A 112358-nucleotide genomic window follows, 5' to 3' on the forward strand; every position below is an offset into this window, starting at 1 on the left:
CCTCGCGGGCTACGAGGACGACCTCGCCGAACCCCACATCCTGCCCAGCGTGGACTGACGCCGGCGCCGGACCCTTCGCGATCGCCGACGGCATGGGCGCGGCGGACTCGTGCCCATGCCCATCAGGAAAGCCGCGGCCCCCGAACGGCCGCGGCTCCGGCATCTCCGGGCCGGGATCGTCTCCGCCGCCGAGACATCCCTAAGGCCGAGGTTCACCGCGGCTGCACCGGCTCCGCCCGCCTCACCCCCGCGCCTGCTGGGCCAGGGAAGCCGTGCGCTGCCACGGGCGCAGACGCTCCAGCTCCTCCGCCAGGTCCAGCAGGACGGACTCCGTACCCGGACGGCCCACGAGCTGCACCGCGCAGGGGGCACCCGAGGGCAGGGAACCGAAGGGGAGGGACATCGCGGGCCAGCCGGTGAGGTTCCACGGCGGGGTGAACGGCGAGTACGCCGTGTTCGCGAGGACATTGCGCAGCCAGCCCCGCTCGTGCCAGGGGCCGGCCTGCGGCGAGCGCCGCGCCAGCGACGGGGTCAGCAGGACGTCGTGCTCGGCGAAGAACGGCGCCAGCCGGGCGCGCAGCCGCTCCCGGCTGTCACCCGAACGGACCGAAGCCACGAAACGCCGGCCCACCGCCGCGTGCACCCGGGTACGCCGGGCCAGCCGCGCCCGGTCCAGGCCCTCGGCGTCCACCGCCGTACCGGCCGTCCAGTGCCGTACCGCGGTCACCCCCAGATCCAGCGGATACGGCGGCTCGGCCCGCCGCACCCGGTGCCCGGCGCGGGTCAGCAGCCCGGCCGCCTCCCGGACCGCGGTCGTATACGGCCTGCTCACGCCGACCCCGGCGAGCGGGCTGCGCACGGCGGCGGCGATCCGCAGCCGGGGCGGCTCCGCCGAGCGCTCCGGTTCGGCGCCCGCGAGGACGCCGTACATCAGCCGCAGGTCCTCGACCGTCGTGGCCAGCGGGCCGTTCTCCGACATGCCGAACCAGTCGCCGTTGCCGATCCCCGCCGGCACCACTCCGTGGCCCGCCTTGAGGGTGACCAGTCCGCAGTTCGCCGCCGGAATGCGCAACGAGCCCATGCCGTCGTTGCCGAGCGCGAGCGGTACGAGTCCCGCGGCCACCGCCGCCGCGCTGCCGCCCGAGGAGCCGCCCGCCGTGCGCGTGGGGTCCCACGGGTTGCGGGCGATGCCGTACACGCCCTCCGTGGTGCCGAAGACACACAGCTCGGGCACGTTCGTCAGGCCCACGACCACCGCGCCGGCCGCCCGCAGGCGGGCCACGGTGACGTGATCCTCGTCGGCCGGGGTGTCCGGGGTGGCGGCGGAGCCGTTACGCCGGGCCTCCCCGCGCACCGCCAGGTTGTCCTTCACGGCCACCGGCACACCGGCCAGGGGCAGTTCGGACAGATCGGCACGCGAGCCCACCTCGTCGGCCTCGGCGAGCGCGGCCTGCGCGCGGACGGTGCGGAACGCCTCGATCCTGCCGTCGAGCCGCTCGATCCGCGCGAGGTGCTCGGCCATCACCTCCCGCGGTGTCACCTGCTTCCCGCGTACGGCGGCGGCGATCTCGGCGGCGCTCCGCCCGGCCCACTTCCCCACGGGCACTCCCTCGGTCGGTCATCGGCTACTCGCCGGTACGAATCATGGCGCAGGAAGAACTGTGCCGGGTCGGCGGCGGTACGTCGAGGGGTCCCGCCCCGGCCGGCGCGGTTCCGTCAGCCGGGCCGTGCGGCGCTCGTGCTGCCCCTGCCCGTGACCCGGGGGACCGGTACGCCCACCGAGCGGGCCGGGTCGCCGTCCAGCAGCGCCAGCAGTTCCCGGGCCGCCGTGCGGCCGAACGCCGCGCTGTCGCGGGACAGGGCGGAGAGCCGCGGGGTGACCATGCGGCACAGGGCGGAGTCCTCCCAGGAGACGACCGACACGTCCCGCGGGACGCGGAGGCCCAGTTCGACCGCGGCGGCCACGCCGGCCACGGCCATCACGTCGTTGTCGTAGATCAGCGCCGTGGGCGCGGGGGAGCCGCCGAGGACCCGGTGGGTGACCGCCGCGCCCTGTGCGTCGGAGTAGTCCGTGGTCACCGAGCGGACCTCGGTGAGGCCGCGGCGGTCCGCCTCCGCGCGCAGGGTGGCGATCCGCCGCTGGGTGTGGGCCAGTTCGGGCAGGCCGGCGATGTGCACGATCCTGCGGTGGCCCAGCGCCGTCAACTCGTCGACGACGGAGGCCATCGCGCCCGCGTCGTCCGCCCACACCGTGGACAGACCCGGGTGGCGTACGTCGGGTGCGCCCCCGATGACCACCGCGGGCAGGCCGAGTTCGTCGAGGAGGCCGGGGCGGGGGTCCTCCGCGCGCGGGTCGGCGACCAGTACGCCGTCCACCCGGTGCTCCGCCCACCAGCGCCGGTACACCGCGCACTCCTCGCCCACGTCCTCCGCCACCTGGAAGAGCAGGCCCAGATGGCGTTCGGCGAGCACCTCCTGGATGCCCGACACCAGCTGGAGGAAGAACGAGTCGACGCCCAGGCTGTGCGCGGGGCGGGCGAGGACGAAACCGACGGTCGCCGCGCCCTCGCCCGACAACTGCCGCGCCGCCGCGCTGGGGCACCAGCCGAGCTGCTCGGCCACCCGCTGGACCCGGGCGCGGGTGGTCTCGGAGACGCCGGGGCGGCCGTTGAGCGCGAAGGACACGGCGCTCTCGGACACCCCGGCCCGCCGGGCGATGTCCTTCATCGTGGGCCGACGTGCGGGCGACCGTCTGTCCGGCACGATTCCCCCTTCTCCCCGACGGTTTCGCTAATGCGCTTGAGTGTCAAGACCCTAAAGCGCATTAGCGATTGAGGGCAAGTTCTCGGCCAAACTCCGCTGACCTGCACTAATGAAGGACGGATTTCTTTAGCTCCGACGAACTCATTGACTTCCCCGGAAAACCCCGTGCAGGGTCGTCGGCGCCACCAACCGCCAGACGCAGCAAGGGAGCCGTGTCACCGTGCCCAAGCCCCGCAGAGCCCTCGCCGCCGCTGCCGTCGCCCTCGTCCTGCCGCTCAGCGCCTGCGGCTCAGGCGACGACGGAAGCGGCTCGACCGACGCCTCCGGCAAGGTGGAGGGCGACATCACCTTCCAGACCTGGAACCTGCGCGCGAACTTCAAGTCGTACTTCGAGGGCGTCATCGCCGACTTCGAGCACAAGTACCCCGGGACGCACGTGAAATGGGTCGACCAGCCCGCCGAGGGCTACCCCGACAAGCTCAGCGCCGACGCCGCCGGCGGCACCCTGCCCGACGTCGTGAACGTCTCCCCGGACCTGGTCGCCCCGCTCGCCAAGGCCGGTCTCGCCCTCGACCTGGACAAGTCCGCCGCCAAGTACCGCTCCGAGTACCTGGCGGGGGCCTGGGCCGGCCATCAGGTGCCCGGTCTGAGCGGCACGTACGCCTTCCCCTGGTACCTGAACACCGGCCCGCTCTTCTACAACAAGTCCCTGTTCACCAAGGCCGGACTCGACCCCGAGCAGCCGCCGAAGACGTACGACGAACTCTTCGCGGACGCACTCCGGATGGCGGAGAAGAGCGACGGCAAGGTCGCCACCCTCGCCAACGTGCCCACCATCGAGGACTTCGGCCGCTACGGCGTCCCGCTCATGAACAAGCAGGGCACCGGGTTCGCCTTCAACGACGCCAAGGGCGTGAAGCTCCTCACCAAGTACAAGGAGCTGTACGACGCCAAGGCCCTCGACCCGCAGGCACTGACCGCGACCCCCGAGTCCTCCGGAAAGAAGTTCCTCACCGGCGCCGTCGCCATGAACCCCGGCAGCGCCCTCGACCTCGGCAACTTCAAGAAGAACGCGCCCAGCCTGTACCGGAACATCGGCATCACCGACCAGATCACCAGCACCGGCCACGTCAACATGTACGTCATGGGCGTCATGGTCAACTCCCGCACCCAGCACACCCCGGCCGCGGTCGCCTTCGCGCACTTCGTCACCGACGCGCGGAACCAGATGTCCTTCGCGAAGAAGGTGGCCATCTTCCCGAGCACCGCCGGCTCCCTCGACGACCCGTACTTCACCAAGGACGACGGCACCGACGAGACCAGGGTGCGCACCGCCGCCGCCAAGTCCCTGAAGAACGCGGTCAACTACACACCCGTGCTGTTCAGCGACCAGATGAAGACCGCGCTGCGCAACGAGGTCGCCAAGGCGCTCCAGGGCAAGGAGAGCCCCAAGGCGGCTCTTGACAACGCTGTCGCCGCCGCCGACCGGCTGCTCCAGCAGGGCTGACCCGCCATGGCCGCGCCCCTCCGCGTCAAGCGCCAGCTCCCCTTCAGCCCCTGGCTGTTCGCCGCCCCCGGCCTGCTGATCACCGGCGCCTTCGTGCTCTACCCGTTCGTCTCCACCCTGGTGAACTCCTTCACCGACCGCCGCACCCTGGTCCCCGGCCACTTCGTGGGCCTCGCCAACTTCCGCGAACTGCTCCGCGACGAGATGTTCTGGACCGGACTGCGCAACAGCACCCTGTACGTCGTCGGCGTCGTACCCGCCCTCGTCGTCCTGCCGCTGCTGCTCGCCCTGCTGGTGCAGAAGAACATCCCCGGCATCACCTTCTTCCGCTCCGCCTTCTACACCCCGGTCGTCGCCTCCATCGTCGTGGTCGGGCTGATCTGGGTGTGGCTGCTGGACGAACGCGGGCTCGTGAACGCGCTGCTGGAGACGGTCGGGATCGGCCGGGTCGGCTTCCTCAGCGACCAGTGGCTGCTCCTGCTCAGCGCGATGGCCGTCACGGTGTGGAAGGGCCTCGGCTACTACATGATCATCTATCTCGCGGCGCTCGCGAACGTGCCGCGCGAACTGCACGCGGCCGCCGCCGTGGACGGCGCCGGACCGGTCCGCCGCTTCCTGTCGGTCACCGTGCCCGCCGTCCGCTCCACGATGGTGCTGGTCGCCGCGCTCTCCTCGGTCGCCGCCTTCAAGGTGTTCTCCGAGGTGTACCTGATGGCCGGACCCAGCGGCGGCCCGGCCGGCGAGGACACCACCCTCGTCATGCTCGTGCAGCGCACCGGCACCGGCCTCACCGGCCGCGTCGGCTACGCCTCCGCCCTCTCCGTCGTCGTCTTCGCCGTCACCGTCGCGCTGATGCTGCTCGTGCTGCGCGCCGACCGGAGGGAGGAGTCGTGAGCGTCCTGGAGAAGGTACGGCCCGAACGGCCGGCCGCCGCGGCCGGGGAACCGCGCGTCACCGACGAGCACGGCCGGCGCATCCGGATCGGCGAACTGGCCCTGCGCTACCTGCTGCTGCTCACCGTCCTCGCCCTGACCGTCGGCCCGTTCCTCTGGCAGCTGTCCACCTCGCTCAAGGGCCCCACCGAGGACATCTACAGCTCACCGCCCACGTTCCTGCCCGGCCACCCCACCGGACACAACTACGCACGGGTCGCCGACATCATCCCGGTCTGGGACTACGCGCTGAACTCCCTGAAGGTCGCCACCGCCAACGTCGTGACCAACTGCGTCGGTTCGGCGCTCGCCGGCTACGCCCTGGCCCGGCTGCGCTACCACGGCCGGCGCGCGACCACGATCGTCTTCGTCCTGGCGATGCTCGTGCCCGTCGAGGGCATCGTCATCGCCCAGTTCACCACCATGCGCGAACTCGGCCTGAACAACACGCTCGTCGGGGTCGTCCTGCCCGGCGCGATCGGCGCGATGAACGTGCTGCTGATGCGCAACGCCTTCCGCAACCTCCCCTACGAGATCGAGGAGGCCGCCTACGTCGACGGCGCCAACGTCTGGCAGCGGTTCTCGCGCGTCGCACTGCCGTCGGTGAAGGGCACCCTCGCCGTCGTCGCGATCTTCGCCTTCATGGGCGCGTGGGACGACTTCCTGTGGCCGCTCATCGTGCTCAGCGACCCGTCCCGGTTCACCCTCACCATCGGCCTCAACTACCTGCACGGCACCTTCGCCAACGACGAGCGGCTCGTCGCCGCCGGCACCGTGATCGCCGTGGCACCGCTCATCGCCCTCTTCGCCTGCCTCCAGCGGTACTTCTTCCGCGGGGTCGGCGAGGGCGCCGTCAAGGGCTGAACCCCGTACCGACCCGCGAGGACCAAGGACACCCATGCCCCCTGCCGTGCGCTTCGGCGTCAACTACACCCCGAGCGTCGGGTGGTTCCACCACTGGCTCGACTTCGACCTCGACTCCGTGCGCGCCGACCTCGACGCCATCGCCGCACTGGGCCTCGACCACATCCGCGTCTTCCCGCTCTGGCCGTACTTCCAGCCCAACCGCACCCTGATCCGCCCGCGGGCCGTCGAGCAGCTCATGGCCCTCGCCGACGCGGCGGCCGAGCGCGGTCTGGACGTCAACGTCGACGGCCTGCAAGGGCACTTGAGCAGCTTCGACTTCCTGCCCGCCTGGACCCGCACCTGGCACCGCCGCAACCTCTTCACCGACCCGGACGTGATCGACGGACAGGCCGCCTACCTGCGCACCCTGGCCGCCGCCCTCGCCGACCGGCCGGCCTTCCTCGGCATGACCGTCGGCAACGAGGTCAACCAGTTCGCCGCCGGACCGCACCCGGACCCGGACCGCATCACGGCCGAGGAGGCCGAGCGATGGCTGGTGCGGATGCTCGCCGCCTGCGCCGAGGGCGCCCCCGGCCGGCTCCATCTGCACGCCTCCTACGACGCCGCCTGGTACCAGGACGACCAGCCCTTCACCCCCGGCCACTCCGCCCGGCTCGGCGACGTCACCGCCGTGCACTCCTGGGTCTTCAACGGCACCGCCCAGCGGCACGGCCGCACCTCCGTGCCGGCCGAGCACCACGCCGCCTACCTCGTCGAGCTGAGCAAGGCCTGGGCCGACGCGCCGCACCGGCCGGTGTGGCTCCAGGAGGTCGGCGCCCCCGCCCCCCTGGTCCCCGCCGCGCACGCGGCCGCCTTCGCCGAGGCCACGGTCGCGAACGTGCTCGACTGCCCCGACCTGTGGGGCATCACCTGGTGGTGCTCCTACGACGTCCCGCGCGACCTCGCCGATTTCCCCGCACTCGAATACTCCCTGGGGCTGCTGACCGGCGAGCGGCGGCCGAAGGACATCGCCCGGGTCCTGGCCGACGCGGCCCGTGGGACACACACCCCGCCCGCCGTGCGCGGAACGGCCCTCGTCGTGCCCGCCGACCCGGCCCACCGCTCCCGCTGCGCCCCCGGCGGCCCGGTCTTCGACGCGTACTTCCGGCTGACCGCCGACGGCGCCCGGCCCACCACCGTGCTCGACACCCGCGCCGACGACAAGGAGCACCTCGCCGCGCGCGGCATCACCGAAATCGTCACTCCCGACCAGGTACTCCCCACCCCACAAGGAGGCACCCGCTCGTGAACCCCACCAGACGCACCGTCCTCATCGCCGCCACCGCGGCAGCCCTGGCACCCGCGCTGCCCGAAGCCGCCGTCGCGGCCCCGCGCACCGGCGCCGCGACCCCGCCGTACGCCTCGTACTGGTACCCGGACACCTTCCCCGCCGGCAGCCCCGGCCCCGGCATCACCTGGCGCAGCCTGAAGAGCTGGCGCGCCGCCGACGACGCCGACCTCGCCTTCAACGCCGCGTCCGTACCGCTCGCGCCCCGCTTCACCCCGACCCCGGCGAACAGCACCGCACGCTCCGGCCAGGCCCGGGTCCAGGCCCTGGTCTCCTTCGGCCCCACCGCCGCCAACCCCTCCCAGGGCGCGGCCACCGCCGACTACTACGCCCTCACCCACTGGTCGTACCTCGACGAGCTGGTCTTCTGGGGCGGTTCGGCGGGCGAGGGGCTGATCCTGGCGCCCAACGCGCCGGTCGTGGACGCCGCCCACCGGCACGGCGTCCCCGTCCTCGGCAACGTCTTCCTGCCCCCGGTGGCCTACGGCGGGCAGCTCCAGTGGACCCGCGACCTGGTGCGGAAGGACGCGAGCGGACACTTTCCGCTCGCCGCCCAGCTGGTCGCGGTGGCGGCGGCCCACGGCTTCGACGGCTGGTTCGTCAACGCCGAGACGGGCGGCGGCGACACCGCGCTCGGTACGGCCATGCTCGGCTTCGTCAAGGAGCTGAAGACCCTGGCGGCGGCCAGGGGACAGCGCGTGACCTGGTACGACGCCATGACCGTGAACGGCACGGTCAGCTGGCAGGGCGCCCTGAACAGCCAGAACGAGGCGTTCTTCCAGGCGGCCGACGACATGTTCGTCGACTTCCGGTGGAGCGCGGGCACCCTCGACTCCTCGGGCACGAGGGCCGACCGGCTCGGCCACGGCCGGTACGCGCTGTGGGCGGGCGTCGACGTCGAGTCGAACGGGTCCGGCACCTCGGTGGACTGGGACGCCGTCGTGCCCGCCGGGAAATCCCACACCACCTCGATCGGCCTGTACCGGCCCGAGTGGACCCGCAACCACCTGCCCGCCGACCGACGCGCCCCCGAGGACTTCCACGCGGCCGACGACCGGTTCTGGAGCGGACGGTCCCTCGATCCGTCCCGGCCGGACACGGGTGATCCCTGGCGGGCGCCCGCGGTGTCGGTGGCCGACCGCTCGACGGTGACCTCGCTGCCGTTCGCGAGTGTCTTCAACACCGGGCACGGGCTGCGCTGGTACGAGGAGGGCGCCGTCACCTCCGACAAGCCCTGGAACCACCTCGGGCTCCAGGACCGGCTGCCCTCCCGGCGCTGGGTGGTACGGACGCCGGGGCAGCGCCCTGCCGTCTCCTTCGACTTCGCCGACGCCTGGCGCGGCGGGAACAGCGTGCTGGTCGCCGGCGCCCTGGACGGACCGGCGGTGGTGGATCTGTACGCGACCCGGCTGCCGATCGCCGCGAACACCGTTGTCGAGCTGACGTACCGCGGCGAGGCTGGGGAGGTGGACGTCGAACTGGCGGTGGCGACGGGCGAACCGACGACGGCGGGGACGGCACCGCCGTACACCTGTCTGCCGGTGAACGCGGACAACAAGGCCTGCCGTGTGAAGACGGTCAACGGGTGGCAGACCGCGCGCCTTGCGCTCACCGGACTGTCCGGCACCGTCCACGCCCTCGGCGTCCGGCTCACCGCCGGCGCCGGACCGGTGCGCTGGCGACTGGGCGGGATCGCCGTCCACAACGCGCTCACCACGCCCTCCGCCCCCTTCGGTGCCCGCGTCACCGCGGCGAACGGCGGCGATCTCCGCCTCGCCTGGAACGCCGCCCCCGGCACCGTCCGCCACTACACCCTCCACCGTCTCCTCCCCGACGGCACCCGCCGCTTCCTCGGCGCCACCGGCCAGTGCGCCTTCTTCGCCGCCGGACTGGAGCCCGAGCGGCAGGAGAAGGCCGCACGGTTCGAACTGCGCGCCGTGGGGGAGCTCTACAACGCCTCGACCCCCGTGACCGTCACCCACCCCTGGTAACCACCCGGAACCCCGCAGGGAGCACCCCGCATGCATGACGACCGCACACTGGTGGAAGCCCGCCTCCGGCGCGTCCTCGACGAACGCGTCCGACCCGCCGTGTACCCCGAGTCCGTGCCGCTCAAGGTCGCGGTGTGGCACGCGCCCGGCGAGCCCGTACCGGTCGCGGAGGGGCTCGCCGCCGAGCCCGCGCCGATCGCCGTGGGCGCACGGTGGGGTGCTCCCTGGGGGACGAGCTGGTTCCGGGTGACCGGGACCGTGCCCGAGGCCTGGGCCGGCCGGACCGTCGAGGCCCTGCTCGACCTCGGCTTCGACGAGAACATGCCCGGCTTCCAGTGCGAGGGCCTGGTCTACCGGCCCGACGGCACCCCCGTGAAGGGCCTCAACCCCCGCAACCAGTGGGTCAGGATCGGCGCGCCCGTCGAGGGCGGCGAGGAGGTGCGCCTGCACATCGAGGCCGCGTCCAACCCGGTCGTCCTCGACTACCACCCCTTCCGGCCCACCGCGCTCGGGGACAAGGACACCGCCGGGACCGAGCCGCAGTACACGCTCACCCGCATGGACCTCGCCGTGTTCGACGAGACGGTGTGGCGCCTGGTGCTCGACCTGGAGGTGCTCGGCGAGCTGATGGCCGAGCTGCCCGTGGACTCCGCGCGCCGCCACGACATCCTGCGCGCCGTCGAACGGGCCCTGGACGCCGTGGACCTCCAGGACGTGGGCGGCACGGCGGAGCGCGCCCGGGAGCGGCTCACCGGTGTGCTGTCGGCGCCCGCAGTGCCGTCGGCGCACCGGATCAGCGCGGTCGGGCACGCGCACATCGACTCGGCGTGGCTGTGGCCGCTGCGCGAGACGGTCCGCAAGGTGGCCCGGACGACCTCCAACATGACCGCGCTGATCGAGGACGAGCCGGAGTTCGTCTTCGTCATGTCCCAGGCGCAGCAGTGGGCCTGGGTGAAGGAGCACCGGCCCGAGGTGTGGGCGCGGGTGAAGAAGGCCGTGGCGGAGGGGCGGTTCGTGCCGGCCGGCGGGATGTGGGTGGAGTCGGACACCAACATGCCCGGCTCGGAGGCGATGGCCCGGCAGTTCGTGCACGGGAAGCGGTTCTTCCTCGACGAGTTCGGTGTCGAGAACGAGGAGGCCTGGCTGCCCGACACCTTCGGCTTCGCGGCCGGTCTGCCGCAGATCATCAGGGCGGCGGGCTCCAAGTGGCTGCTGACGCAGAAGATCTCGTGGTCCCAGACCAACAAGTTCCCGCACCACACGTTCCTGTGGGAAGGCATCGACGGCACACGGATCTTCACGCACTTCCCGCCCGTCGACACCTACAACTGCTCCATGAAGGGCGCGGAGATCGCCCACGCGGCACGGAACTTCAAGGACAAGGGGAGGGCCCGGCACTCGCTCGCGCCCACCGGCTGGGGCGACGGGGGCGGCGGCACGACCCGGGAGATGGTCGCCAAGGCGGCCCGGCTGCGCGACCTCGAAGGGTCCGCCACCGTCGTCTGGGAGACACCCCGCGCCTTCTTCGAGAAGGCCGAGGCGGAGTACCCCGCGCCGCCCGTCTGGGCCGGCGAGCTGTACCTCGAACTGCACCGGGCGACCCTCACCAGCCAGGCCAGGACCAAGCAGGGCAACCGGCGCAGCGAGCACCTGCTGCGCGAGGCCGAGCTGTGGGCGGCCACCGCGGCCGTGCGCACCGGATTCCCCTACCCCTACGAGGAGCTGGACCGGATCTGGAAGACGGTCCTGCTGCACCAGTTCCACGACATCCTGCCCGGCTCGTCCATCGCCTGGGTGCACCGGGAGGCGCGGGCGACGTACGACCGTGTCGCCGGCGAGCTGACCGCGCTCGTCGAGGGCGCCCAGCGCGCGCTGGCCGGGGAGGGCACCACCGCGCTGGTCTTCAACGCGGCCCCGCACGGCCGCCACGGCGTCCCGGCGGGCGGGGCCGCGGCGGCCCCGGCCGGGCAGTCCGGGACGACCCTCACGGCGGGCCCGGACGGCGGTCACGTGCTGGACAACGGGCTGCTGCGGATCGCCGTCGACGGCCGCGGTCTGGTCGTCTCCGCGTACGACCTCGCCGCCGGCCGCGAGACGATCGCCCCCGGCACGGTCGCCGGTCTCCTCCAGCTGCACCCGGACTTCCCGAACATGTGGGACGCCTGGGACGTCGACTCCTTCTACCGCAACACCGTCACCGACCTCACGGACGCCGACTCGGTCACGGCCGGCGAGGACGGGGAGTCGGTGCGGGTCGTGCGGTCCTTCGGGGACTCCCGGGTCACCCAGGTGCTGTCGCTGCCGCCGGGGGAGAAGCGGCTGGTGCTGGACACCGAGGTCGACTGGCACGAGACGGAGAAGTTCCTGAAGCTGGCCTTCCCGCTCGACCTGCACGCCGAACGGTACGCGTCCGAGACGCAGTTCGGGCACGCCTTCAGGCCCACGCACACCAACACCTCGTGGGAGGCCGCCAAGTTCGAAGCGTGCAACCACCGCTTCGTGCACCTGGAGGAGCCGGGCTGGGGCGTCGCCGTCGTCAACGACTCGACGTACGGCCACGACGTGACCCGGAACGTGCGGACCGGCCAGGACCGCGGGACGACGACGACCGTGCGGGTCTCCCTGCTGCGCGCCCCGCGCTTCCCCGATCCCGAGACCGACCAGGGTGTACACCGGTTCCGGCACGCTCTGGTCCCCGGTGCGGCGATCGCGGACGCGGTCCGCGAGGGCTGGCGGATCAACCTGCCGGAGCGGCGCACGACCGGCGCCCACGAGGTCGCCCCGCTGGTCGCCGTGGACGACGACGCAGTCGTGGTCACGGCCGTGAAGCTGGCCGACGACGGCAGCGGCGACGTGGTGGTCCGCTTCCACGAGGCGCACGGCGGCCGGGCCCGGGCCACGCTCACGACCGGCTTCGAAGTCGCGGACGTCACGGTGACGGACCTGCTGGAACGGCCGGGCGGTGACGGGGAACCGCCGGTGCGCGACGGCGACCGGATCACCGTGGCGCTGCGGCCGTTCGAGCTGATGACGCTGCGGCTGCGCAGGGCGTGAGGCCGCGGTTGCCGGGGCGCCCGCCGCGGGTGCCCCGGCCACCCTCGTGGCTTTCCCCGGCACGGACACAGCCACGATGATGTGCCGATGAGACGAAGAAGGGTCCCCGACTCCACCTGGTCGGCCGAACCGGATCCCCTGCTGGCCCTCGCCCGGCGGGAGTTGGCGTTCTACGCGAGGACCTGCACCCGGGCCAGGCGGCTGCACCACGGCACCGAACTCGGCGCTCTGCTCACCACGTCGGTGACGGTCGTGGCCGCCGGTCTGCACGCCCCGGCCTGGCTGACCGCGCTGATCGCGGGCGGCGCCGTCTTCTTCACCGGCATGCGCCAGCTGTACGGCGCCGGCTCGCGCTGGGTGCTCGCCGCGCAGGCGCGAGAGTCGCTGCGCCGGGCCCTGGACCGCTATCTGCTCCTGCCGGAGGCCGAACGCGACGCGACGGTCCGCCGGGCCCTGCAGACGGTGGTCGAGGAGGTCGGCGCGAACGAACTGCGCGCCTGGTCCGAGGCACAGGGAGGGCGCACCGAACCGCCACTGCCGTCGGTGGGAGCGTGACCGGACCGCGCACGAGGGGATTGCCCGGCGCGGCTACGGCCTCCGAGCCGCGCCCGCCAGCCGCGTGGGCGGCAGGTACTCGCGCACGTACGTCCGCTCCCAGCACGCGCCCGTCTCCCGCAGCTCCCGCCGGCTGGTGTAGCGGTAGCGGAAGAGACGGGCCCGGACGTAGCGGGGCGGCGTGTCTGGCGGGAAGGGGGAGCGGCGCAGCAGCCGCAGCGTGTCCCGGTCGTTCTCCAGCAGCCGCTCCACCAGAGCGCCGAACCAGTCCCCGGCGTACGCGGGCGACAGCGCCGCGAACCACATCAGCCAGTCCAGGCGCAGATGGTAGGGCGCGAACTGGCGCGGCCAGCGCCGTGGATCACCCGGTTTCCCCTTGAACTCGTACTCCCGCCAGTCCGAGTCCTCGCGGGGCCCCTCGTCCGGCGTGCCCTCCACCACCACCTCGTAGCGCACCCGGCTGACACTGCCGAAGGCGCCGTAGGTGTTCACCAGGTGGAGGGGGTCGAAGGAGCGGTTCATGACCTGGCGGCGGGAGATCATGTTCGTCACCGGGTGGTAGCTCAGGAAGAGCAGCAGCGCGGCGACGGCGAGCAGCAGGACCTCGTACCAGAGCGGCGGCGGCGGCACGGACGGGGCGGATCCCGGCAGCCGCAGCGCGGACAGGGCCAGCACGATCGTGACCCAGTTCAGCCAGGAGAAGTTGCCGGACAGCACCAGCCACAGCTGGGTGACGATCATCAGGGCCGCCGCGGCCGAGGCGACCGGCTGCGGGGTGAACAGCAGGACCGGCACGACCAGTTGGGTCAGATGGTTGGCGGCCACCTCGGCCCGGTGCACGGGCTTCGGCAGATGGTGGAAGAACCAGCTCAGCGGGCCCGGCATCGGCTGCGTCTCGTGGTGGTAGTCCAGACAGGTCAGCTTCCGCCAGCAGGCGTCGCCCCTCAGCTTGATCAGCCCGGCGCCGAACTCCACCCGGAACAGGATCCAGCGGAGAAGGAACAGCACGACCACGGGCGGCGCGACGTCGTCGTTGCCGAGGAACGCGGCGAGGAAGCCCGTCTCCAGCAGCAGTGACTCCCAGCCGAACGCGTACCAGGTCTGGCCCACGTTGACGATCGACAGGTACAGCGCCCAGGGCACCAGCCACAGCAGGATCCCCGCCCACAGCGGCAGTTCGGAGTCCGCCCCGGCGAGCAGGGCCGCCGACACCGCGCAGCCCGCCCAGGCACAGGCCGCGAAGAAGCCGTCCGAGTAGCGCCACTGGAACAGGCTCGGGGCCCGCCGGAAGGGCACCCGCGCCACGAAGCGGGGGATCGGCAGCATGCCGCGCTCCCCGAGGAGCGCCCGGAACTGGAGCGCCGCCGTCAGGAACGCGACGAGATACAGCGCGGCCAGACCCCGCTGGAGGACCAGCCGGCTCCACCAGTAGTCGGGTGCGGTGAACCAGTCCACGGCGGTGCGCGCCCTTCTTCGCGGCCAGGCGTTCCCCGAGTTGCCAGTCAAACGAGTGCAATGCAGACAATAGTCCCGAATTACCCACAGTGATGCGGAGTATGCGGTGCGGATACCCACCCGATCCATCGGCATGGCCTGCGTGCTCTTGGTGGCGCTGCTCGTGACCGGCTGCGCCGGCATGGGCGTCAAGGAGGCCCAGACGGGTGAAGAGCTCTTCCTCGAGCCCGCCGGGGCCCGGGGTGCCGAGCCCTTCACCGACTCGACGGCCGCCGTCGCCGCCGCGCCACCGACCCCTCCGTCGCCCACCACCGCGGCGGCGTCGCAGTCGGTGACGCTCTCCGAGCGGGCCCTCGCGCCGCTGCGCCCGACGCGGACCCTCTCCGGGGCGACGCCCGGCCTCTACCGGGGCGCCGTGCACGTCGCCGGCTGCGACGTCGAGCGGCAGATCGGCTACCTGGCGGCGGACCCGGCCCGGGGCGAGGCCTTCGCCACCGCGCTGAACGTCACCCCGTCGCAGGTGCCCCGGCACCTGCGGAGTCTGACCCCGGTCGTGCTCCGCGCCGACACCCGCGTCACGAACAACGGCTACCGCGAAGGGCAGGCGGTCCAGTACCAGTCCGTGCTGCAGGCCGGCACCGCCGTCCTCGTGGACGACCGGGGCGTGCCCCGCGTCCGCTGCGCCTGCGGCAACCCGCTCGGGCCACCGGGGTCGGCCCGCGGCGTCGGCGTCAGCGGCTCCGCCTGGCCCGCCTACGAACCGAACCAGGTGGTCGTGGTGACCCCGGCACCCCGCGCCGTCGCCAGTCTCACGCTCCTCGACGCCGACGGACGCACCTGGATCGAACGCCGGACCGGTCAGGACGTCCGCCACGACCGCGTCGTCCCCGCGCCCGACGGGGCCGCCGCCACCGCGCCCGCCGACCCGGCGCACCAGGGCGCCACCGGCGCGCAGACGCCGGACACCGGACAGCCCAGCGCCGGGGGGAGCGGGCCGGCCACGCCACCGCCCTCCGCCGCGGCCCGGGCGGACGGGCGCGCCGCGCCCGCGGACGGCACCACTCGGTCGCCGGGACCGGGTCTCCCGGCCCTCCCGAAGGCACCGGCCGCCCATGTCCCCCAGCCGGACCCGCTCGACGAGATCGGTCCGCCCGCCGTCCCGGAGCTCCCGGACCCGCCCGACGGCGGCGGGCTGATCCCGGACGACGTCCCGGGCCCGCCGGGGGGCGACGTCCCGGACCCGCCCGGCGACGGCGTACCGGAGGCCGACGGGCCGCCGGACGCGCCGGACCCGACGGGAGCCGTACCCGACGGCCTACCGGACGCCCAGGACGGCTGAGCCCGCCACCGCGACCCGGGAGCGGCGGCCGGCCCGGACGGCGAAGCCGATCAAGTCGAATAATCGGGCGAATCCTGGCAAGGTGGGCGCATGGCTGATCGGGGAGCGGGTGCTCTGTCACTCCCGGAGGACTGGCCCGCCCATCCGGACCCGATTCTCGCGCTCAACCACATGGGCAGCTTCGACTGGGACCTGGACGCCGGTCTCTTCCACATGGACGCGCAGGCCTTCGAGGTGTTCGACCTGCTGCCCGAGGAGTACGACGGCCGCCCCGAATCGCTGAGCCGGCGGGTGCCGCCGCCGGAGGCCGCCCGGCTCGACTCGGTGGTCGCCCGGGCCATCAAGGACGGCAGCGAGAACTACGGCGCCTACTTCCGCATCCGCTGCCGCGACGGCACCTCGCGCTGGACCCACACCCAGGGCTACATCCGGCGCGACGGCTCCGGCCGCCCGCGCCGGGTCGTCGGCATCGTCCGCGACGCCACCGAGGAACTCGCCGACAGCGCCGCCCGCAGCCTGCGCGCCGCCCAGGACGAGGCCTTCCGCCAGCAGACCAACATCGTGCAGGTCGTCTCCGCCGCCCTCGCCCACGCCCGGAGCGTCCAGGACGTCATCGACATCCTCAAGGACACCCACGGCATCGAGAACCTCGGCGCCGCAAGCCTGGTCATGGGCCTGGTGGAGGCGGGCCGCATCCGGCTCGTCGCGGAGGGCCCGGCCGGCAGCTTCGTCCCCGGCACCCGCGTCACCCGCACGGACGAGCCGTATCCGATGAGCGAGGTCGTCCGCACGCTCGTCCCGCGGTTCATCGAGTCGCCGGAGGAGTTCGCCGACCACTACCCCATCCTCTGGCCCCACCTCACCGACCTGCACATCACCTCGGCCGCCTATCTGCCCCTGATCGCCCAGGCCCGCCCGATCGGGGCCATGGGCCTGCTGTACGACGACCGGCGCGGCTTCTCGGACGAGGAGCGGGCCGTGCTCGTCGCGCTCGGCAGCAGCATCGGGCAGAGCCTCATGCGCGCCATGCTCTACGAGCAGGACAAGGACGTGGCCCAGGGGCTCCAGCAGGCCATGCTGCCCCGCACCATCCCCAGCGTGCGCGGCGCCGACGTCGCCGTCCGCTACCGGTCGGCGGCGGTGGGCCGGGACATCGGCGGCGACTGGTACGACCTGATCCCGCTGCCCGGCGGCCGCGTCGGCGCGGTCATCGGCGACGTCCAGGGGCACGACACGCACGCGGCGGCGGTGATGGGGCAGCTGCGGATCGTGCTGCGCGCCTACGCCGCCGAGGGGCACCCCCCGGCCACCGTGATGGCCCGCGCCTCGGTCTTCCTCCACGAACTCGACACCGACCGCTTCGCCACCTGCCTGTACGCGGAGGCCGACCTGTCCACCGGAGTCGTCCAGGCGGTCCGCGCCGGGCACATCGACCCGCTGCTCCGGGACGCCGACGGCACCTGCCGGCGCGTCCCCGTTCCGGGCGGGCTCCCGCTCGGCCTGTCCGCCGAATTCGGCCGTCTGGAGTACCCGGTCTGCACCCTCGAACTCGATCCCGGCCACACCCTGCTGCTGTGCACCGACGGGCTCGTCGAACGGCCCGGCGCCGACCTCGACGACGGCATGCGCGGCCTCGCGGACCTCATCGCGGACGGCCCGGACGACGTGCGCGCCCTCGCCGACCTGCTGATCCGGATGGCCGAGCGGCAGGGCGGCGAGGACGACGTCGCCCTGCTCCTGCTGCGTCGTCGCGTCCCGGAGGCTCCCCGGGCGGGCGGCAGGCTCCAGCAGCACGTGGCGCCCGGCGACCCCGAGGCCCTCGCCCAGGCCCGCCACATGATCCGCGCCGCCGTCCGCTCCTGGGGCGCCCATGACCGCGCCGACGAGGTCGAGCTGGTCGCCGACGAGCTGATCACCAACGCGCTGATGCACACCGAGGGCGCGGCGATCGTCACGCTGCGGGCCCTGGAGGGCGCCGGCCGCAGGCTCCGCATCGAGGTCGAGGACGCCTCCAGCGCCCTGCCGCGCCGCCGCGAGGCGGGGGAGGACGGCGTCTCCGGCCGCGGCCTGCTCCTCGTCGACCGGCTCGCCGACGTCTGGGGCGTGGAGGCACGCGGCGGCGGCAAGGCGGTGTGGTGCGAGTTCCTGGTGCCCTAGGCCCCAGCGGGACGGCGGCGCGCCTGGCGTCGTCGGTGGCGGATGGCACCCTGGACGTATGCCGGAACTGCCCGAGGTAGAAGCGCTGACGGACTTCCTCACCGAGCACCTGGTCGGCCGCCGGGTGGTGCGGGTGCTGCCCGTCGCCATCAGTGTCCTGAAGACCTACGACCCGCCGGTCACCGCCCTGGAGGGCGCCGAGGTGACGGCCGTGCGCCGGTACGGCAAGTTCCTCGACCTGGAGGCGGACAGCGGGCTGCATCTGGTGACGCACCTCGCCCGTGCGGGCTGGCTGCAGTGGAAGGACCGGCTGCCCGACGGTCCGCCCAAGCCGGGGAAGGGCCCCCTCGCGCTCCGCGTGGCGCTGGAGACCGGTGAGGGTTTCGACCTCACCGAGGCCGGCACCCAGAAGCGCCTCGCGGTGTACGTCGTCCGTGACCCCGGTGAGGTCCCCGGTGTCGCCCGGCTCGGCCCGGACCCGCTCGCCGACGACTTCGACGAGGCCCGCTTCGCCGCGCTCCTGAAGGACGAGAGACGGCAGCTCAAGGGGGCGCTGCGGGACCAGTCCCTGATCGCCGGCGTCGGCAACGCCTACAGCGACGAGATCCTGCACGCCGCGAAGATGTCGCCGTTCAAGCTGGCGTCCTCGCTCACCCCGGACGAGACCCACCACCTCTACGAGGCGCTGCGCACCACGCTCACCGAGGCGGTCGAACGCTCCCGCGGAGTGGCCGCCGGACGCCTGAAGGCCGAGAAGAAGAGCGGCCTGCGGGTGCACGGCCGCACCGGCGAGCCCTGCCCGGTCTGCGGGGACACCATCCGCGAGGTCTCCTTCAGCGACTCCTCGCTGCAGTACTGCCCCACCTGCCAGACGGGCGGCAAACCCCTGGCGGACCGCCGGCTCTCCCGGCTCCTGAAGTGAGGGGCGGGTCAGCGCCGGCTGTTCCGAAAGCCGATCACCACGGCGCCCCACCAGCGTCGACACGCACATGGAGCGAGACCCACGCACAGGCCCAGAGTCCGAGGCTGACGGCGACCGCCGCCGCCGCGACCGTCACCAGGTGTCGTACAGGTTGCTCGTGACGTTACCGGGACTCCAGGGTGACCAGCCGCTCGCCGTCCGCCGTGCGGACCTCGTAGCGGGCGATCTCGTCCGGGTGCATCTGGGCGGCGCCGAGGGTGGTCGTGGGATGGGTCCCGTTCGCCGGATTGGCCCAGCCGGCGACGACCTGTTCGGTGCCGTCGTCGCCGATCGCGACGAGCCGGCAGACGTGCGAGCCCGACCCGTCCTTCACCTCCAGCCGCAGATCGCTGCCCCAGTCCTCGTCCGCGGTGGTCACCCGGGCCCACACCCCGGTCCGCGGGTCGGTCGCCGCCGTGGTGCGCGCGGTCGGCTGCGCGTGGCCGGAGAAGGCCACGATCCCGGATCCGGCCACGGCGAGCACCACCGAGGCGGCCAGCCCGTACAGCGCCCGGCGCCGGCGTGAGCGGCGACGCAGCGAGATGTCACCGAGCAGCCGGTCCAGCAGCCGCGGCCCGGGCTGCGCCATGGGGTGCACGAAGCGCGGCGTCGCCCGGCGGTAGAGCAACAGCTGCCGGGCCGTGGGCCCGAACTCGGTCACCTCTGCCGCGCACCGGGGGCACTCCATGAGGTGGTCCTCGAAGCGGAAGGCCTCCGCCTCGTCCAGCACGCCGAGCGCGTACGCGCCGACGTCGCGATGCCGTTCCAGGGACCTCATGCCGAATCCTCGTGCCGAAGGGTATGGGTGGGGTTACTCCTTGCTCCCACCCGTACGCAGCCGACAGCCGAATCACTCAAGCCACGCACAGAATCCCGGACAAGAGATTCGGAGCGGCCCGGCCCGCGGATTGGTGTGAATTCCGGACGGTTCAGAAGAGGTGGATCGCGAGGTGCCCGAGGGGCAGCCCGAGCCGCCAGGCCGGCGTCCACACCTTCGGCCCGTCGTCCTCGCCGAACACCGCCGGACCGCCCGGGACCGCGTCCAGGTCCGGCGCGAGCAGCTCGGTCTCCTCCAGCCAGCGCCAGGCCTCCGCCGCGAGGGCGAGATCCGGCGAGGGTGTGCCGGCACCGGCGTCCCCGGCGGTCAGCTCGGCCATGCGCGTGCGCACCCAGTCCCGCCACGGCTGGTCGTAGGCGGTCAGCGACAGCCAGTTCTCCAGCTGAGAGATCACCCGGATGCCGGACAGCTCCCCGTCGGTGTCGGACAGGAAGACGGTCAGCGCCAGCGCGTCCCGCCCGGCCCGGAACTCGAAGGACGTCGGCGGCATCAGATCGCCGGTGCGCAACAACTCGTCGGCGATGTACTCGGCGTACAACCAGGCCATGGGGACGGTCAGTTCACCGCCGCCTGTGCCGTCCGTGCTCTCGTGACCTCTGTGCAGCATCCCTTCCTGCCCTTCCTCCGGTACGTGCGCGTCGCCCGAGCCTCTCGGGATCGCGGTCCCCGCCGCCGCCCGGAACGCGGATGAGGACAGCCCATTGCCCGAACGGGGCCCACAGCAAGGCGCTTTGCCGAGGTTTGACCCGGCTCCCGGTTTCAGTGCAGGTCGGCCGCATAACCCGGAAGGACCCGGCGCAGGGCGCGGAGCGCGTAGAACGCGCGAGATTTCACGGTACCGGGTGGAATACCCAGGGTCCGCGCCGCTTCCGCCACACTGGCCCCGCGGAAGTACACGAGTACGAGGACGTCACGGTGCTCCGGAGTGAGTGTCTTCACAGCCTCCCGGACGTCCAGCACGGCGGCGGCCCGCTCGGCGTGGTCGGCGGTCACCCGGGCGTCCTCCGGGACCGCGTCGCCGACCTCGGGCGGCCGGGCCTGCCGGGCCCGCCGCGCGTCGATCGCGAGCCGCCGCGCCACGGTCAGCAGCCAGGGCCGTACGGAGTCGAAGGCGTCGGCGTGCAGCGCCTCGGGGTGCTGCCAGGCGCGCACCAGGGTCTCCTGGGCGAGGTCCTCGGCGCGCTGCCGGTCCCCGTCGCACAGTCTGAGCAGCAGGGCGAAGAGGGGCCCGCCGTGCTCGCGCTGGAGCGCGGCCAGCTCGTGCTCGGCGGTCGTCGTCCCGTGGGTCGGTGTCGTCGTCCCGCGGATCACTGAGGTTCCGGCCGTCATGGGCGTATGCCAGCGCAGGGCGCCGCGCCGGGAAAGGGGGCGGGCACGGCTCTGCGACGGACGGTCGATCGGGTCGGCGAACGGTCGGCGAACGGCCCGGCAGGGCCCCGGACGGGCTAATGAGAGCGCCAGAACCGTTTACGCGGAGGGCCAGCTTCGTACCCATATGCCCGTCATGGCTTGGTCTGTAAATAAGAGGATCCAGGGGTGAGCTGATGATCGGACGCAGACAACAGGTGGCCCTGGCCCTGACCGCCCTCCTCGCGGCGGCGGCCGCCTGCCAGAACCAGGAGCGGCAGCAGACCGCCCGTCCGGCACCCGCCGCCCCGGCACCCGCCGCTCCGGCACCCGCCGCCCCGGCGGCCCGCGGCTTCACCCTGGTCGCCTCCGGCGACATCCTGCCGGACACCTCGGTCGTCGAACGCGCCTCGTTCGACGCCGGCGGCAACGGCTACGACTTCCGCCCGATGCTCTCCGGGATCGAACCGGAGGTCTCCCGCGCCGATCTGGCGCTGTGTCACATGACGACCGTCTACGGCGTCGACGGCGCCTACTCCGGCTCCCCGACGTTCAAGTCACCGCCGCAGATCGCCCAGGCCCTCGCGGTGACGGGCTACGACGGCTGCGCCACCGCCTCGGACCACTCCCTGGACGACGGCGCCGCCGGCATCCGGCGGACCCTCGACGCCCTGGACGCCGCCGGCCTGCGGCATGCCGGCACCGCCCGCACCGAGGCCGAGTCCCGCTCCGTCGCGGTCCACCGGGCCGGCGGGGCCAGGGTCGCCCACCTGGCGTACACCTTCGGCACGAGCGGGACCCCGCTGCCCGCCGGGCAGCCCTGGGCCCTCAAGGTGATCGACGCGAACCGGATGATCGCCGACGCCCGCGGTGCCCGCAGGGCCGGCGCCGACGTGGTCGTGGTCTCCGTGCAGTGGGGCACCGAAGGGCAGGACGCCCCCGACCGGCTGCAGCTGGACCTGGCCCGGAAGCTCACCGCCGCGGCGACGGGCGGCCGCCCGGACATCGACCTGATCCTCGGCACCCACGCCCACGTCCCGCAGGCGTACGAGAAGGTCAACGGGACCTGGGTGGTCTACGGCATGGGCGACCAGATCGCCGGCGAGATGTTCGACGGCAAGGGCGTCCAGGACCGGCGCGGCAACGAGTCCACCATGGGCCGCTTCACCTTCGCCCCGCCGGCGGCCGCGGGCGGCCGCTGGCGGGTGACCCGGGCCGAGTTCGTCCCGCAGGTGTACGACGTCGACGCCGGCCGCGTCCTCGACGTGAACCGGGCGATCGCCCAGGGCGCCGAGCTGGACGGTGTGCGCGACCGGATCAAGGGCGTCGTCCTCAGCCGCGGAGCGGCCGGGGACGGCCTCGTCATGGGGCGGTGATCACTCGGTCGGCCGCTGCCGGGCCAGCGCCGAACGCCGGTAGGAGTAGCTGAAGTAGACCACGCACCCGACCACGAACCACAGGGCGAACCGCACCCAGGTCTGCCACTGGAGGAACGTGATCAGCCAGATCGAGAAGACGACACCCAGCGCGGGCACGAACGGCATCCACGGGGTGCGGAAGGAACGCGGCAGGTCGGGCTGCCGGTAGCGCAGCACGATCACCGCCACGCACACCACCACGAACGCCAGCAGGATGCCGATGTTGGTCAGCTCGGCCGCCTCGCCGATCGGCAGGAACCCGGCGATGAGCGCCGAGGCCGCGCCGACGATCCAGGTCACCCGGGTCGGCACGTGCCGCGTCGGGTGCGTCTTGGCGAACCAGCTCGGCAGCAGTCCGTCCCGGGACATGGAGAACCAGACCCGGGTCACGCCCAGCATGAACGTGAACATCACCGTGAGGATGCCGATGATCGCGCCCACCGCGATCACGTCGGCGAGACCGGCCAGGCCCACCGACTTGAACGCCGAGGAGAAGCCGCTCTCCGGGTCGATGTCCTTGTAGTTCTGCATTCCGGTCAGCACCAGACAGGCCGCCACGTACAGCACCATCGAGATCGCCAGCGAGTAGATGATCGCCTTCGGCATGTGCCGCTGGGCGTCCTTCGACTCCTCGGCCGCGGTCGACATGGCGTCGTAGCCGAACACCGCGAAGAACACGGTCGCCGCACCGGTGAACGCCCCGCTGATGCCGAACGGGAAGAACGGGTGGTAGTTCGCCGTGTTGATGTGGAACACGCCCACACCGATCACCAGCAGCACCACCAGCACCTTCAGCGCGACCACGAACGTCTCGAACCGGGCCGCGCTGCGGATGCCCAGGGTCAGCAGCCAGGCGATCAGCAGGCACAGCACCGCGGCGAACAGGTCGACCCGGTGCCCGCTGCCGGTGCCGGGCGCGCCCAGCATCCAGGCGGGCAGGTCCGCGCCCAGTTCCTCCACCAGGAAGCTGAAGTAGCCGGAGATGCCGATGGCCACCACGGCCACGATCGCCGTGTACTCCAGCAGCAGGTCCCAGCCGATGAACCAGCCCGCGAACTCGCCGAGCACGGCATAGCCGTACGTGTACGCCGATCCGGCCTTCGGGATCAGGCCCGCGAACTCGGCGTACGACAGGGCCGCGCAGGCGCTGGCGACACCGGCGATCAGGAACGACACCAGCACCGCGGGGCCGGCCGTGCCGTTGGCCACCGTGCCGGCCAGCGTGAAGATGCCGGCGCCGATGATGCCGCCCACGCCGATGGCCGTGAGCTGCCAGAGACCGAGCGACCGGTCGAGGCGCGGGCCCTCGCCGATCTCTGTCTCCTCGATGTGCTCGATGGGTTTGCGGCGGAGAATCCCCTCACCCGGACGGAGCCTGGCCATGCGCCTCACCTCTTCGCCGACGGCAAACGGCTGACGGCGGATCATGGTGTCCCAGGGGCGCTCCGGACGGAAGACGCCACGCACGGCCCGGCAGCGCACCGGGCGCCGGCGTGGCCGTACAACCCGAAGGCTGACCGGACGATCGATGAGCGGCCGAATTGCTCCCATACTGCTTGATCCGGGCGGGTCCCGCCCGATCAGCGCTACGGGACGACCGTCACCGGCCAGCGCCCCGCCTTCACCAGCCGCACCGCCACCGAGCCGATGATCCGGTGGCCCGCCTGCTCGGAGGCACCCACCACCACCGCGTCGGCCTTGAGTTCGTCGGCCGCCTTCACCAGGCCGTTGTACGGGTCCCCGCGGAAGGTGTGGAACTCCCACCGGATCTCGAATATCCCCCGCACCCGCTCGGCCGCCTCCCGGATGTAGGAGACCAGGTCCTCGGCGATCTCGTCGGTCGTCTCCGCGACCGGCGCCCCCAGCGCCGCGCCGGCCGCGAGCACCGGCTGCACGTACACCACGGCCAGCAGCGCACGCTGCCGCCGGGCCAGACCGCCCGCGTAGGCGGCGGCGCGCAGCGAGGAGTCCGAGCCGTCGACCCCGACCACGATGACCTTGGGGCCGTCCGTGCCCCGCTCGAACTGGTGCGCGTGCTGTTCGTGCTGCTCCGTCACAAGCCGAGGCTATCGGAACCGGTGGTTCCCGCCGAGGGCCGGGGCCGCTCGACGGGCGAGCCGCCCGCGCCCTTCCTAGAGTCGGAACCATGACCGCCACCGCCGGGCCGGCCGCCGCCGAGGACGCGACGAGGCCGGTACGACCGCCCACGGGCGGGCGCCTCGGCTGGGTGCCGGAGGCCTTCGGGGCCCTCTTCGCAGCGCTCGGCCTGCTCTGCGCCCTGCTCGCGTTCATCGCCCCGCTGCGCGTCCTGCTCCGGCCGGTCGTCCGCGCCCTCGACCTGCTGCTGGTCCCGATCAGCGCCAACCTCGCCTACGCCGTCTTCCTGTTCCTGCTGGCCGGCGCCACCGCCGCCCGCAAGAAGGTCGCCTGGTGGCTGGTCGTCGTCTACCTCGGCCTGCTCGTCCTCACCGACGCCCTCGGCGTGGCCCTCGGCCTCTACTCCCAGTCACTGCCGTCGCTGATCCTGTGCGCGCTGCTGCTGCTCCTGCTGGTGGCGGCCCGCGGGGAGTTCTACGCCGCCTCCCGCCGCGGCGCCGTGTGGCGGGCCCTCGGCGTGCTGATCGCCGGCCTCGTGGTGGCCATCCTGGTGGGCTGGGGGCTGGTCTCGCTGTTCCCGGGCACGCTCCCGGCGGGCCAGCACCTGGCCTGGGCGGCCGACCGGGTGTGCGGCGGACTGGTGTCGAACAGCTCCTTCGACGGTCGCCCGCCGCGCGGCGTCACCTTCCTCCTCGGCCTGTTCGGCGCCCTCGCCCTGCTCAACGCCGCCGCCGCGCTGTTCCGTTCCCAGCGCCTGGAGGCCGCCCTGCACGACGACGAGGAGGCCCGCATCCGCGCCCTCCTCGCCGCCTACGGCGAACGCGACTCCCTCGGCTACTTCGCCACCCGCCGCGACAAGGCCGTCGTCTTCTCACCCAGTGGCAAGGCCGCCGTCACCTACCGCGTCGAGGCCGGGGTGTGCCTGGCCAGCGGCGACCCCGTCGGCGACCCGGAGGCCTGGCCGCACGCCATCGGGGCCTGGCTGGACGTGGCCCGCCGGCACGCCTGGGCCCCCGCGGTGATGGGCGCCTCCGAGGACGGCGCCCGCGCCTACGCCCGTGCCGGGCTCGGCGCCCTCCAGCTCGGTGACGAGGCGATCGTCCAGGTGGCGGCCTTCGACCTGAACGGCCGGGACATGCGCGTCACCCGGCAGGCCGTGCACCGCGTCCGCCGCACCGGCGCCACCACCCGCATCCGCCGCCACGCCACCCTCACCGAACACGAGACGGAGGAGGTCGTCCGCAAGGCCGACGCCTGGCGGGACACCGAGACCGAGCGCGGCTTCTCCATGGCCCTGGACCGGCTCGGCGACCCCGCCGACGGCGACTGCCTGCTCGTGGAGGCCCTCGGCGAGGACGGCCGGCTGCTCGCCCTGCTCTCCTTCGTGCCCTGGGGCCGCGACGGCGTCTCCCTGGACCTGATGCGCCGTGACCGGGCCGCGCCCAACGGGGTGATGGAGTTCATGGTCGCCGAACTGTGCGCCGTCGCCCCCAAACTGGGCATTCGCCGGATCTCGCTGAACTTCGCCGTCTTCCGGTCCGTCTTCGAGGAGGGCGCCCGCATCGGCGCGGGACCCGTCCTGCGGCTCTGGCGCCGTCTGCTGCTGTTCTTCTCCCGCTGGTGGCAACTGGAGGCGCTCTACCGCTCCAACGCCAAGTACCGGCCCGAGTGGTACCCGCGGTTCATCTGCTACGGCGAGACCGGGGCCCTCGCCCGCATCGGCCTGGCCTCCGGGATCGCCGAAGGTTTCGTTTCCGTACCGTCGTTGCGCAAACTCTGGGGAAAGGGGCACCCGAAGGCCGGGCAGCGGCCCGCCACCACGGAAGGGCTGCCGTCCCTGACGGCGCTCGGCCTCGACGGAGGGGACCAGGCCGGGCCCGCCGCCCCGGACGCGGGCCTGCCCGACCAGGTCCGCGTCCGGCACCACCGGCTCGACCGGCTGCGCGCCACGGGCACCGATCCCTACCCGGTCGGCGGCCCCGCCCCGACGCACGCCCTCGCCGACGTCCCGCCGGGCGAGGACGTCACCGTCGCCGGACGGGTCATGCTGGTCCGCGACTTCGGCGGCATCGTCTTCGCCGTACTGCGCGACTGGTCCGGCGACCACCAGATCGCCCTCACCCGCGACGACTCCGGCGCCGCACTCGACCGCTTCACCGCCGACACCGACATCGGCGACCACATCACCGCCACCGGCCGCGCGGGGGTGAGCGACCGGGGCGAGCCCACCGTCTTCGTCACCTCCTGGCAGCTCACCGGCAAATGCCTGCGCCCGCTGCCCGACAAGCGGCGCGGTCTCACCGACCCCGAGGCCAAGGTCCGGCGCCGCTACCTCGACCTCGCCACCAGCCCCGAGGCCCGCGCCGTGCTCCGGGCCCGCTCCGCCGCCGTGCAGGCGCTGCGCCAGGGCCTGCTGGAGCGCGGCTACATCGAGGTCGAGACCCCGATGCTCCAGCAGATCCACGGCGGCGCCAACGCCCGTCCCTTCACCACCCACATCAACGCCTACGACCTCGACCTGTACCTGCGCATCGCCCCCGAGCTGTACCTGAAGCGGCTGTGCGTCGGCGGCCTGGAGAAGGTCTTCGAACTCGGCCGCACGTTCCGCAACGAGGGCGTCTCCTACAAGCACAATCCCGAGTTCACGATGCTGGAGGCCTACCAGGCGCACGCCGACTACGACGTCATGCTCGACCTGGTCCGCGAACTCGTGCAGGGCGCGGCGACCGCCGCCTTCGGCTCCCCGGTGGCCCGCAAGGGCGGCGAGGAGTACGACATCTCCGGGCCGTGGCCCGTGAAGACCGTGTTCGGCGCCCTCTCCGAGGCCCTCGGCGAGGAGATCGGCCCCGGCACCGAACTGCTGCGGCTGCACCGGTTGTGCGACCGCACCAAAGTGCCCTACACCGCCGACGACGGGCCCGGTGACGTGGTGCTGGAGATGTACGAACGGCTGGTCGAGGAACGGACCGGGCTGCCCACCTTCTACAAGGACTTCCCGACCGACGTCTCCCCGCTGACCCGCCAGCACCGCGTCGATCCCCGGCTCGCCGAACGCTGGGACCTCGTCGCCTTCGGCACCGAACTCGGCACGGCCTACTCCGAGCTGACCGATCCGGTCGAACAGCGCCGCCGCCTCACCGAGCAGTCGCTGCTCGCCGCCGGCGGCGACCCCGAGGCCATGGAACTGGACGAGGACTTCCTCCAGGCCCTGGAGTACGCGATGCCCCCGACCGGCGGGCTCGGCATCGGCGTCGACCGGCTCGTCATGTTCCTCACCGGCCTCACCATCCGCGAGACGCTCCCCTTCCCGCTCGTCCGCCGCCGGTGACCCCCGCCCACTGCGCCGTACGGGTGCATTCCGGCCGCCGCACCGACGGCGTTGCGGTGCGGCGGCGCCCGGCGGGGCGACTGATGGGTCATGCAGAAGGATCACTTGTTCACGCGACGCCGGATGCTCCTCGCCGGTGCCGCCGCCGCGGGGGCCGCCGGCACGGCCGGAGTCGTCCTGGCGGGAGGCGGCGAGGAGACCGCCGGAACCGCGGCGCCCGCCGGGGGCCCGCAGGCCCGTCAAGCCCTCAAGCCGTCCGCCTTCCGGCTCCAGCCGCTCACCGGGTACGGACCGCCGCGTGCCGCGCCCCGCAAGCTCAAGGTGCGCAAGGAACCCATCCTGCAGATCTCCGGACGCGGCCGGCGCATGGTGCTGACCTTCGACGACGGCCCGAACCCGGCGTACACCCCGCACATCCTCGACACCCTCGCCAAGTACGACGTGCGGGCCATGTTCTTCGTGTGCGGGGAGTGCGTCGTCGACAACCGGGAACTGCTCGTCCGGATGGCCGACGAGGGCCACGTGGTGGGCAACCACACCTGGACGCACCCGCTGCTGACGACCATGAACCGCAAGGAGATCCGCTCCGAGATGGAGCGCACCAGCGACGTCATCGAGGACACCTACGGCGACCGTCCCCAGTGGTTCCGCGCGCCCTACGGGGCCTGGAACCGGGCCGCCTTCCAGCTCGGCGCCGAGATGGGCATGGAACCGATGGCGTGGACGGTGGACACCACCGACTGGGAGGTGCCCGGCACCGACACCATCATCGACCGGGTGGAGGGCGGCGCCGCACCCGGCGTCGTGGTGCTCTCGCACGACGCGGGCGGGGACCGTTCGCAGACCGTCCGCGCGATCCGGGAATGGCTGCCCTACCTGATCGACTCCGGGTACCACCTCACCGTGCCGAGCCGCCGGCCCACCTGAGCCGGCGGCGCGGACCCGGCCCGCCCGGGCGCGGTCCCTCAGGTGACCGCGACCAGGCGGGCGAAGACGACGACGTTGCCGTCGTAGCCGTTCTGCTTCGAGAAGCCGCCGCCGCAGGTGATGACCCGGAGTTCGGGGGTGCCCTTCGAGCCGTAGACCCGGTCGCCCGGGAAGTTGCTCTTCTCGAACACCTCGACCCCGTAGACCTCGAACACCGCGGTCCTGCCGTCCTTGCGCAGGACGTCGACGCGGTTGCCCTTCTTCAGGGCCCCGAGACCGTAGAACACGGCGGGGCCCTGCTTGTTGTCGACATGGCCGACGACGACGGCCGTGCCCTTCTCGCCGGGAGAGACCGCGCCGGTGAACCAGCCCGCCACCTTGGGTTCCTCCGGCGGGGGAGCGGCGACCCAGCCGTTCGCGTCCAGCCCGACCGGCATCACCGGCGCGTCGACCTGGATCGCCGGGATCCGCACCCGGTCGACGGCCGCGAAGCCCAGCGTGACGGGCCCGGCGGCGAAGGTCTCCGGAGTCTCGTTCTCGCGGGTGTCCGGCGCAACCGCCGAGGCGGGTTGCGGCGGGCCCACGTCGAACTCCCCGGAGCCGTTCCGGATGAGCGCCAGCCCGGTCAGCAGAGCAAGCGCTATGACGCCCCACGGGGCGCGCTTCCTCCGCCGTTCCTCCTCTGCGACAAGCTCGGACAGCCCGGACGCAGACATTCGCCATCCCCTTTCGACGCGGCCGTCGACACGTCCCATGCGCATGGGAAAACGCTAAGTCCCGCGTGCGCGACGGGCGACGGGGCGACGGGCGAACGGGTGGCGGGGGGCCTTTCCGGTGCGCCATCCGAGTTGCAGCTTCCAGATATTTTCTGATGGCCCGTGACCTGCGATAATTTCCGATTGTGTGGTTTTCGTCCGGCGTGTCGCCTCACCGGGATGGACCATTCTCGACGTGCGGGCGTGTTCGGCGCGTCTGAGGGTCTGTGCGGGAGGTGTTTTCTCGCCGATCGACTCGGGACGGGACCCGGGGCGCCTCCCGCGGAGGATCACATGCGCAACCAACGTGCTCTGGCGACCGCCTGCGCAGCGGTCGCCGTGCTCGGGCTCGCCGCCCCTGTGGCCGTCGCGGACGGCATGGGCGCCGGGGGCGGCCCGTCCAACGACACCGGAGCCGTCGTCGGCGGCACGGGGACCGGCGTCGGAGGTGTGGGCGTCGGCGGTGTCGGCGTCGGCGGTGTCGGTGTCGGGGGTGTCGGCGGTGTCGGCGGTCTCGGCGTCGGCAATGTCGGGATCGGCACCCTCAACGGGCTCGGCGGCTTCAACGGCAACGGCGTCGGTGGTTTCAACGGCAACGGCAACGGCCTCGGCGGCTTCAACGGCACCGGTCACTTCGACGGCCACTTCAACGGCAACATCAGCGGCAACGGCAACTTCAACAGCAATGGCCGGGGTGACAACTTCGGCAACGGCCGGGGTGACAACTTCGGTAACGGCCGGGGTGACTTCGGCAACGGCCGCGGCGACAACTTCGGCAACGGTCTGGGAGGCGACTTCGGCGGCCGGGGCGACGGCAACCCGCGCAACATCGTCGCCACCCCCAGCGTGATCGCCGCCGGAGGGCGGCTCACCGTCACCGTGAACGGCTGCCGGAGCGGCACGATGACGTCCCGGGCCTTCGGCAGCGCCCCGCTGACGCCGCTCCGCGACGACACCGCACGGGGCGTGGCCAACGTGTTCCGGGACGCCCGGCCCGGCCGGTACGACATCACCGTCCGCTGCGACGGCCGCACCCTGACCCGTCCGAACGCGTTCACCGTCCTCGGCGGCGTGCAGGGCGGTTTCGGCGGGAGCCGGATCACCGGCGCGGCACCCCAGGACATGGCCATCGGCGGCGCCCTGGTCGGCATGGCCCTGGTCGGCGGCGGCGCGTTCGTGCTGCGTCGCCGCCAGGAGAAGCGCGTCTGAGCGCCCCGGTGCCGGTCGAGCGGCACGGTGCGCCGCCTGTCGGGCAGGCCTTCGCCCCCGGACCCTCGTGGGAGCCGGGGGCGAAGGCCTGCCGCGGCGGCCGGGCCGCCGCGGACCCGGGGCCTATGAGGTGATGGCCGGGAACAGGTTGAGGAACGGATCCGCGGTCACCGCGATGCCCCGGCTGTAGGGGGCGTCCAGGTCCCAGATGAGGAACAGCATGAACGCGATGGTCGCGGAGAACAGCCCGGCCAGCACCAGTTCGCGGGTGGTGCGCCGGATCTGCAGGGCGAACACCATGCCGATGGTGATGACGGCTCCCGCGAGGAGACCCCACCACACCACCGGCGGCATGGTGGGCCCGGTGGAGTCGGCGCGTGCGTTGCGGGCCTGGTCGGCGGTGGCCAGCTGGTCCAGCAGCGGCTGGTACGCCTGCGCCTCGAAGTCGTTGCGGGGCCGGTAGTCGGTCACGTCCTGGCGGACCTTCTGGAGCAGTTCGGTGCCGCGGTCGGTGACCTGCTCGTCGTCCGCCATCGCCTGCCACTCGGTGTGCACGACGTACGAGACGTAGGCGTCGACGTCGTCCCGGATGCGGTCACGGACGTCCGGCGGGTAGACCCGGACCCGCTCCGAGATCTCGTGCAGCGCCTGGGCCTCGTTCTGCACGTAGTCCTGGGCGGCGCTGCGGGCCTCCCACACCCCGGCGATGGCCAGCCCCAGGACGATGGCGTACACGACGCCGATCCACATGGTCATGTACTCGATGACGTCCGGGGTCTCGCTGGGGTCCTCGTCGTCGGGGGCCCTCTTGTGCCGTACGAGGGTCACGACGACCACCACGGCGCAGGCCCCCAGCATCGCGAGGACGAGAACAAGCCAATCCGACAACAGGTACCTCCGGAAGTGAGCGGGCCGGCGCGTCAGCGCGGGCGCAGCGCCGCGACGGCGACGATCGCGGGAACGGTGATGAGGAGGACGTAGGTGACCGGTGTGGTGTGACCGGAGGTGGGGCGGCCGACCGGGTGGGGGTGGTACGCCGGGTAGCTCACCGGGGTCGCCGACGGCCGCGGTGTGGGCTTCGGCCTGGGTTTCGGCTTCGGCGCGGGGGCCGGCGGTGGCGGGGGAGGGGGCGTCGGCCGGGCGGCCGGCGGGGCCGGTGCGGGCTTGACGGGCGGCGCGGGCCTGGGAGTCGGCCTGGGCTTCGGTGTCGGTTTCGGTGTCGGCCGCGGTTTCGGTGTCGGCGTCGGTTTCGGCGGTGGCGGTGACGGCGGCGGGGGTGGAGGCGGCGTCGGGGTCGGGGTGGGCGTGGGCGGGCACGGCGGCGGTGTCGGCTCCGGGCAGGGCGGTGGCGTCGGCCAGTGGGGGCCGCCGGCGTAGGCGACCGCCACGGTGCCGTCGGGGCCCGTCGAGGCGTACGCGCAGGCGTCGGCCGACGCGCTGCCGACCGGACAGCCCACCAGGGTCCAGGTCAGCGTCAGCAGGGCCAACGCCCTTGCGACGGGCGCGCGTCGGGTCACTTCGGGTCCATGCACGACGGAGATCATGGGTTGCGACACGCGGCCGTACGCCGTAAGTCGGCCGGATTGCTCCGAAAGAGGGGCATCATGCGATCAATGGTTTGACATGACGAAGCTTCCGACTGTCCTGATACGTATGCCTGTACGGGGCCGGGCCGATGGCGTGCGGCACGGCGCCCGGAAGAAAAACCCGAAGAACTTCCCGCCGTGTTGAACGCTCGCGCCCCTTTGCCGCGTACCCATGGCCGTGCGGCGGCGCAGTAAAGGTCTGCAGGGCGCTGCGAAATCCAGGCGATGATGGGGAGTTGACGATGAAGACCTCCTGGCGGGCCGCCTCACTGGTGGCTACGGCCGCTTCGGTGCTGGCGCTGACGACGGCGTGCGGTCAGGACAAGGCGACCACTCCCGCGTCGTCGGCCCAGAACGTCGGGGCCACGGCCGCGGCGGACGGCTACGGCAACCCGGGCAGCGGGACCACGACCGGCGCGGGCAACGGCTACGGCGCCGACGGCAACCAGGCCTCCGACTCCGGGGCCAAGGCCGTCCCCGCGGGCAAGCTGACCGTGTCCGACAACGCCGATCTGGGCAAGGTGCTGACCGACGGTGCCGGTCTCACCCTGTACCGGTTCGACAAGGACACCGCGAACCCGCCCAAGACGAACTGTGACGGCGACTGCGCCACCACCTGGCCGCCGGTGCCCGCCGACGACGCCACCGCGGGCGCCGGTATCGACAAGGCGCTGCTCGGCGAGGTCACCCGCCCCGACGGCAGCAAGCAGCTCACCATCGGCGGCTGGCCCGCCTACCGCTACGCCAAGGACGTCAACCCCGGGGACGTCAACGGGCAGGGTGTGGGCGGCAAGTGGTACGCGCTCGCCCCGAACGGAAAGAAGGCCTCCCTGTCCTCGCTGCCGGGCCTCTCCGTGCGCAAGGACGCCAAGCTCGGGAACGTCGTCGTCGACAAGAACGGCATGACGGTCTACCGCTTCATGAAGGACCAGGCCTGGCCGAAGTCGGTCTCCAACTGCCTCGGCGCCTGCCTGGAGAAGTGGCCGGCGGTCGACCCCGTCAGCGCCGACAACACCAAGGGCGTCAAGAAGAAGGGCCTCATGCCCTTCACCCGCTCCGACGGCAAGGAGCAGATGTCGGTCAACTGCTGGCCGATCTACACCTTCTCCGGGGACAAGGCCCCCGGCGACACCAACGGTCAGGGCGTGGGCGGTACGTGGTACGCCGTCTCGCCCGACGGCAAGCCGGTCGGCGCGCCGGGCAACTAGATCACCTCCCCAGGGTCGATCGCCCCGCCCGACCGGCGCGCGACCGAAGGTCCGCCCCCTCCGCACCGCACGGAGGGGGCGGACCGTTGTCCGGGGTGCGGGCGGCCGGGGTGTGGACGGATGTGGTGGGTTCGTACCGGGCTTCGGCCCGTACGGGCGATATGGCGTCGGATGTCGGCGGAGGGTCACGCAGCGGGGTCGGCCGGGCACTTGCCGCAGGCAGTGACCGGGAACGGACGGTCAATTTCCGTTTCAGGTCGCTCCTTTGGCGGGCGATCAGTAGCCTCAGCTCGAACACCGGATCGCCTACGTCCGCCGTCCACGCCTTGGAGAGTTACATGGAGCGTCCCGCCTGGGCACCACGGAGCATCGACATCTCCGTGCCGAGCGTTTCGCGGATCTACGACTACTACCTGGGCGGTTCGCACAACTTCGAGGTCGACCGGGAAGCGGCCCGCAAGGCCATGGAGTACCTGCCGGGCCTGCCGAAGATCATGCAGGCCAACCGGGCGTTCATGCGCCGGGCCGTGCGGTTCGCGGCCGCCGAGGGCATCAGCCAGTTCCTCGACATCGGCTCCGGCATCCCCACCTTCGGCAATGTCCACGAGGTGGCGCGGACGGCCGTACCGGACGCCCGGGTCGTCTACGTCGACCACGACCCGGTCGCCGTCGCGCACAGCGAGGCGGTCCTGGCGGGCAACGACGCCGCGGACGTGGTCGCGGCGGACCTGCGCAAGCCGCAGGAGATCCTCACGAACCCGCGCGTGCAGCGGCTGATCGACCTGAATCGGCCAGTGGCCCTCCTTCTCGTTGCCATACTTCACTTCGTGGAAGACGCGGACGACCCGTACAGTGCGGTGGCCGAGCTGCGCGAGGCACTCGCGCCCGGCAGCCTGCTGATCCTCACCCATGCCTCGTACGAGGGAATCCCGTTGCCCGCCGAGCGGGCCGAGGGCGCGGTGGACGTGTACAAGGACATTCGCAACCCGCTGATCATGCGATCGCGCGACGAGATCGCGCGGTTCTTCGAGGGGTACGACATGGTGGAACCCGGACTGGTGCAGATGCCGCACTGGCGCCCGGAGTCGGCGCCGGAGGACGAGGATCCGTTCGCCTTCTCCGGATTCGCCGGCGTGGGGCGTTCGGCGTGAGCGCGGAACCGGACGGGCCGGAGGACAGACTGCGCCGGCTGACGACGATCTGGAGCCGGGCGGTCTTCCCGGTGACCTCCACGTCGCTCACCCGCGTCGAGTTCGAGGAGCGACTGCTGCCCCTGGCCCGCCGGTTGAGCGAGCTGCTGCGGGCCCGCGCCCTCGACGCGGACGCCGCGAAGGCGGTCGGCGCCGCACTGGTGGCGGCCCACTGCACCGACCCCGAGGCGCTCAGCCGCACCCTCGACTGCGTCGACGCCTATTTGGTCCTGTACTGCGGCGAGGACGGCCCCCAGGACGAACTGCGCGTGCGCTCCTCGCGGTTGCAGCACGCGATGGCCGCAGGCTACGCCCGGGCACTGCGCGAGCGGACCCTCGCCGAGCAGGAGGCCATCGCCCAGGCCGCGTTGGCCGCGCAGGGAGCCGTGGCCCAGGCGCTGCACGCGAGCGAGGCACGCTTCCGCGCCGTCTTCGAGGGCGCGGCCATAGGAATCGGCATCGCCGACCTGGACGGCAACGTCCTCCAGGTCAACGAGGCGCTGCTGCGCATGTTCGGGCTGCCCGAGAACTCGCTGCGCGGCCGGCGGGTGCTGGAGTGGACCCACCCCGAGGACGCCCCGCAGACGTGGAGGCTCTACGAGGAGCTCGTGCGGGGCGAGCGCGAGCACTACCACGTGGAGAAGGCCTTCAACCGGCCCGACGGCACGGTGCTGTGGACCAATCTGACGGTGTCCCTGCTCCGCGACGCCGACGGCGCACCCCAGTACCAGCTGGCCCTCATGGAGGACACCACCGAGCGGCGCCTGCTCAACCTCAGGCTGCGCTACGAGGCCACGCACGACGCACTCACCGGACTGCCCAACCGCACCCTGTTCTTCGAGCGGCTGGAGAAGGCCCTCGGGGGCGCCGCCGAGGGCCAGCGCTTCGGGCTGTGCTACCTCGACCTCGACGGCTTCAAGACCGTCAACGACAGCCTCGGTCACGCGGCCGGCGACCGGCTGCTGGTGGAGGTCGCCGACCGGCTCCAGTCCTGCGCGACCGCGCCCGGCGAGATGGTCGCCCGGCTCGGCGGCGACGAGTTCGTGGCGCTGACCACCGGCCCCGGCACCGAGCGCGAGGTCGACGAGCTCGCCGAGCGGATCATGAACGCGCTGGTCACCCCGATCAGCATCGACGGCCGGGACCTGCTGGTCCGCGGCAGCCTCGGCATCGTCGAGGGCCCGGCGGGCGAGCGCACCGCGGCCGAGGTGCTGCGCAGCGCCGACATCACCATGTACCGGGCCAAGTCCGCGGGCGGCAACCGCTCCGAACTCGCCGATCCCGAGGCCGACGCCCGCGCGATCACCCGCCACGGTCTCACCACCGCCCTGCCCACCGCCCTGGAACGCGGCGAGTTCTTCATCGAGTACCAGCCGCTCGTCCACCTCGGCGACGGCAGCGTCCGCGGTGCCGAGGCCCTGGTCCGCTGGCTGCACCCGCAGCACGGCGTGCTCGGCCCCGACCGCTTCATCCCGCTCGCCGAACACACCGGCCTGATCGTGCCGCTGGGCCGCTGGGTCCTGGAGGAGTCCATCCGGCAGGCCCGCGCCTGGCGCGAGCGTCACGGTGCGGACACGGGCGCCGGGCCCCTGCGCATCAACGTCAACCTGTCCCCGTGCCAGCTCAGCCATCCGCGCCTGGTCCAGGACACCGTCGACATCCTCGAACGCGCGGGTGTCACCCCGGACGCCCTGTGCCTGGAGGTCACCGAGTCCGCGCTGATCGGCGCCGACGACGATCTGCTCAAACCCCTGCGCCGGCTCGCGGAGATGGGCGTCGACATCGCCCTGGACGACTTCGGCACCGGCTACTCGAACCTGGCGAACCTCCGCCGGCTGCCGGTCAGCGTCCTGAAGCTGGACCGCTCCTTCACCCAGGGCATGCAGCAGTTCCCCGCCGATCCGGTCGACCTGAAGATCGTCGAGGGCATCGTCTCCCTCGCCCACAGCCTCGACCTCGCGGTGACGGTGGAGGGCGTCGAAACCGGCGCCCAGGCCGAGCAGTTGCGGATACTGGGCTGCGACACGGCCCAGGGCTGGTACTACGCCCGGCCGGGACCGCCGGAACGGCTGCACGAGCTGGCGCTGGTGGACGCGACGGGCTGACGGCCGCTCCACCGGGGTACGACTACGGCGGGCGGGCCGCGACCGCGCCCGCCACCGCGTCGTGCACCGTACCCGAGGACGGAGGGCCGGATGACGGATCGCTCGGTCGACGCATTACGTGCCGAGGTGGCCCGGTTGGAGGCACGCCACGGCTTCCGGGAGCTGGAGACCACGGCGGCCCGCCACGATCTGGCCGGCGCCCTGCACGAATCGGGGCAGCTGATCGAGGCGGTGGAGCAGTACTCGCTCGCCTGGGACGGGTTCGCGCGCCGCTTCGGCTCCTCCCACCTGTTCACCCTCACCTGCCTGAACAACCTCGCCCTGGTGCTGCGGGACCTGCGCCGCTGGGACGAGGCGCTGAACCTCTTCGGCCAGGTGCACGGCGAGCGCGCCGCCATGCTGGGGCCCGCGCACCCGCTGACGCTGAACGCGGCCAACAACTTCCTGAGCGTGCTGGTGCGCAGGGGCGACCTGGCCGCCGCGGCCGACGAGTACCCCGCGATCGTCGACGCCTGCGAGCACACCTTCGGTCCCGAGGACGGCACGACCCAGGCCGTACGGCGGGACTACGCCGACGTGCTGCGCCGGCTCGGCCGGCACGAGGAGGTCGTCCGGGTCCTGGGCACCTCCGCGGTGTGGCCGGTCGGCCGGGTGCTCATCGGCTGCGCCCGGCTGCTGCGCTACACGGCCCTGTTCCCCGTGGCGATGACGGCGAGCCGCTACGGCGCCGAACTGACGCTCGGTGTGCACGCCGGCGCCCGCACGGACATGGGCGCCGGACGCGAGCTGCGCGACGACGACCTCGGCATCCTCTGTGCCGTGGTCGATCCGCGGGACCTGCCCGAGCCGTACGACCCCGCCGAGGATCTGCGGGCCACGGCGGACGAGGTGGCGGACGCGCTGGGCGCGCTGGGGGAGCACCTGGCGGAGGCGGACCTGGAGCTGGGGGAGGGACGGCTGCGGGTTCGGGTGTTCGTGCACCACGCGCACTGGCCGCGGCTCAGCGCGCCGCCGTCGCTGACGGTCGACCGCAGGCTGATGTCCGCGCGCGACCGCACCCGGCACGACCGTCTGATCCGCTCCGTCCCGCATCACCCGGACCAGGAACCGGCCGCCCGCCGCGGCCTCCTGGGCTTCCGGGAGGGCTTCTCGATCCGCCTGACCGCCGCGCCGAGGGTCACCGTCTCCACGACCGCCGGACTGGACACCCGTCCGGCGCCGACCCCGTCCGAGGCGTGAGGGGGGCAAGGGCCAGGGCGTCAGGGGTGGGGGAAGCACGCCGTCGCCGCCGTGCCTCAGTCGCCGAATCGGGACAGGTCCGTGCGGTCCTTGCGGAGCAGGCTGGTCGCCGTGTCGCCTTCCGCCGGGCCCAGCCGGCCCGGGCAGTCGATGCCCAACCGCACCACCAGATCGCGGCCGTACAGGTCGACGGCGGCCTCCACGAGGTCGGCCTGCACGCCGACGGCGAGCCGGGCGCGGTGGCGGGCGGCGATCAGGACGCCGGCGGCGAGAACGGCGGCGGGCCACCACACCACGGCGATCGGCAGATACAGCAGGCCCCAGCCCATGAGCCGGGCGCCGGCCCCGACACCGGCCCGCGCCTCGGAGAGCTCCGCGCGTGCCGCGTCCGGCACCAGCAGCCACAGCCGCGGCCAGGCGGCCGTCAGATCCAGGTGGTAGGTGTCGTGCACCCGCTCGTCCACGGCGTACAGACGGTCCCCCATCCAGGTCGGCCGGGAGGCGGGCTCCGGGCATATCGCGTCGCGTCGCGCGATCGCGGCCCGCAGCGCCTGCGCCGTCGGCGGGGTACCGCCGGACGCCGTGAACTCCCGCAGTGCGGCGGCCACCCGCTCCTCGGCCCGTTGCCAGCGCCGTCCGCGGGAGGCGGCCAGCGTGCGCAGCAGGGGCTCCTCGCCGGAGGCCCACCACACCCGCTCCACGAGCTGGGCCGCCGCCGCGGCGGCCAGACCGGCGGCGGCCGAGACGGCGGTGAACCCGGCGGCGCCGATCAGCACGGTCCCGAAGCGGCCGCTGGCCGGAGCGGCGGCGACGGAGTCCAGCCAGGCGGCCAGCACCCCGGCGTCGAGCGCGTGCCCGTGGCCGAGCAGCACCGCGACGGCCGCGGTGGACACGTAGAAGGCGCCCGGCAGGACGAGCAGCGCCGCCCAGCGGCCCGCCATCTGCTTGCCCAGTTCGGCGAGGACCGTGATCACAGCCGTTTCCTCCGGGAGACCAGCGGGGTGCCGGTCAGTGCGCACGCGGGCGGCGGGGTCCGCGACCCGAGCTGCCGCTCCTGCGGTTCGAGACGCGAGCAGGACGCCTCGGCCGGGCAGCCCCACACCGTGACCACGGGATGGGCGCGCCCGCCCCGCAGCGGCTCGAAGCCGCGCGGCCCCACCGTGAGCCCGTCGATGCCGTGCCGGGCGAAGGCGTCGTCCAGGGCGTCCAGGTCCGCGGTGACCGCGGCCGTGCGACTGCCCGCCCGGGCGGCCTGGCCCAGCCGGGTCAGCGCCTCGCCCACGCCGTAGCGTTCGGCCCGCTCCCGCAGTCCGTCGTCCCCCGCCTGCGCGCACAGCCGCGCCAGCCGCTCCGCGATCTCGTCCATCGACGGCTCCTCGAACTCCCTCGCGCCACAGCCGTTCCCGTGGCCGGCGGGATCAACGTACCGGTCACGGACGGTGGTGGACACGGGACGGCGGGGAACCATGGAGGGCGAAGGATCGTTCAGCGGGTGTACGGGGGTGAGGCGATGGAGGATCTGGAACGGTATCTGCACACCGGTGACGGCCGGGACCTGCCGTCCCTGGCTCCGGCCACGCTGCCGCCGCCGCCCGGCGCGGACGCGGCGGACACCGCCCGGCTCGCGCTGCTCCGCTGGTACCGCTACCTCCATCTGCCGGGCGTGAACGGCCTGCTGGAATTCCGCGCCGCCGTCCAGCTCGCCGGTCTGCTGGACCGCGTACCGGAGGGCCAGCCGCCGCTGCCCGACGCACTGCGCGAGAACCTGCGCAAGGCGGACGCGGCGCGCCGTGGCCGGCGGTGGCCGCGGCGCGGGGGCCGGGAGAGCGCGGACGGCGAGCGGGAGCCGATCGCCCTCGGCCCGGCCCGCGTCGATCAACTCCAGTTCCTCATGGGCCGGTTCGAGGACCAGCGGGACTTCTCCGCCCTGGACACCGCATTGGACCTGCAGCGACGGTGGCTCAAGGAGAAGGGCCTGTCGGCGCGCGAGCGGGCCGCTCTCCTCACCGACCACGCCCATCTGCTCCTGCTGCTCGGCGACCTCGGCGCCCACCGCTCCTGGCGGGCGGAGGCCGAGCGGGCCGCCCGCCTCGCCGTCGAGACCACGGCCCGGCAGGAGGTGCGACACGATCCGCATCTCGCCAACCGGCTGCTGATCAAAGCCCGTTGTGCGACCGCCCGGTACGACCCCGAGGCCGACCCCACCGGCCTGGAGCGCGCCGTCCAGGATCTGCGCCGGGCCGTCGAGGCGGCCGGCCGGTGCACCCCGCCCGCGCTGCACCACGCACGCGACCTGGTGACCACTCTGACCGCACGGCACGAGGCCACCGGCGCGCCGCAGATCCTCACCGAGGCGTTGACCGCGGCCCGCGACCTGGTGCGGGCCACGCACCCCGACGACCGCCGGGGCCCCGAACACCGTGAATGGCTGGCGCAGTTGGAGGCGCGGGCCGTGCCCCGGCTCGGTGCGGAGACGGTCGCCGCCGTGCTGGGCGAGCCCGCGGTGCCGTACGCACCCGGGATTGAGGAGCGCCACCGTGCCTGGTGGGCGACCGCCGAGGACGCGGACGCCCCGTGGACCGAGCGGCGGAAGGCCGCGCTGGCCCTGGTCTCGGCGGTGCCCGGCCACGACGAGGACCGTCCCGGCGCCCTGCTGCTGGCCGCCCAGACGGAGATGCACGTCTGGCTGGAGGGCGGGGACGGCGCCACGCCCGACCAGGCGCGGGTGTGGGCCGTGCAGGCGGCCGACGCCGTGCCGCCCGGGCACCGGCTCGCCGGACGGGCACTCACCGTGCTGGCCGAAGCCACCCTCTACCTCGCGGCCGAGGCGTCCCCCCGGCCCGACGAGCGCCTCGTGGAGGAGGCGCTGGCCGACGCCAGACGGGCCAGATCCGCGCTTCTGGCCGACGCCCCCGACACGCCCCTCCTGCTGGAGCGGCTGGCCGTGCTGACGGTCCGCGTGGCCAACGTGCTGTCGGACGGCACGCTCCTGGCGGAGTCGGTGGACATCCGCAGACAGTCCCTGGCGCTGACGCCGGACGACGAACCCTTCCGTCCGTTCCGCACGTCCAACCTGGCGGGCGCGCTCAGCGAACTGGCCCACTACGCGGAGGACCGGGAACTGGCGGAGGAGGCACTCGCCCTCGCCCACGAGGCCGCCGACGCGCTGCCCGAGGACCACCCGCGGAAGCACGAACTGCTGCTCAACCTCGCCGACCACTACACCCTGGGCGAGGGTCAGGACGCCGTGGGCCGGCTGACCGAGGCCGAGCGGCTCTACCGGGACGGGCTGGCCCGGCTGCCGGCGGACCACCCCGACCTGCCCCGCTTCACCAGCTCCATCAGCCAGGTGCTGTACCGGCGGTACCAGGAGACCGGCGACCGCCCGACCCTCGAGGACGCGGTCGGCCTGGCCAGGGACGCGGCGGCCCGCACCGCGGACGGCGACTGGTTCCGGACCACGCGCCTGCTGCTGTTCGCGCGCGCCGCGACGGCGCTGTACGACCTGACGGCGTCCGATCCGCGCCCGGACACGGCGCTGCGCGCCGAAGCCCTGACCGCCTGGGACGAGGTCGCCCAGGACGAACGGTTCACCACATCGCTGCGGTTCGAGGCGCAGGAGAAGCGCGCGGCCCTCGCCCGGGCCGCGGGCGACCCCGAGCACGCCCTGCGGGCACTGGAGGCCGCTCTCGCGGAGGTGCCGGCACTGGCCCGGCGCTCCTTCGCGGGTCCGGTCCGCAAGGGCATCGCCCGCAGAGCACCCGAACTGGCCGTGCAGGCCGCGATCGCGGCGATCGAGGCCGGCCGCCCCGGACACGCGGTGGAACTGCTGGAGAAGGGCCGCGCCATCCTCTACGGGCAGGCGATCATGTCGTGGCGGCACCGGGCGGAACTGCGCAGAATCGACCCCGCGGCCGCCGAGCGCCTGGAGACGATCGACCGGCACCTGGCCACCGCGGACTTCTTCGCGAACGTCGGACGCATCGAGGTCAACGCGGTCACCCAGCACCGCTTCGGCCGCACCACGACGGACTCGACCCACAGCTGGGACCCGCGCTCCGACTACGCGGCGCAGACCCGCAGGCTCGCCGCCGAACGGGACCGCATCGTCGAGGTCCTGTCCGCGGATCCGCGGTTCGCCGAACTGACGGGCTCCCGGCCGCTCGCCGCCCTGCGCGCCGCGACCGCCGGAGCGGCCGTCGCGTACGTCCTGACCCACGGCTCCCAGGGCTACGCCCTGCTCGTCCCGGCCGACCCCGCGGAACCCGTCGAGCACATTCCGCTGCCGGGCCTGACCGGCACGGCGGCACGCGCGCACATCGCCGAGCTGAGGACGGCCCTGCGCGACGCGGTGGACTCGACCGCCGGGCCGGACCGCCGCGAGGCGGCGCAGTCCGAACTGCACGACATCCTGGGCTGGTTGTGGGACGAGGTGACCTCGCCCGTCCTGGCCCGGCTCGGCACGGCCCCACCGGGCCGCCCGAAGCCGCGGTTGTGGTGGTGCCCGGTGGGGCCGGTGGTGCGGCTCCCCCTCCACGCGGCCGGCCACCACCCGCGCACGGCCGCCGAGGCCGCGGCCCGTGCCCAGGACCCGGCGGCCGAACCCCCGCCCACCGTCATCGACCGGGTGACTCCGTCCTACACCCCCACCCTCGGGGCGCTGGCCCACTCCCTGCGGGACGTGTCCGGCGCCCCGGCCGGCGGACAGCGGCCGAGCTCGCTCGTCGTCGCCGTGCCGCACAGCCGGCACGGCCCTCCGCTGCCCCTGGCCGAACGGGAGGCCCGCACCGTGCTCGACGCGCTGCCCGGCGCCCGGCTGCTGCTCGGCGAGGAGGCCGACCTCGCCACGGTGACGGCCGCCCTGCGCGACCACACCCTGGTCCACTTCGCCTGCCACGGGGACAACGACATCGACCTCGGCCTGCTGCGCGGAGGCGGCCTGCACCTCGGGCGGGGGGAGACCCTGACCGCGGGACAGATCCAGGACACCCCCCTGGACCACGGCGCGCTGGCCATCCTCTCCGCGTGCAGCACGGCCGAGGCGCACCCCGGACTGCCGGACGAGCCGATGCATCTGGCCGCCGCGTTCCAACTGGCCGGATTCCGGGGGGTCGTCGGGTCCCTGTGGCACGCCCCGGACACCCCCGGCATGGCCCGCGAGCTCTACGCCGTCCTCACCGCGGACGGCACCGCCCTCCCGGACACCACGGTCTCGGCCCAGGCCCTGAACCACGCGCAGCGCACCGTCCGCGACGCCTACCCGGCGACCCCGACCCGCTGGGCGGCCTACCTGCACACGGGCGCCTGAGCCCCGCCACCGGCCGGCCGGCGCCTCAGCACCGACGCCCGTGCCCAGCACCTCGGCGACGGCGGCCGGCTACCGACACCTCGCCACCGGCGATCCGGCGGCAGCACCCGCGCACCCCCGCCCTCACCGCTCCACCAGCATCCGCTGCAGTTCCCGGGCCGCCCGAGGCGGAGCCACATCGCTGCGGTGGGCCAGGGCGATCGTGCGGTGGAGGCCGGGGCGCGCCAGCGGGGTCACGCGCAGTCCGCGTCCCGATCGCGTCGCGACCATGCGGGGTACGACGGCCAGGCCGAGGCCGGCGCGCACGAACCCCAGCACCGCGTCCATCTCGCCGCCCTCCACCGCGAAGTCCGGCTCGAAGCCCTCCGCGCGGCACGCGGCCACCGTCAGCTCCCGCAGGTCGTACCCGTGCCGGAACATCACCAGCCGCTCACCCTCCAGGTCGGCGACGCGCACGGAGCGCCCGCCCCCACCGGGTGCCGGCGCCTCGGGCGAGGACACCACCACCAGGTCCTCGCGCAGCAGCTCCACCGTGGTCAGCGCGGGCGACGGCGTAGGCAGCGGCAGTACCACCAGGGCCAGGTCGAGGGCGCCCCGGGCGAGCTCCCGCACCAGGTCGTGCGAGCCGCTCTCCTCGATCAGCAGCTGGATGCCGGGGTACCGGTCGTGGAAGGCGCGCAGCACATCCGGCAGCAGACCCGTGCACAGGCTCGGCGTCGCCCCCAGCCGGACCCGGCCGCGCCGCAGCTGCGCCAGCTCCTGCACCTCGTAGCGGGCGGTGTCCGCGTCGGCCAGGATCCGCCGGGCCAGCGGCAGCAGGGCCTCGCCCGCGTCGGTGAGCGTGATGTTGCCCCGGGCACGCTGGAACAGATCGGCGCCCAGCTCCCGCTCCAGCGCCTTGATCTGCTGCGAGAGCGACGGCTGGGCGACATGGACCAGCTCGGCGGCCCGCGTGAAGTGCCGGGTCTCGGCGACGGCCACGAAGTAATGGAGCTGCTGGAACTGCATCCAGTCAGGATAGCTTCCGCCTATGGAAACGAGCCGGACCATGTCTTGGACCGATCGGGTTCCGGGGACCTAGCGTCAATGCCATGGTTCTGGCAACGCGGACGGACCGACGGCCGTCCATGGCGCGCACGGTGTGGGACTCCACCGTCGGCAAGAAGACGGTGATGGCCGTCAGCGGCGTGATCATGCTGCTGTACCTGGTAGCGCACATGATCGGCAATCTGAAGATCTACTTCGGCGCGGGCGAGTTCAACCACTACGCGCACTGGCTGCGCACCGTCGGCGAACCCTTCATGCACTACGAGTGGACGCTCTGGCTCATCCGGATCGTCCTGGTCGCCGCCGTGGTCGCCCACGCCACGTCCGCCTACCAGCTCAGCCGCCGCGACATCAAGGCACGGCCGGCCAAGTACGTGCACAAGAAGCCGAGGGCGAGCTACGCCACCCGCACCATGCGCTGGGGCGGGATCATCCTGGGCCTGTTCATCGTCTGGCACCTGCTGGACCTGACCACGGGCACCGTCCACCCGGGCGGCTTCCAGGAGGGCCACCCGTACCAGAACGTCGTGGACACCTTCTCCACCTGGTACGGCAACGCCGTCTACATCGTCGCGATGCTCGCGCTCGGCCTGCACATCCGGCACGGCTTCTGGAGCGCCGCCCAGACCCTGGGCGTCGGCAGCCGCACCCGCGACCGCGCCCTCAAGGCCGTCGCCGACATCCTCGCGCTGCTGCTCACGGCCGGCTTCATCGCCGTACCCGTGGGCGTCATGACCGGAGTGGTGAGCTGACATGACCGACTACGTCCACTACACGACCGGAACCCCGGCCGTCGACGACAAGGCCCCCTCCGGGCCGGTCCACGAGCGCTGGGACAAGCGCCGCTTCGAGGCGAAGCTGGTCAACCCCGCCAACCGGCGCAAGCACACGGTCATCGTCGTGGGCACCGGACTCGCCGGCGGCTCGGCGGGCGCCACGCTCGCCGAACAGGGCTACCACGTCGTCCAGTTCTGCTACCAGGACTCCCCGCGGCGGGCCCACTCCATCGCCGCGCAGGGCGGCATCAACGCGGCGAAGAACTACCGCAACGACGGCGACTCGGTCCACCGCCTCTTCTACGACACCGTCAAGGGCGGCGACTTCCGGGCGCGGGAGTCGAACGTGCACCGGCTCGCCCAGATCTCCGTCGAGATCATCGACCAGTGCGTGGCCCAGGGCGTGCCGTTCGCCCGCGAGTACGGCGGCCTGCTCGACACCCGCTCCTTCGGCGGCGTCCAGGTCTCCCGCACCTTCTACGCCCGCGGCCAGACGGGCCAGCAGCTGCTGCTGGGCGCCTACCAGGCGCTGTCCCGGCAGATCGCCGCGGGCAACGTGGAGATGCACCCCCGCACGGAGATGCTGGACCTGATCGTCGTCGACGGCCGGGCCCGCGGAATCGTGGCGCGCGATCTGATCACCGGGAGGATCGACACGTACTTCGCCGACGCCGTCGTCCTCGCCAGCGGCGGCTACGGAAACGTCTTCTACCTGTCGACCAACGCCATGAACTCCAACGCGACCGCCGTCTGGCGGGCGCACCGGCGCGGCGCCCACTTCGCCAACCCCTGCTTCACCCAGATCCACCCGACCTGCATCCCGCGCACCGGCGACCACCAGTCCAAGCTGACGCTGATGAGCGAGTCGCTGCGCAACGACGGCCGTATCTGGGTGCCGAAGGCCGAGGGCGACGACCGGCCGCCGCACCGTATCCCCGAGGACGAGCGCGACTACTACCTGGAGCGCATCTACCCGTCCTTCGGCAACCTGGTCCCGCGCGACATCGCCTCCCGCGCCGCGAAGAACGTCTGCGACGAGGGCAGGGGGGTCGGCCCCGGCGGCCAGGGCGTCTACCTCGACTTCGCCGACGCGATCCGGCGCATGGGCCGTAAGGCCGTCGAGGCCAAGTACGGCAACCTCTTCGACATGTACCAGCGGATCACCGACGAGGATCCGTACGAGGTGCCGATGCGCATCTACCCGGCCGTGCACTACACGATGGGCGGACTCTGGGTCGACTACGACCTCCAGACCACCGTCCCCGGCCTGTTCGCGATCGGCGAGGCCAACTTCTCCGACCACGGCGCCAACCGGCTCGGCGCGTCCGCGCTGATGCAGGGCCTCGCCGACGGCTACTTCGTCCTCCCGGCCACCATCAACGACTACCTGGCCCGCAACCCGCACCAGGAGGCCGTCACCGCCGCCCACCCCGCGGTGCAGGAGGTGCTCGCCGAGACCGAGGACCGGCTCCACCTGCTGCTCGCCGTGGACGGCGACCGCACCCCGGACTCCTTCCACCGCGAACTCGGCGAGCTCATGTGGGAGTTCTGCGGAATGGCACGCACCGACGCCGGACTGCGCAAGGCCCTGGAGCGCATCCCGCAGATCCGCGAGGAGTTCTGGCGGCGCATCAAGGTGCCCGGCACCGGCGAGGAGTTCAACCAGTCGCTGGAGAAGGCCAACCGGATCGTCGACTACCTGGAGCTGGCCGAGCTGATGTGCCTCGACGCGCTGCACCGCGCCGAGTCCTGCGGCGGTCACTTCCGTGAGGAGTCCCAGACCCCGGACGGCGAGGCGGCACGCCGGGACGACGCGTTCTCGTACGCGGCCGCCTGGGAGTTCACCGGCACCGGCGAGCCGCCCGTCCTGCACAAGGAAGACCTCGTCTTCGAGTACGTCCACCCCACCCAGCGGAGCTACGCATGAAGCTCACCCTGCGCGTCTGGCGGCAGAAGAACGCCGACGCCGAAGGAGCCATGGCCACCTACGAGGTGGACGGCATCTCGTCCGACATGTCCTTCCTGGAGATGCTGGACGTCCTCAACGAGCGCCTCATCCTGTCCGGTGAGGAACCCGTCGCCTTCGACCACGACTGCCGCGAGGGCATCTGCGGCGCCTGCTCGCTCGTCATCAACGGCGACGCGCACGGCCCCGAGCGGACCACCACCTGCCAGCTGCACATGCGGTCCTTCCGGGACGGCGACACCATCGACATCGAGCCGTGGCGGGCGTCCGCGTTCCCGGTGATCAAGGACCTGGTGGTGGACCGGTCCGCCTTCGACCGGATCATCCAGGCCGGCGGGTACGTCACCGCGCCCACCGGTTCCGCACCGGAGGCGCACGCCACGCCGGTGCCGAAGGCCGACGCCGACCTCGCGTTCGAGCACGCCGAGTGCATCGGGTGCGGCGCGTGCGTGGCCGCCTGTCCCAACGGGGCGGCGATGCTGTTCACCTCCGCCAAGGTCAACCACCTCAATGTGCTCCCCCAGGGCGCGCCGGAGCGGGAGACCCGGGTGCTGGACATGGTCGCGCAGATGGACGCCGAAGGGTTCGGCGGCTGCACGCTGACGGGGGAGTGCGCGACGGCCTGTCCCAAGGGCATCCCCCTGATGTCGATCACCAGCATGAACAAGGAGTGGCTGCGGGCCAACCGCAAGGTGAGGCGGTAGCCCTGCCGAAACGGCTGTCCCCGGGTGCCCGAGAGCGGGCCCCGGCGGCCGGCCGAAGGAGAGACGTTCGCCGCCAGGGCGGGCGGGTGGGACCGGGTCAGGTGCTCGACCCGGTCCCACCAGGCATCCTCACGGCTCCGGCGAGGGGGCCGTGCCCCGCCGCCGCGTGCCGCGTCGTCCGTCATTCAGCAGCCGCACATCCACGGGTCCCGCGCCGGTCACGCCGAGGCCAGCCTGTCGCGGAAGAAAGCAGGTGCAGATCTCGTCATGCATCCGCTCGGCGCAGGAGACCCCCATGACCGCCATGCCCGCCTCGCCCCCCGCCCTCGCCGGCCCGCCCGACGGCTCCGGATACCTCGTGTCGCTCGCCCGGGACCAGGACGACGTCCGGGCCGCGCAGCGCCTGCGCCACCAGGTGTTCGCCGGGGAGATGGGTGCCCGGCTCGACGGTCCGGACCCGGGCCTCGACATGGACGCCTTCGACGCGTACTGCGATCACCTGCTCATCCGGGACGGCGGCACCGGCGAGGTCGTCGGCACCTACCGGCTGCTGCCGCCGGAGCGGGCCGCCGTCGCCGGCCGGCTCTACTCCGAGGGCGAGTTCGATCTCTCCGCGCTGTCCCCCGTCCGCTCCGGGCTGGTCGAGGTCGGCCGCTCCTGCGTGCACCCCGACCACCGCGACGGCGCCGTGATCGGCCTGATCTGGGCCGGCATAGCCCGGTACATGGTCGACCGTGGCCACGAGTGGCTGGCCGGCTGCTGCTCGGTGCCGCTCGCCGACGGCGGCGCGCTCGCCACGGCGACCTGGGGCCGGGTGCGCGACAAGCATCTGGCGCCCGAGGAGTTCCGGGTACGGCCGCTGCTGCCCTGGACCCCGAACGGTGAGGCTCCGGCCGGGCGCACCGAACTGCCGGCCCTGCTGCGCGGCTACCTCCGCCTCGGCGCCTGGGTGTGCGGTGAGCCCGCGCACGACCCGGACTTCGGGGTCGCCGACCTGTACGTGCTGCTGTCGATGCGCCGGGTCAACCCGCGCTATCTGCGGCACTTCCTCTCCCTCGTCCCGGCCTGATGAGCGTCTGGCTGCCCAGCGCGCCCTGCACCCCGGGCGCCTGTGTGGAGCAGGCCCGTGCCGCCGCGGCCGTACCCCGCGCGGTGCTGCGGCTGACCGCCGTCGTGGTGCTGGTGCTGGCCGGCGTCCTGCTGTCCCCGTTCGGCGCGCGGATCCCCGCGGACTGGGTGCGGAGATGGTCCCGGACGGTCGTGCGGGCCATCGGCGTCCAGGTCCGCATCACCGGGGCGGTCCCGCCGGAAGGAGGCGTCCTGCTGGTCGCCAACCACATCTCCTGGCTGGACATCCCGCTGCTCGCCGCGGTCCGGCCGGCCCGGATGCTGGCCAAGGACGAGATCCGGCGCTGGCCCGTGGCCGGCCGGCTGGCCGGGCGGGGCGGAGCCCTGTTCATCGAGCGGGACCGGCTGCGCGCCCTGCCCGCGACGGTCGCCCGGGTCGCCGGGGCGCTGCGGGACGGCGCCGCCGTCGCGGCGTTCCCCGAGGGCAGCACCTGGTGCGGCCGGGCCCAGGGGCACTTCCGCCGCGCCGTCTTCCAGGCCGCGCTCGACGCCGGGGTCCCGGTCCAGCCGGTCCGCCTGAGCTACCGCACCGCGCAGGGCCGCGCGGCCACGGCGGCGGCGTTCGTCGGCGACGACACCCTGTTCGCCTCGCTGTGGCGGGTCGCGACGGCCCGCGGGCTGGTGGCCGAGGTGGAGGTGCGCCCCCTGATCCCGGCGGCCGGCCACCCGGACCGCCGCTCGCTGGCCCGCGCGGCGGAGCCCGGAACCCCCGCGGAACCCACCTGGACCCATACGGCACTGGTCGCCTGACCCCCGACCGCGGACCAGAACATAAGTGGATAGATTCTCACCAAAGGGGCACTTGTATGGGGCACATCACTACTCCCCGAGGAGGGTGTGCCCATGTCAACAGGAACGCTTCTGGCGATCGTCATCCCGATCGTGGTGGTGCTCGTCCTGGTCGCCGTGGCGGTCTCGATGCTCAGGCGGCGCCGTCATCTGCGTGATCGCTTCGGCCCGGAGTACGAACGGACCGTCGAAGGATCCGACAGCAGGCTCGCCGCCGAGCGTGAGCTCAGGTCGCGCGAGAGGCGTCACGACGCGCTGGAGATCAAGCCACTGCCCGACGCGGCCCGGGACCGCTACACACAGGAGTGGACCGGCGTCCAGCAGGAGTTCGTCGACCGTCCGGTGGACGCGGTGCACGACGCCGACCGGCTGGTGACCTCGCTCATGCACGAACGGGGTTATCCCACCGAGGGGTTCGAGCAGCAGATGAGGGACCTGTCGGTGGAGCACGGCCGCACCCTGGAGCACTACCGCGCCGCGCACGAGGTGGAGGGCCTCTCCACCCGCAGCCGCGCGACGACCGAGCAACTGCGGGGCGCCATGGTGCACTACCGGGCGCTCTTCGACGAACTGCTGGCCGACGGCGGGGGCCGCGCCCAGCCCTCCCGCACCTGACGCAGACCCCGTCCCCGCATGGAGGGAACCCATGCCCAGCAACGACGAGACCGACCGCACGACCGGTGGCCTGTCCACCGACGACCTCGCCCAGCCCGCCGCCGGCGGCGTGGGCGCGGACCGGGAGGCGCCTCCCACCGGGGCCCCCGTCTACCCCGGCGAGAGCACCGCGCCGGCCGGCACCGGACGCCCGGACGGCGACTCCGCCGCCGACGGCACCGGCTCCGACACCGGCTCCGACACCGGCACCGGCACCGAGTCCCTGGCCTCGGCCGGGACCTCACGGGCCGCCGGCGCCCCGGACGACGAGATGCCGCAGCTGCTGACGGACGACGAGGAACGCGGCTTCCGCGACCGCTGGCAGGAGATCCAGGGCAGGTTCGTGGACGACCCCCGCGAGGCCGTGCACGAGGCCGACACCCTGGTCGCGGACGTCATGCAGACCCTCGCCTCCACCTTCGCCCAGCACAAGAAGGACCTGGAGAGCCAGTGGGGCCAGGGGGAGAAGGTGGACACCGAGGAACTGCGCGGTGCGCTGCGCCGCTACCGCTCCTTCTTCAACCGGCTGCTCAGCACCTGAGCGGCCCCGTCAGGGCAGGACCCGGGCCAGGTAGGGGGCCGTCGCGCCGCCCTCCGCCCGGGCCACCCGGTCCGGCGGCCCGGCCGCCACGATCCGGCCGCCCCGGTCCCCGCCGCCCGGCCCCAGGTCGATGACCCAGTCGGCGCCCGCGACGACCGTCATGTCGTGCTCGACGACCACGACCGTGTGCCCCGTGTCGACCAGCCCGTGCAGCCGCTCCAGCAGCACCTCCACGTCGGCCGGGTGCAGGCCGGTCGTCGCCTCGTCCAGCAGGTACAGGGTGTGGCCCCGGCGGCCGCGCTGCAGCTCGCTCGCCAGCTTGATGCGCTGGGCCTCACCGCCGGACAGCTCGGTGGCCGGCTGGCCGAGCCGCAGATAGCCGAGGCCCACGTCGAGCAGCGCGCCCAGGCTGCGGGCGGCGGCCGGGATGTCCGCGAAGAACTCCGCCGCCGCCTCCACCGTCAGACCGAGCACCTCCGCGACGTTCCGCCCCCGGTACGTCACCCGCAGCGTCTCGGGGTTGTAGCGGGCGCCGCCGCAGTCCGGGCACGGCGCGTACGTGCTCGGCAGGAACAGCAGCTCGACACTGACGAACCCCTCGCCCTGGCAGGTCTCGCAGCGTCCGCCGGCCACGTTGAAGGAGAAGCGGCCGACGCCGTACCCGCGGGCCCGTGCCTCCTCGGTGGCGGCGAACACCTTGCGCACGACGTCGAACAGGCTCGTGTAGGTGGCCAGATTGGACCGCGGGGTGCGCCCGATCGGCTTCTGGTCCACCCGGACCAGGCGGTCCACCCCCGCCAGGTCCTCCGTCAGCTCGCCGATCAGCGTGGACTTCCCGGAGCCGGAGACACCGGTGACGGCGGTGAACGCACCGAGCGGGAACTCGGCCGTGACCGCCCGCAGGTTGTGCCGGGTCACCGGGCCCACCCGCAGCCAGCCGCGGGGCGTGCGGGTCTCGCGCGCCGGACCGGGGGACTCGTCGAAGAGGAACGCCGCCGTCGCCGACTCCTCGACGGACGCCAGCTCCGCCGGCGGTCCGCTGTACAGCACCCGTCCACCGTGCTCGCCCGCGCCGGGCCCCACGTCCACCAGCCAGTCGGCGCCGCGCACCACGTCCAGGTGGTGCTCCACGACGAACACCGAGTTGCCCGCGGCCTTCAGCCGGTCCAGCACGGTCAGCAGGGCCTCCGTGTCCGCCGGGTGCAGCCCGGCCGACGGCTCGTCCAGGACGTACACCACGCCGAAGAGCCCCGAGCGCAACTGCGTGGCGAGCCGCAGGCGTTGCAGCTCGCCCGCCGACAGGGTCGGGGTGGAGCGGTCGAGGCTGAGGTAGCCGAGGCCGAGTTCGACGACCGGCGCGATCCGGGACCTGAGGTCCGTCATGAGGACCCGGGCCGCCTCGGTGCCGCCCTCCGGCAGTCCGGCGAGGCCGCTCAGCGGCAGCGCGGCCAGCTCGGCGATGGTGCGGCCGTCGAAGGTCACCGCCAGGGCCTCGGGCCGCAGCCGGCTGCCCCCGCAGGCCGGACAGGGCGCACTGGTCAGAAAACGCTCCGCCTTCGCCCGCAGCGTCGGGGACTTGGTGTCCGCGAACGTCTTGAGCACATACCGCCGGGCACTCATGTACGTGCCCTGGTACGGCCGTTGGATCCGGTCGGCGTCGCGGACCGGATGGACGGTGACCACGGGCTGTTCGTCCGTGAACAGGATCCACTCGCGCTCCCCGGCGGGCAGCTCGCGCCACGGCCGGTCGACGTCGTACCCGAGTGTGTCGAGGATGTCCCGCAGGTTCTTGCCCTGCCAGGCGCCCGGCCACGCGGCGATCGCGCCCTCGCGGATCGACAGGGCGGGGTCCGGGACCAGCGACTCCTCGGTGGTGCCGTGCACTTGGCCGAGGCCGTGGCACTCGGGGCAGGCGCCGGCCGCCGTGTTGGGCGAGAACGCGTCGGAATCGAGCCGGTCCGCGCCCGGCGGGTAGTCCCCGGCGCGCGAGAACAGCATGCGCAGGGAGTTGGAGAGGTTGGTCACCGTGCCCACCGACGAACGCGAGGTCGGGGCCGAGCGGCGCTGCTGCAGCGACACCGCGGGCGGCAGGCCGGTGACCTCGCCGACCTTCGGCGCCCCGACCTGGTGGATCAGCCTGCGCGCGTACGGCGCGACCGACTCGAAGTACCGCCGCTGGGCCTCGGCGTAGATCGTGCCGAAGGCCAGCGACGACTTCCCCGAGCCGGACACGCCGGTGAACACGGCCAGTACGTCGCGCGGGACGTCCACGTCGACGCCCTTGAGGTTGTGCTCGCGCGCAGCACGGACGCGGACGTACGGGTCATGGGGGCTGTGCATCGGGGGGACACTCCGTACGGGCCTGCCGGGGCGGGGACAAACCCCGCGATTCTAGCCCGCCCCCCGGTTGGTTCAGGACTGCGGGGGCCGGTCCTGGCGGGTGCCGAACTCGTCCCTCATCTTGTCCTGCGCGGTGTCGACCTGCGACTGGTACTTGTTGCCGGTGCGCTGGTCGGCGTAGTCGCCGCCTTTGTCGATGCCCTTGTCGGCCATGCCCTCATGACCCTTGAGCATGCCCTTGATCTTGTCCATGAAGGACATGGCAAGCCTCCTCATCGGTTGCGGCTGCTCTTCCAGGGTCACCGCCGCGGGCCGGGTCCGCATCTCGGCGCGCGGGCCTCAGCCCTCCGGCGCGAAGAGGGCGGCGAGCCCGCGGAAGGAGCCGACCAGCGCCGTACTGTCGTGACTGCTGGTGGTGACCAGGACCTCCGCGGCCCCCGTCTCCTTCAGGACCGTCTCCAGCTCCTGGGCGACCTGCTCCCGGGTGCCGGCGACGTGACCGGAGAGTCCGGCCGTGAAGAACTCCCGCTCCTTCGCGGTCATCGTGCGGGCCTCGATCTCCTCGGCGGGGGCGAGCGGCGGGAAGGTGCCGTGCGTCCGGGAGTACGCCATCGACCAGGCCTCCGGCACCAGCAGCCGCCGGGCCTCCTCCTCGGTGTCCGCGACCGCGACCGTGCCCGAGATCACCACGTACGGCTCGGCCGTCCAGGGGGAGGGGCGGAACAACGAGCGGTACTCGTCGATGCCGCGCAGCATCTTCTCGCGGCCGCGCAGGTCGCCGATGACCATGGGCAGGCCCGCCCGGGCCGCGATCCGCGCGCCCTCACCCATCGCCAGCACGAACGGCGGCACCCGCAGGCCCTCCGACGGGCGGGCGTGCACACCGGTCGGTGACGTGCCCGTGAACCACTCCAGCAGCTCGCCCAGCTGCGCGGCGAAGTCCCCGGCGTCCTCCTTGTCCCGGCCGAGGGCTCTGCGCACCCCGTCCGTGAAGCCCACGGAGCGGCCGAGGCCCATGTCGATCCGCCCGGGGAACAGCGACTCCAGCACCCCGAACTGCTCGGCGACGACCAGGGGCCGGTGGTTGGGCAGCATGACCCCGCCGGTGCCGACCCGGATCGTCCGCGTCGCGGCGGCGACCGCGGCGGCGAGCACGGTGGGCGCCGAACCGGCGACGCCGGGCACGCCGTGGTGCTCGGCCACCCAGAAGCGGTGGTACCCGAGCGCCTCCGTCTCCCGCGCCAGCGCGACGGTGTCCCGCAGCGCCTCGGCGGGCGGGTGCCCCTCGCGGGTGCGGGAGCGGTCGAGGACGGAGAACCGGGTCCGGGAGATCACTGTGCTGCTCACGCAGGTGTCAACGCCCTGACGCGCCCGGGATTCCCAAGTCCGAAACGATCGGCGCGCGGACGCCGGCGGACCCGTCGCCCGCCTGCCGGGCGGCTGGCTAGGGTGGCCGGATGACCGACGACACCGGGCGCCCGATCGCCGTGTTCGACCTCGACAACACCCTGGCCGACACCGCCCATCGCCAGCACTTCCTGGAGAGCCGGCCCAAGGACTGGGACGGCTTCTTCGCCGCCGCGCCCGCCGATCCGCCCCTCGCCGAGGGGGTGGCGCTGGTCCTGGAGAGCGCCCGGGACTGCGAGGTCGTCTATCTCACGGGCCGCCCCGAGCGCTGCCGCCGGGACACCCTGGAGTGGCTCGCGGCCCAGGGTCTGCCCGAGGGCCGCCTCCACATGCGGCGCGACGCCGACCGCAGACCGGCGCGGTTCACCAAGGTGGCGACCCTGCGCCGGCTGGCCCGGGACCGCGAGGTCCGGTTCCTCGTGGACGACGACGAGCTGGTGTGCGACGACGCGGAACGCGCCGGGTTCGAGGTGGTGCGGGCCCGCTGGGCCGCGAAGTCGGCCGCCCTCCAGGACGCGCAGGAGCGGGAGGGCCGCACCTGAGTTCCGGACGGGTCACTCGTCCTCGAGGCGGAAGCCGACCTTCATGCCCACCTGGTAGTGCTCGATCCGGCCGTTCTCGATCTGCCCGCGCACCTGCGTCACCTCGAACCAGTCCAGGTTGCGCAGGGTCTGGTCGGCTCGGGCGATGCCGTTGCGGATGGCCTGGTCGACGCCCTCGTGCGAGGTGCCGACGATCTCGGTGACCCGGTAGGTGTGGTTCGACATGGGGGTGCTCCTCTCGTGTCGCGGCGTACTCCACGGTGCCCCATCCGCGGCCGGACCGCACGGCGATCGCACGCCTACCGTGCGTAGCCCTTGACCCGTCGCATTGGTCCATACCAAAATCCAGCACACCCGTACGAGCGCCCGCGCTCGTCCCCCCACGTCGGGCCCCCAGCCCTGTCCGCAGCCCCGTGCACGACAGAACAGGACCCCTCGTGAGACGTCGCCTGCTCGCCCTCCTCTGCGTCACCGGATCCCTCGTCACCGCCTGCGGGATGCTCCCCGGCGAGCAGGACCGGAAGACCGTCACCGTGTGGCTGATGAAGGACAGCGCCTCCAAGGAGTTCCTCCAGCGCTTCACCGAGGACTTCGAGAAGACCCACGACGACCTGCGCCTCGACATCCGCATCCAGGAATGGACCGGCATCGTCGAGAAGGTCCGCAAGGCCCTCGAGCCCGGCTCCGACGACGGCCCGGACGTCATCGAGGTCGGCAACACCCAGGTGCCGCTGTACGCGGACGGCGGCCGGCTCGCCGACCTCACACTGGAGTCGATGCGCGACTGGGGCAAGGAGAAGTGGCTGCCCGGCCTCGCCCAGCCCGGCAAGGACGGCAACAAGCAGTACGGCGTCCCCTGGTACGCGGCCAACCGCGTCGTCATCTACCGCAAGGACCTGTTCGAGCAGGCCGGGATCGCCCGCCCGCCGCGCACCCGCGACGAATGGCTCGCCGACACGCAGAAGCTCGACTCCGGCGACGACCAGGGCATCTACCTCGCCGGACAGGACTGGTACACCCTCTCCGGGTTCATCTGGGACGAGGGCGGCGACCTCGCCCGGGAGAAGGACCACGAGTGGCGGGGAGCCCTCGACACCCCGGCCGCGCTGCGCGGGATGGACTTCTACCGACGGCTCCAGGCGCTCGGCAAGGGGCCCGTGGACGCCGACGAGGAACACCCGCCCCAGGCAGGGGTGTTCGCGTCGGGCAAGGTCGCGCAGATCGTCGCCGTACCGGGCCTCGCCCAGGCGATCGTGCGGCAGAACCCGGACCTGCGCGGCAAGCTCGGCTTCTTCCCGGTGCCGGGCAGGACCGCGGGCCGGCCCGGCACCGTGTTCACCGGCGGCTCCGACCTGGTCGTGCCGGAGAACACCGGGGACCAGTTCGCCGCGACCGCCGTCGTCGGCGCCCTCACCGGCGCCGAATGGGACACCGAACTCGCCCGCACCATGAACTACGTGCCCAACAAGACCACGTTGGCCGGCGCGGTCGCGGACGAGGAGGGGGTCGCCGCCATGGCCGCGGGCGCGGCGCACGGCAGGGCGACCCCCAACACCCCTCAGTGGGCCGACGTCGAGGCGGACAACCCCATCAAGGAGTACATGACCCGGGTGCTGCAGGGCGCGGACCCGGCGACCGAGGCCCGGCGTGCCTCCCGGAAGATCACCGAGTCGCTCACCCCGGACCTCTGACTCACCGCAGCACGCTCAGCGACAGCGCGAAGCGCCGCTGCTCGTCCGTCCACCAGTGCGTCAGCTCCAGCCCCTGGGCGGCGAGTTCGGCCGCCACTCCCTCCTTGCGGAACTTGGCCGACACCTCGGTGCGCAGCTCCTCGCCCGCCGCGAAGTCCACGGCGAGGTTCAGCGCGGGCACCTTCACGGTCTGCGCGATGCGGGAGCGCAGCCGCATCTCGATCCACTCGTGCTCGGCGTCCCACAGGGCCACGTGGTCGAAGGCGTCCGGATCGAAGTCGGCGCCCAGCTCGCGGTCCACGACGGCCAGCACGTTCTTGTTGAACGCGGCCGTCACCCCGGCCGCGTCGTCGTACGCCCGGACCAGTACCCGCTCGTCCTTCACCAGGTCGGTGCCGAGCAGCAGTGTGTCGCCGGGGGAGAGCAGGGCGCGTACCGAGGCGAGGAACGCGGTGCGTTCGGCGGGCAGCAGATTGCCGATCGTGCCGCCGAGGAAGGCCACCAGCCGGGGGCCCGGCGTGGCCGGCAGGGCCAGCGGAGCGGTGAAGTCGGCGATCAGCGCGTGGACCTCGAGGTCCGGACGCTCACCGATGAGCGCCTCTCCGGCCTGGGTGAGGGCGCTCTCGCTGACGTCGACCGGGACGTACGTCCCGGGTGCGAGCGCGTCGATCAGGAAGCGGGTCTTCTCCGAGGAGCCCGAGCCCAGCTCGATCAGCGTGCGGGCACCGCTCGCGGCGGCGATCTCCCCGGACCGGGCGGCCAGGATCTCCCGCTCGGCACGGGTGGGGTAGTACTCGGGCAGTTCGGTGATCTGCTCGAACAGCTCGCTGCCGCGCGCGTCGTAGAACCACTTCGGCGGCAGCCACTTGGGGTTCGCGGTGAGGCCGTGCTGGACGTCCGCGCGCAGCGCGGCGTCGGTCGCGTCCTCGGGGAGGGTGCGGGTGACGTGCAGGGGACTCACGAACAGGGCTCCTTAGGTGGGACGGCCGCCGGGTCCTCCAGCGGGGCGAGCAGCACGTCGGTGCTGTTCGCGGTGAGCACGGTGCGGTCGGGGACCTCCTGCCACAGCGGGTCGTCGTCGTACGGCTCGGAGGCGACGACCGTGCCCCGGCCGGGTTCCGTCCGGTACCAGAGGGTGTCGCCCCAGGCGGTCGCGGCGATCGTCCCGCCGTCCGCCAGCAGCAGGTTGAGCCGGGAGGCGGGGGCCGCCTCGGCGAACGCGCGGGCCGTCTCGCCGAGGGCCGTGGCGGGGTCGTCGCCGCTGCGCAGCCGGTGCAGCACCAGCGCCCAGACGAACGCCGAGTCGTTGCGGGCCTCGAACGAGAGCAGGTCGACCGGGGGCAGCGCGGAGACCAGGGACGCCGCGGAGTCCGGCCAGCCCGCGATCGCCCCGTTGTGGCTGAACAGCCACCGGCCCGCCGCGAACGGCGCGGCGGCGGCCTCCGCGTCCGCTCCCGCGAGGGTCGCGTCGCGTACGGCCGCGAGCACGGCGCCGGAACGCACCACCCGGGCCAGGTCGGCGAAGGACAGGTCCGCCCAGATCGGCCCGGCCCGCCGGTAGCGGGCCGGGACCGGGTCCTCGCGGGCGTACCAGCCCACCCCGAACCCGTCGGCGTTGACCGTTCCGTACCGCTGCCGCCGCGGTGCCCACGACTGGCGGAACAGACTGTGCGGGGGCTCGGTCAGGATCCGGCCGAGCGGTTCCTCGGGCCCCAGATAGGCCAGGTGACGACACATCAGACGGCCTCCGAGCGGGCGGTGCGGAACCCGGAGAAGATCTGCCGGCGTATCGGGTGGTCCCAGTTGCGGAAGGTGCCCCGGCAGGCCACCGCGTCCACGGCGAACGAACCGCCGCGCAGCACCTTGTGGTCGGAGCCGAAGAACACCTGCGAGTACTCCTTGTACGGGAACGCCCTGAACCCCGGGTACGGCAGGAAGTCGCTCGCCGTCCACTCCCACACGTCACCGATCAACTGCCGTACGCCCAGCGGGGACTCACCGGCCGGGTAGCTGCCCGCCGGAGCCGGCCTGAGGTGCCGCTGGCCCAGGTTGGCGTGCTCGGGCGCCGGGTCGGCGTCGCCCCACGGGTAGCGCCGGGAGCGCCCGGTGGCCGGGTCGTGGCGTGCGGCCTTCTCCCACTCGGTCTCGGTGGGCAGCCGGCGCCCGGCCCAGCGGGCGTAGGCGTCCGCCTCGTACCAGCAGACGTGCAGCACCGGCTCGTCGGGCGGTACCTGTTCCGTGATGCCGAACCGGCGCCTGAGCCAGTGGTCGCCGTCGCGCCGCCAGAACAGGGGAGCCGTGAGGGAGTGCTTCCGGACGTGCGCCCAGCCCTCGGGCGTCCACCAGCGTTCGGTGTCGTAGCCGCCGTCCGCGATGAAGGCCTGGTACGCCGCGTTCGTCACCGGTGTCGTGTCGATCCAGAACGGCGCCACCTCCCGCGGGTGCGCCGGGCGTTCGTTGTCCAGCGCCCACGGCTCCGCCGACGTCCCCATCGTGAACGGGCCGCCCGGCACCAGGACTTCGACCGGACCGGTGAACAGCGGCACCGGCTCGGGGTCGGGGGCGGTCAGGGCCTGCGGCCCCTTCCGCAGCTGATGGGTGATCAGCATGGTCTCGTCGTGCTGCTGTTCGTGTTGGGCGATCATCCCGAAGGCGAAACCGGCCTCGGTCAGCCGGGTGCCGTGGAAGTCCGCCCCTTCCAGCAGGTCCAGCGCCCGGCCGCGCACCTCGGCCGCGTAGCCGCGGGCCTCGGCGGGCGGCAGCAGCGGCAGCGAGGGCCGCTCGGCCCGAGGGTGCTCGAAGGCGTCGTACAGGGTGTCGATCTCCGGGCGCATCGCCTCCCGGCCGCCGACCGCCCGCAGGAGCCACTGCTCCTCCTGGTTGCCGATGTGCGCGAGGTCCCACACCAGCGGCGACATCAGCGGGGAGTGCTGGGCGGTCAGGTCCGGGTCGTCGACGCAGCTGGTCAGCAGCGTGGTGCGCTCGCGTGCGGTGATCAGCGAGGCCAGCGCCCGCTTGCGCAGGGCCTCGGGGTCGGTCTCGCCGGTCGTGGCGTCGGTCTCGGGGGCGGTCATGTGCGGATGTCCTTCCCGTGGGAGAGGGGCGTGCCCCCGGTGGGGCCGTGCCGGTGCCGGGCCGGCTCCCCGTCGTGCAGCCGGTCCAGCAGATCGTCGGCCGGGCAGCGGCCCCGGGCGACGTAGCGGTCCACGAACGCCGCCACGGCGTCCATGACCTCGGTGGTGGCCCCCATCCTGGGCAGGGCCTCCAGCGCCGCCGTGAAACAGGCAGCCGCGGTGTCCCGCAGCTCCGGGTCCGCGAGGCCGTACCGGGCCGCGTCCGTGTACAGCGGGTTGTGCGGCGCGGGCCGGTTCAGCGCCCGCTCCGCCAGCGGCTTCACCGTCCGGTACGCGGTCTCGGCCGCCTCCGGGTCGTCGAACAAGGCCGCCGTCACCGCGAGGGGCACGATCCAGCCGTCGTCCCCGGGCTGCGCGTCGATCATGCGCAGTTCCAGATGGCCGCGCGGCCGGACCGGCGGGAACAGCGTGGTGAGGTGGTAGTCGAGGTCCGCCCGGGTGGGCGGCCGGGGCGACCGGGAACGGGTCCACTCCCGGAAGGTGAGCCCGTCGGGCACCTCCCACGGCCCGCCGTCGCCGCGGACGCACATCACCGGCGAGTCCAGTACGTGCCGGGCCCACACGGCCCGCGGTTCCCCGTCCAGCGGGGGGCCGCCCGCCCGGCCCGTGCCGATCTCCATCCACATCAGCTGCCGGGTGGACATCCAGCCCGTGGGCCGCTGCCCGATCAGCGGGGAGTTGGCGAACGCGGCCAGCAGCACCGCGCCCAGGTGGTGCGCCAGCCACCAGCGCCGCGCGTGGCCCAGCGGGCCCGGCTCCTCGTGGCCGGCGTCCACGCAGACCTGGACGGAGGCCGAGGCGCACATCATGTGACGGCCGGCCGGACCGCCCCGGTCCAGGCAGGTCTCCATGGCGTCGTAGCGCGGCTCGTGCAGGAACCTGCGCGGTGGGTGCCAGGGGTCGTGGCCGATGCCGACGAGGCCGAGGCCGTCCTCGGCCAGGACGGCGCGGACGGCGTCCAGGTCGGCGGAGACGGTGCCGATGCACTCCGTCAGGGAGGTGGCGGGCAGGGAGCTCAGCTCCAGCTGGCCCCCGGGTTCGACGGTGAGCGCCGATCCCAGGTCCACGGCCCGCAGGGCGGCGTAGACCGCCTCGAGTCGTTCGGGTGCCACGGGGAGCCGCGGCTCCCGCAGTTCGTGCACGAGCCACTCCAGCTCCACGCCGAGGACGCGGGGCGGGCCCGTCTTGAAGCAGATGCCCCGGACCAGGGCCTCCACCTCGGGTTCGGTGACGGCGGTGCGGTGGTCCGTACAGTCACCACCGTCGCTCTGTGAATCGGACATGCCGGGATCCTCCTGAGATTCCACCATGCCATCGGCCCACAAGGTCGTGGGCCGATGGCAGACACTCGTCCCACCCAAGACCCTCGCGCCAAATCGCACAAGAGTGCCCCGCCGGGCGTTTACGGATCGGTCATGTCCCCTTCCGCAGGCGTTCGAGGACCGTTCCGGGGGTGGGAAACTCCGTTGCACCGCATCACCAGGATCACCCAGGATGCTTGTATGAGCACGACGGGGGAGTCCGCACAGGCAGCGGGCACGGCGTCCACGGGGGTGGCGCCGTGAGCGCGCGCCTGCGCGGAATCGCCACGCAGACGGAGAAGATCGTCGCGGCGGGCCGGTACCCGGCCCCGGACGGCCGGGAGGTGCCGCTCACGGCGGCGATCGAGGCCGCGCGGGCGGGCACCAGGATGTTCGGCCCCGAGCCGGTGGCCGTGGAGCCGCCGCCCGCCCAGGGCGACCCGGTCCGTGGGGCCGGCCCCCTCGTCGAGGTCACCGGCGAGAGCAGCCTGGAGGCGGCCCGCCGACTGGCCGGCGCCCCGGTCGCCGTCCTGAACTTCGCCTCCGCGCGGAACCCGGGCGGTGGCTATCTCAACGGCGCCCAGGCCCAGGAGGAGGCCCTGTGCCGCGCCTCGGCGCTGCACACCTGCCTGCTGGCGGCCCGCGCCTTCTACGACCACCACCGTGCCGACCGCGACCCGTTCTACACGGACCGGGTGATCCACTCACCGGCGGTCCCGGTCTTCCGCGACGACCGGGGACGGCTGCTCCCGGAGCCCTACCTCGCGGGCTTCCTGACCGCCGCCGCGCCCAACGCCGGCGTCGTACGCCGTACGGCACCGGAACGCGCCGTCGAGCTGCCGGGCGTCCTGGCGCGGCGCGCCGAGCGGGTGCTGGAGACGGCCGCGGCGCACGGCTACCGGCGACTGGTGCTCGGCGCCTGGGGCTGCGGGGTCTTCCAGAACGCCCCGGCGCAGGTCGCGGCCGCCTTCCGGGCGCTGCTCGGCCCCGGTGCCCGGTTCGCGCGCTCCTTCGACCACGTGGTGTTCGGGGTGCTGGACCGGACCCCCGGGGCGGAGGTGCGGGCGGCGTTCGTACGGGCGTTCGCCCAGTGCGGGGAGTGCCGTCGGGATGTCCCCGCGGAAGCGGCGGGGCGGGCGCACGTGCCGTCGTGACGGGCGCGCCCCCGTACTCCGTGGTGGTCGGGGACGCCGTGGTGGCCGCGCGGAGCGCCGGTCCGAGCCGCGGTCAGGTCCAGCCGTAACGTTCGTGCAGCCGCCGGCGGACCAGATCGAAACGCATCCGGTCCAGCGCGCAGGCCTCGCGGCGCATGCCCTCCTCGTGCAGCCGCAGCACGCGGTCCACGTCCACCCACGAGTCCCGGCCCGACCGGTCCCAGGGGCCGCTGCCGATCGGCACCCATTCCCGGTCGCCGTCGTGCCGCTTGCTGGAGAGCTGGACGGCGAGGAAGGTGCCCGCCGCCTCCCGGGCCACGACCAGGACCGGGCGGTCCTTGCCCCGGCCGTCGTTCTCCTCGAAGGGGACCCAGGTCCACACGATCTCCCCGGGGTCCGGGTCGCCGTCGTGGGCCGGGGAGTACTCGGTGCGCACCCGGCCGACCTCGCGCGGGTCGGCCTCCGTGGTGGCATGACGGCCGTGGCGGCCGGGGACGTTCTCTTCGGTAGACGTGCTCACGGGGGCACCCTAGTGCCCGGCGCCGCGGACGCAACGGGCGCCCGGCCACCGGCCGTTACGCGGGCGTGGTGCCCGGGCCGTCACGCGGGCGGGTCGCCCGGGTCCGGGCCGCCGGCGGACGCAACGGGCGAGGTGCCGGGGCGGGGGCCGATCGTCAGGCCGGGGCGGCGGCCGTGGACCGTGAGGTACGCGAGCCCGGTGCCGCCCGCGGTGATGGCGCGGGTGGAACCGTGCGGCAGCCAGAGCAGGGTGCCCTCGGTGACGGGCTGCGGTTCGCCTTCGGGGCTGTCCACGGTGCCGCTCCCGGAGACGACCAGCAGGAGGACGTCGAGACTCGGTTCGGTATGGGTGTCGATGCGCCCGCCCGGCGCCAGCCTGACCACGTTGGCGTCCAGTTGGCGTCCGCTCTCGGCCAGCTTCCACAGCACCCCGGCCGGCACCGGCGGTGCCTCCGTCAGGGCCCGGGTGTCGCACAGGACGCGCGGAGCCGCCGCGGACTCGGCCGGCCCGCTGTCGAACGCCGACGGCGACGTCATCTGGTGATCCCCTCGACTCTTCACCGACTCATCGTTTTCCCTGCCGGCTTCCCGCCATCAGGTCTCCCGGCTCACCCTACAATTTACACATGTAGGATTCGTGAAAAATACTCGCAGGTGGAGAGGGGTGCGCGAGGTGCCGTCGCGGGAGAGCCCACGTCGCCGTGAGGTGCTGGACGTACTGCGCGCCGCGCGGTCGCCGCTCGGCGTCGCGGAGACGGCCGCGCGGACCGGCCTGCACCCCAACACCGCCCGGTTCCACCTGGACGCCCTGGTGTCCGACGGGCAGGCCGAGCGCCGGGCCGAGGCGTCCCGGGGCCCGGGCCGGCCCCGCACCGTCTACACCCCGCGTCCCGGCATGGACCGCGGTGGCGTCCGCGACTACCGGTCGCTGGCACGTGTCCTGCTCGGCCGATGGGCGGCCACCGACCCGGCCGCCGCGCGAACGGAGGCGATGGAGACCGGGCGCGCATGGGGCGGTGACCTGGTGGATCCGCCGCCCGCTTCTGAGCCGCCGTCGGCCGAGCGCGCGGTGACCGCGCTCGTCGCCGTCCTGGACGACCTGGGCTTCGCACCCCGCCCGGAGGGCGATGCCGGCCCCGGCCGCGCTCCGGAGCGGATCCGGCTGCGGCACTGCCCGTTCCTGGAACTCGCCGAGGAACACGGCCGGTTGGTGTGCCCGCTCCATCTCGGCCTGATGCAGGGCGCCTTGGCCCGGCTGGAGGCTCCCCTGACGGCCACGGACCTGGAGCCGTTCGCCGAACCGGACACCTGCGTGGCCCACTTGACCGCGACCACGCTCCCCTGAACCAGCAGAACCCGGCCGTCCCGGACCGCCGGGCCCCGAGCGAACCGGGCGGCCCCACCGGAATCGCCCCGGAGAAAGGCACACCTCGATGAACGCCACGTCCGCCGCCGTCGCGAGCGCGGTCACCTTCGTCTGGCTCGGCATGGTGCTGGCGATCTCCTTCCTGGAGGCGCCCCTGAAGTTCCGGGCCCCGGGCGTGACGATCCCGGTCGGCCTGGGCATTGGCCGCCTGGTCTTCCGCGCGCTGAACGCCGTCGAGGCCGCCCTGGCGGTCCTCGTGATCGCCGCGGCCGCCCTGGGCGGCGCCACGGCCGGCATCGCCTGGCTCACCGCGGCCGTGGCCGCCCTGCTCCTCGCCCAGCTCGCCGTCGTCCGCCCCCGTCTCAACCGCCGGTCCGACCGGGTCCTCGCGGGCGAGGAACTGCCCCGCTCCCGGGGCCACTTCTGGTACGTCGGACTGGAGATCCTCAAGGTCGTCGCCCTGCTCGCCCTGGGTGCCGGCCTGCTCACGGCCTGACCGGGCTCCGCGCGCAGCGCGGCCGGGGCCCCGGTGAGGGGCCCCGGCCGCGACGCGACACCTCCTTCTCAGCCCTCCTGCTCCACGGGCACCCTCTGCTGCGGAGGCGTCACCACGCCGTTGAGGGAGGGCGAGGCGCCGTTCACCGCCTGCCCGTTGCCGTCGCCCATCGTCGCCAGCAACTTGCGCGCCAGCCCCAGACCCGTGCCGCCCATGGTGAGCGCCTTGGCGAACAACTCGCCCATGCCGTCGGCGCCGTTGAGCAGCACCATGTTGTCCACGTTGCCGAACGCGGACGCGCCCGCCTGGACGATCTCCGGCCACTTCTCGGCGAGTTGCTGGGCGACGACCGCCTCCTGGTTCTCGGCGAGCGCGGCGGCACGGGCCTTGATGGCCTCCGCCTCCGCCAGACCCTGCGCCTTGGTCGCCTCGGCCTCCGCCAGACCCCTGGCCTGCGCGGCGGCGGCCTCGGCCTCACCGGTGGCCCGGGTGGCGTCGGCGGACGCCGCACCACGGGTCCTGGTCGCCTCGGCCTCGGCGGTCGCGGCCGCCTTCACCCGGGTCGCCTCGGCGACGGCCGCCAGCTCCGTCTCCTTCGCCTTGGCCTGTGCCGCCGAGATCCGCGCGTCTCGCTCGGCCTCGGCCAGCGTCCGCTTCTCGTAGGCCTGAGCGTCCGCCGGCTTGCGGACGTCCGCCTGGAGCTGCTGCTCCCGCCGGTGCGCCTCGAGTTCGGCGACCCGCGTCTCCTGTACGACGACCTCCTGGCGGGCGGCGGCCGCGGCGAGCGGGCCGGCCTGCTGGGACTTCGCCGCCGCCTTGTCCCGCTCGGCCTGGTAGCCGGCCTGCAGGATCTCGCTGTCCCGGGTGGCCTCGGCCATCCGCGCGAACGACTGCTGCTCGGCCTCGGTGGCCAGGCGGTTCGCCTCCGCCTGCGCGATCCGCGCGTCCCGCTGCACGGCCGCCGCGTGCGGCATGGCCAGGTTCTGGATGTAACCCGTCGGGTCCTCGATCTCGTGGATCTGCAGCGAGTCGACGATCAGGCCGAGCTTCTCCATCTCCGTACCGCAGGCCGCCCGGGTCTGCCCGGTCAGCTTCTCCCGGTCGCGGATCATGTCCTCGACCGTCAACCCGCCGACGATGGACCGCAGATGACCGGCGAAGACGTTGTGCACCCGCTCGGACATCAGCTTCTGCTGGTCCAGGAAACGGCGGGCCGCGTTCGCGATCGACACGAAGTCGTCGCCCACCTTGAAGATGACCACGCCCCGCACCTTGAGCGGAATGCCCTGGTGGGTCACGCAGTCCACCTGCAACTCGGTCTCGTTCAGGTCGAGCGAGAGCTTGCGCACCGCCTGCACACCGGGCAGCACCAGCGTGCCGCGCCCGGTGACGATGCGGAAGCCCAGGCCCTCCTCGATGCCCTCGGTACGGTGCTTGGACCCGGAGATGATGAGCGCCTCGTTCGGCTCGGCGACCCGCCACATCATCTTGAACAGACCGATCAACACGAGGACGGCAACGACGACAGCCCCCGCAACGACGCCGACAACCATCGGCATACGCCCCCTTGAGAAGGTGCCCTCTCGGCACCGAACGAAGGGAGTGTGCGCCTGCTGGACCCCCCCGAGAAGACGCTGACGGTTTCTTGTTGCAATCTTGACGCGTACCGCTCTCACCTGGGGCGGAGCGTGCTCACCTGGTGCACCTCACCTGTCGTACGCGGACGTCACGTAGACCGTCCTGGGCGGCAGGTGCTCCACCACCATCACCACCGTGCCCGGCTCGAGGCGGGCCGTGCCGTCGGCCGGGTGGGCGAGGAAGTGCTCGGCGCCGCCACGCACCCGCACGATCACCTCGCCGACCAGCCCGGGCCCGACCGTCCCCGTCACCCGTCCCATCAGCCCGATCAACGACGCGTCGTCCATGGGCCCAGAGTAAGGGCGGAACGCGCTCACGCCGCCGGAGTGCCGGCCTCCGTCCGCTGCGGCGGCCACATCTCGTGCCAGCGCAGTTCGGCCTCCAACTGTGCGGCGACGGAGACCAGCAGGGGTTCGCTGTGGGCGGGGCCGAGCAACTGGGCGCCCACCGGCAGGCCGTCGCCGACGAAACCGGCGGGGACGTTGACGCCGGGCCAGCCCAGCACGTTCCACGGCCAGGCGTAGGGGCAGGCGGCGATCATGGCGCGGTCGGTGGCGAACCCGCGCAGCTTGTGCAGGGCGCCGATCGCGGGCGGGGGAGCGGCCGTCGTCGGGGCGAGGACCACGTCGTACGACCCGAAGAAGGCGCCGATCCGCCGGTGCAGGACCGCCTCGGCGCGCCGGGCCGCCCGCAGCGGGGCCCCGCCGAGCAGCCGGCCGAACCGGGCCGCGCCCCGGGTGCGCGGGTCCAGCAGCGCCGGGTCGGGCGTCTCGCGGACCCAGTCGGCGATGCCGGCGGTGGCACGCGGCAGGAAGGTCAGCCCGATCTGGCCGTAGGGCGGGTCCGCCTCCTCGACGGCGTGCCCCAACTCCTGCAGCCGCGCGGCGAGTTCCATGACCCGGGCGCGTACCTCCGGCTGGAGGCGGGCCGGTACGGCGGTGAACGGCGGTTTCAGGGACAGGGCGATGCGCAGCCGGCCGGGGTCGCGGCCGACCGCGTCGGACACGGTGAGCGCGGGCGGCCGGTGCGGGTCCCGGTCGTGGTTGCCGCTCGCCGCGTCCAGCAGCAGGGCCGCGTCGGCGACCGTACGGGCGAGGGTGCCGTTGACGGTGATGCCGTGGAAGGACTCGCCGCGCGGCCAGGTCGAGATGCGGCCGCGCTGCGGCTTGATGCCGATGAGATGGGTCCAGGAGGCGGGGATGCGCACCGAGCCGGCGCCGTCGGAGCCGAGCGCGGCCGGTACGAGCCCGGCGGCCACGGCGGCGGCCGAACCGCCCGACGACCCGCCCGGGGTGTGCCCGGTGTGCCAGGGGTTGCGGGTGTCGCCGAACGCCGGGCCCTCGGTGAACGGCCACTGGCCCAGCTCGCAGGTGTTCGTCTTGCCGACGATCACGGCACCGGCCGCGCGCAGCCGCCGTACCGCCTCGCCGTCCGCGGCCACGCGCGGGAAGTCGCCCGCGCAGCCGAACGCGGTCGGCTCGCCCGCCACGTCCATGTCGTCCTTGACCGCCACCGGCACCCCGAGCAGCGGGCGCCGGTCTCCGGCCGCCAACTGCCGGTCGGCGGCGTCGGCTTCGGCGAGCGCGGCCTCCGCACGCACGATCCGGAAGGCGTTCAGGGTGGGCTGGGTGGCCTCGATCCGGGCGAGTGTCCGCTCGACCAGTTCGCGGGAGGTCACCTCCCCGTCGGCGAGGGCGTCTCGGGTCTCCGCGAGGCCTGCGGCACGGTCGGGCGTCATGGGGGGTGCACCTCCGGGAGGCTCCGGGCACGATGTCTACCGAACGGTAACGTCAGTTGACCCGCAGGCACACGCTTTTCGCACGGGTGTCTTCGGCGACGCAGCCCGACGAACGTCGAGCCACCGGCCGCGCCGGGCCCCCGGACGCGGTCCGCGTGGGCTGCCCGGATGGCCGGTCGCGGCCGTGGGTCAGCGTGTCAGCAGTCTGCGCAGCCAGTCCACGCGTGCCGTGCGGGCCGCGCGGGACAGGGCCGCTTCCGGGACGAGGGAGTCGAAGCCGTGGAAGCCGCCCGGCCAGACGTGGAGTTCGGCCGCGCCGCCGGCCTGCCAGAGGGCGGACGCGTAGGCCACCACCTCGTCGCGGAAGGTCTCCGCGGAGCCGACGTCGAGGTAGGCCGGTGGCAGCCCGGACAGGTCCCGGGCGCGGGCGGGCGCGGCGTAGGGGGAGACGTCCGGGCCGCCGCGGCGGTCGCCGAGCAGTGCCGTCCAGGCGGTGTCGTTGGCGGTGCGGTCCCAGACGCCGAGACCGGCCATCTGGTGGCTGGAGACGGTGTCGTTGCGGTCGTCGAGCATCGGGCACATCAGCAGCTGGCCGAGCGGCCGAGGACCGCGCCGGTCCCGGGTGAGCAGGGCGAGCGCCGCGGTGAGGCCGCCGCCGGAGCTGGCGCCCGCGACGACGATCCGGTCCGGGTCGCCGCCGATCTCCTTCGCGTGCTCCGCCGTCCACAGCAGACCGGCGTACACGTCCTCCACCGGCGCGGGGTACGGGTGTTCGGGGGTGAGGCGGTACTCCACCGACACCACGACCGCGCCCAGCTCACGCGCCCAGTCCTGCGGTTCGGCCACGCCGGCCCGGTTGGTGCCCATCATCATGCCGCCGCCGTGCACGTGGTAGATCACCGGCAGCGGGGCCGTGGCCGCGGGGGAGACGGGGCGGCACAGCAGCAGGGAGATGTCCGGGGCGCCCTCGGGTCCGGGCACCGTGCGGTCCTCCACCTCGAAGGCACCGTCCATGGTGAGGTCCAGCAGTCCGAGCAGCTCCGGGCCGGCCGCCCGCCGGGCGTCGTCCAGCTCGTCCAGGGTGAACCCCGGCCCGCTCACACCCTTGATCGGCTCCAGCGCGGCGGCGAGCTCCGGGTCGAACGGCGGCGGGACCAGGGGCATGGCTTCTCCTCGGAGGACTCGTCCGGCCGACGGCGGCCGGCCGGGCGACGCACCGCGACGGTTGTACGCGGCCAACAGACGCGTACCCCGTCCGAGCCGCCACGCCGCGCCCCGGACACGACATCCGGCCCTCCCCCCCGGGGTCCGGCCCACGCGGTGGCGCGCCACGGGACGCGGACGGGGCCGGAGCCCGGAAGGCTCCGGCCCCGCCCGGGGGAACGTGCGGCTCAGGCGGCCGCGACCTCGCCCACGTTGCCGTGCAGACGCGCCACGACCTCGGTCAGCTGCGCGGCGACCTCGGCGTCGTCGACCGGGTGGGTCTCGGCGAAGCGGGTGACCGAGCCGGGGATGGACAGCTTGATGTCCTCGACGACCTTGCCGCCGGCGATGCCCACGGCCTTGCGGGTGTCGTCCTGTGCCCACACGCCGCCGTACTGGCCGAACGCGGTGCCGATGACGGCGACGGGCTTGCCGCCGAAGGCGCCGGCGCCGTAGGGGCGGGACAGCCAGTCGATGGCGTTCTTCAGGACGGCCGGGATGGTGCCGTTGTACTCGGGGGAGAACAGCAGGAAGGCGTCGGAGGCCTGCGCGGCCTGGCGCAGCTTCGCGGCGGCGGCCGGGACGCTGCCCTCGACGTCGATGTCCTCGTTGTAGAAGGGGACGTCCGCCAGGCCCTCGAAGAGCTCGACCTCGGCGCCCTGGGGCGCGAGCTTCACGGCGGCCTCGGCGAGCTGGCGGTTGTGCGAACCGGCGCGAAGGCTGCCGACGAGCGCGAGGATGCGAACAGACATGGGGACTCCAAGGGGCTGAAACAGTGCCGTCACAATCCGGACCGTGGTCCGGTTAATTTTCTACCACCCTAAACGGACCACGGTCCAGTTTTCTTCCCCATGCTTTACGCTGTCGTCATGTCCAGCCCTCTGCCGCCCTGCCCCCAGCCCCAGGAGCCCCTCGACGCGCCCCGGCTGCTGGACGTCGGCCCGGCGGCACCCGAGGAGACGAACCTGCGCGCGGACGCGGCCCGCAACCGCGCCCGGCTGCTGGAGGCCGCCGCCCGGCTCATCGCGGAGCACGGGGTCGCCGGGGTCACCATGGAGGCGGTGGCCGCCGCGGCCCAGGTCGGCAAGGGCACGGTCTTCCGCCGCTTCGGCGACCGCACCGGCCTGCTGACGGCCCTGCTCGACCACTCGGCCGCACGGCTGCAGGCCGACTTCATGAGCGGGCCGCCGCCGCTGGGCCCCGGAGCCGCGCCCCTGGAGCGGCTGCGGGCGTTCGGCGTGGCGGTGCTGTACCGCTCGGCGGAGCAGCTCGACCTCCAGCTGGCCGCCCAGCCCGAGCCGTGCCGCCGTTACTCCCACCCCGCCTCCGGGGCGCTGCGCGGCCACGTCATGATGCTGCTGCGGCAGATCGTGCCGGACGACGACAGCGAACTGCTGGCCCACACCCTGATGGCCTGGCTCGACCCCGCGCTCATCCACCATCTGCACCGGCAGTGCGGGATGCCCATGGAGCGGCTGGAGACCGGCTGGGTCGACCTGGTCGCCCGGGTGACCCGCACCGAACCGCCCCGCTAGGGGCCTTCGTCGGGGTCGGCCCCGACCCGGACGAGATCCGTCCGGTCCGTCAGTCCGTCCGGTCCGTCAGTCGGTCCGGCCCGACTGGTCCGGCCGCGCGGCGAACATGTCGAGCAGCCCCTGCGGCGCGTCGGCCCGGAACAGCAGCTCCGCGCTGCGCGCCGAGTCCGCCGCGGAGGCCTCGGCCCGCGGGAACATCCCGGCCTCGTAGGCGGCCAGCGCGGCCTCGGGGTCCCCGGGGTGCGCGGCCAGCGCCAGGCCGAGATCCGCACCGTCGGCCAGCGCCAGGTTGGCGCCCTCGCCGGCGAACGGCGACATCAGATGGGCGGCGTCGCCGAGCAGCGTGACCCCCGGGACCCGGTCCCAGCGATGCCCGACCGGCAGGGCGAATATCCGTCGCGGCACCAGTGCGCCGTCCGCGTCCCCGACCAGCGCCCGCAGGTTCTCCGACCAGCCGTCGAACTCCTTCAGCACCGCCGACCTCGCCGCCTCGGCGTCCGTGAAGTCGATGCCGTCCAGCCAGTCCTCGGGCGCCACGACGGCCGCGTACACGTGCAGGCTGCCGTCCGTCTCGCGATGGGCGAGGAAGCCGCGGCCCGCGCCGAGCGCGAAGAGCATCCCGCCGCCGACCACCTCCGCGCTCACCGGGTGGCGCGGACAGGCGTCCCGCAGGTCCGCCTCGACGAACGACACGCCCGTGTACGCGGGCCGGGCCGAGGACAGCAGCGGCCGGACGCGCGACCAGGCGCCGTCCGCGCCGACCAGCACGTCCGTGGTGAACGCGGAGCCGTCGGCGAGCGTCACCTCGTGCCGGCCGCCGCCCAGCGGACGCGCCCCGGTCACCTTGGCGCCCCAGCGGACCGTGCCCTCCGGGAGGGAGCCGAGCAGCAGGTCCCGCAGCTCGCCGCGGTCGATCTCGGGGCGTCCGCCGGTGCCGTCGTCGGTCTCCGCCAGCAGGACGGTGCCGTGCCGGTCGAGAACGCGCATGGCCTGGCCGCCGGGATGGACACGGGCCAGGAACCCGTCGTACAGCCCGGCGGCGCGCAGCGCCGGCTGCCCGGAGTCGTCGTGGATGTCCAGCATGCCGCCCTGGGTGCGGTCGGCCGCCGAGGCGTCCAGGTCGAAGACGGCGGCCTCGATGCCGTGCACGTGCAGCACCCGGGCGAGGGTGAGCCCGCCGAGTCCGGCGCCGACGACGGCCACGGGGTGGTGCGGGAGGGGCGGGGTGGTGGTCATGGTGGCCTCCTGGCCGGTCGGTCGGGTGCGGCGGTCCGCCGGAGGCGGTGCTCGCCGGGGTACGGCGGTCCGCTCGATGCCGTGGTCAGTCGGGTACGGCGGTCCGTTCGATGCCGTGGATCAGGGTCTGGAAGGCCCAGGAGAGGCGGGCCTCGGGGGTGCCGGACATCAGCGCGCCGGCGGAGGCGGCGATGTGCGGATGGGTGTCCGCGGGTGCCTCGCGCAGGGCCCGGATCACCGGCTGCCATTCGTCCGGTGACTCCTCGCCGGCGTGCTCCGCGGCGGTCGCCATCGCGTGCTGCAGCAGCAGGTCGACCCCCCAGGCCGCCTGCTCGCGGGGCACGCCGCCCGATCGGAGCAGTTCCAGCAGGGTCTCGATGAGACGCAGGTAGTGCGGCCCGCTGGGGCGGGCGGTCAGGGCCGAGCGGGCGAGGCTCGGGTGTTCCAGGAGCATCGCGGTGCAGCCGGTGAGCACCTTCTCCAGCCGCTCCCGCCAGTCGCCCTCGGCCGGTGCGGGGCCGATCGTGCCGAGGAGTTCGTCCAGCACGGCCGCGTGCAGCTCGTCGGTGTTGCGGACGTAGACGTACAGCGAGGCCGGTCCGGTGTCGAGTTCCTGCGCCAGCCGCCGCATGGTGACCTTGCGCAGACCTTCCGCGCGCAGGATCGCGACGGCGGCGGCGACGATGCCCTCCCTGCTGAGGGCGGGCTTGGCGGGACGTTCGCGGCGGGAACGGGGGGCAGCGGTCATGCCACCAGGCTAACGAACATGTTCGTTGCGAACAAGTTCGTGACGAACGCGTTCGCATGAATGTACGTTCGACCCGATTTCGTCCAACGGTGAACCACGTTCCCCCGGCTGCGCCCCGCCGCCGCGCCTCTGCCAAGATGCGCTCTGTCATGGTGCAGATACCGAACACGCCCACGAGCGCCGACGTGGCCCGCCTGGCCGGCGTCTCGCGCGCGACCGTGTCCTACGTCCTCAACAACACCAGCGCCGTGCGCATCAGCGAGCCGACGCGCCGGCGCGTCCGCGAGGCCGCCCGGGAACTGGGGTACGTCCCGCACGCGGCCGCCCGCAGCCTGCGCGCCGGACACAGCCGTATGGTCCTCATGCCCGCCCCGGCGATCCCGGTGGGCCCGCTCTACAGCGGGTTCCTCAATGAACTGCAGTGGGCGCTGGGCCGGCTCGACTACACCGTCGTGCAGTACGGCAGTGTCGGACTCCAGGGGGACGAAGCGGCCCGCGCCTGGGCCGAGTTGAGGCCGGTCGCCGTTCTCGTTCCGGGTGCCGGGCTGGGCCCGCAGGGCGTCCACGTCCTCAAGCGGTCCGGCGCCCGGGCCGTCGTCACCCTCGGCCCCGACCGGGTCGAGGGCGCGCACGCGCTGCTCATGGACCACGAGGCCGTGGGCCACTGCGCGGGCGCCCACCTGTACGAACGGGGCCGGCGCCGGATCGGTGTCGTCGTACCCGAGGAGCCGGGCCTGGAGGCCTACTCACGGCCCCGGCTCGCGGGCGTGCGCCAGGCCCTGAAGGGCACGGACGCGACGGTGACGGAGCTGCCGCTCGCCTACACCGAGGAGGCGGCCGCCCGGCTGGCCGCCCGACTGGCCGCGCCACGGCGGGAGTCGGGACTCGACGCGCTGTTCGCCTACAACGACGAGTACGCGATGCTGCTGATGCGCGCGCTCCAGGACGAGGGCGTGCGCATTCCGCGGGAGCTCGCCGTGATCGGCGCCGACGACCTGATGCTCGGCCGGCTGCTGCGCCCGCGGCTCAGCACCGTCCACGTCGAACTGCCCTCCGGCCGCGACCTCGCCGAACTGGTCGACCGCGCGGTGCGCGACCCCGGCGGCGAACCGGAGGTGCACCGGGTGCTGGGTGCCTCGGTCGTCCGGCGCGAGTCCAGCTGACCCGGGACCCGCCGGCGGCGGCGCGCCGGCCGACCGGAAAACGGTGACGAACGCCGCGTGCCTACTCGGCGGCGCCGCCCTCCTGCTCGGCGATGCTCTTGCGGACCTCGTCCATGTCGAGCTTGCGGGCCTGCTCGATGACGTCCGCGAGAGCGGCCTCCGGAAGGGCACCCGGCTGGGCGAAGATCGCGACCTTGTCCCGGACGATCATCAGCGTCGGGATCGACTGGATGCCGAACGCCTGGGCCAGCTCCGGCTGGGCCTCGGTGTCCACCTTGCCGAACACCAGGTCCTTGTTCTCCTCGGCGGCCTTGTCGTACACGGGCGCGAACTGGCGGCACGGGCCGCACCAGGACGCCCAGAAGTCGATGAGAACGAAGTCGTTCTCGGTGACCGTCTGGTCGAAGTTCTCCTTGGTCAGCTCCACGGTGCTGCTCATGGCGTGTGTCCCTCTTCCTGGTGTGGGGTGTGCCGACGGCGGAAACACGGCCGCCGGGCCGCCTATTCCACACGTGCATGCCTGTGTTCCGCGCGCGTACCCATGTGGCCTCGGCGCACACCACCCACCAGACTGGCCCCATGACGGAAACGGAATCCATCGCGTACGACGTCGTGGTGATCGGGGGCGGACCCGTGGGGGAGAACGTCGCCGACCGCACCCGGGCGGCCGGTCTCACCACCGCGCTCGTGGAGAGCGAACTGGTCGGCGGCGAGTGCTCGTACTGGGCCTGCATGCCCAGCAAGGCCCTGCTCAGGCCGGTCATCGCCCAGTCCGACGCCCGCCGGCTGCCCGGCCTGGCCGAGGATGTCCAGGGGCCTCTGCGCACGCCGGCCGTGCTCGCCCGCCGCGACGCGTTCACCTCCCACTGGAAGGACGACGGCCAGGTCGCCTGGCTCGACGGCACCGGCACCGACCTCTACCGCGGCCAGGGCCGGCTCGCCGGACCCCGCACGGTCACCGTGACCGCCCCCGACGGCACGGTCACCACCCTCACCGCCCGGCACGCCGTCGCCGTCTCCACCGGCACCCGCGCCCAACTGCCCGACCTGCCCGGACTCGCCGACGTGAAGCCCTGGACCAGCCGTGAGGCGACCAGCGCCAAGGCCGCACCCGGGCGGCTGATCGTCGTCGGCGGCGGTGTCGTCGCCACCGAGATGGCCACCGCCTGGCAGGCCCTCGGCTCGCGGGTGACGCTGCTGGTACGCGGCAAGGGCCTGTTGAACCGGATGGAGCCGTTCGCCGGGGAACTGGTCGCCGAGGCCCTCACCGAGGCGGGCGTCGACGTCCGCACCGGGACCTCCGTGGAGTCCGTCAGCCGCGCGAACGGCACGGTCGTGGCCGTGACCGGCACCGGCGACCGCATCGACGCCGACGAGATCCTCTTCGCCACCGGCCGCGCCCCGCACACCGACGACCTCGGTCTGGAGAGCGTCGGCCTGGAGCCGGGCTCCTGGCTGGAGACCGACGACAGCCTGCTCGTCACCGGCACCGACTGGCTGTACGCGGTCGGCGACGTCAACCACCGCGCCCTGCTGACCCATCAGGGCAAGTACCAGGCCCGCATCGCGGGAGCCGCGATCGCCGCCCGTGCCGCCGGCGGTCCCCTGCTGGACGAGCCGTGGGGCGCGCACGCGGCCACGGCCGACCACGGCGCCGTACCCCAGGTCGTCTTCACCGACCCCGAGGCCGCAGCGGTCGGTCTCTCCCTCGCCGAGGCGGAACAGGCCGGCCACCGCGTCCGCGCCGTGGACGTGGAGTTCTCCTCCGTGGCCGGTGCGGGCCTGTACGGCGACGGCTACAAGGGCCGCGCCCGCATGGTCGTCGACCTGGAGGACGAGATCCTGCGCGGTGTCACCTTCGTCGGCCCCGGCGTCGGCGAACTCATCCACTCGGCCACCGTCGCCGTCGTGGGCCAGGTCCCGGTCGGCCGCCTGTGGCACGCGGTCGCCTCGTACCCGACGCTCAGTGAGGTCTGGCTGCGGCTGCTGGAGGCGTACCGCGACAGCTGACCGCTCGTCAGGGCAGCTCGAAGCCCAGGGCCGCGGCCGCCGTCCGCGGGGTCGGCTGTGACCACAGGGCCGTCACCGCCGCGTTCGTGGACAGGGAGCGCGGCTCGGCCCGGTCCAGGTAGAGGGTGCCGTCGAGGTGGTCCGTCTCGTGCTGGACGATGCGTGCCGGCCAGCCGCCGAACGCCTCGTCCAGCGCGTGGCCCCGCTCGTCCTCGGCGCGCAGCCGCACCTCGGCGTGCCGGGCGACCACTGCCTGCCAGCCCGGCACGCTCAGGCAGCCCTCGAAGAACGCGGCGCGGGCGATGCCCACGGGCTCGTACACCGGGTTGACCAGCACCCGGAAGGGCTGCGGGACCCGTCCGCGGGCCACCGCGATCTCCTCGGGCACCGGTGCCGGGTCCTCGATGACCGCGATCCGCAGCTCCACACCGACCTGCGGCGCGGCGAGGCCCACACCGGGAGCGGCGTGCATGGTCTCGCGCAGCGCCTCGACGAAGCGGGCCAGCAGGGCCGGGCCGAGCTGGCCCTCGTACGGCTCGGTGCCGCGCCGCAGCACCGGCTGTCCGGCCGCGACGATGGGCAGGGGGCCGCCGGCGGCGAGGAGTTCCTCGACGCGCTCGGCGAGCGGTGCGTGTTCGGGGGGAGGTGCCATCGCGTCAGGATGCCATGCCCGCACCGCCGTCTGTGTCATACGTCACCAACACCCCGGGGAACTCCGCCCCTTCGCGCTCCGACTACTGGACCGCCACCGCTTGAGCACCGAGCCCCCGGAGAACCCCCGATGACCACCGCTCCTCCGAGCGCCCCGGCGGAGGCGGCCCGCCCGGCCGCCCGCGGCCGCTGGGCGCCCCTGCGGCCCCTCGTCCTGCGCCTGCACTTCTACGCCGGCGTGCTGGTCGCCCCCTTCCTGCTGCTCGCCGCCGTCACCGGCCTGCTCTACGCGGGCTCCTTCCAGGCCGAGAAGCTCCTGTACGGCCACGAGATGACCGTCGCCGTCGGGGAGCGCGAACTGCCCGTCTCCGCCCAGGTGGCCGCCGCCCGCGAGGACCACCCCGAGGGCACCGTCTCCGCCGTGCGCCCGTCCGCCGAACCCGGCGCCACCACCCGCGTGCTGCTCTCCGGCGTCGAGGGCGTCGACCCCGACCACACCCTCGCCGTGTTCGTCGACCCGTACACCGGCGAGGTGCGCGGCGCGCTCGAACAGTACGGCTCGACCGGCGCGCTGCCCCTGCGCACCTGGATCGACCAGCTGCACGCCAACCTGCACCTGGGCGAGACCGGCCGGCTCTACAGCGAACTGGCCGCCAGCTGGCTGTGGGTGATCACGGCCGGCGGACTGGTGCTCTGGTTCTCCCGGCGGCGCGCCCTGCGCACGGTGCGCGGCACCGGCGGGCGCCGGCGCACCCTCGGTCTGCACGGCAGCGTCGGCGTCTGGACCGCCGCCGGGTTCCTGTTCCTGTCCGCGACCGGCCTGACCTGGTCCACCTACGCGGGCGCCAACATCGACGAATTGCGCACCTCCCTGCGCCAGGCCACGCCGTCCCTCTCGGCCACGGCCGGCGGCGGCGAGCACTCGGGCCACGGCACGGGGGCGGGCACCACCGGCGGCGCCGGGCACGGCGTGGGCCTGGACCAGGTGCTCGCGGCGGCCCGCGCCAAGGGCCTCGACGACCCCGTGGAGATCGTGCCGCCCGCCGACGCGGACAGCGCCTACGTCGTCCGGCAGATCCAGCGGAGCTGGCCGACCCGGCAGGACGCGGTCGCCGTCGACCCCGCCACCGGCCGGGTCACCGACGAACTGCGGTTCGCCGACCACCCCGTCCTCGCCAAGCTCACCCGGTGGGGCATCGACCTGCACACCGGCGTGCTCTTCGGGATCGTCAACCAGATCGCCCTCGCCCTGCTCGCCGTCGCCCTGATCCTGCTCATCGTGTGGGGCTACCGCATGTGGTGGCAGCGCGGCCGGGGCTCCGCCTTCGGCCGGCCCGTGCCGCGCGGCGCCTGGGCCGAGGTGCCGCCGTACATCCTCGTCCCGGCGCTCGCCGCCGTCGCCGTGCTGGGCTGGTTCGTGCCGCTGCTCGGCATACCGCTGGCCGTCTTCCTCGCCGTGGACGTCGCCCTCGGCGAGATCGCGTACCGGCGCCGCGGCCGCGAAGGTGTCGGCGGCGTGAAGTAGCGTGGACGCCACGCCCGCGCGCGGATGTCGGGCGGGCCGCGGGGGCGCGCTCCGGACGCCGGAGGGCGAACCGGGCCGTGGGAAAGGGGAGACGGGGAGATGACGCGGGAAGGCGGCCGGGCCCGGCGCGGCCAGGGGGAACTGGAGGGCCAGGTCCTCGGCGCGCTGCGCGAGGCCGACGGACCGGTCACCGCCGCCTGGGTACGCCGGCGGCTGGGCGGCGACCTCGCCCACACCACCGTCGTCACGATTCTCACCCGGCTGCTCGCCAAGGACGTCGTCTCCCGCGAACGGCAGGGCCGTTCCTTCGTGTGGACGCCGACCGCCGACGTGGCCCGGCTCGCCGCCCTGCGCATGCGCCGGCTGCTGGACGGCGAACGGGACCGCGAGGCCGTCCTGGCCAGCTTCGTCACCACCCTCCCGCCCGGCGACGAACAAGTGCTCCGGGCACTGCTCGACCTCCCGGGCGCGGACGCCGGCGGTACGGGAGACTGACCGGCCATGGGAGTCTTCGTCTTCCTGCCACTGGTCCTGCCGCTGTCCGCCTGGCCGGTCGCCCGGCTCGCCGAGACGCGGCTGCACCCGCGCACCGCGACCCGGCTGCTGACGGCCGTCGCCGTCGTCATGGCCGTGTGCAGCACCCTGTGCCTGGCCCTGCTCATGGTGGTCGGCACCGCCCAACTTCCCGGCAACCCCCTCCCGGACGGCTGGTCCGACCCCCAGGTGCGGGCCGCCGTCCCCTACGACGAGGTGGCCGGCCGTGCCGCCATCCCCGCGCTCGGCATGGTCGCCGCGGCCTGCGCCCGCACCCTGTGGCGGCACCGCCGGGTCACCCGCGGTGCCCGGCGGGCCCTGGCCGCACTGCCGGGCCGCACCGTGGCGGTGCTGCCCGACGGCACGCCGTACGCCTACGCCCTCCCCGGGCGCCGGGGCCGGATCGTCGTCACCACCGCCCTGCTGGCCGGGCTGGCCCCCGCCGAGCGGCGCGCCCTGTTCGCCCATGAGCGCGCCCACCTGGCCGGCCGCCACCAGCGGCACCTGCTCGCCGCACACCTGGCCGCCCGCGCCACCCCCTTCCTGCGCCCGCTGCGCACCGCCGTCCTCTACACGGCCGAGCGGTGGGCCGACGAGGAGGCGGCCCGCGCGGTCGGCGACCGGCGGACGGTCGCCCGCGCCATCGGTCGGGCGGCGCTGCTGTCCGCCGGCACCCCCGTGCCCACCCTCCCCGCGCTGGCCGCGACCGGTCCCGTACCGCGCCGGGTGGCGGCCCTGCTGGCCCCGGCACCCGCGGCGCGCAGCTGGCCGTCGGCCTTCACCCCGGTCGGCCTCGCCGCCTGGGGCGCCGCCGCGGGGGCGCTGGCGTCCGCGATGTCGTCGGCGAACTCGGCCGTCGCCCTCTTCCGGATCCTGCACGCGGCGACCCCCCTCTGACCCACGGGCGGACATGCCGAGGGCCCGGCCCCCGTCGGGAACCGGACCCTGGACGTACGACCCGCCCGACGGCGGTCGCGCGGCGACTCACTCCTGCGGGAAGTCACCCGCGAGCGCCGAGGCGACCCGCAGGTGCCGCTCCGCCTCCTCGTGCCGCGACTGCCGCTGGAGCGTGCGGCCGAGCATCAGCCGCGCGTAGTGCTCCACCGGGTCACGCTCGACGATGATCCGCAACTCGGTCTCGGCGCGGCGCAGTTGGGCCGAGTGGTAGTAGGCGCGGGCCAGCAGCAGCCGCGGCCCCGTCTGCTCCGGCACCTCCTCGACCAGACCGGCCAGCACCCGCGCCGCGCCCGCGTAGTCCTTCGCGTCGAAGAACTGCCGCGCGCGCTCCCAGCGCTCCGCCGGCGTCCCGTGGTCGTAGTACGTGGTCTGCACTTGCGTCTCCACTCGTGACCTCCTTCGAGCGCCACAACGGAGAGGGGTTGTTCAATATTCCACTACTTCCGCAGGGTGGCCAGTTCCGCGTCGGCCCGTTCGGTCACCAGGGCGAGCACCCGTCCGGCGGTCGACCGGTCCTCCTCGGAGATGCCCGCGTACAGCCGGTCGGCGATCGCCGTGGTCCCGGCCGCGGCCGTGGCGTACAGCTCCCGCCCGGCGTCCGTCATGCGCACGCCCGACGGCTCCTCGAACGTCAGCAGGCCGGCGGACGTCAGGTCGCCGATCGCGCGCCGCACCTCCGCGCCGTCGGCCTTCACCGTGCCGGCGACGCCGTCGATCAGGGCCGTTTCCCCGACCGGTCCGTCCGCGACAAAGGCGAGCCGGAGGGTGACGAACTGGAGGAAGGTGACGCCGTGCGGGGCGAGGGCGTGCTCCAGGACGGCGCGCGAGGCGTAGTGGGCGAGGCCGATGGTGCGGCCGTCGGCGCGGGGTGCGGTGATGGTCATGACTGCTCCGTCTCGTGATCGGTGGTGCCGAACGGGTCGAGCGGTGTGTCGAGCAGGGTCGTCAGGTCGCGGCTGAACTGCCGGGCACGCGGGCTGTCCGGGCCGCCGAGCGGCGCCAGCAGCTGCCCCAGCAGCCCCTGGACGACGTCGATCGCCTTCCCGGTGACCTCCCGGCCCTGCCCCGTGAGCGCGAGCTGGACGGCGCGCGGGTCGGCGGGGTCCTTGGCCCGGGTGAGGAGCCCGGCCGACTCCAGGCCACGGGCCAGCTTGGAGACGTACAGGGCCTCCAGTCCGGTGTGATCGGCGAGCCGGCGCTGACTGGGCCGCACGCCGGTGCGCTGCATGCCGTACAGCGAGGCCACCAGTGCGTACTGCGCGTGCGTCAGCCCCAGCGGGGCCACCGCGCGGTCCACGGCGACCCGCCACTTCGTCGACAGCCGCCACACCAGGAAGCCCGGCGTCGCCCCTTCGGTTTCCATGCTCATGCTGAATACCATACATGGCTACTGTGTACATGGCTACTATTTTCCGGACCGTCGGCACCCGCGGCCGGATCGCCGCGGGCCGGCGGCCGTATGAGTCCCGTCAAGGCCGGCAGTGGCGCCGTAAGGGAGCCGTCAACGGCCACCGGATCCGGCCATGGAGGCGGTTTCCTCGAACCGTCCGATCCAACGAACCTCACTCCAGGAGCTCGCGATGGCCGATCTGGCCTTCGTCGTCACCGTGCTCGCGTCCTTCGCGCTGGTGGCCCTCGTCGCCAAGGGGGTGACCAAGCTGTGACCGCCGAGAACGTCGTCGGCCTCGTCGTGGCCGTCGCCCTGCTGGGATACCTCGTCCTCGCCCTGATCTTCCCGGAGAGGTTCTGAGCCACCCCATGAGCCCCGAAACCGCGGGCGTGCTCCAACTGCTCGCTCTCATAGGCGTGCTGGCGCTCGTCCACATCCCCTTCGGCAACCACATGGCCCGGGTCTACTCCTCCGCGAAGCATCTGCGGGCGGAGCGGTGGATCTACCGGGGCATCGGTGCCGATCCCGACACCGAGATGACCTGGCCCGCGTATCTGCGCGCGGTCCTCGCCTTCTCGGCCGTCGGCGTCCTGTTCCTCTACCTGCTCCAGCGGCTCCAGGGCGTGCTGCCCGGCTCGACGGGCTTCTCCTCGGTGAACCCGGCGCAGTCGTTCAACACGGCCGTGTCGTTCGTGACCAACACCAACTGGCAGTCGTACTACGGCGAGCAGACCATGGGGCACGTCGTGCAGACCGCCGGTCTGGCCGTGCAGAACTTCGTCTCCGCCGCCGTCGGCATGGCGGTCGCCGTGGCGCTCGTCCGGGGGTTCGCCCGGTCGCGCACCGGTGAACTCGGCAACTTCTGGGCCGACCTGGTGCGCGGCACCCTGCGGATCCTGGTGCCGGTCGCCGCCGTCGCCGCGGTGGTCCTCGTGGCCTGCGGGGCGATCCAGAACTTCTCCGGCATCCACGAGGTCGGGCAGTTCATGGGCGGCTCGCAGCAGTGGAACGGCGGCGCGGTCGCCTCCCAGGAGGCCATCAAGGAGCTGGGCACCAACGGCGGCGGCTACTTCAACGCCAACTCCGCCCATCCCTTCGAGAACCCCACCGCCTTCACCAACCTGTTCGAGGTCTTCCTGATCCTGGTGATCCCGTTCTCCCTGACCCGCACCTTCGGTGTGCTGGTCGGATCGGCGAAGCAGGGCTACGCGATCCTCGCCACCATGGGCGCGATCTGGCTCGGGTTCACCGCCCTGATGATGTGGACCGAGTTCGCCCACCACGGCCCGGCGCTGCAGGCCGCGGGCGGGGCGATGGAGGGCAAGGAGGTCCGCTTCGGCGTCGGCGGGTCGTCGATCTTCGCGGTGGCCACCACGCTCACCTCGACCGGTGCGGTGGACTCCTTCCACTCCTCCTTCACCGGGCTCGGCGGCGGCATCACGATGCTGGGCATGATGCTGGGCGAGATCGCGCCCGGTGGCACCGGCTCCGGCCTCTACGGCATCCTGATCATGGCGGTCATCGCGGTGTTCATCGCCGGCCTCATGGTCGGCCGCACGCCCGAGTACCTGGGCAAGAAGATCGGCGCGCGGGAGATGAAGCTGGCCGCGGCGTACATCCTGGTCACCCCCGCCCTGGTGCTCGTGTCCACGGCCGCCTCGATGGCGCTGCCGACCCCGCCGCACTCGATGCTCAACTCCGGCGCGCACGGGTTCTCCGAGGTGCTGTACGCCTTCACCTCCGCGGCCAACAACAACGGTTCGGCCTTCGCCGGACTGAACGTCAACACCGACTGGTTCAACACCGTGACCGGGCTCGCGATGCTCCTCGGCCGCTTCCTGCCGATGGTGTTCGTCCTGGCCCTGGCCGGCTCGCTCGCCGGGCAGCGGCCGGTGCCGGTCACCGCGGGCACCCTGCGCACCGAGAAGCCCCTGTTCACCGGCCTGCTGGTCGGCGCGATCCTCATCATCACCGGTCTCACGTACTTCCCGGCCCTCGCCCTGGGCCCGCTCGCCGAAGGACTGGCGTGATGACCACCGACACCGAGAAGCACGAGGACTCCATGTCCACTTCCACCCTCGCACCCCACCGGGACGCACCGACCGGACACGATCGGGCCGAAGGCCGTGTCGGAGCGGGTCTCTTCGACGCCCGGCAGCTGCTCACGTCGGTGCCGGAGGCGCTCCGCAAGCTCGACCCCCGGGTGATGGTCAAGTCGCCCGTGATGTTCGTGGTGTGGATCGGCTCGGTCCTGACCACGGTGTTCTCCGTCAGGGACCCGGGGGACTGGTTCGGCTGGACCATCAGCGCCTGGCTGTGGCTGACGGTGGTCTTCGCCAACCTGGCGGAGGCGGTCGCCGAGGGCCGCGGCAAGGCCCAGGCCGACACCCTGCGCAGGGCCAAGACCGACGCCGTCGCGCGCCGGCTGCCGGCCGACGGATCCGAGGAGCGGGTGCCGGGCACCGCACTGCGGATCGGCGACCTGGTGGTCTGCGAGGCCGGTGACGTCATCCCCGGTGACGGCGACGTCATCGAGGGCGTCGCCTCGGTGGACGAGTCGGCGATCACCGGCGAGTCCGCTCCCGTGATCCGCGAGTCCGGCGGCGACCGTTCCGCGGTGACCGGCGGCACGAAGGTCCTCTCCGACCGGATCGTCATCCGGATCACGACGAAGCCGGGCGAGACCTTCATCGACCGGATGATCGGTCTCGTCGAGGGCGCGGCCCGGCAGAAGACGCCCAACGAGGTCGCGCTGAACATCCTGCTCGCCTCGCTGACCATCGTCTTCCTGCTGGCCTGCGCCACACTGCCGCCGTTCGCCGACTACGCCGGCACCCACCTGACCCTGGTCGTGCTGGTGGCCCTGCTGGTCTGTCTGATCCCGACCACGATCGGCGCGCTGCTCTCCGCGATCGGCATCGCGGGCATGGACCGCCTCGTCCAGCGCAACGTCCTCGCGATGTCGGGCCGTGCGGTGGAGGCCGCCGGTGACGTCTCCACGCTGCTGCTGGACAAGACCGGCACCATCACCCTCGGCAACCGGCGGGCCGCCGAGTTCGTGCCGGTGAGCGGCACCACCGAGGCGGAGGTCGCCGACGCGGCCCAGCTGTCCTCCCTCGCGGACGAGACGCCCGAGGGCCGTTCCGTCGTGGTCCTGGCCAAGGAGCGGTACGGGCTGCGCGAGCGCCACCAGGGCGAGCTGGCGCACGCCGAGTGGATCGGGTTCACCGCCCAGACCCGGATGTCGGGCGTGGACGTCGACGGCCGCCGGATCCGCAAGGGTGCCACCGCCTCGGTCGCCGCCTGGGTCGAGGAACGGGGCGGCACGGTCGCCGGAGACGCCCACGGCATCGCCGCCCGTGTCTCCGAGGCGGGCGGCACCCCGCTCCTGGTCGCCGTCCACGACGGCGAGGGCGCCCGCGTTCTCGGGGTGATCCACCTGAAGGACGTCGTCAAGGACGGCATGCGGGAGCGGTTCGACGAACTGCGCCGCATGGGCATCAGGACGGTCATGATCACGGGTGACAACCCGCTGACCGCCAAGGCGATCGCCGCCGAGGCGGGCGTCGACGACTTCCTCGCCGAGGCCACCCCCGAGGACAAGATGGCCCTCATCAAGCGGGAACAGGCCGGCGGCAAGCTGGTCGCGATGACCGGCGACGGCACCAACGACGCGCCCGCCCTCGCCCAGGCGGACGTCGGCGTGGCGATGAACACCGGTACGTCGGCCGCCAAGGAGGCCGGCAACATGGTCGACCTCGACTCCGACCCGACCAAGCTCATCGAGATCGTCGAGATCGGCAAGCAACTCCTCATCACCCGGGGCGCGTTGACGACCTTCTCCATCGCCAACGACGTCGCCAAGTACTTCGCGATCATCCCCGCGCTGTTCGCGGCGGTCTACCCGGGTCTGGACGGGCTGAACATCATGCGGCTGTCCTCACCGGACTCCGCGATCCTGTCGGCCGTCGTCTTCAACGCGCTGATCATCGTCGCGCTGGTGCCGCTCTCCCTGAAGGGCGTGCGGTACAGGCCGGTCAGCGCCGACCGGATGCTGCGGCGCAACCTCGGCGTCTACGGCATCGGCGGCCTGATCGCCCCGTTCATCGGCATCAAGATCATCGACCTGCTTCTCTCCCTCATCCCCGGAATCGGCTGACCGCCATGAACAACTCCGTTACGAACACCGCCCGGTTGCTCGGGGCGGGCCTGCGCGCCCTGCTCGTGCTGACCCTGGTCACCGGCGTCCTCTACCCGCTGGCCGTCACCGGCGTCGCCCAGGGCCTGTTCCACGAGAAGGCGAACGGCTCCGAGATCGAGTCTGACGGCAGGGTCGTCGGCTCCTCCCTCATCGGGCAGCAGTACACCCTGCCTCTGAAGAAGGGCCAGGACACGCCCGACCCGGACCTGAAGTGGTTCCAGGGCCGCCCGGCCGGTGGACTCGGCGGCAACAGCGTGAACACGCGGTACAAGCTGATCCTGTCCGGCGCGACGAACCTGGCCGCCGACAGCGGTGCCGTGAACGGCGAGTGCCCGGCCGAGCCCGGCGACGGCACGCTCTGCGCCCAGGTGCTCGCCGCGAAGGCCGCCGTGGTGAAGGACAACTCGGTACCCGGGTACACCGTGAAGCCGTCGGACGTTCCCGCCGACGCCGTCACCTCCTCCGGCTCCGGCCTGGACCCGGCCATCTCCCCGCAGTACGCCGCACTCCAGGTCCACCGGGTCGCCGTGAGGAACGGCCTGTCCGTCGCGCGGGTCGGGAAACTGGTCGAGGAGCACACGCGGCACCGCGCTCTCGGCTTCGTCGGTGAGCCCCGGGTGAACGTCCTGGAGCTCAACATCGCGCTCAAGGAGCTCGTGGCGAACCGGTGACGGTGCGAGGCGACTGGTGCGGGAGCCGGTGGTTTGGGAGGCTTCCCGGACCACCGGCTCCCGCCGCCGTGCAGCCGGCCGTCCCGCTCGTGGCGCGCCCGGCCCGGCGTACGGCAAGGCGGTGACGCGTGCCCGTACGGCGTGCGGGTCGGTCCTGCCCGATCCCGGCCCGCCCCCCCACGGACGGCACCGACCTCATCAGGGCTCTGCGCGGCTGGAGCCGGCACCCGTCGTGGTGCCTTCCGCCCGGCGGGCCTTTGCCGAGAAGGTCGTCGGCCCTCGACACGGGCGCCGACGACCACGTCACCCGGCACTTCGGCGGGCGTCGGGCGGCAGAGACTCGAACTCCCGCTCCAGGTGGCCGGTGTGCAGGCGCAGCCGCAGGACGTTCCGGCGGTGCACGGAGGTCAGCGCCGCCCGCAACGGGGAGGGCGGCACCGCGGGCACCGGGCAGACGGCGTGGGCGAGGCAGTAGCGGCCGACCGACGGCCGCAGCGCGCGGAGCAGCCGGCCCCGCCCACCGGCGCCGACGATGAGGACGTCGCCGTCCCGGGCGGCGATCCGCACCAGCGCCGGTCCGGGGGCACCCCGGACGACGAGCGCCTGTCCCGGCAACCCGGTGCCGGTACTGGCGAACACCTCACGCAGCGCTCCGGCGAGCCTTTCCCGCGCGAGCCGCTCCCACTCCGGGGCCACGGCGGTCGTCGCCGGGCACCTGCGGGCGGTGAGATCCCCCTCCGGCGGCTCCCAGGCGACCACCGGCCAGAGCTCCGCACCGCGGATGCGGGCCTCTTCGGCAGCCCGGCCGAGGACGGCGAGGCTTCCCGGCGAGCCGCTCACTCCCACCACGACGCGAGCGACCGAGGGCGTGGGGAACTCGGACATCGCTTTCACCTTCCGCAGGTGCCGACGGGGGGTTGCAGGCCTGCGATCTTTCGCGAAACCCCGTCCATCTCACCCCCGTTCCCGAGCTCCCGGCGGTCCGTGCACCCGTTCTTGGCGCTCCTCCGACGGCCTCCCGGCGCCTCCCACCAGCGCTGTCAGCAACCCGTCAAAGTCATCCGGACGGTCGTCAGCGTCCCGTCAGGACCGGTCCGAGGGCCGGGGCCGGCGGGCATAACGTCGGCAGCGAACCCCGGCCCGGCTCTCCGCGTCCGGGGTCTCACCGCTCCGTTCCCCCGCTCCTGCCCTACGGGAGGCACCCCATGGCAGAACTCCTCCACGGCGACGACTCAGAGCCCGCCGAACGACTCCCGGCCGGACCGCTGTACGTCCCGGTCCGGCCGGGCCCGTCCGGGTGTGCGGCCCGGCTCTTCCGCACCCCGCTCGGCCGGCGCACGGCCGTCGGCTTCACCTCGGAGCACCGCCTGACGGCCACCCTCGGGCCCGGCCAGGCCTGGATCCGCCTCGCGGAGTCCGCCCTGCGCGCGCTGACCGCCCCGCTCGGCGTCACCACCGTCACGGTCGACCCGCCCTTCAGCGCCCCGGCACCCGGCCCCGCCGTCCCGCCCGCCGGGGCCGCACCCGTCGCCCCGCCGGCACCGGTCGCACCGGCCCGGCCGGTCACGCACAAGACCTCCGCCCTGCGGATCGCCTGAGAGGGGCAGTCACGATGACCACGGTTCACGAACCGGCCACCACCGCTGCCTGCCTGTCGGTGTGGCCCGCCTCCACCACCGAACGCCCGCTCGGCGAACTGGGCGTGGGCGGCGTAGCCCTCGCCGAGGTGGCCGACCGCTTCGGCACCCCTGTCTACGTCCTGGACGAGGCCGAGGTCCGCGACCGCTGCCGCGCCTACCGGGACGCGTTCCCCGGCAGCGAAGTCCTTTACGCCGCCAAGGCGTTCCTGTGCCGCGCGATGGCCCACTGGATGGACGAGGAGGGCCTCGGCCTGGACGTCTGCTCCGCCGGCGAACTCGAACTCGCCGTCACCACGGGCTTCCCGCCCGAGCGGATCGTGCTGCACGGCAACGCCAAGTCGCCCCGCGACCTGGACGCCGCCCTGCGGCTCGGCGTCGGACGCATCGTCATCGACAGCCCCGCCGAGATCGCCCGGCTGGCCGCCGCCGTGGGACCGGACGGCCACCAGAAGGTGATGGTCCGGGTGGTGCCCGGCATCAGCGCGGGCGGCCACGAGAAGATCCGCACCGGCACCGACGACCAGAAGTTCGGCCTGTCCATCGCCGACGGGTACGCGGCGCACGCCATCGCCCGCATACTCGACCAGCCGCAGCTCGAACTCACCGGCCTGCACTGCCACCTGGGCTCACAGATCACCGGCGTCAAGCCGTACCTGGTCGCCGTACGCCGTCTGGTCGGCCTCATGACCCGCCTCCACGAGCAGCACGGCCTCGTCCTGCCGGAACTCGATCTCGGAGGTGGCCACGGCATCGCCTACCGCCCCGGCGACGAGGCCCTGGACCTCACCGCGCTGGCCCGCAGGGTACGCGCCGAGCTGACCGACGCCTGCGCCACGGCCGGCCTCCCCGTCCCCCGGCTGATCATCGAACCCGGGCGGGCCGTCGCCGGACCGGCGGGCATCGCCGTCTACCGCGTCCTGTCCGTCAAACACACCGGGCACACCGTGTTCGTGGCCGTCGACGGCGGCATGAGCGACAACCCGCGCCCCGCCCTGTACGGCGTCCGGTACGCCCCCCGCCTGATCGGCCGGCACAGTACCGCCGCCACGGCCCGGGCGACCGTGGTGGGCCGGCACTGCGAGGCCGGTGACGTCCTCGCCGCCGACGCGGACCTTCCCGCGGACGTGCGGCCGGGCGACCACCTCGCCGTCCCCGTGGCAGGGGCCTACCACCTGTCCATGGCCTCCGGATACAACCTCGTCGGCCGCCCGCCGGTCGTCGCCGTGCGCGACGGACTCGCCCGTCTGCTCGTCCGGCGGGAGTCCCTCGAGGACATCCGCAGCCGCGACGTGGGGCTGTGACCCGCCCGCACCGCTACACCTCGATGTGCGAGCCCATGATGACCGTGCGGTCACGGGGGAGGCCGAAGTACTCGGCGGCGTCCGCGGTGATGTAGGAGGTGGCGATGAAGAGCCGCTTGCGCCAGGGCGCCATCGTCGGCTCCTTGCCGCGCCGTAGGTCGATCTTCGACAGGAAGTAGGACGCCTCGTCGAGCCCCAGCGGTTCTTCGGCGCTGACCGGCTCCAGCACGGCCATCGTGCTGGGGACGTCCGGCGTCTCCATGTAGCCGAACCGGGCGGTGACGTGGACGATCCCGTCGTCGGTGTAGCCGAGGTCGTCGACGACGAGCCGCCGGTCCGCCGGGACGCGGGGGATCGGTTCGGTCTCGATGGCCAGGATCACGACCCGGTCGTGACGCACGTGGTTGTGCTCGACGTTGGCCCGCATGGCCAGAGGCGTGGTCTGCTTGCCCCGGTTGAGGAAGACGGCCGTCCCCGGGACGCGGAGCGTCGCCACCTCTCCGCTGCGGAGGCGGTCGATGAACTCGGGCAGCGGCCCCTCGTCGCGTACGCGTTCCTTCGCTCGTAGCGCACGCCGCTCCGAGGGCCCGGTCACCTCGTCCGGCCCTCCGACGGGTGAGCGGGTGGCGGCCCCTGCGCCGGTCCCCGCACCGGTCCGCACGCGGCGCCCGAGGGCCTGCCCCCGCGGTCCGCAGGATCCGACGGTGGACACCAGGGCCGGCGCCCATGCCACGGAGCTGTACTCCGTGTCGGTGGCCGCCCGGGCCGCCGGGCCGACGACGGGGCTCGCACACGGCAGCGCGGCACTTGAGTCGCGGTTGAGCCGCCTCGTCCGGCCCCATGCCACACTCGGCCCATGCTCCACAGGCGTGCTGATCAATTTCTGATCGAACGGACAAAACACATTCGCAGGGGCCTCATGGGCACCCCGTTGGTTCCCCTGGCGGACGAGCAGTGCGACATCGTCGCCAAGCTGGAATTCTGCAATCCCGCCGGAAGTACCAAGGACCGTTCGGCACTGTGGATTCTGGAACGGGCGATCGGCCGAGGGGAGATAACGCACGACACCACGGTGGTCGAATCGTCGTCCGGCAATTTCGCGCTGGCTCTCGCTTTCTACTGCCGTATGCTCGGCCTGTCGTTCGTTCCGGTCATCGATCCGAACTGCAACGAGGCCACCGAGGCCCAACTCCGTTTACTGTGCGAGCGGGTGGAGAAGGTCTCCATCCGTGACACGGCGGGCAGCTACCTGAAGTCCCGGCTGTCCCGGGTACAGGAACTGCTGGTCGACCTCGACTCGGCGTACTGGCCCAACCAGTACGCCAATCCGGATGCCCGTGACGCGCACTACCGCTTCACCGCGGACGAACTGATCGCGCAGGCGGGCCCGCTCGACTACCTCTTCGTCGGAGTGGGCACGGGCGGCACGATCGCCGGGCTCTCCCACCGGATCAAGGAGACGTACCCGCGCTGCGTGATCGTCGCCGTCGACACCGAAGGCTCGGTGATCTTCGGAGGGCCGCCGAAGAAACGGCGTATCCCCGGCATCGGCTCCAGCATCGTGCCTCCGCTGTGCGGTGAGGCGCTGATCGACCAGGTCGAGATCGTCTCCGAGGTGCGCGCCGTCGAGGCCTGCGGTGCCCTGGTCGCCAAGTACGGTCTGTACGCGGGCGGTTCGACCGGCAGCAGCTATGCCGCAGTGCAGGACCACTTCGCCCGCCACCGTCCCGGCGCACGCCGTCCCCGGGTCGCCTTCGTCGCCGCCGACCGCGGCCAGGCCTACGCCCAGACCGTCTACAACCCCGCGTGGGTCCAGCAGCTGCGCTCGGAAGCGGCAAAGGCCTCCGGCGTCGAAGCCCTGGCCGTCAACTGAAGGAGAGCACTCCGTGTCCACCCTGGCTCCACCGCCCATGACCGTCATCGGCGCGGGCGACATCGCCGCCGAGACGGACACCCACCGTCCGGAGCTCCTCGAGGTCGTCCGTGCCGCCTACCTCGCGCACGACGCCGGACAGAGCTCGAACCCGCACAGCTCGTTCCTGCGCTTCCCGCACCGGAGCCGGTCGCGCGTCATCTCCCTGCCCGCCTATCTGGGAGGCGAGTTCGAGGTCGCCGGCAACAAGTGGATCGCCAGTTTCCCGGACAACACGAAGCAGGGGATCCCGCGTGCCTCGGCCACGCTGATCCTCAACGACTGTGTCACCGGCTACCCGTTCGCCTGCATGGAGTCCTCGATCGTCTCGGCGACGCGGACGGCGGCCTCGGCGGTGCTCGGCGCGCAGACGCTGCTGGGTGCGCGTCGTGCCCGCCGGGTCGGCATCGTGGGCACGGGTCTGATCGCCCAGCACGTATGGCGATTCCTGCGTGATCTCGACTGGGAGATCGACGCCTTCCGGCTCTTCGACCTCGACCCGGCGGCCGCGAGCCGCTTCGGTGCCGTCATGGCCGAGCACACCAAGGCCGAGATCGTGGTCGCCGACACGGTGGAGGACGCGTTCACCGACTGCGACCTGGTGCTGCTGGCCACCGTGGCCGGCGAGCCACACCTGCACGACCCCGGGCTGCTGGCCCACAACCCGGTCGTCCTGCACCTGTCCCTGCGCGACCTGGCCCCCGAGATGATCCTCGCCGCCCAGAACGTCACCGACGACGTCGACCACGCCGTACGCGAGCGCACCTCGCTGCACCTGACCGAACAGCGCACCGGAAAACGGGACTTCGTCGACGGCACCCTCGGCGACCTGCTGCGCGGGCGGCTGCGCCGGGACCAGGGACGCCCGGCGATCTTCTCACCGTTCGGACTCGGCGTACTCGACCTCGCCGTCGGCAAGTGGGTGCACGACCGGGTCGTCGCCGCGGGCAGGGGCCACCGCGTGAGCGACTTCTTCACCGGTGTGGGGGTCTGACACATGAGCGCCTCACCCGCACCGGGCCCCGCCGGCGACCGGTACGTCGTCGTGGTGAACCACGAGGACCAGTACTCGGTCTGGTTCGCCGACCGTGCCCTGCCCGCCGGCTGGACCGCCACCGGTGCGCAGGGCACCCGCCAGGAGTGCCTGGACCACATAGAGCAGGTGTGGACCGATCTGACCCCGCGCTCCGTACGGGCGTCCCGATGACGGCCCCTGGCCTCGCAGCGTCCTGGCTGCGCGGGCTCGGCAGCCGTGAACTCACCGCGCGACGACGCCTGTTCGTCTTCCCGCACGCGGGAGCCGGCGCCTCCTCCTACCGGCTGGCGGCACACCTGCCGGACACCGTGGAAGTCTGTACGGTCCAGTTGCCCGGCCGGGAGAACCGTTTCACCGATCCGGTCCTGACGTCCATGGACGAAGCCGTGGCCGCGCTGGCGCCGCTCGTCGCGGAACACACGGACCAGCCGTACGCCTTCTTCGGCCACAGCATGGGCTCCCTGATCGCCTTCGAGACGGCCCGGCAGCTGCGCCGGCTCGGCACGCGCCTGCCCGACCGCCTGTTCCTGTCGGGCATGCGCGCCCCCGGCCCGCCGGACCGCGATCCGCGGCACACGCTGCCGGACGACGAGCTGCTCGCCACAGCCGAGTTCGACGACCTGGACGCCGAGTTGCGGGAGCTGCTGCTGCCCCTGCTGCGCGCGGACCTGACGCTGTGCGAGACGTACACGCACCGGATCGAGGCACCCCTGCCCTGCCCCCTGACCGTTCTCGCCGGCTCGGACGACGACAGCGTCGACGTGGCGGAGCTCGACGGCTGGCGCGAGCACACCTCGGCCGACTTCGAACTGCACCTGTTCCCGGGTGCCCCCCACCTGTATGTGCGTGGCGCGGAACGACAGCTGGCGGAGACGATCACACGCGCCTTCCCCGCACGGGGCTGAGAAAGGATCCGTTCATGGCGCCGACCACCCTGGTCGCCCTGTGGGAGCGGCAGGCAGCCGCGACCCCCGACGCGGTCGCCGTCGTCGCGGGAGCACACCGCGCGACCTACGCCGACGTGGACCGCCGGGCCACGGCACTCGCCGCCGAGCTGCGGGCACGCGGCATCGGACCGGAGATCCTGGTCGGCGTCTGCCTCGGCCGCTCGGTGGAGATGGTCGTGGCCCTGCTCGGCATCCTGAAGTCGGGTGCCGCGTACCTGCCCCTCGACCCCGGCTACCCGGCCGACCGGCTGCGGCACATGACCACCGACGCGGGGGCCGCGCTGTGGCTGTGCGACGCGGACGGCCGCGCGCAGGCCCTGGTGTCCGGTGTGACCGACGTCCTGCTGGTCGAGGAGTTCCCCTCGGAACCTGGCGCACCCGTGACCCAGGTGGCGCATCCGCACCACCTGGCCTACGTCATCTACACCTCCGGATCGACCGGCCTGCCCAAGGGCGTGGCCGTCGACCACGCGGCGATCACCTCGTTCCTGCGCAGTGTGGGCGAACGCCCCGGCCTCGGGGCGCACGACCGGGTCCTCGCACTGACCCCGCTGTCGTTCGACATCTCCGTGCTGGAGCTGTTCCTGCCGCTGACCCGCGGGGCGACGGTGGTGATGGCCCCGCGCGCCGCCAACACCGACCCCGAGCTGCTGGCCGCCACCATCGCCGAGGCGGGTGTGAGCGTCGTCCAGGCGACCCCGACCACCTGGCGGATGCTGCTGGCGTCCGGCTGGACGGACGGGCACGGCCGGGTACTGCTGTCGGGCGGGGAGCCGCTCGATCCGCCGCTGGCCCGCGACCTGCTCGCCACCGGCGGCACCCTGTGGAACCTGTACGGGCCGACCGAGGCGACGGTGTGGGCCACCGCGGCCCGCGTCGACGCCGTGACCGACCGGGTCGCGGTCGGCACGGCCCTTGCCAACACCCGGCTGCACGTCGTGGACGAGGGCGGGCGGGAAGCCGGTCCGGGAGTCACCGGCGAGCTGTGGATCGGTGGCGCGGGTGTGGCGCGCGGCTACCACAACCGGCCCGCGCTGACCGCCGACCGGTTCGTGCCCGACCCGTTCGGGGACGTCCCCGGGCGCCTGTACCGGACCGGCGACCTCGCCCGGTGGTCCGACGACGGCACCCTCGAGGTGCTGGGCCGTGACGACCACCAGGTCAAGGTGCGCGGCTTCCGCATCGAGCTCGGCGAGATCGAGGCCTGTGTGCGCAGTCATCCCCTCGTCACGGACGCGGTGGTGGCCGTCGACCGTGACGCGGCGGGCGGCGACCAGCTGGTGGCGTACCTCGTGCCCGCGCACGACGCGCGGAACCCGTCCGACGACCTGCCCCGCCAGGTCCGTGACCATCTCGCACAGCGGCTTCCCGCCCACATGGTGGCCCAGGGCTACGCGGTGCTCGACGCCCTCCCTCGGACCCCCGCGGGCAAGGCCGACCGCGCCGCCGTGCGGCGGATCCCCCACAGCCCGGTGAGGGCAGGCGGCCCGGTACTCGACGACGCCCTGCTGCCGCCGCACACCACGGCGGTGCGCCGCGTGTGGGCCGAGGTGCTCGGGCTCGACGACGTGTCCCCGTACGACGACTTCTTCGGCCTGGGCGGCCAGTCGCTCACCGCGGTGCGGGCCGTCGCCCGGCTGCGTGCGGAGCTCGGCGTACCGGTCGACGCCCAGTCGGTCTTCGCCCATCCGACACCCGCCGCGCTCGCCGCCGCCCTGGACGGCCTGGAGCCCTCGGACGACGAGCCGATTCCCGCGGCCGCGACCGGCGAACTCTCCTTCGGCCAGGAGCGGATCTGGTTCTTCGAGCAGCTGAACGACTCGGTGCCCGCGTACCATCTGCCGGTCGTGCTGGGCATGCCCGGCGGCGCACGCTTCGACCTGACGCTGCTGCACGACTGCCTGACCGCGTTGGTGCGAAGGCACCCTGCGCTGCGCACGGCCGTCGTAGCCGTCGCAGGCCGGGGCCTGCCCGAACCGCATGAGCCGGGACCGGTGCCGTTGCGCCGCATCGAGGTCGCCGAAGAGGACCTGGACGCGCTGCTGACCGAGCGGATCCGCGCCCCCTTCGACCTCGGGCGGCCACCGCTGCTGCGCGCGGACGTGCTGTGCACCCCGAGCCGTGACGTCATGCTGCTGACGTTCCATCACATAGCTAGCGACGGCACGTCGGTCGACCTGATGGTGCGGGAACTGGGCGAACTGTACGCGCAGCTCGCCGCCGGCCGCCGCCCCGACCCGGCACGGCTGCCCGTGACGTACGCCGACTTCGCGGCCTGGCAGCGCGAGCGACTCACCGGTGCCGAGCTGGAGCGGCTGCTCGCCCACTGGCGCACCCGGCTGTCCGGAGTGCCCGTCCTGGAGCTGCCCACGAGCCGCCCCCGGCCGGCCGTCGCGAGCCACCGTGGCCGCCGCGAACTGCTGCGTGTCCCGGCCGATTTGGCGCAGCGGTTGCGCACATTGTGCCGGGCCGAGGGCGTCACCCTGTTCATGGGTCTGCTGGCCCCGTTGCAGGTGCTGCTCGGTCGGTACGCCGACGAGAGCGACGTCGCCGTGGGCACCCTGACGGGCGGTCGGCCACGCCCCGAACTGGGCGATGTGGTCGGCTACTTCGTGAACACCGTCGTCCTGCGTACCGACCTGTCCGGAGACCCGACCTGGCGCGAGCTGCTCGGCCGGGTCCGCGAGGTCGCACGGCAGGCGTACGCGCACCAGGAGCTGCCCTTCGAGAAGCTGGTGGCGGAGCTGAGCCCTGAGCGCGACCTGAGCCGCAATCCGCTCTTCCAGGTGCTCCTCGCCCTGCACGAGGAGCCGAGGGCAGGTCACCTGCCCGAACTGTACGACCGCAAGGAACTGGAGGGACGGCTCGGCACCGCCCGCTTCGACCTCGCCCTCGACGTGACGGACCACGCCACCGGGGCCGGTGACCTCAGCATCTCCGTCGAGTACGCCACCGACCTGTTCGACGCGGACTTCGCCCGGGGCCTCGGCCGGCACTTCCTGCGGGTCATCGAGCAGATGGTCTCCGACGCCACCTCCCGACTCTCCGAACTGGAGATCGTCTCGGCCGACGAGCTGCGTGCCGTCTCCCTCGGCAACCGTGTCGAGCCGCTGCCCGAGCCGTCCACCCTGGTCCGCCTGTGGGACCGCCAGGTGCGAGCGACCCCTGACGCGGTCTGTGTCGTGGGCGGCGGCCGGTCGCTGACGTTCGCCGAGATCGACGCGCGGGCCGGCGCGCTGGCCCGGGAGCTGCGTGCCGGGGGAGTGCGTCCCGAAACCCTGGTCGCGGTCTGTCTGGAACGCTCGGTGGAGCTGGTGGTCGCCCTGCTCGGCGTGCTGAAGGCGGGCGGCGCCTATGTGCCGCTCGACCCCGGTTACCCGACGGACCGGCTGCGGTACCTGCTCGCCGACTCGGGCGTACACCTGGTCGTAGCCGACCCGGAGCACCCCACCTCGGCCCTGTTCGGCGACGGCGTCCACATCGTGGCGGTGGACCAGGAGCCCGGGGCGGACCCCGGGCCGGCCGAGGAGGCACAGCCGCACCACCTCGCCTACGTGATCTACACGTCCGGCTCGACCGGCAACCCCAAGGGTGTGGCGATCACCCACGCCAACATCACCGGGTTCCTGGAGTGGAACCAGCGGCTGTGCCGGCTCAGCGGGCGGGACCGGGCCCTGCTCAACCACTCGGTGGCGTTCGACAACTCGGTCTGGGAGATCTTCCAGTGCCTGCTGTCCGGCGCCGAACTGCACCTGGCGAGCCCCACCGCCGCCTACGATCCCGAGGAGTTCCTGCGCGAAGTCGCCGAGCGCGGCATCACCACGCTCAACGCGACGCCCTCGCAGATGCGGATCCTGCTGGAGTCCGGTACGGATCCCGCTCCGCGACTCGCCTCCGTACGCCTGGTGTTCACCGGGGCCGAGGCCGTGCCGCACGACGTCGCCCGCCGCATCCTGTCTGCCACGGCGCCGGGATGTCAGGTCTTCAACGAGTACGGGCCCACCGAAGCGACCGTCACCTCGGCGTACTGCCCGATCACCGAGGAGTCGCTCGATCGGCACAGCCATCTCCCGAGCGTCCCGTTCGGCCGGGCGACGGACAACGCGCACCTCTACGTGCTGGACCAGCGGCTGCGCCCGGTCGTCCCGGGCTGTCGCGGGGAGCTGTACGTCGGCGGCAGCGCCGTCGGTCGCGGCTATCTCGGCAAACCGGCCCGCACGGCCGCGGCGTACCTGCCCGACCCGTATGCCGCGGAGCCCGGCGCCCGAATGTACGCCACGGGTGATGTGGTCCGGCTGCTGCCCGACGGGAATCTGGTCTTTCTCGGCCGCAACGACCACCAGGTCAAGGTGCGCGGCTTTCGCATCGAGCTCGGGGAGATCGAGGCCGCGCTCCAGAGCCACCCCGCGCTGGCCGACTGCGTGGTGGCCGTGCGCCGAGCCGGCACCGGTGCGGACCAGCTGGCGGCCTACCTGATCCCCGAGGCACCCGAACGACCCGCCCCTGAACCCGCGGAACTGCGCGCCCACCTGGCGGAGCGGCTTCCGCCGTACATGCTGCCGCAGAGCTATACCGTGATCGGTGAGATCCCCCTCACCCCGAACGGCAAGGCCGACCGGAACGCACTGCCCGACCCACGCCCGGTGCCCGACCAGGTGCCGGCCACCCGCCAGAACCTCACCAAGCGGCAGCTCCTCGTGGCCGACGTGTGGCGGGAGTGCCTGGGCGTCGAGGACGACTTCGGCCCACAGGACGGCTTCTTCGACGTCGGTGGCTCCTCGTTGACCATCACCATGGTCGCGAGCCGCCTCGGCGAGCGGCTCGGACGCCGGGTCCCGCCGGTCCTCCTGTTCAGAAACCCCACCGTCGCCGGTCTCGCCGAGGCCTTGGAGGCGGAGGCGCGGCAATGAGCAGCGCCGACGGCACCGGCGTCGTTCCGGTCGACTCCCGTACCCAGGGGCACGCACCGAAGCGGGGCTCCTGAACCGCGGCCGCAGCAGTGGCCGCGAGCCGGCGCGGCGGGCCGATCGTCCGGCGCTGGTGGCATCGCACTCGGCGGAGAGCGGCCCGGCGAGCCGATGGCGGCCGGGAGGCGACATGAGACTGCGGCGCGGGGCGGCGAACGGTGAACGGTGAACGGCGAACACGGGAAACGCCGTCCGCCGTCCGGTGTGCTACCGGACGGCGGACGGCGTTGGGTTCGGTGCGGCTCGGCAACCGTGGCCAGGTTCAGTCGACGGGGTCGCCTCCGAACCGTTCCGCGGGGGACGTGTCCCTGGCCGGCCCGGCCCGGCCCGTGTCGGTGGGCGGCCGGCCGAGCCCGATCACGAGCGGTACGGACAGCACGCTGATCGCGGCGAGGAACATCCAGGGCAGCGCCGCACCGCCCTCCAGCAGCGCTGTGAGCAGCGCCGGGGCGACGGCGGCACCGATGGACCAGGACATCTGGTAGACGCCGAGATAGCGGCCCCGCACATGCTCCGGTGCCATCACCACGCTCAGTTCGCTGGTCGGCGGCGAGCCGAGCATCTCGCCCACGGTGTAGAGCACCATCGCGATCAGCAGCCCGACGACCACCGCCCAGCCGGGCAGCACGAGCAGTGTGCCGAAGACGACGAACGCCGCCGCGTTGAACAGCAGGGCCAGCACCAGCACCGTCACCGGGCTGCGGGACTCGATCCACCGGCTGGCGAGCGTCTGGAGCAGTGCGACCATGGCCGCGTTCAGCACGACGATCGCACCGACGATCCAGGCGTCGACAGCGAGGTTGTCCACGGCGTAGACGGCGAGCAGCACGGAGATCACCGTGGAGGCGAAGACGAAGGCGATGTTCGTCGCGACCAGCCGCAGATACCGGGTGTCCTTCAGTACGATGAGATAGCCGGCCGAGGGCTGCCGGGTGGGTTCGTCCGCTGCCTGCTCCGGCCGGACGGGCTTCGGCTCGTCGGGCTCGGCGCCGGCCGCCGCGCCGGTGTCCGCGCCCCGCAAGGTGAGAATGAGCCAGCCCGCGACGGCGAAGGTGACCGCGTTGATCACCATGACCGTCCGCAGCCCGGCGACGGTTCCGATACTCAGGGCCACCGCGGACACGACGCCGCCGAAACCGACGCCGACGTTCCGCATGGCACGCACGAAGCCGAACCAGCGGGCCCGCTCGGCGCCCTGGGCGACCAGCACGGTGAGTGGACTGTTGCCCATCCAGAAGGCGGTGGAACCCAGTTGCACCACGCATTGCCACAACACGATCTGCCAGGCCGCGTGCGAGAACTGGAAACCGATGAATCCGGCCACCGATACCCAGTTGCCCGCGCCGACCACGAGGCGCGGACCGTACTTGTCCAGCTGGTGCCCGATGATCAGCGGAAAGGGCAGGGCGAGCAGTTGGCCGGCAGTGAGCGCGGCGCCGACGGCGACCAGTGACAGCGTCGTCGTCTTCACGAAGAAGACGACGGTGAACGCCACCACCAACCCGTTCCCGAGGCTGTCGATCAGATTGGCCGTGACGAAGCGGCCTTTCCCGTCGAGGTTCGGCAGACCCCAGGCCGTCTGGAACCGCTGCCACGCCGAAGGTGCGGGGGACTGCTGCGGCATCATGACGTCTTCTCTTTACTTCGCCGCACCGGCGGGCAGCTCGCTCTGGTAGAAGACAGCCGCGCTGCACGCCCTGGCATGCGATGCGATGGAGATGATGCCGCCCGAACCGGCCGGCACCACCTTGGCGTAGGATCCGGCACAACCGTCCGGGGTGTAGAACAGGCCGTAGGCCGCATGCCATTCCTCGGTTTCCCCGGATACCGGGTCCACCACGAGTTCGGAACGCGGCGTCACCCGCTGCTGCACGATGCAGCCTTCTTCGGCGTAGCTCTCCAGAGCCTTCCGCCAGGTGGCGTCGTCCGTTTCCCAGCCCACCACGACGCCGACTCCTCCGCCGCGCCCGTTGACCTTCAGGATCAACTGGTCGCGCCGCGCCAGGCATTCGTCGACGAGGTCGGTGTCCGCCTTGAGTACGTCGGTGTTGATCAGGCGGGTCCAGGGCAGCACCCGGTCGACGAGTCGGCACTCGTCCTCGCTGAAGGTGCGCCGCCACGACGGGTCCGAAAGCAGCGCCATGCAGGCCTTGTTGGCGAACACGTTGCTGGAGAGCGGGGTCCACAGCAGTGTCCCGCCCGCCTGGTGCGCGCGGAGCAGGGGCGCGATCAGGTCCCAGCCACCGGGCTCCTCGGCGATCTGGTCCGGGACGAAGGCGCGGTAGACCACGTCGATCTTCCTGTCCCCGAGGTAGAGCGCCCCCTCGCGTTCGTGCACATCGGACACCTCGGCCAGCAGGATGTCGAAACCGGCTGAGCGCAGTGCGGACTGGAAGTTGAGCCAGAGCTCGCCGTAGTCCCTCATTCCGCCACGCCATTCGAGCATGGCCACCACCGGCTCGCGGCCGGGTGCCACCCGAGCGCCGAAGCGGCGGAGCGCCTCGACCACGGCGCGAATGGGATGCACATGGCCGAGCCGGTGCCGGCGCGCGAAGTCGGCGAAGGCATCGACCTCCATCGTCGCCTGGGACATCTCACTCGCGAGAGCCCAGCCGCCGGACTCGCTCCCCAGATTCGTCTCGAGGAGCTTGAACGAGGTGCCGTCGTGGTACATGTCGGCCCGGCCGAAGGAGGGGGGCACCAGGTCACCGAAGCGCCGAATCGCCTCCCATCGGCCGTCGCTGATGCCGAGCACCTTTCGGAAAGCGTCCAGATCGCCGCCGAACATGCGGTCCGGCAGGGAAAGGAGAATGTCGATGAGGTGCTGCAGGTCGTCGGAGAATTCGCGAAGTTCTCGCTCGGCGACGAAGAGGGGCCTGGCCAGGTACTCGCCGTGCCACGGTACGAGCGTCGGGAAGTTCTTGACGTGCTGAGCGACCCCGGGCAGGTCGCTGCCCGGCGCGCGGAACGCCTCGTTGTACTGGGCCGTTACCCGCTCCGCCGACATGTGATCTCCGCTCCTGCTCGCTGATGACCGAGCCCCTCGGTCCGCGACGGCCACTGTTCCACTCCGTTCCCCGTCGCGACTCAATCGGGGCTCAATCGGGGCTTATCTGCTGTCCATTGACCCCTACGGGCACTGAGTACCTGTGTTAGTAATGATTTCTTGAACCACCGGAAAAGGCCGCCGCTGACATTCAGCGTCCGATCGCGCGACGAGTTCGCGGGCACGGTCAGGCAGAGACTTTGGAGGCGCGATGACCGCCACGACGGACACGTTCGCCGACGCCGTCGGAGGGCTCGGGGACACCGAGTGGGACCGGCTCGCCGACGGGCGGTTCTACTCGTCGGCGCTGTGGCTGCGGGTGTGCGCCCTCGATCCCGGGGCGGTCTCCGGCGGACTGCACGTACCGACCCCGGGCGGTGGCCGGGCCGCGATCCCGGTGGCAGCGGTGACCGACGAGCCCAACCCGGATCTGCGGTGGCACGACCTGCTTGCCGCGCGCGGCCTGCCGGCGCCCGAGCCCGGCGGCCTGCTGATCGGCCAGCGCCGAGGCTACCTGGCGCACCTGCTGACCGGTGAGGGTACCGATCGGGCCGAGGCCGCCGCCGAAGTGCTCGGCGCGATCCGTGCGCTGCGCTCACCCGTGCACGGGGACGCGAAGATCGCCCGCGTGGCGATGTACCTGACCACCGGGGACGTGAAGGCGATGCGAGAGGCGGGGGTGCGGACCGCCCCGGTCGCTCTGAAGACCGACGCCTGGATCGAGATTCCGCCCGGCGGCTTCCCCGCCTGGCTGGAATCGCTGTCGGCGCACCGGGCCCGTCGTATCCGCAGCGAGATACGGAAGTTCGAGAAGGCCGGATACGAGCTGGAGCACCGGACGCTCGCCGAGTCCTGGCAGGACGTCGCCCGGCTGCTGGCCCGTTCGCTGCTGCGCTACGGCAGAACCGTCGACGTGGCCCCGATGGCCGAGTCCTTCCGCAAGCAGGGTGAACTCGCCGGTTCACGCGCCCAGGTCGTGCTGTGCTCGCGCCCCGGCGAACCGCCCGTCGGCTTCTGCATGTACTACCGCCGGGGCGAAACCGTGTACCTGCGGGCGCTGGGTCTGGACCACGACCGACTCGCCTCGGCCGCCGAGTACTTCAACCTCACCTACTACATGGCGGCGCGTCTGCCCGGAGTGCGCTGGGTGCACGCGGGCACCGAGACCGCGGAAGGAAAGGCGCTGCGCGGCGCGAGGCTCCGGCCGCTGTGGCTCCTGGACCTGTCCGAGGACAGCCCGCTGGCCGGGTACGACGAGGAGATCCGCGCGCACAACCACGCCCTGCTCGCTCGTCTGCGCGACTCCTCGCCCGCGATCTCCGGCGCCCTGGAGTACGAGCTCTGGGAGCCGTACTGCTGAGGCCGACGGCCGCCGGGGCGAGCGGGTTCTCCGACGCCGCGGACCCGGGCCGGCTCCCGGGGGGTCACGGGAGCCGGCCCGGGTCCATAGGCCGCCGCCGGCACCGGTATTGCCGGGAAGGCTCCGGCGTACTGGTGCCGGCGGCGAGTACGTGGTGCACACGGTCCGTGCTCCGGGGAGCTTCGCTCAGGCCATCGGGTTCATGTCGATGATGAGCATGTCGCGCACTCCCGAGGCACCCTCGGGGACGATCGGCGAGACCTCGTGCGTGATCATGTTGTCGTCGACGAACATGGTGTCGAGCGGCTGGACCAGGGTGGTCTGCACGATGTCGCCGCCGTCGTTGGGGTGGACGGTGGACAGGCCGCCGGTGACGCCCTCGCGGCGCATCAGGTGCATCCCGACGTAGGAGTGCCCGTCGCGGTGGCGGCCCTCGGGAGTGGGGAGTCCGTCGGCGTCGGCGCGGGCGACGACGCGGACCAGGTGGACCCCGGTCCGCCACGAGTTGTTTCCGCCCGCCGCGGTCGCCATCCGGGCGTTGAAACCGACCAGCGCGCGCATGGTGGGGCTGAGCAGGAGGTCCTGGTCGACCGGTTCGAAGAGCCGGTCCTTGCCCTCCCACAGCGGGATGGAATCCTGACGGAAGGCGGCGTGGGGCAGGACCTCGTAGGTGACGGTGTCGCCGTCGACGACGACGCGCAACCGGCTGTAGCGGCGCTCGCGGTACACACCGACGCCGTCGACCTGGGTGTCGACCGGCAGGTCCTCCCAGGCCTCGCGGAGTTCGTCGAGGTCGGCGTCGCTGATCAGCCCGGCGAGTTCCTCCTTGGGTATGACGACGAAGCCCGTGCGGCGGACCTGCTCCGCGAAGGCGGGTACGCCGTCATGGAGCTGCCGTCCGGTGGTCGGCGTGTCGCTGGTGCTGGCGGTCATGGTGTTTCCCCTTTGTACGGGTGTCCCGGTGGCGTCGGCGTGTACGGCCGGGACGGGTGCGGTTGATGTCGGGTGCGACCGATGGTCCGGTCACGCCCGGTGACGGCGGTCGCCGGATCGGCCGTCCCGGGTCCGGCCGGCCGGGAGGGCGCCGGCTGCGGACACGCTTCAGGTCAGTCCCGCTCCTCGTACTCGACGTGCAGCGTCTGTGCGAGGTGGGCGAGGTAGGCCGCGGCCTCCGCATCCGACTCGTGGTGCGAGAGCACGACCGCCGGGTTTCCGGTCCAGTCCGGGTAGGGGCGCAACAGTGCTCCGGGACCCGCGGTCTCCACCACGTAGTCCACCCGCGGGTCGGCACGCACCGCCTCCAGGCCCCGTATCCGCTTGACCCGTCCGCCGTCGCCGATCGGCACCAGATAGGCCGCCGCGTGGCCGGCCGGGGCCGGCTCCTCGCGCCAGCAGAGCGGCTCTTGGCCGAGGTGGATGCGCAGCGCCTCGGCGGCCAGGTCGATCCCGCTGCTGACGTGGGTCAGGTGGTGCATGTTGCCTCCGCCTCCGAGGCGCGCGGTCATCTCCAGCAGCACCGGCCGTACTCCGCCCACCAGCCGTAGTTCGGTGTGCGTGGTGCCTTCCGTGACGCCGAAGGCGTGGTGGGCGCCGATCACCTCCGCCTCGATCGCGGCGAGTGTCTCGGCCGGCAGCTGGGCCGGGGCCCGCAGCGTGGTCTCCTCGAAGTAGGGCCCCGTCAGTTCGCCCTTCCAGCTGATGGCGCAGACCCGTACCTGTCCGTGGAACACCAGGGATTCCGCGGAGATCTCCGGCCCGTCCAGGTATTCCTCGACCAGCACACCGGTGTCCGACTGCGATCCGTCGGCGGCGCCCATGTGAGTCTCGACGAGACTCCAGGTGCGGGCCACGGCCTGCTCCAGGCTGTCCCTGTCATCCGCGCGGATGACGGCGAAACTGGAGTGGCCGTTCGCCGGTTTGACCACGACGGGAAAGCGCAGGGTCAGCGCGTCGGTCCAGTGGTCCGGATCCTTGACGACCACGAAACCGGGCACGCCCAGCCCCGCTTCCAGGAGGCGCTGACGCATGCTGCGCTTGTCGCGCACCACGGCCGCCGCCTCCTCGGTCAGCCCGGGGAAGCCCAGCTCCCGAGCGGCGCGCGCCACGAAGGGAATGACCCTTTCGTTGCCCGACATGATGCCGTCGAAGGGCTCTTGCCGGTGGCGGTCGGCGAGCGCCGCCAACGCACCGTCCGGGTCGTCGTCGACGTCCAGTGGCAGCAGTTCGACGACCGCGTCGGGCCGCCCGGCGGACTCCAGCGTGTCGTCTCCCCTGGGGACGAGGATCAGGTCGATGCCGGCACGTTCGGCGGCTTCGAACGCCCAGGGAAACACGGACAACTGACCGACGAGGACGAGTTTCGGGCGCTTCGGCATGGCGGTTCTCCAAGATTCGGCTGTGTGGAAGGTTCGGAAAGGGCCGCGCCGGCCGGAGCGGTTCTGTGTGAGGTCATCCCGGCGATCACGAGGCCGGGGAGGCTGCTCAGCCCGTGGAGGGAGCCAGGGGTGGGCCGGGGCGTCAGGCGGAGCGCATGACCGGCGCCCTGCCCGGCCGTGCCGCGAACGGGCTTGTCCCAGGCTCCCATTCGTAGGAGAACCGGCCGTTCACACTCGGATGTTGCGGGCGCAGCAGGTAGTTCTCCGCCAGTTCCTCCAGCAGGTCCTCGGCACGCTGGTCACTGATCCCGAGGGCCGCGGCGGCGAGCGCCGGCGTGAGCCGGTCGGGGGTGACGGAAGACGACAGCGCGTGGGCCAGGGACCGCGACTCGGCGGACAGTGTCGCGAGCGTCCGGTCGAATCCCGCCCACACGCCCAGCGGATCGCTGTCGGCGCCCCCGGACGCGAGTACCCACGCGGTGGCCTGCCGAGCCGTCCAGTGCGGACGGCGGCGCAACTGCGCCGCGATCGCGAAGAGCGCGCCCGGCAGCCCCCGGCACAACCGGGCGAGCTGTCGCAGTCCTTCGGGGTCCAGGGCGACGGGGTGTCCCGGCACGGAGGACGCGAGCAGTCGCAGACAGTCGTCGAAGGGCAGTCCGGGGAGATCGACGTGGACCGCCGTCGAGGACACGAACAGCCGTCTACGACTGCCGATCACCACGCCGCAGCCGGCACCTGAGGGCAGCAGCGGCGTCAGCTCCTCCACGTCGCACACGTCGTCGAGCACCACCAGAACGCGCAGGTCGGCGGTCCAGGTACGGAACAGCAGGCTCAGGTCGGTCGTGCTCTGCCGCAACTGCTCCTCTGTCGCACCGAGTCCGCGCAGGAACGAACGGAGGATCTCGGCGGGCCGCACCCGCCGGCCGGCGCCGTCACGCAGACGTGCGTGGAGTCGCCCGTCCGGGTAGTGACCGCTCACCTGATGCGCGGCGTGCAGACACAGTTCGCTCTTCCCGGTGCCGGGGGCACCGCCCACGACCACGAGCGGCCGGTCCTCCCGCGCCCGGCCGGCCAGTACCTCCGTGAGGCGCGCCAGCTGGCCGGCGCGTCCGGTCAGACGCTCGCGCGGGGCCGGCAGATGGCAGGGCGGCCGGGGGGCCGCGGTCACGACCGTGAGCCGCCCGCCGGGACGCAGCAGCGCCTCGTCCGACGTGAGCACGGCCGTGTGCAGGGCCTGGAGTTGGGGTGAAGGATCGAGTCCCAGCTCGGTGGTGATCCGCTCGCGTGCCCGCCGGTAGACCTGGAGCGCTTCCGCCCGCCGGTCCATGCGGTAGAGCGCCGTCATCAGATTGCCCTGGGCCCGCTCGTCCGTCGGCTCCTGCACGGCCATCGAGGTGAGTTCGCCGAGGACTTCGTGGTGCCGGCCGAGGTGCAGGTCGGATTCGATGCGCAAGTGGTGTGCGCTGGTGCGTAGTTCCTTCAGCCGGATGGCCTCGGCCTTCAGCATGGGCCCCTTGCGCACGTCCACCAGGGCGTCGTCCCGCCACAGCCGCAGCGCCGCGGCGGCTGTGTCACGGGCCCCGGCGAAGTCTCCGTCGTGGAACTCCGCCCGGGCACGGGCGAGCAACGGCTCGCAACGGAAGACGTCCACGTGGTCGGCGGGCAGCGACAGCTGGTAGCCGCCGTCGACCGTGCCCAGCAGCGGCCCGGCCGCACGTACCGCGCCGCCCCTCCTCGGATTGCCGAGGGAGAACCGCTTCCTGAGCTGGTACACGTACGTCTGCAACGCCGTGGGCGCGCTGGCCGGCGGGTTGTCGTTCCACAGTTCGTCCATGAGGTGTTCGAAGGGCACCACCCGGCCCGCGTTGAGTACGAGCACCGCCAGTGTCTGGCGTACTTTCTGGGCGGCCGGCGCCATGTCGACGCGGTCATCGTCCCCATAGGCCTGAAGCGGCCCGAGAAGGTTGATTCTCATGAGAAATCGCCTTGCCTCAGGTTCGTGCGGACCCCCTCGGACCGGCCGCCGGCGCCGGCGGCCGGTGTCAGGAGTTCCTGGACCCGGCCACCGCGGCCAGGTGGGGATGGTGCCGGGCGACGATGTCGGGGAAGGAGCGGACCAGCCCCTTCATGACGTTGTCGCCGTAGAGGGCGAACAGCGGGTTGCCGACGACGTCGATGACTCCGTCGGCGCCCTCGACGTACGGGCTGGGCAGGGGCTGCATCGTGGCGTCCAGCCGGGGGTTGTAGAAGAAGGGAATGGAGTAGCGGTCGACGCCCGGGGCGGGCCGGACCACCCGGTGGAGGGTGGCGCGCACATAGCCCCGCGTCGCCACCTCCAGCAGTTCTCCCAGATTGACCACGAACGCCCCCGGGATCACCGGTACGTCGGCGAACCGGCCGTCCTCGACCGCGACCTGAAGGCCGCCGTTGTCGTCCTGGACGAGCAGGGTGAGCAACCCGAGGTCGTTGTGAATGCCCGTCCCCTGACCGGTACCGGTGTCCTCGCTCGTCTGCGTGGGACCGGGGTAGTGCAGGAGCTTGAGGTGGATCTGTGGATCCGGATCGACCACGTCGTCCAGGAAGCCGGCGGGGGCGTCGAGCGACTCCAGCAGAAGCCGCAGCAGCTGGTGGGACAGATCGGTCAGTCGGGTGATCCAGGACTCGATGGCCGGGCGCAGCTCGGGCATCGCGGCGGGCCACTCGTTCGGGCCGATCAGGCAGCGGTAGGCGGGATCCCCGGGCTCGGACGGCCTCGCGGGCTGCTCCGGGCCGATGTCCAGCTGGCGGCGCTGGTCGGGCACGCCCCGGGTGTGTTCACGGCCGAGTTCGGAGTAGCCGCGGAACAGTGGCGAGTCGAGGATGTTCAGCGCGAGCCGGTCGGCCTCGGGCAGCTCGAAGAACCGGCGGGTGAGGTCGAGCATGTCGTCGGCGTCCTCGACGCCGTGGCCGACGAGCTGGAAGAAGCCGATCTCGTGCACGGCCCTGCGCAACCGCTGCAGGAACTCTGCCCGGGCTTCTGGCGAACCGGCGGCGTCCCGGAGATCGAGCACGGGGAACGGGTCGGTCATGACAGCTCCTTCGAATCGCTGTTCTGGTAGGTCGTCGGATCGGTCACGCCGGCGTCCCGGAACGCCTGCCGGCGCTCCTCGCAGGCTGCGCACCGCCCGCACTGGAGCGTGTCGCCGCGAAAGCAGCTCCAGGTCTCGGTCCAGGGGACGCCGAGTTCCTCGCCGAGCGAGACCACGTCGCTCTTGCGCAGCTTGACCAGCGGTGCCGTCAGGGTCAGGTCGGGGTGCGCGTATCCCTCGGTCGCGATCCGCTCCATGGCGAGGAAGGAATCGATGAAGGCGGCATTGCTGTCGGGTGCGGCCTGGAGGTCGTCGACCACTCCGACGGCCACCGCCTGCGCCTGCTGGGCGACGGCGACGGCGAAGGCGACGGACAGCAGGAGGGCGTTGCGGTTGGGTACGACGTTCGGGCTGCCGCCGGACGACCCGCTGCCGTGATCCGGCACGTCGACGGTCGGGTCGGTGAGCGAGGAGCCGCTCAGGAGCTTGCCGACGGGGCTGAGGTCGACGACGTCGTGGGGTACCCCGAGGGTTCGAGCCGCCTTCGCGGCGAACCGGTGCTCGATGAGATGACGCTGTCCGTAGTTCACGGACAGCAGGTGGAGGGTGTGTCCTTGCGCCTGGAGGTGGTAGGCCATGGTGACCGAGTCCAGGCCGCCGGACACGATTGCGACGGTTTTCGGCATGTGTCGACTTCCGGCAGACGGAAAGGGATGGAGGATCAGCACCTGTGGGTCAGGACCGCGGTGTGCTGTGCGCCGGAGCGGCGGCGGACGCAGGGGCGTCCGTCACGGCGTCGGCGTGGCCGGGACGACGAGGCGGGTCGATTCCCGGCCCTTGCGGTAGGTCAGTTCGACCTCGGGCCGCGGACCGTCCAGCCGCGTGGTGATGGTCCGCTCCTCGCTCCAGCCGACCAGGCGGTATTCGTTTCCGCCGAGGGCCACCAGCGGGAAGAGGTGGTCCTGCGGCGAGCGGACGGCCAGTTCCGTGCCGGTGTCGACGATGGCGAAGCCGGCCTGCGGCTGCGCGCCGGTGAGCGACCCGAACACCTCTATCTCCAGCAGGTGCTCCGGCGCGTCGAACGAACACCGGGCGGCTTTGCGCTCCTGGTCGGTCGTGGCCACGCCCGGACGGTTGTAGAGCACATCCGGGCCGTCGAAGTAGTCGGCCCAGTCGGCCGGGAACAGCCGCGCGAGCTCCGGTGTGACGAGCACGTCCACGACGAGATGCACCCGATGCTCGGGTCCGAGGTTCTGGATCTGGTGCTTGCGGCTGAAGTCACCGAACCAGAACTCACCGGGCTGCCAGCGATGCATTTGCCCGTCGAGGTCGAGCGAGGCTTCCTCGTGGGTGATGACGGGGATGTGCAGCCGGGCCAGCCCCCAGTCCGGGGCGAACTTGGTGTCGCAATGGCGGTATCCGACGACTCCGGGGCCGAGGTCCAGGAACCGGGCGGCGTAGAGGGGGCCGGGAATCGTGTGCAGGACCTCCCGCACGTACGGCATGTGGTCCAGCCACTCGGTGTCGGCGAACTCCGCGCTGCCGGGGCCGCCGGGGTCGGTGCGTGTCTTGTCACCACCGGGGCTGCGCACCGGGAGACAGCGCCAGTCCTGTTCGGCCCACCTGGAGACTCGCCCGTTCTCGTGCGAGCTCTGTTCGTCCCACAGGTGGTCGCGTGCGGTCATGAGGTCGGCCAGCAGCCGCTCGGCGTCCAGCTCGGGAAGCAGCCGCGCCGCTTCCGCGGGCGTGGAGGAATCAATGGTGTTCATCGTTGTCCTTTCATGTCGACCGGACCGGCATCGCGGATGTGCCGAAGAGAGCGGCCTGTCGTGCGCCGCTCCGCGACCGGGCCGCGGCCGACGACCGCCGCGCCCGCGGCACGGCCGGCAAGGAGAATGCGGGGATCGGCGTGGAGGCGATCGACGTGCCGGGTGACGACCCGATGGCTGAGCCGGCGGGAACCCCGTTGCGACGAACGGTGGGAGCGCGGTGAGAGTCCGGCACGGCGCTGCCGGTACGCGTGGCCACCCGGTGCGGATCGCGTGGTCCGGCGGCTACCGGATCACCGACCCCGGCAGGACGTGGGCGGCCCACTGGCGGAGCCGGACGGCTCGTCAGGCCCGAAGCAGGTCGAACAGCTCGCCCCGGAGCCCGGGGTCCGTGCTGAAGTCCCCGCGATACGCGGTCGACGTCATCTGCGCGGGAGCCTTGATGCCGCGCATCGACATGCAGAGGTGCTCGCCCTTCGCTATCACGGCGACGTCCGGGGTGCCGCTCAGGGTGCTGATCTCCAGCGCGATCTGGTCCACGAGACGCTCCTGGACCTGCAGCCTGTGCGCGTACTGATGGGCGACCCTGGCGAACTTCGACAGGCCGAGCAGCTGCCCCGTCGGGCGGTACGCGATCGTCACGGAGCAGTTGAACGGCAGGAGGTGGTGCTCGCACAGCGACCAGACCTGAATGCCCGAGACGACCACGAGCTGGCTCGTGCCGATCGACTCGAAAAGCGTGCCCAGCGAACCCGGGTCGTAGTTGATGAATTCGCGCCACCAGCGGGCGAACCGCGCGGGGGTGTCGCGCAGTCCGTCACGAGTGGGGTCCTCGCCGATCTCCTCCAGCAACTGGCGGGCGATCCCGACCAGTGGGTCCTCGGTCGTCCTGGTCGCCGACGGGTCACCGTCGAGGTCCACATTTGTCACCGACATGCGGCTGCCTTTCGTCCGGGCTTCGTCGTCACTGGCCTCACGGCCGGTACTCGGCCCACGTCTTGGGAGTCTCTGAGATACGGACACAGGTCAGCTCGGGAAACTCCATCACCCATGTCCTGTAGACCCAGGCGGCCATGTTCTCGGCCGTCGGGTTTTCGTCCATCACATCGTTCAGATGCCGGTGATCAAGCTGCTTGTCCATCCATTCCTTGAACGCGGACAGATCTCCGTAGTCCCGAACGAAGCCCACGGGCAGCAGACTCGCGTCATCGGCTGCGAGTTCCAGCTCGATCACATAGTTGTGCCCGTGCATCCGGGCGCACTGGTGGTCCGGAGCAAGGCCGGAGAGCCGATGGCTGGCCGAGAATTCAAACTTCTTCGTGATCCGAAATGTCATCGGTCGAAGTCCCTTTCTTCTTGTGCGGGCCGTGGGTCACACGCCGCGTTTCTCGCCCCACAGCAGGGTGTGGAGTCTCGTCGTCAGGTTCCAGCCGCGCTCCACCACCGCGTCGGCCAACTCGCCCATGTGTTTGGTGACGTCGTCGGCGGTACGCCCGATCGGCATGATCCACACCGAGGGCAGGTCGAAGTCGGCGACCAGCTGGGCCACTTCGTCGAGATCGCGGGTGTTCTGGCAGACGAACTTGAACGTGCTGTCCGGCAGGGCCGAAAGACTGGTGAGAGCGGCGGGGACGATCCTGCGCCGCAGGGGGTCACCGGAGTGCGACAGCTTCGGCGAGACGTTGAACCTGACGCCGGCGGCGACGAGTTCGGGGTGCGCGGCGTGCGTTCCGTTCGTCTCGATCTCGATCTCTTTACCGCGTTCGGTCAGCGCCGCCACCAGAGGGATCAGCCGTTCCTGCTGGCCCAGGGGCTCACCGCCCGAGATCACGATCAGCTCGGTGTCGAACGCGAGCAGCTCTTCGACGACGTCGTCGACCGGGCGGCGGTGCAGCTCCTGGCGCGGATCGTGGGCGATCCCGCCGTCGGCGGCTCCGACCCAGTCCCACGTGTAGGGCGTATCGCACCACGAGCACGACAGATTGCACCCGCCCAGTCGCAGGAACGCGCACCTGCGTCCCATGGACCGACCCTCACCCTGGACGGTCGGACCGAAGACTTCGTTGACCACGAGATCCTGTTCCATGGCGCACCGCCTCCTAGGGGTGGGACGGCTCGACGGCCGCCGGCTTCCGCGCCTGCACGATGAACCAGTGCCGGCTCAGCCGGACGCCCTGATCGACGGAGACCGCGGCGACATATCGGTCGAACGCCTCCCGGTCCGCCGCGGAATCGTAGTTGTCGACGATCGGCACTTGGTGCAGGAAGGTGTTCAGGTCGTCCGGCGAGTGGTAGAACTCCTCGAACCGGAACGGCTGGTTTCGCGTCACGACGAAGCCCGCGTCGGAGAGTTCCCGGGCCACCTCGTCCGCCAAGGGCCTGCCGTTCCAGCTGCCGAAATTCTGGCCGCGGCCGATCGTCTCCTTGAGTTCGCGTGCGTCCTGCTCGCCGATCCCCATGTACATCACGACCCCACCGGGGCGCAGCACCCGCTCGAACTCGCCGGCGATCAGCGGACCGCGGCGGGAGGTGACCACGTCGGCGTATCCGTCGGGCAACCCCGTATGCGCGGCGTCGCGCAGCTCGAACGTGACATGCGGCAGACCTGCCTCGGCTCGATACCGCGCGGCGCACTCCAGCATCGACGGCGACAGGTCGATCCCGGTCACGGCGCCGTACGGTCGTGAGATGCGCAGCAGGCTGCGCCCGTCGGCACAGC

Annotated in this window: 101 protein-coding genes and 1 pseudogene (2 of these 102 running past the window's edge); 52 read left to right on the forward strand and 50 right to left on the reverse strand. The window is 72.7% G+C overall.

The features are described 5' to 3' along the window. Positions 1-58, forward strand: partial view of a hypothetical protein gene (locus ACF08B_RS02245; RefSeq protein WP_101377026.1) — the end only. 116 nt of this gene lie to the left of the window's left edge; only the last 58 of its 174 coding nucleotides appear in the window; its start codon lies off the left edge, out of view; it ends in the stop codon at positions 56-58. Positions 59-241: 183 nt separating this feature from the next. On the opposite strand, the gene ACF08B_RS02250 is transcribed toward ACF08B_RS02245, so the two are convergent. Continuing rightward, positions 242-1600: an amidase gene (locus ACF08B_RS02250; protein ID WP_392315629.1), complete on the reverse strand. Its 1359-nt coding sequence runs from the start codon at positions 1598-1600 to the stop codon at positions 242-244. Positions 1601-1716: 116 nt separating this feature from the next. Next, on the reverse strand, positions 1717-2727 hold the full coding sequence (locus ACF08B_RS02255; RefSeq protein WP_392316020.1) for a LacI family DNA-binding transcriptional regulator: 1011 nt from the start codon (positions 2725-2727) through the stop codon (positions 1717-1719). Between the two features lie 256 nt (positions 2728-2983). Between ACF08B_RS02255 and ACF08B_RS02260 the strand changes: the two genes are divergently transcribed. The 7 genes from ACF08B_RS02260 (at position 2984) to ACF08B_RS02290 (ending at position 12996) form a co-directional block, all read left to right on the forward strand. Continuing rightward, positions 2984-4270, forward strand: coding sequence for an ABC transporter substrate-binding protein (locus ACF08B_RS02260; RefSeq protein WP_392315630.1), 1287 nt, complete (start codon positions 2984-2986; stop codon positions 4268-4270). A 6-nt stretch (positions 4271-4276) separates the two neighbouring features. Next, entirely contained in the window at positions 4277-5164 is an 888-nt protein-coding gene (locus ACF08B_RS02265) for a carbohydrate ABC transporter permease (RefSeq protein ID WP_392315631.1), read from the forward strand. Beyond that, the gene (locus ACF08B_RS02270; protein ID WP_392315632.1) at positions 5161-6066 is read left to right on the forward strand and encodes a carbohydrate ABC transporter permease; all 906 of its coding nucleotides are present in this window, start codon (positions 5161-5163) and stop codon (positions 6064-6066) included. Before ACF08B_RS02265 ends, ACF08B_RS02270 begins: the two co-directional genes overlap by 4 nt. Before the next feature lie 34 nt (positions 6067-6100). Next, a complete protein-coding gene (locus ACF08B_RS02275) occupies positions 6101-7357 on the forward strand; it encodes a glycosyl hydrolase (protein ID WP_392315633.1) in 1257 nt (418 codons plus the stop codon). Further along, positions 7354-9387, forward strand: a complete 2034-nt coding sequence (locus tag ACF08B_RS02280; protein ID WP_392315634.1) for an endo-beta-N-acetylglucosaminidase — start codon at positions 7354-7356, stop codon at positions 9385-9387. Before ACF08B_RS02275 ends, ACF08B_RS02280 begins: the two co-directional genes overlap by 4 nt. Before the next feature lie 30 nt (positions 9388-9417). Further along, positions 9418-12441 carry an alpha-mannosidase gene (locus ACF08B_RS02285; RefSeq protein ID WP_392315635.1) on the forward strand — a complete coding sequence of 1008 codons (3024 nt, stop codon included), beginning with the start codon at positions 9418-9420 and terminating at the stop codon, positions 12439-12441. An 87-nt stretch (positions 12442-12528) separates the two neighbouring features. Beyond that, positions 12529-12996 (forward strand): DUF4231 domain-containing protein, encoded by a 468-nt coding sequence (locus tag ACF08B_RS02290; protein WP_392315636.1) that lies wholly within the window; start codon positions 12529-12531, stop codon positions 12994-12996. 33 nt (positions 12997-13029) lie between these two features. Here ACF08B_RS02290 and ACF08B_RS02295 read toward each other — a convergent pair whose 3' ends face one another. Beyond that, complete coding sequence (locus ACF08B_RS02295; protein ID WP_392315637.1) at positions 13030-14451, reverse strand: lipase maturation factor family protein; 1422 nt, start codon at positions 14449-14451, stop codon at positions 13030-13032. A gap of 106 nt (positions 14452-14557) precedes the next feature. Here ACF08B_RS02295 and ACF08B_RS02300 point away from each other — a divergent pair, with 106 nt between their 5' ends. From ACF08B_RS02300 to ACF08B_RS02310, 3 genes are all read left to right on the forward strand, one after another. Then, on the forward strand, positions 14558-15790 hold the full coding sequence (locus ACF08B_RS02300) for a DUF6777 domain-containing protein (protein ID WP_392315638.1): 1233 nt from the start codon (positions 14558-14560) through the stop codon (positions 15788-15790). Between the two features lie 90 nt (positions 15791-15880). Continuing rightward, positions 15881-17947 carry a SpoIIE family protein phosphatase gene (locus ACF08B_RS02305; protein ID WP_392315639.1) on the forward strand — a complete coding sequence of 689 codons (2067 nt, stop codon included), beginning with the start codon at positions 15881-15883 and terminating at the stop codon, positions 17945-17947. A 58-nt stretch (positions 17948-18005) separates the two neighbouring features. Beyond that, the gene (locus ACF08B_RS02310) at positions 18006-18869 is read left to right on the forward strand and encodes an Fpg/Nei family DNA glycosylase (protein ID WP_392315640.1); all 864 of its coding nucleotides are present in this window, start codon (positions 18006-18008) and stop codon (positions 18867-18869) included. 163 nt (positions 18870-19032) lie between these two features. On the opposite strand, the gene ACF08B_RS02315 is transcribed toward ACF08B_RS02310, so the two are convergent. From ACF08B_RS02315 to ACF08B_RS02325, 3 genes are all read right to left on the reverse strand, one after another. Continuing rightward, complete coding sequence (locus ACF08B_RS02315) at positions 19033-19686, reverse strand: zf-HC2 domain-containing protein (protein WP_392315641.1); 654 nt, start codon at positions 19684-19686, stop codon at positions 19033-19035. A 151-nt stretch (positions 19687-19837) separates the two neighbouring features. Continuing rightward, positions 19838-20353 carry a hypothetical protein gene (locus ACF08B_RS02320; RefSeq protein ID WP_093472805.1) on the reverse strand — a complete coding sequence of 172 codons (516 nt, stop codon included), beginning with the start codon at positions 20351-20353 and terminating at the stop codon, positions 19838-19840. 152 nt (positions 20354-20505) lie between these two features. Beyond that, positions 20506-21075, reverse strand: a complete 570-nt coding sequence (locus tag ACF08B_RS02325) for a sigma-70 family RNA polymerase sigma factor (protein ID WP_123440487.1) — start codon at positions 21073-21075, stop codon at positions 20506-20508. Positions 21076-21290: 215 nt separating this feature from the next. Here ACF08B_RS02325 and ACF08B_RS02330 point away from each other — a divergent pair, with 215 nt between their 5' ends. Next, positions 21291-22469: a CapA family protein gene (locus tag ACF08B_RS02330; protein ID WP_392315642.1), complete on the forward strand. Its 1179-nt coding sequence runs from the start codon at positions 21291-21293 to the stop codon at positions 22467-22469. On the opposite strand, the gene ACF08B_RS02335 is transcribed toward ACF08B_RS02330, so the two are convergent. Together ACF08B_RS02335 and ACF08B_RS02340 are read right to left on the reverse strand one after the other, a co-directional pair. Next, positions 22470-23894: an amino acid permease gene (locus tag ACF08B_RS02335; protein WP_392315643.1), complete on the reverse strand. Its 1425-nt coding sequence runs from the start codon at positions 23892-23894 to the stop codon at positions 22470-22472. Positions 23895-24097: 203 nt separating this feature from the next. Then, positions 24098-24568 (reverse strand): universal stress protein, encoded by a 471-nt coding sequence (locus ACF08B_RS02340; RefSeq protein ID WP_392315644.1) that lies wholly within the window; start codon positions 24566-24568, stop codon positions 24098-24100. A gap of 89 nt (positions 24569-24657) precedes the next feature. On the opposite strand from ACF08B_RS02340, the gene lysX reads away from it, so the two are divergent. Together lysX and ACF08B_RS02350 are read left to right on the forward strand one after the other, a co-directional pair. Continuing rightward, entirely contained in the window at positions 24658-27936 is a 3279-nt protein-coding gene (gene lysX / locus ACF08B_RS02345) for a bifunctional lysylphosphatidylglycerol synthetase/lysine--tRNA ligase LysX (protein WP_392315645.1), read from the forward strand. Positions 27937-28026: 90 nt separating this feature from the next. Then, positions 28027-28863, forward strand: a complete 837-nt coding sequence (locus ACF08B_RS02350) for a polysaccharide deacetylase family protein (protein ID WP_392315646.1) — start codon at positions 28027-28029, stop codon at positions 28861-28863. A 38-nt stretch (positions 28864-28901) separates the two neighbouring features. On the opposite strand, the gene ACF08B_RS02355 is transcribed toward ACF08B_RS02350, so the two are convergent. Then, entirely contained in the window at positions 28902-29579 is a 678-nt protein-coding gene (locus ACF08B_RS02355) for a class F sortase (RefSeq protein ID WP_392315647.1), read from the reverse strand. Between the two features lie 846 nt (positions 29580-30425). On the opposite strand from ACF08B_RS02355, the pseudogene ACF08B_RS02360 reads away from it, so the two are divergent. Beyond that, positions 30426-30827: pseudogene (locus tag ACF08B_RS02360) on the forward strand (LPXTG cell wall anchor domain-containing protein); the annotation flags it as partial. Positions 30828-30950: 123 nt separating this feature from the next. On the opposite strand, the gene ACF08B_RS02365 reads toward ACF08B_RS02360, so the two are convergent. Both ACF08B_RS02365 and ACF08B_RS02370 read right to left on the reverse strand, forming a co-directional pair. After that, entirely contained in the window at positions 30951-31715 is a 765-nt protein-coding gene (locus ACF08B_RS02365) for a DUF4239 domain-containing protein (protein WP_392315648.1), read from the reverse strand. A 32-nt stretch (positions 31716-31747) separates the two neighbouring features. Next, positions 31748-31876 carry a hypothetical protein gene (locus ACF08B_RS02370; protein WP_392315649.1) on the reverse strand — a complete coding sequence of 43 codons (129 nt, stop codon included), beginning with the start codon at positions 31874-31876 and terminating at the stop codon, positions 31748-31750. A 22-nt stretch (positions 31877-31898) separates the two neighbouring features. Here ACF08B_RS02370 and ACF08B_RS02375 point away from each other — a divergent pair, with 22 nt between their 5' ends. The 5 genes from ACF08B_RS02375 to ACF08B_RS02395 all read left to right on the forward strand — a co-directional run bounded on the left by ACF08B_RS02375 (position 31899) and on the right by ACF08B_RS02395 (position 38155). Then, positions 31899-32204: a hypothetical protein gene (locus tag ACF08B_RS02375; protein WP_392315650.1), complete on the forward strand. Its 306-nt coding sequence runs from the start codon at positions 31899-31901 to the stop codon at positions 32202-32204. A gap of 451 nt (positions 32205-32655) precedes the next feature. Further along, positions 32656-33621, forward strand: coding sequence for an SCO0930 family lipoprotein (locus ACF08B_RS02380; RefSeq protein WP_392316021.1), 966 nt, complete (start codon positions 32656-32658; stop codon positions 33619-33621). Positions 33622-33959: 338 nt separating this feature from the next. Next, positions 33960-34772, forward strand: a complete 813-nt coding sequence (locus ACF08B_RS02385; protein WP_392315651.1) for an SAM-dependent methyltransferase — start codon at positions 33960-33962, stop codon at positions 34770-34772. Continuing rightward, positions 34769-36916 carry a putative bifunctional diguanylate cyclase/phosphodiesterase gene (locus tag ACF08B_RS02390; RefSeq protein ID WP_392315652.1) on the forward strand — a complete coding sequence of 716 codons (2148 nt, stop codon included), beginning with the start codon at positions 34769-34771 and terminating at the stop codon, positions 36914-36916. The genes ACF08B_RS02385 and ACF08B_RS02390 overlap by 4 nt, the downstream gene beginning before the upstream one ends. Before the next feature lie 90 nt (positions 36917-37006). After that, positions 37007-38155, forward strand: a complete 1149-nt coding sequence (locus tag ACF08B_RS02395) for a tetratricopeptide repeat protein (protein WP_392315653.1) — start codon at positions 37007-37009, stop codon at positions 38153-38155. 56 nt (positions 38156-38211) lie between these two features. Here ACF08B_RS02395 and ACF08B_RS02400 read toward each other — a convergent pair whose 3' ends face one another. Further along, positions 38212-39129, reverse strand: coding sequence for a hypothetical protein (locus ACF08B_RS02400; RefSeq protein ID WP_392315654.1), 918 nt, complete (start codon positions 39127-39129; stop codon positions 38212-38214). Continuing rightward, positions 39126-39521, reverse strand: coding sequence for a hypothetical protein (locus ACF08B_RS02405; RefSeq protein ID WP_392315655.1), 396 nt, complete (start codon positions 39519-39521; stop codon positions 39126-39128). The genes ACF08B_RS02400 and ACF08B_RS02405 overlap by 4 nt, the downstream gene beginning before the upstream one ends. Positions 39522-39665: 144 nt before the next feature. Here ACF08B_RS02405 and ACF08B_RS02410 point away from each other — a divergent pair, with 144 nt between their 5' ends. Then, positions 39666-43463, forward strand: a complete 3798-nt coding sequence (locus tag ACF08B_RS02410; protein ID WP_392315656.1) for a CHAT domain-containing protein — start codon at positions 39666-39668, stop codon at positions 43461-43463. 123 nt (positions 43464-43586) lie between these two features. Here the strand turns inward: ACF08B_RS02410 and ACF08B_RS02415 are convergent, their stop codons facing one another. Beyond that, entirely contained in the window at positions 43587-44471 is an 885-nt protein-coding gene (locus tag ACF08B_RS02415) for a LysR family transcriptional regulator (RefSeq protein ID WP_392315657.1), read from the reverse strand. Positions 44472-44590: 119 nt separating this feature from the next. On the opposite strand from ACF08B_RS02415, the gene ACF08B_RS02420 reads away from it, so the two are divergent. From ACF08B_RS02420 to ACF08B_RS02450, 7 genes are all read left to right on the forward strand, one after another. After that, positions 44591-45262, forward strand: a complete 672-nt coding sequence (locus ACF08B_RS02420) for a succinate dehydrogenase (RefSeq protein WP_392316022.1) — start codon at positions 44591-44593, stop codon at positions 45260-45262. Position 45263: 1 nt separating this feature from the next. Further along, on the forward strand, positions 45264-47213 hold the full coding sequence (locus ACF08B_RS02425) for a fumarate reductase/succinate dehydrogenase flavoprotein subunit (RefSeq protein ID WP_392315658.1): 1950 nt from the start codon (positions 45264-45266) through the stop codon (positions 47211-47213). Beyond that, complete coding sequence (locus ACF08B_RS02430; RefSeq protein ID WP_392315659.1) at positions 47210-47956, forward strand: succinate dehydrogenase/fumarate reductase iron-sulfur subunit; 747 nt, start codon at positions 47210-47212, stop codon at positions 47954-47956. The genes ACF08B_RS02425 and ACF08B_RS02430 overlap by 4 nt, the downstream gene beginning before the upstream one ends. Before the next feature lie 295 nt (positions 47957-48251). Beyond that, entirely contained in the window at positions 48252-49025 is a 774-nt protein-coding gene (locus tag ACF08B_RS02435) for a GNAT family N-acetyltransferase (RefSeq protein WP_392315660.1), read from the forward strand. Continuing rightward, positions 49025-49834: a lysophospholipid acyltransferase family protein gene (locus ACF08B_RS02440; RefSeq protein WP_392315661.1), complete on the forward strand. Its 810-nt coding sequence runs from the start codon at positions 49025-49027 to the stop codon at positions 49832-49834. The genes ACF08B_RS02435 and ACF08B_RS02440 overlap by 1 nt, the downstream gene beginning before the upstream one ends. Before the next feature lie 93 nt (positions 49835-49927). After that, entirely contained in the window at positions 49928-50488 is a 561-nt protein-coding gene (locus ACF08B_RS02445) for a hypothetical protein (protein ID WP_392315662.1), read from the forward strand. A 31-nt stretch (positions 50489-50519) separates the two neighbouring features. Next, positions 50520-51068 carry a hypothetical protein gene (locus ACF08B_RS02450; protein ID WP_392315663.1) on the forward strand — a complete coding sequence of 183 codons (549 nt, stop codon included), beginning with the start codon at positions 50520-50522 and terminating at the stop codon, positions 51066-51068. Positions 51069-51077: 9 nt separating this feature from the next. Here the strand turns inward: ACF08B_RS02450 and ACF08B_RS02455 are convergent, their stop codons facing one another. The 3 genes from ACF08B_RS02455 to ACF08B_RS02465 form a co-directional block, all read right to left on the reverse strand. After that, positions 51078-53408 carry an ATP-binding cassette domain-containing protein gene (locus ACF08B_RS02455; protein WP_392315664.1) on the reverse strand — a complete coding sequence of 777 codons (2331 nt, stop codon included), beginning with the start codon at positions 53406-53408 and terminating at the stop codon, positions 51078-51080. A 72-nt stretch (positions 53409-53480) separates the two neighbouring features. After that, positions 53481-53669, reverse strand: coding sequence for an antitoxin (locus tag ACF08B_RS02460; protein ID WP_093472766.1), 189 nt, complete (start codon positions 53667-53669; stop codon positions 53481-53483). Between the two features lie 78 nt (positions 53670-53747). Then, positions 53748-54755, reverse strand: coding sequence for an LLM class flavin-dependent oxidoreductase (locus ACF08B_RS02465; protein WP_392315665.1), 1008 nt, complete (start codon positions 54753-54755; stop codon positions 53748-53750). A 110-nt stretch (positions 54756-54865) separates the two neighbouring features. On the opposite strand from ACF08B_RS02465, the gene ACF08B_RS02470 reads away from it, so the two are divergent. Continuing rightward, the gene (locus ACF08B_RS02470) at positions 54866-55357 is read left to right on the forward strand and encodes a hypothetical protein (RefSeq protein ID WP_392315666.1); all 492 of its coding nucleotides are present in this window, start codon (positions 54866-54868) and stop codon (positions 55355-55357) included. 12 nt (positions 55358-55369) lie between these two features. Here the strand turns inward: ACF08B_RS02470 and ACF08B_RS02475 are convergent, their stop codons facing one another. Further along, positions 55370-55582, reverse strand: a complete 213-nt coding sequence (locus ACF08B_RS02475) for a dodecin (RefSeq protein ID WP_073891141.1) — start codon at positions 55580-55582, stop codon at positions 55370-55372. Positions 55583-55794: 212 nt separating this feature from the next. Here ACF08B_RS02475 and ACF08B_RS02480 point away from each other — a divergent pair, with 212 nt between their 5' ends. Continuing rightward, positions 55795-57048: an extracellular solute-binding protein gene (locus ACF08B_RS02480; protein ID WP_392315667.1), complete on the forward strand. Its 1254-nt coding sequence runs from the start codon at positions 55795-55797 to the stop codon at positions 57046-57048. Between the two features lies 1 nt (position 57049). On the opposite strand, the gene egtD is transcribed toward ACF08B_RS02480, so the two are convergent. The 4 genes from egtD to egtA are packed head-to-tail and all read right to left on the reverse strand — an operon-like array spanning position 57050 to position 61465. Continuing rightward, on the reverse strand, positions 57050-58009 hold the full coding sequence (egtD, locus tag ACF08B_RS02485) for an L-histidine N(alpha)-methyltransferase (RefSeq protein WP_093698236.1): 960 nt from the start codon (positions 58007-58009) through the stop codon (positions 57050-57052). Further along, positions 58006-58785: an ergothioneine biosynthesis protein EgtC gene (gene egtC, locus ACF08B_RS02490; protein WP_392315668.1), complete on the reverse strand. Its 780-nt coding sequence runs from the start codon at positions 58783-58785 to the stop codon at positions 58006-58008. Before egtC ends, egtD begins: the two co-directional genes overlap by 4 nt. Then, positions 58785-60122 (reverse strand): ergothioneine biosynthesis protein EgtB, encoded by a 1338-nt coding sequence (gene egtB / locus ACF08B_RS02495; RefSeq protein ID WP_392315669.1) that lies wholly within the window; start codon positions 60120-60122, stop codon positions 58785-58787. Before egtB ends, egtC begins: the two co-directional genes overlap by 1 nt. Further along, the gene (gene egtA / locus ACF08B_RS02500; protein WP_392315670.1) at positions 60119-61465 is read right to left on the reverse strand and encodes an ergothioneine biosynthesis glutamate--cysteine ligase EgtA; all 1347 of its coding nucleotides are present in this window, start codon (positions 61463-61465) and stop codon (positions 60119-60121) included. Before egtA ends, egtB begins: the two co-directional genes overlap by 4 nt. 278 nt (positions 61466-61743) lie before the next feature. Here egtA and ACF08B_RS02505 point away from each other — a divergent pair, with 278 nt between their 5' ends. Next, positions 61744-62637 carry a TIGR02452 family protein gene (locus ACF08B_RS02505; protein ID WP_392315671.1) on the forward strand — a complete coding sequence of 298 codons (894 nt, stop codon included), beginning with the start codon at positions 61744-61746 and terminating at the stop codon, positions 62635-62637. 73 nt (positions 62638-62710) lie between these two features. Here the strand turns inward: ACF08B_RS02505 and ACF08B_RS02510 are convergent, their stop codons facing one another. Both ACF08B_RS02510 and ACF08B_RS02515 read right to left on the reverse strand, forming a co-directional pair. Then, complete coding sequence (locus ACF08B_RS02510; protein ID WP_093472749.1) at positions 62711-63157, reverse strand: type II toxin-antitoxin system PemK/MazF family toxin; 447 nt, start codon at positions 63155-63157, stop codon at positions 62711-62713. A gap of 80 nt (positions 63158-63237) precedes the next feature. Beyond that, on the reverse strand, positions 63238-63693 hold the full coding sequence (locus ACF08B_RS02515; protein WP_392315672.1) for a cupin domain-containing protein: 456 nt from the start codon (positions 63691-63693) through the stop codon (positions 63238-63240). Between the two features lie 136 nt (positions 63694-63829). Between ACF08B_RS02515 and ACF08B_RS02520 the strand changes: the two genes are divergently transcribed. Further along, complete coding sequence (locus ACF08B_RS02520; RefSeq protein WP_392316023.1) at positions 63830-64501, forward strand: helix-turn-helix transcriptional regulator; 672 nt, start codon at positions 63830-63832, stop codon at positions 64499-64501. An 88-nt stretch (positions 64502-64589) separates the two neighbouring features. Next, complete coding sequence (locus ACF08B_RS02525; protein ID WP_392315673.1) at positions 64590-65018, forward strand: hypothetical protein; 429 nt, start codon at positions 64590-64592, stop codon at positions 65016-65018. A 68-nt stretch (positions 65019-65086) separates the two neighbouring features. Here ACF08B_RS02525 and ACF08B_RS02530 read toward each other — a convergent pair whose 3' ends face one another. The 5 genes from ACF08B_RS02530 to ACF08B_RS02550 all read right to left on the reverse strand — a co-directional run bounded on the left by ACF08B_RS02530 (position 65087) and on the right by ACF08B_RS02550 (position 70349). Further along, positions 65087-66577, reverse strand: coding sequence for an SPFH domain-containing protein (locus ACF08B_RS02530; RefSeq protein WP_392315674.1), 1491 nt, complete (start codon positions 66575-66577; stop codon positions 65087-65089). A 147-nt stretch (positions 66578-66724) separates the two neighbouring features. Further along, positions 66725-66943, reverse strand: coding sequence for a hypothetical protein (locus ACF08B_RS02535; protein WP_392315675.1), 219 nt, complete (start codon positions 66941-66943; stop codon positions 66725-66727). A gap of 26 nt (positions 66944-66969) precedes the next feature. Then, complete coding sequence (locus tag ACF08B_RS02540; RefSeq protein WP_392315676.1) at positions 66970-68394, reverse strand: amidase; 1425 nt, start codon at positions 68392-68394, stop codon at positions 66970-66972. A 189-nt stretch (positions 68395-68583) separates the two neighbouring features. Continuing rightward, on the reverse strand, positions 68584-69558 hold the full coding sequence (locus ACF08B_RS02545; protein ID WP_392315677.1) for an alpha/beta hydrolase: 975 nt from the start codon (positions 69556-69558) through the stop codon (positions 68584-68586). A gap of 227 nt (positions 69559-69785) precedes the next feature. After that, positions 69786-70349, reverse strand: coding sequence for an NAD(P)H-dependent oxidoreductase (locus ACF08B_RS02550; RefSeq protein ID WP_392315678.1), 564 nt, complete (start codon positions 70347-70349; stop codon positions 69786-69788). A gap of 99 nt (positions 70350-70448) precedes the next feature. Between ACF08B_RS02550 and ACF08B_RS02555 the strand changes: the two genes are divergently transcribed. Further along, positions 70449-71132, forward strand: coding sequence for a TetR/AcrR family transcriptional regulator (locus ACF08B_RS02555; RefSeq protein WP_392315679.1), 684 nt, complete (start codon positions 70449-70451; stop codon positions 71130-71132). A 66-nt stretch (positions 71133-71198) separates the two neighbouring features. Here the strand turns inward: ACF08B_RS02555 and ACF08B_RS02560 are convergent, their stop codons facing one another. Together ACF08B_RS02560 and ACF08B_RS02565 are read right to left on the reverse strand one after the other, a co-directional pair. Beyond that, a complete protein-coding gene (locus tag ACF08B_RS02560; RefSeq protein WP_392315680.1) occupies positions 71199-72368 on the reverse strand; it encodes an FAD-dependent oxidoreductase in 1170 nt (389 codons plus the stop codon). A gap of 85 nt (positions 72369-72453) precedes the next feature. Further along, positions 72454-73116, reverse strand: a complete 663-nt coding sequence (locus ACF08B_RS02565) for a TetR/AcrR family transcriptional regulator (RefSeq protein WP_392315681.1) — start codon at positions 73114-73116, stop codon at positions 72454-72456. Positions 73117-73253: 137 nt separating this feature from the next. On the opposite strand from ACF08B_RS02565, the gene ACF08B_RS02570 reads away from it, so the two are divergent. After that, positions 73254-74279, forward strand: a complete 1026-nt coding sequence (locus tag ACF08B_RS02570) for a LacI family DNA-binding transcriptional regulator (RefSeq protein WP_392315682.1) — start codon at positions 73254-73256, stop codon at positions 74277-74279. 61 nt (positions 74280-74340) lie between these two features. Here the strand turns inward: ACF08B_RS02570 and trxA are convergent, their stop codons facing one another. Next, positions 74341-74718 carry a thioredoxin gene (trxA, locus tag ACF08B_RS02575; protein WP_093472731.1) on the reverse strand — a complete coding sequence of 126 codons (378 nt, stop codon included), beginning with the start codon at positions 74716-74718 and terminating at the stop codon, positions 74341-74343. Positions 74719-74858: 140 nt separating this feature from the next. Between trxA and ACF08B_RS02580 the strand changes: the two genes are divergently transcribed. Next, a complete protein-coding gene (locus ACF08B_RS02580) occupies positions 74859-76289 on the forward strand; it encodes a dihydrolipoyl dehydrogenase family protein (protein ID WP_392315683.1) in 1431 nt (476 codons plus the stop codon). A gap of 7 nt (positions 76290-76296) precedes the next feature. Here ACF08B_RS02580 and ACF08B_RS02585 read toward each other — a convergent pair whose 3' ends face one another. Continuing rightward, positions 76297-76941, reverse strand: coding sequence for a peptide deformylase (locus ACF08B_RS02585; RefSeq protein WP_392315684.1), 645 nt, complete (start codon positions 76939-76941; stop codon positions 76297-76299). 129 nt (positions 76942-77070) lie between these two features. Between ACF08B_RS02585 and ACF08B_RS02590 the strand changes: the two genes are divergently transcribed. From ACF08B_RS02590 to ACF08B_RS02600, 3 genes are all read left to right on the forward strand, one after another. Continuing rightward, entirely contained in the window at positions 77071-78465 is a 1395-nt protein-coding gene (locus ACF08B_RS02590) for a PepSY-associated TM helix domain-containing protein (protein WP_392315685.1), read from the forward strand. A gap of 99 nt (positions 78466-78564) precedes the next feature. Continuing rightward, positions 78565-78960, forward strand: coding sequence for a BlaI/MecI/CopY family transcriptional regulator (locus ACF08B_RS02595; RefSeq protein WP_392315686.1), 396 nt, complete (start codon positions 78565-78567; stop codon positions 78958-78960). Between the two features lie 6 nt (positions 78961-78966). After that, on the forward strand, positions 78967-79896 hold the full coding sequence (locus ACF08B_RS02600) for a M56 family metallopeptidase (RefSeq protein WP_392315687.1): 930 nt from the start codon (positions 78967-78969) through the stop codon (positions 79894-79896). An 87-nt stretch (positions 79897-79983) separates the two neighbouring features. Here ACF08B_RS02600 and ACF08B_RS02605 read toward each other — a convergent pair whose 3' ends face one another. The 3 genes from ACF08B_RS02605 to ACF08B_RS02615 all read right to left on the reverse strand — a co-directional run bounded on the left by ACF08B_RS02605 (position 79984) and on the right by ACF08B_RS02615 (position 81325). Continuing rightward, positions 79984-80331, reverse strand: coding sequence for a tetratricopeptide repeat protein (locus ACF08B_RS02605; RefSeq protein ID WP_093699328.1), 348 nt, complete (start codon positions 80329-80331; stop codon positions 79984-79986). A gap of 62 nt (positions 80332-80393) precedes the next feature. Next, positions 80394-80840 carry a MarR family transcriptional regulator gene (locus ACF08B_RS02610; RefSeq protein WP_392315688.1) on the reverse strand — a complete coding sequence of 149 codons (447 nt, stop codon included), beginning with the start codon at positions 80838-80840 and terminating at the stop codon, positions 80394-80396. Then, entirely contained in the window at positions 80837-81325 is a 489-nt protein-coding gene (locus ACF08B_RS02615) for a MarR family winged helix-turn-helix transcriptional regulator (RefSeq protein WP_392315689.1), read from the reverse strand. The genes ACF08B_RS02610 and ACF08B_RS02615 overlap by 4 nt, the downstream gene beginning before the upstream one ends. A gap of 154 nt (positions 81326-81479) precedes the next feature. Here ACF08B_RS02615 and ACF08B_RS02620 point away from each other — a divergent pair, with 154 nt between their 5' ends. The 5 genes from ACF08B_RS02620 to ACF08B_RS02640 are packed head-to-tail and all read left to right on the forward strand — an operon-like array spanning position 81480 to position 86218. Further along, positions 81480-81620, forward strand: coding sequence for a hypothetical protein (locus ACF08B_RS02620; RefSeq protein WP_176985482.1), 141 nt, complete (start codon positions 81480-81482; stop codon positions 81618-81620). Next, complete coding sequence (gene kdpF, locus ACF08B_RS02625) at positions 81617-81706, forward strand: K(+)-transporting ATPase subunit F (protein WP_009326374.1); 90 nt, start codon at positions 81617-81619, stop codon at positions 81704-81706. The genes ACF08B_RS02620 and kdpF overlap by 4 nt, the downstream gene beginning before the upstream one ends. An 8-nt stretch (positions 81707-81714) precedes the next feature. Then, entirely contained in the window at positions 81715-83376 is a 1662-nt protein-coding gene (kdpA, locus tag ACF08B_RS02630; RefSeq protein ID WP_392315690.1) for a potassium-transporting ATPase subunit KdpA, read from the forward strand. Further along, positions 83376-85505, forward strand: coding sequence for a potassium-transporting ATPase subunit KdpB (gene kdpB, locus ACF08B_RS02635; RefSeq protein ID WP_392315691.1), 2130 nt, complete (start codon positions 83376-83378; stop codon positions 85503-85505). The genes kdpA and kdpB overlap by 1 nt, the downstream gene beginning before the upstream one ends. Before the next feature lie 5 nt (positions 85506-85510). After that, complete coding sequence (locus ACF08B_RS02640; RefSeq protein WP_392315692.1) at positions 85511-86218, forward strand: potassium-transporting ATPase subunit C; 708 nt, start codon at positions 85511-85513, stop codon at positions 86216-86218. A 303-nt stretch (positions 86219-86521) separates the two neighbouring features. Here the strand turns inward: ACF08B_RS02640 and ACF08B_RS02645 are convergent, their stop codons facing one another. Then, entirely contained in the window at positions 86522-87103 is a 582-nt protein-coding gene (locus ACF08B_RS02645) for a universal stress protein (RefSeq protein WP_392315693.1), read from the reverse strand. A gap of 320 nt (positions 87104-87423) precedes the next feature. On the opposite strand from ACF08B_RS02645, the gene ACF08B_RS02650 reads away from it, so the two are divergent. Then, complete coding sequence (locus ACF08B_RS02650; protein WP_392315694.1) at positions 87424-87816, forward strand: SAV_915 family protein; 393 nt, start codon at positions 87424-87426, stop codon at positions 87814-87816. Between the two features lie 14 nt (positions 87817-87830). Further along, on the forward strand, positions 87831-89159 hold the full coding sequence (lysA, locus tag ACF08B_RS02655; RefSeq protein ID WP_392315695.1) for a diaminopimelate decarboxylase: 1329 nt from the start codon (positions 87831-87833) through the stop codon (positions 89157-89159). A 13-nt stretch (positions 89160-89172) separates the two neighbouring features. On the opposite strand, the gene ACF08B_RS02660 is transcribed toward lysA, so the two are convergent. Then, complete coding sequence (locus ACF08B_RS02660) at positions 89173-89892, reverse strand: hypothetical protein (RefSeq protein WP_392315696.1); 720 nt, start codon at positions 89890-89892, stop codon at positions 89173-89175. 123 nt (positions 89893-90015) lie between these two features. Between ACF08B_RS02660 and sbnA the strand changes: the two genes are divergently transcribed. The 5 genes from sbnA to ACF08B_RS02685 are packed head-to-tail and all read left to right on the forward strand — an operon-like array spanning position 90016 to position 97964. Continuing rightward, positions 90016-91032: a 2,3-diaminopropionate biosynthesis protein SbnA gene (gene sbnA, locus ACF08B_RS02665; protein ID WP_392315697.1), complete on the forward strand. Its 1017-nt coding sequence runs from the start codon at positions 90016-90018 to the stop codon at positions 91030-91032. A 37-nt stretch (positions 91033-91069) separates the two neighbouring features. Continuing rightward, a complete protein-coding gene (gene sbnB / locus ACF08B_RS02670; RefSeq protein ID WP_392316024.1) occupies positions 91070-92065 on the forward strand; it encodes a 2,3-diaminopropionate biosynthesis protein SbnB in 996 nt (331 codons plus the stop codon). A 3-nt stretch (positions 92066-92068) separates the two neighbouring features. Continuing rightward, positions 92069-92278 carry an MbtH family protein gene (locus ACF08B_RS02675; protein WP_366009110.1) on the forward strand — a complete coding sequence of 70 codons (210 nt, stop codon included), beginning with the start codon at positions 92069-92071 and terminating at the stop codon, positions 92276-92278. After that, positions 92275-93012 (forward strand): thioesterase II family protein, encoded by a 738-nt coding sequence (locus ACF08B_RS02680; RefSeq protein ID WP_392315698.1) that lies wholly within the window; start codon positions 92275-92277, stop codon positions 93010-93012. Before ACF08B_RS02675 ends, ACF08B_RS02680 begins: the two co-directional genes overlap by 4 nt. Positions 93013-93026: 14 nt before the next feature. Continuing rightward, positions 93027-97964 carry an amino acid adenylation domain-containing protein gene (locus tag ACF08B_RS02685; RefSeq protein WP_392315699.1) on the forward strand — a complete coding sequence of 1646 codons (4938 nt, stop codon included), beginning with the start codon at positions 93027-93029 and terminating at the stop codon, positions 97962-97964. A gap of 319 nt (positions 97965-98283) precedes the next feature. Here the strand turns inward: ACF08B_RS02685 and ACF08B_RS02690 are convergent, their stop codons facing one another. Both ACF08B_RS02690 and ACF08B_RS02695 read right to left on the reverse strand, forming a co-directional pair. Then, entirely contained in the window at positions 98284-99648 is a 1365-nt protein-coding gene (locus tag ACF08B_RS02690) for an MFS transporter (RefSeq protein ID WP_392315700.1), read from the reverse strand. 12 nt (positions 99649-99660) lie between these two features. Continuing rightward, positions 99661-101028 carry a hypothetical protein gene (locus ACF08B_RS02695; protein WP_392315701.1) on the reverse strand — a complete coding sequence of 456 codons (1368 nt, stop codon included), beginning with the start codon at positions 101026-101028 and terminating at the stop codon, positions 99661-99663. Between the two features lie 250 nt (positions 101029-101278). Here ACF08B_RS02695 and ACF08B_RS02700 point away from each other — a divergent pair, with 250 nt between their 5' ends. Beyond that, positions 101279-102427, forward strand: coding sequence for a GNAT family N-acetyltransferase (locus ACF08B_RS02700; protein ID WP_392315702.1), 1149 nt, complete (start codon positions 101279-101281; stop codon positions 102425-102427). Positions 102428-102613: 186 nt separating this feature from the next. Here ACF08B_RS02700 and ACF08B_RS02705 read toward each other — a convergent pair whose 3' ends face one another. The 10 genes from ACF08B_RS02705 to ACF08B_RS02750 form a co-directional block, all read right to left on the reverse strand. Continuing rightward, positions 102614-103360, reverse strand: coding sequence for a 2OG-Fe dioxygenase family protein (locus tag ACF08B_RS02705; RefSeq protein WP_392315703.1), 747 nt, complete (start codon positions 103358-103360; stop codon positions 102614-102616). Positions 103361-103533: 173 nt separating this feature from the next. Continuing rightward, positions 103534-104802, reverse strand: a complete 1269-nt coding sequence (locus ACF08B_RS02710) for an ATP-grasp domain-containing protein (RefSeq protein ID WP_392315704.1) — start codon at positions 104800-104802, stop codon at positions 103534-103536. 142 nt (positions 104803-104944) lie between these two features. After that, positions 104945-106777: a BTAD domain-containing putative transcriptional regulator gene (locus tag ACF08B_RS02715; protein ID WP_392315705.1), complete on the reverse strand. Its 1833-nt coding sequence runs from the start codon at positions 106775-106777 to the stop codon at positions 104945-104947. A gap of 67 nt (positions 106778-106844) precedes the next feature. Further along, a complete protein-coding gene (locus ACF08B_RS02720; RefSeq protein WP_392315706.1) occupies positions 106845-107870 on the reverse strand; it encodes an isopenicillin N synthase family dioxygenase in 1026 nt (341 codons plus the stop codon). After that, the gene (locus ACF08B_RS02725; protein WP_392315707.1) at positions 107867-108556 is read right to left on the reverse strand and encodes a 7-cyano-7-deazaguanine synthase; all 690 of its coding nucleotides are present in this window, start codon (positions 108554-108556) and stop codon (positions 107867-107869) included. The genes ACF08B_RS02720 and ACF08B_RS02725 overlap by 4 nt, the downstream gene beginning before the upstream one ends. A gap of 102 nt (positions 108557-108658) precedes the next feature. Beyond that, positions 108659-109639 carry an aspartyl/asparaginyl beta-hydroxylase domain-containing protein gene (locus ACF08B_RS02730; RefSeq protein WP_392315708.1) on the reverse strand — a complete coding sequence of 327 codons (981 nt, stop codon included), beginning with the start codon at positions 109637-109639 and terminating at the stop codon, positions 108659-108661. 345 nt (positions 109640-109984) lie between these two features. Beyond that, positions 109985-110575: a GTP cyclohydrolase I gene (gene folE, locus ACF08B_RS02735; protein ID WP_392315709.1), complete on the reverse strand. Its 591-nt coding sequence runs from the start codon at positions 110573-110575 to the stop codon at positions 109985-109987. 37 nt (positions 110576-110612) lie between these two features. Continuing rightward, positions 110613-110975, reverse strand: coding sequence for a 6-pyruvoyl tetrahydropterin synthase family protein (locus ACF08B_RS02740; RefSeq protein ID WP_392315710.1), 363 nt, complete (start codon positions 110973-110975; stop codon positions 110613-110615). Positions 110976-111011: 36 nt separating this feature from the next. Further along, positions 111012-111725, reverse strand: a complete 714-nt coding sequence (locus ACF08B_RS02745) for a 7-carboxy-7-deazaguanine synthase QueE (protein WP_392315711.1) — start codon at positions 111723-111725, stop codon at positions 111012-111014. Between the two features lie 13 nt (positions 111726-111738). Then, positions 111739-112358, reverse strand: partial view of a class I SAM-dependent methyltransferase gene (locus ACF08B_RS02750; protein WP_392315712.1) — the 3' portion only. The gene runs 163 nt beyond the window's last position; the window shows 620 of its 783 coding nt (coding positions 164-783); its start codon lies beyond the right edge, outside the window; the stop codon is at positions 111739-111741.

The sequence above is a fragment of the Streptomyces sp. NPDC015139 genome (genome assembly GCF_043079785.1).
In the GTDB taxonomy this organism is placed as follows: domain Bacteria; phylum Actinomycetota; class Actinomycetes; order Streptomycetales; family Streptomycetaceae; genus Streptomyces; species Streptomyces albidocamelliae.

What these genes read in the sequence shown, in the direction of transcription:
- ACF08B_RS02555 (WP_392315679.1), top strand. Translation starts at nt 70,449, where the DNA reads ATGCTTTACGCTGTCGTCATGTCCAGCCCTCTGCCGCCCTGCCCCCAG.
- ACF08B_RS02545 (WP_392315677.1), bottom strand. Translation starts at nt 69,558, where the DNA reads ATGCCCCTGGTCCCGCCGCCGTTCGACCCGGAGCTCGCCGCCGCGCTG.
- ACF08B_RS02305 (WP_392315639.1), top strand. Translation starts at nt 15,881, where the DNA reads ATGGCTGATCGGGGAGCGGGTGCTCTGTCACTCCCGGAGGACTGGCCC.
- ACF08B_RS02285 (WP_392315635.1), top strand. Translation starts at nt 9,418, where the DNA reads ATGCATGACGACCGCACACTGGTGGAAGCCCGCCTCCGGCGCGTCCTC.
- ACF08B_RS02405 (WP_392315655.1), bottom strand. Translation starts at nt 39,521, where the DNA reads ATGGACGAGATCGCGGAGCGGCTGGCGCGGCTGTGCGCGCAGGCGGGG.
- ACF08B_RS02715 (WP_392315705.1), bottom strand. Translation starts at nt 106,777, where the DNA reads ATGAGAATCAACCTTCTCGGGCCGCTTCAGGCCTATGGGGACGATGAC.
- ACF08B_RS02580 (WP_392315683.1), top strand. Translation starts at nt 74,859, where the DNA reads ATGACGGAAACGGAATCCATCGCGTACGACGTCGTGGTGATCGGGGGC.
- ACF08B_RS02640 (WP_392315692.1), top strand. Translation starts at nt 85,511, where the DNA reads ATGAACAACTCCGTTACGAACACCGCCCGGTTGCTCGGGGCGGGCCTG.
- ACF08B_RS02265 (WP_392315631.1), top strand. Translation starts at nt 4,277, where the DNA reads ATGGCCGCGCCCCTCCGCGTCAAGCGCCAGCTCCCCTTCAGCCCCTGG.
- ACF08B_RS02590 (WP_392315685.1), top strand. Translation starts at nt 77,071, where the DNA reads ATGACCACCGCTCCTCCGAGCGCCCCGGCGGAGGCGGCCCGCCCGGCC.
- ACF08B_RS02680 (WP_392315698.1), top strand. Translation starts at nt 92,275, where the DNA reads ATGACGGCCCCTGGCCTCGCAGCGTCCTGGCTGCGCGGGCTCGGCAGC.
- ACF08B_RS02650 (WP_392315694.1), top strand. Translation starts at nt 87,424, where the DNA reads ATGGCAGAACTCCTCCACGGCGACGACTCAGAGCCCGCCGAACGACTC.
- ACF08B_RS02470 (WP_392315666.1), top strand. Translation starts at nt 54,866, where the DNA reads ATGACCGACGACACCGGGCGCCCGATCGCCGTGTTCGACCTCGACAAC.
- ACF08B_RS02315 (WP_392315641.1), bottom strand. Translation starts at nt 19,686, where the DNA reads ATGAGGTCCCTGGAACGGCATCGCGACGTCGGCGCGTACGCGCTCGGC.
- ACF08B_RS02530 (WP_392315674.1), bottom strand. Translation starts at nt 66,577, where the DNA reads ATGCCGATGGTTGTCGGCGTCGTTGCGGGGGCTGTCGTCGTTGCCGTC.
- ACF08B_RS02430 (WP_392315659.1), top strand. Translation starts at nt 47,210, where the DNA reads ATGAAGCTCACCCTGCGCGTCTGGCGGCAGAAGAACGCCGACGCCGAA.
- ACF08B_RS02540 (WP_392315676.1), bottom strand. Translation starts at nt 68,394, where the DNA reads ATGACGCCCGACCGTGCCGCAGGCCTCGCGGAGACCCGAGACGCCCTC.
- ACF08B_RS02515 (WP_392315672.1), bottom strand. Translation starts at nt 63,693, where the DNA reads ATGACGTCGCCGTCGGCGTTCGACAGCGGGCCGGCCGAGTCCGCGGCG.
- ACF08B_RS02410 (WP_392315656.1), top strand. Translation starts at nt 39,666, where the DNA reads ATGGAGGATCTGGAACGGTATCTGCACACCGGTGACGGCCGGGACCTG.
- ACF08B_RS02435 (WP_392315660.1), top strand. Translation starts at nt 48,252, where the DNA reads ATGACCGCCATGCCCGCCTCGCCCCCCGCCCTCGCCGGCCCGCCCGAC.
- lysA (WP_392315695.1), top strand. Translation starts at nt 87,831, where the DNA reads ATGACCACGGTTCACGAACCGGCCACCACCGCTGCCTGCCTGTCGGTG.
- ACF08B_RS02645 (WP_392315693.1), bottom strand. Translation starts at nt 87,103, where the DNA reads ATGTCCGAGTTCCCCACGCCCTCGGTCGCTCGCGTCGTGGTGGGAGTG.
- ACF08B_RS02275 (WP_392315633.1), top strand. Translation starts at nt 6,101, where the DNA reads ATGCCCCCTGCCGTGCGCTTCGGCGTCAACTACACCCCGAGCGTCGGG.
- folE (WP_392315709.1), bottom strand. Translation starts at nt 110,575, where the DNA reads ATGTCGGTGACAAATGTGGACCTCGACGGTGACCCGTCGGCGACCAGG.
- ACF08B_RS02320 (WP_093472805.1), bottom strand. Translation starts at nt 20,353, where the DNA reads ATGCTGCACAGAGGTCACGAGAGCACGGACGGCACAGGCGGCGGTGAA.
- ACF08B_RS02695 (WP_392315701.1), bottom strand. Translation starts at nt 101,028, where the DNA reads ATGTCGGCGGAGCGGGTAACGGCCCAGTACAACGAGGCGTTCCGCGCG.
- ACF08B_RS02610 (WP_392315688.1), bottom strand. Translation starts at nt 80,840, where the DNA reads ATGACCATCACCGCACCCCGCGCCGACGGCCGCACCATCGGCCTCGCC.
- ACF08B_RS02710 (WP_392315704.1), bottom strand. Translation starts at nt 104,802, where the DNA reads ATGCCGAAGCGCCCGAAACTCGTCCTCGTCGGTCAGTTGTCCGTGTTT.
- ACF08B_RS02705 (WP_392315703.1), bottom strand. Translation starts at nt 103,360, where the DNA reads ATGACCGCCAGCACCAGCGACACGCCGACCACCGGACGGCAGCTCCAT.
- egtA (WP_392315670.1), bottom strand. Translation starts at nt 61,465, where the DNA reads ATGTCCGATTCACAGAGCGACGGTGGTGACTGTACGGACCACCGCACC.
- ACF08B_RS02455 (WP_392315664.1), bottom strand. Translation starts at nt 53,408, where the DNA reads ATGCACAGCCCCCATGACCCGTACGTCCGCGTCCGTGCTGCGCGCGAG.
- ACF08B_RS02450 (WP_392315663.1), top strand. Translation starts at nt 50,520, where the DNA reads ATGCCCAGCAACGACGAGACCGACCGCACGACCGGTGGCCTGTCCACC.
- ACF08B_RS02560 (WP_392315680.1), bottom strand. Translation starts at nt 72,368, where the DNA reads ATGACCACCACCCCGCCCCTCCCGCACCACCCCGTGGCCGTCGTCGGC.
- ACF08B_RS02690 (WP_392315700.1), bottom strand. Translation starts at nt 99,648, where the DNA reads ATGATGCCGCAGCAGTCCCCCGCACCTTCGGCGTGGCAGCGGTTCCAG.
- ACF08B_RS02255 (WP_392316020.1), bottom strand. Translation starts at nt 2,727, where the DNA reads ATGAAGGACATCGCCCGGCGGGCCGGGGTGTCCGAGAGCGCCGTGTCC.
- ACF08B_RS02700 (WP_392315702.1), top strand. Translation starts at nt 101,279, where the DNA reads ATGACCGCCACGACGGACACGTTCGCCGACGCCGTCGGAGGGCTCGGG.
- ACF08B_RS02725 (WP_392315707.1), bottom strand. Translation starts at nt 108,556, where the DNA reads ATGCCGAAAACCGTCGCAATCGTGTCCGGCGGCCTGGACTCGGTCACC.
- ACF08B_RS02550 (WP_392315678.1), bottom strand. Translation starts at nt 70,349, where the DNA reads ATGTCTGTTCGCATCCTCGCGCTCGTCGGCAGCCTTCGCGCCGGTTCG.
- ACF08B_RS02570 (WP_392315682.1), top strand. Translation starts at nt 73,254, where the DNA reads ATGCGCTCTGTCATGGTGCAGATACCGAACACGCCCACGAGCGCCGAC.
- ACF08B_RS02425 (WP_392315658.1), top strand. Translation starts at nt 45,264, where the DNA reads ATGACCGACTACGTCCACTACACGACCGGAACCCCGGCCGTCGACGAC.
- ACF08B_RS02460 (WP_093472766.1), bottom strand. Translation starts at nt 53,669, where the DNA reads ATGTCCTTCATGGACAAGATCAAGGGCATGCTCAAGGGTCATGAGGGC.
- ACF08B_RS02350 (WP_392315646.1), top strand. Translation starts at nt 28,027, where the DNA reads ATGCAGAAGGATCACTTGTTCACGCGACGCCGGATGCTCCTCGCCGGT.
- ACF08B_RS02420 (WP_392316022.1), top strand. Translation starts at nt 44,591, where the DNA reads ATGGCGCGCACGGTGTGGGACTCCACCGTCGGCAAGAAGACGGTGATG.
- sbnB (WP_392316024.1), top strand. Translation starts at nt 91,070, where the DNA reads ATGACCGTCATCGGCGCGGGCGACATCGCCGCCGAGACGGACACCCAC.
- ACF08B_RS02745 (WP_392315711.1), bottom strand. Translation starts at nt 111,725, where the DNA reads ATGGAACAGGATCTCGTGGTCAACGAAGTCTTCGGTCCGACCGTCCAG.
- egtC (WP_392315668.1), bottom strand. Translation starts at nt 58,785, where the DNA reads ATGTGTCGTCACCTGGCCTATCTGGGGCCCGAGGAACCGCTCGGCCGG.
- ACF08B_RS02475 (WP_073891141.1), bottom strand. Translation starts at nt 55,582, where the DNA reads ATGTCGAACCACACCTACCGGGTCACCGAGATCGTCGGCACCTCGCAC.
- ACF08B_RS02395 (WP_392315653.1), top strand. Translation starts at nt 37,007, where the DNA reads ATGACGGATCGCTCGGTCGACGCATTACGTGCCGAGGTGGCCCGGTTG.
- ACF08B_RS02685 (WP_392315699.1), top strand. Translation starts at nt 93,027, where the DNA reads ATGGCGCCGACCACCCTGGTCGCCCTGTGGGAGCGGCAGGCAGCCGCG.
- ACF08B_RS02325 (WP_123440487.1), bottom strand. Translation starts at nt 21,075, where the DNA reads ATGACGGCCGGAACCTCAGTGATCCGCGGGACGACGACACCGACCCAC.
- lysX (WP_392315645.1), top strand. Translation starts at nt 24,658, where the DNA reads ATGACCGCCACCGCCGGGCCGGCCGCCGCCGAGGACGCGACGAGGCCG.
- ACF08B_RS02355 (WP_392315647.1), bottom strand. Translation starts at nt 29,579, where the DNA reads ATGTCTGCGTCCGGGCTGTCCGAGCTTGTCGCAGAGGAGGAACGGCGG.
- kdpA (WP_392315690.1), top strand. Translation starts at nt 81,715, where the DNA reads ATGAGCCCCGAAACCGCGGGCGTGCTCCAACTGCTCGCTCTCATAGGC.
- ACF08B_RS02330 (WP_392315642.1), top strand. Translation starts at nt 21,291, where the DNA reads ATGATCGGACGCAGACAACAGGTGGCCCTGGCCCTGACCGCCCTCCTC.
- ACF08B_RS02595 (WP_392315686.1), top strand. Translation starts at nt 78,565, where the DNA reads ATGACGCGGGAAGGCGGCCGGGCCCGGCGCGGCCAGGGGGAACTGGAG.
- ACF08B_RS02740 (WP_392315710.1), bottom strand. Translation starts at nt 110,975, where the DNA reads ATGACATTTCGGATCACGAAGAAGTTTGAATTCTCGGCCAGCCATCGG.
- ACF08B_RS02335 (WP_392315643.1), bottom strand. Translation starts at nt 23,894, where the DNA reads ATGGCCAGGCTCCGTCCGGGTGAGGGGATTCTCCGCCGCAAACCCATC.
- ACF08B_RS02310 (WP_392315640.1), top strand. Translation starts at nt 18,006, where the DNA reads ATGCCGGAACTGCCCGAGGTAGAAGCGCTGACGGACTTCCTCACCGAG.
- ACF08B_RS02445 (WP_392315662.1), top strand. Translation starts at nt 49,928, where the DNA reads ATGTCAACAGGAACGCTTCTGGCGATCGTCATCCCGATCGTGGTGGTG.
- ACF08B_RS02525 (WP_392315673.1), top strand. Translation starts at nt 64,590, where the DNA reads ATGAACGCCACGTCCGCCGCCGTCGCGAGCGCGGTCACCTTCGTCTGG.
- ACF08B_RS02385 (WP_392315651.1), top strand. Translation starts at nt 33,960, where the DNA reads ATGGAGCGTCCCGCCTGGGCACCACGGAGCATCGACATCTCCGTGCCG.
- ACF08B_RS02600 (WP_392315687.1), top strand. Translation starts at nt 78,967, where the DNA reads ATGGGAGTCTTCGTCTTCCTGCCACTGGTCCTGCCGCTGTCCGCCTGG.
- ACF08B_RS02720 (WP_392315706.1), bottom strand. Translation starts at nt 107,870, where the DNA reads ATGACCGACCCGTTCCCCGTGCTCGATCTCCGGGACGCCGCCGGTTCG.
- ACF08B_RS02615 (WP_392315689.1), bottom strand. Translation starts at nt 81,325, where the DNA reads ATGAGCATGGAAACCGAAGGGGCGACGCCGGGCTTCCTGGTGTGGCGG.
- ACF08B_RS02440 (WP_392315661.1), top strand. Translation starts at nt 49,025, where the DNA reads ATGAGCGTCTGGCTGCCCAGCGCGCCCTGCACCCCGGGCGCCTGTGTG.
- ACF08B_RS02380 (WP_392316021.1), top strand. Translation starts at nt 32,656, where the DNA reads ATGAAGACCTCCTGGCGGGCCGCCTCACTGGTGGCTACGGCCGCTTCG.
- ACF08B_RS02620 (WP_176985482.1), top strand. Translation starts at nt 81,480, where the DNA reads ATGGAGGCGGTTTCCTCGAACCGTCCGATCCAACGAACCTCACTCCAG.
- egtB (WP_392315669.1), bottom strand. Translation starts at nt 60,122, where the DNA reads ATGACCGCCCCCGAGACCGACGCCACGACCGGCGAGACCGACCCCGAG.
- ACF08B_RS02730 (WP_392315708.1), bottom strand. Translation starts at nt 109,639, where the DNA reads ATGAACACCATTGATTCCTCCACGCCCGCGGAAGCGGCGCGGCTGCTT.
- ACF08B_RS02535 (WP_392315675.1), bottom strand. Translation starts at nt 66,943, where the DNA reads ATGGACGACGCGTCGTTGATCGGGCTGATGGGACGGGTGACGGGGACG.
- ACF08B_RS02675 (WP_366009110.1), top strand. Translation starts at nt 92,069, where the DNA reads ATGAGCGCCTCACCCGCACCGGGCCCCGCCGGCGACCGGTACGTCGTC.
- ACF08B_RS02565 (WP_392315681.1), bottom strand. Translation starts at nt 73,116, where the DNA reads ATGACCGCTGCCCCCCGTTCCCGCCGCGAACGTCCCGCCAAGCCCGCC.
- ACF08B_RS02290 (WP_392315636.1), top strand. Translation starts at nt 12,529, where the DNA reads ATGAGACGAAGAAGGGTCCCCGACTCCACCTGGTCGGCCGAACCGGAT.
- kdpB (WP_392315691.1), top strand. Translation starts at nt 83,376, where the DNA reads ATGACCACCGACACCGAGAAGCACGAGGACTCCATGTCCACTTCCACC.
- sbnA (WP_392315697.1), top strand. Translation starts at nt 90,016, where the DNA reads ATGCTCCACAGGCGTGCTGATCAATTTCTGATCGAACGGACAAAACAC.
- ACF08B_RS02415 (WP_392315657.1), bottom strand. Translation starts at nt 44,471, where the DNA reads ATGCAGTTCCAGCAGCTCCATTACTTCGTGGCCGTCGCCGAGACCCGG.
- trxA (WP_093472731.1), bottom strand. Translation starts at nt 74,718, where the DNA reads ATGAGCAGCACCGTGGAGCTGACCAAGGAGAACTTCGACCAGACGGTC.
- ACF08B_RS02585 (WP_392315684.1), bottom strand. Translation starts at nt 76,941, where the DNA reads ATGGCACCTCCCCCCGAACACGCACCGCTCGCCGAGCGCGTCGAGGAA.